The organism is Thalassospira permensis NBRC 106175 (genome assembly GCF_000714555.1).
In the GTDB taxonomy this organism is placed as follows: Bacteria; Pseudomonadota; Alphaproteobacteria; order Rhodospirillales; family Thalassospiraceae; genus Thalassospira; species Thalassospira xiamenensis.
In genome coordinates, this window is record NZ_AUNC01000045.1 from 1 (window position 1) to 115343 (window position 115343).

The window sequence follows — 115343 nt, forward strand, 5'->3', positions numbered from 1 at the left end:
GGGGGGGGGGGGGGGAGATAAGGACTCCCGCACAGTCGGGCATCCACTTAGTTCCCGGAAGCCCCAAGGCTGCGCGCCATATGTTCGGCCCGTGCCTGTTTCCAGTAATCGCGATCCACGTAAACCGTTGGATCGGGCACACGGGCAAGTTCAAGTGCCTCGCGCCGCTCCACACAGGTGCCGCAACGCCCGCAATGGGTTTCACCACCCTTGTAACACGACCATGTGCGATCAATCGGAACACCAAGCCGCCCGGCCTCGGCGGCGATATCGGCCTTCGACCCATGAAGGAACGGGGTATAAAGCGACACGTCGCGCACACCCTCAAGGGCGTGGTTCTGCATCGTCTGGAACGATTTGATGAAATCGGGGCGGCAATCGGGATAGATGAAATGATCCCCGCCATGAACCGCGGCTGCCACTGCATCCGCCCCGGCCGACGCCGCAGCCCCGAACGCCACGGCAAGCATGATGGCATTGCGGTTGGGCACCACGGTGATGCGCATGGTTTCCTCGGCATAATGGCCGTCGGGCACATCGATATCATCGCTTGTCAATGACGACCCGGTCAGCAATGCGCCAACCGGTGTCAGATCGACAATGTGATGTTTGACGCCAAGATCGCGTGCGGCGCGCGCGGCGTAATCAAGTTCCTTTTTATGGCGTTGGCCATAATCGAACGAAATCAGGGAATGCAGGTTGTGCTCTGCCGCAACCTTATGGGCCAGCGTGACGGAATCCAGCCCGCCAGAGCAGACGACAATCGTCTTCATATGTCATGTCTTTCGTGTTTTTAACCTGGTGCTACGACAGGGGAAGGAAACATCCCTTCCAAGGCGCGCGGTTTGACACGAAGGTTTGCGGAAATCAAGGGAAAAACGGCGCTTTTAGGCGCAGTTTACCCCTTAACCCCGGCAAGTACATGAAAACAAATCGGAACCTGAAAATGCCCGTCCGTCACATAGGGACGCAGTGCTTCGAACATCGCGGCATCAATCGCCCCGCGTTCCGCATCCGACGCTTTTCGCAATTGCGGCCCAAACAGCATTTCCATCTGCGGCTTCCAGAATGCCGCGCGTTCCGGGATGCGCCCGGCGGGGTTGTGGGTGGTGAGGGTGACATCACCAAACCCGGCGCGTGCCATGCGCGCGGTGGCGGACGTGGGATCGGCAAAGCCAAACAGATCAAGCCCGGCATCGGCAAAACCGGTGCCCAGCATATTGCCCAGAACCCCATCCATGGCGGCAAATAACGGATTATCGACCAGCGGCGCCCAGAGCATGAAAGCCGCCCGGCCACCGGCACGCAAAACCCGGCTGGCATCGCCAAGGGCGGCATCGGGATCATTGCAGAACATCACGCCAAACCGGCACGAAATCGCATCCATCGTGCTCGCGCCAAAGGGCAGCTTTTCCATATCAGCCGCAACCACCGACAGATTGCCAATCCCCTCGGCCCCAGCGCGTTCCGCCAATCCGGCACACATGCCCGGCACGATGTCGGATGCGATCACTTGGCCGTGCAGGCTTGACTCATCCTCACCAGCCAGCATTCGCGCAATCCCGAATGCCGGTTCCCCGACCCCGGACGCCAGATCAAGCACAGCCAATCCCCGACCGTCGGCGGCGCGCGCCAAAGCTGGCAGATCAAGTGCAGCGATCAAATGCTGGTTGATCTTCTGTGCTGCGGGGGCGAGTTGATCCGCCCAGTTCAGCCAGTCTGAGGAGAGGTGGTGCCACATTACAGAAGTGCTCTCTTAAAGCATTTATTGAATTCAGAATGTTGAATAATTCTAGAAGGATTTCTTCTGAAAATCTCGAAGTTAGAGACTCGTTACATATATGATTTTTAAGTTCCTGTAGAGGCTATCTGATTGTCAGTGCTAAGAAAATTCTAACTTGGCATTTTAAGGGATAGGTATGGTTGAATTGCCATCCCAGTTGCAGATTTTTCCCGTAATCTAATTTTAGTATGTATACTTGAACCTAGGCCTCGGCTATTTGGTCGAGGTGTATGTTGGAAGTGCACGCAAAGCGATGAAAAGAGCAAACAACATAAACCCTGCAATGCTCGTTTGGGCGAGGGAAACCGCAGGCTACACGCTTGAGGAGGCGGCAGGAAAACTGCGTCTTTTTTCTTCCGGGAAGGGAACTGCAGAGGATAAACTGCGTGCGCTAGAGGCCGGGGATGTTAAGCCAACTCGTCAGCAACTGATGAAAATTTCAGAGGCTTATCGTCGTCCACTAACTGCCTTTTATAGAAATAACCCTCCTCCCAAAGGGGAGAGAGGGGAAGATTTTCGTACTCTTCAAGGTGGGGTTTCGAGACAAGAGGATGGTCTTCTAGAGGCACTCCTCCGAGACATTCGTGTGCGACAAGACCTTGTTAAGTCTTTACTCGAAGACGATGAAGACTTTGAAACACTGCCATTCATTGGTGCCGTGACGATACATCAAGGCATTAGCCATTCAGTTGATTATATTCGGCAGCTACTAGGAGTGGATGATGTCGTTTCCCTGCAACACGGGAAACGCACCCCTGACGAGTTTTTCAGCGATCTAAGAAATCGAGTTGAAGCGCTAGGGGTGTTTGTCGTCCTTGCCGGAAATCTCGGGTCTCATCACTCGAATATCAGTGAACGTGTATTTCGAGGCTTTGCAATTTCAGACGAAATTGCGCCTTTCATCGTTATTAACGATCAGGATGCAAAAGCGGCTAGATCGTTCACGCTCATTCATGAGTTTGCTCATATTCTTCTCGGTGCTTCGGGAGTGAGTGCAACGCCAGTTGCTGATGCGAGAACTGATCCACTTGCGATAGTCGAGCGGTTTTGCAATGACGTTGCGGGCGAGTTTCTACTGCCCGAATCTACTCTATCACGTCTCCCATCAACGATCTCAGAGCTAGATATTATAGAAACAATTGTTGCTGATATTTCTTCTAGGAGAAAGATCAGTGAGGCGATGGTTGCATATCGGTTCTGGCGAACAGGTCGAATTTCGGTTGAAGCTTATAGAGAATTAGCATCTCGATTTGCTGCGCGATGGCAACGGCTCAAGCAACAGGCAAGGGAAGAGCGACAGCCAGATCAACGTGGCCCTTCTTACTATACGGTTAGGAAACATAAGCTTGGCAATGCTCTTATTGAACTTGTTAACCGAACTCTAAGAGCAAATGAACTCACGCACACTAAAGCAGCAAAAATGCTTGGAGTTAGTACCAGTTCAGTTGAGCCTCTGCTAAGGCGATCAAGCGGTATGGAAAACACCATGTTCCGAAGTGGGGGGCGGTAGAGTTTGCTATATTTGCTGGATGCTAACGTTTTGATTCGAGCTCATGAAGACTATTATCCGGTTGATAGGGTTCCCCCATTCTGGGAATGGATTGAGCAGCAGGCAGCAAATGGCACAGTTAAAATGCCGTTAGAAATCTATGCGGAAATTGCAAGAGCTACTGGTTTACTGAGTGATTGGATAAATTCCGAAAAAATCAGAGAGGTTCTGTTATTGGACGAGGAAGTTGACCGAGCAATCTTCAATAGTGTTATTGACCAAGCCTATGCTCCAGACCTAAATGACCATGAATTTGAAGAAGCCGGACAAGATCCATTTCTTGTTACATATGCGCTAAACGCACCTGATCGGGTCGTGGTTACCAAAGAAGTTTCCAAAGTATCAAAAAGGAGGGGACGGACTAAAGTTCCGGACGCCTGCAATGCAATGGGAGTTCGATGGATAAACGACTTTGAATTTTATCGAGAACTCGATTTCCGCATTCGCTGATTGTTCCTCAGAATAACCAACCAACTTTTCATCTACTCAATCACCGCACAAGCAATCCGGTCGCCGGCATCGCCTGAAGGTTGAGATTTATAGTCGTCGGCTCCGGCATGGATGATGACGGCCTTGCCGTGGATGTCGGTTTCGCCGGTGCCGTCTTCAAAGCGCACGGCGTTATTGAGGATTTGGGCGTAAAGCGCGCCCTTGTCATTGACATACTGGTTCATCATGTCGCCCGCATGCGGGCCGTCGGCAAATTCGTGGCCGTGGGATTTGTTCATCGGGTTGAAATGGCCGCCGGCGGATTTAAAGCCGCCCTGCGCATCGCATTCGCCGTTTTCATGGATATGAAACGCCACCCACTGACCGGGCGGGAGGTCGCGAAGTTCGATCTTCAGGATCGCGGCATCCGGCACGCCGTTGACCGTCAGCGTCCCGATTTCCGCACCACTTGTATTGATAAAGCGTGACTGGGCTTCCTCGCCCGCCCTCGCATGGCCGGGCACAAGTGCCATCGCTGCACCAAGGGCGAGAAGTGCTGCCGTGGCGGCGGTCGCCAGTGCCATGTGGCGGGCATCATTGGCATTGGTGGTGATGGGAATGGCGGTGGCATTTGATTTCTGGCGGCAGATGTTTTCGCGATGGAACATGGGAAATCCTCTGCTGTTGCGGGCGGGTCAGTGGGCGGCATGGTGCCGGTTTGGCCGTTCTTTGAAAACCTGTCTTTGTAAAACCGGTGGGACCGGGTTTTGTTCCGTAAATCTTTGACCTTTTGGTTGAATTGCGGCCGGAGTATTGGCGGGGTTTGAGGCTATTTTGTGGGACGATGGGGTCGATCCCGCGTGGGAGCGCGGGGCGGCATGGACTCCCGCCTTCGCGGGAGTGACGAAAGGGGAGCGGGGAGTTCGGGAGTGATTGTGTCGACGGCAAGTGCATGAGGGAAAGGCCGCCGTCACAAGGGCGGGTCTGGGAGCGTCAGGTTTGAGGCGGCGCGGGCCGCCGTATCACGGCATAACCAGACGGAGTGCAGGCGCAGACCATGGCAGAGGAGAATGACCGGCAATCTTCGGGGGCTCCGGCACGGCCGCCGTTATCTGGTGCATCTGGCAGCGGCGTAGGCGCAAAAGGATTGGGAGATCTGATCCGGCGTGTTCTGTTTGGCCGGGTTTTATATGTTCGCGGGGCGGCGATTTTGGGCTCTGTCATGCTGATCGGGTTGGTGGTGGTTCTGTATGTCGGGTTTGTCGTGACGCTGTTTGCCGGATTTACTGCCGATATCCAGCGCGAGCTTTTAAGCCGCGAGCTTGAGCTAAGCTCGCCCGGCGATCTGGAGCGGCTGGTGTTTCAGGGCTATCACGAGGCGCAGCTTAAGGGCGATATCCATGCGATGCGCACCGAAATCAGGATGCTTGACGCAAGCGCGCTTGCCGCCGCCCGGCACGGATTGGCCCTGCGCCAGGATGCGATTGCCGCGTGGCGGGCGGCGTTTGATCTTTATGCCGGATTGGGGGCGGTGGTGGCCGAACAACCGGGCAGGTTCGACCCGGACTTTCGCATGGCTTATCTTGGGGCGCTTAATCAGGCGTTCGCCTTTCTGGCGCAAAGCGATTTCAGTGCCGAGGACGGGCGACCATCGCCCGATAATGCGCGCACCGACGAGGGCAAGGAGGTGATTGCCAACCTGGATAATGCCCTGTCGCAGATGGCGTTGACCCCGGGGGTAAACGAGGGCTTTGCGACCGATATCCGCAGCCGGGTCGATGCGATCAAAAATGCGGTGATGAGCTTTGGCGAGAAGGCAGCGCGCGCCCAGGTGGCCTGGGCCAATATCACCGCCGAACAGGCGCAGGCCGACCGGCTGCGCGCCAGCCTGAGTGCGGAGCTTGCCGACCTTAGAGGAGAACATGCCGCCCTTTGGGCGGACGAGGATGCGACAGATGAGGGCGGGCGACGGTCGCTGGTCGCCCTGTTTCAGCAGCCGCTTGGCGGGGTATTGTCGCTTCTGCTTCAAATGCCTGGCATTGTCCTGACGCTTTTGGTGACGGTGGCGGCGGGCGGCCTTGGCTCCGTCGTCAGCTTTACGCGTCGCTATCGCCGGGTCGGGGTGGCGGATGTGGCGAACAGGGATGAGGATGGGGCAGAGGTAGCAGAGGTGGCGGTGGTGGCACCCGAAACCGGCTTTGCCGCCGCAGGCCACCTGATGGTGATGACGGGGGAGGGGATTGCGGCCGCCATCGCGATTTTCCTGTTTACCGAGGCCGGGATGCTGATGGTGACCCAAGGCGGCCCGGACGGATCAGGCAATATCGAAATCAGCGCGTTCCTTGTGACCTTCATGGCGTTCGTGTCGGGCTTCATGGCCGAGGATGCGTTTAACAAGATACAGGATGCTGGCCGGAAGCTGTTTCGCGTTGGCGGCGATGACGGGCCGGGGGCGGCGGGGATGTGAGGGCGCAAAACAAAACCGGCAGGGGATGTGCCTGCCGGTTTGGATGGGTGAGGCTATGATCGCGAAGATCAGATCGCGGAAGTGCCGTAACGCGGGGCGTTACGCTGCGCATTGGTGCCAGCCTCGGCATAGGCCTGACTTGCCTGTGCGGTCTGGGTGATCTGCGACTGGAGCACCTGCTCATCGCGTTCCGGCGTTGTATCGGCCGCTTCCTTGGCCGGGCTGCTTTCAAACAGTTCGGTCAGGCGGGCTTCGATGGATTTCAAGCCTTCATTCAGGCGGTCTTCGGTTTCGTTGATATTGCCATTGATCGTGTCATTGAGCGCGCCAAGGCCGTCAAGGAAGTCGCGGGCCTGTTCCAGACCCTTGGCGATGCCCTCGCTGGCCTGATCAAAAATCTCGCGGGCTTCTTCGGGGCTGCTGGCGTTCGAGGCGATCAGATCACCGACACGGGCCAGAATGCGATCAGCAACTGCTTCGGGGGTGTAATCGGTGGGATCGACGCCCTGGATCGACAGGCCGGTCGAAGACAGGCTTTCATTGATCGCCGAAACGATCTGATCGGCCGAAAGAAGATTGCCTGACTCAGAGGACAGCGAAACCGAGGTCGCGCTGGCGAAGGCGGAGGCAATAGAATTGTTCGACCCGGATTTCGAGTCGTCATTACCGGGCAGGTAAGACTGCGCGCTGCGGCTTGAGCCGTTTGCTGCCTGCGATGTCAGTCCGCCGATGGTGATATCCATGCCGTCCTCCCTGGACGCGGGTTGTGGGTGTATAAGTCCTTGATCGGGCTTGATACACGGTGATTTCCTGATGGCCTGCGCGGGCACCTTCTTGGTGCGGATCGCGCGCCGGAAGTCTTTACGGGCGGTTAATATCGCACAATCAGGGCGAAAAGGCCATAGCCAGTTATATTAGGTCCGGTTGGGCGATGTGCAAACCCGCCATGCGTGATACGCGGGTTTTCGGGCTTGCATCCGGGCCGGTTGTGGCGGTTATCCTGCACTCTGATATTGCAACAGGGGCCAAGCCCGATTATTGAACAGGGTTTGGTTAATCAGAATTGATGATCCGGATCGTGTCGAGGTTTACTCCGCATCCGGTATTTTGAGCTTAGGAGCTGTTTGACGGTGGCGAACTATCAGGAAAGTGCGCGCGAATTTGAAAAGCGCTGGCAGGATTACTGGCGGGAAAACGATACCTATCGTACCCCCAATCCGGGCGATGCCGATTTCGACGCCGCCAAAAAGAAAAAAGTCATCCTCGATATGTTCCCCTATCCAAGCGGGGTCGGTCTTCATATCGGTCATCCGCTGGGCTATATCGCCACCGACGTCAAGGCACGGTTCGAACGCATGCGCGGCTTTAACGTGCTGCATTCCATGGGATTTGATGCGTTTGGCCTGCCAGCCGAACAGTTCGCGATCCAGACCGGCCAGCATCCGCGCATCACCACCGAAGCCAATATCGAAAACATGCTGCGCCAGTTGGAGGTGATCGGCCTTGGCCATGATCCGCATCGTCGCTTTGCATCGACCGATGTCGATTATTACAAATGGACGCAGTGGATTTTCCTTCAGCTTTTCAATAGCTTCTATGATCCGACCGTCGAATGGAAAGGCCCGCAGGGGCAGACCATCACCGGGCGGGCCCGCCCGATTGCCGAGCTTCGCGGGCTGCTTGAAAGCGGGGAATGGTTGTTGGATGAAGACGGTGTGCCGCAACCGAAATCGCTGATTGGCGAGGGCACGAAGGCAGAAGGCAAGGAAATCGACCGCGCGATTGATCGCGGGCGTCTGGCCTATGTTGACGAAGTGCCGGTCAACTGGTGCCCGATGCTGGGCACGGTTCTGTCAAACGAGGAAGTCACCAACGAAGGCAAATCCGAACGTGGGGATTACCCGGTTTACAAGCGCCCGCTGAAACAGTGGATGTTGCGGATTACCGATTATGCCGATCGTCTGGTTGCTGACCTTGAAGGGCTTGATTGGCCCAACGGCGTTGTCGAGATGCAGAAAGGCTGGATCGGTCGTTCGGTCGGTGCGCGGGTCAATTTCCCGGTGGCACTTGCCGATGGCGGCAAAGACAAGATTGCGGTCTATACCACGCGGCCCGATACGATTTTCGGCGCGACCTATATGGTGCTCGCCCCCGAACATCCGCTGGTTGATGCGCTGACGACAGCCGATCAGAAGGACGCGGTTGCTGCCTATCGCGCCGAGGTCAAATTGGCCGGTCCGGTATCGTCCAAGGACGAAGCCAACCGGGAAAAGACCGGCGTGTTTATCGGGGCCTATGCCACCAACCCGGCCAATGGGCAGCAGATCCCCGTCTGGATTGCCGATTATGTCCTGATGGGCTATGGCACAGGCGCGATCATGGCGGTCCCGGCGGGTGATCAGCGCGATTTCGAATTTGCCCATAAATTCGGTCTTCCGATTGTCGCCACCACCAAACCGTCGGAAAGCTGGCTTCGGGCCAATGCACCGGATGATGCGGCCGATCTTGACGATGCGGCATTGCTGGCGCGCTATGAAACCGCACCGGGCGATTTCAAAATCGCGCAGACCGATATCGGCGATACGATCAATTCCGCCAATGACGAGGTCAGCCTGAACGGGCTTTCGACCCCGGATGCCAAGGCAAAAATCATTGAGTGGCTGGAAGCCAAGAATATCGGCCGCGGTCGGGTGCAGTACAAACTGCGCGACTGGCTGTTTTCGCGTCAGCGTTATTGGGGTGAACCGTTCCCGGTTCTGTTTGATCAGCAAACCGGACAGGTGCATGGCGTGGCCGAGGCAGCCCTGCCCGTCGTCCTGCCGGAAATGACCGATTTCAAGCCGCAATCGAACGAGGACCCGAATTCGGAACCCGAACCGCCTTTGGCGCGCGCCAAAGAATGGATGGAAGTCACCGGGATCGTGCTTGCCGATGGTTCGGTCCTGCCGGTGGATGCGGCGGTGGGGTCGACCCACAGCCATGCCGGTGCAGATTACGAAGTGCGTTCGTTCCGTCGTGATGCGAACTCGATGCCGAACTGGGCCGGTTCGTGCTGGTATTATCTGCGTTATTTCGACGCACAAAACGATCAGGCCTTTGCATCGGATGCGGCAGCGGTCTATTGGGCCAATACTACCGATGACAATGGCAATGCCAAGCCCGGCGCGGTTGACCTTTATGTCGGCGGGGCGGAACATGCGGTGCTGCATCTGTTGTATTCGCGTTTCTGGCACAAGGTGCTCTTTGATCTTGGCTATGTCGCCACACCCGAACCGTTCCAGAAGTTGTTTAACCAGGGCATGATCACGGCCGATGCTTATACCGACGCGCGCGGCGTTTATGTCGACATCCATGATGTTGAAATGCGCGATGTTGACGGCAAAAAGCAGCCGTTCAATGCCAAGACGGATGAGGCACTGATCACCGTTCCGGGCAAGATGGGCAAGCGCTATAAAAACGGCATCCCGCCGGAAGAAATTTGCGATCAGTATACGATTGATACCTTCCGGACGTACGAGATGTATATGGGGCCGCTTGACAGCTCCAAACCGTGGCAGTCCGATGCGATTGTCGGCATGATGCGTTTCCTGTCCAATGTCTGGAAGGTCGCAACCCAGATGGAACGCACAAGCGACGTCGATGGCAAGATCGAAACGCTTTTGCATAAAACCATCGCCAAGGTGACCAACGACATCGCTGAATTGCGGCTGAATACTGCGATTGCAGCATTGATCGAACTGACCAACGCCATGACCCGCCAGAATGCGGTGCATGACGATCATGTTCGTTCGCTTGCCCTGATGGTCGCGCCCTTTGCGCCGCATCTGGGCGAAGAGCTTATGAGCCGTATGGCAGAGGCCGAATTTGGTTCCAAAAAATCGGTGATCAAGTTTGACTGGCCGGTATTTGATGCCGAAAAGGCCAAGGACGACGAATTTGAAGTCCCGGTTCAGGTCAATGGCAAAAAACGCGGCTCGATCATGGTGGCGGCGGATGCCGATCAGGCAACGGTCGAGGCAATGGCAAAGACCGATGAAAATGTTGCCCGCCATCTTGAAGGCATGCAGATCGTCAAGGTGATCTATATCGCCAAGCCAACCCCGAAACTGATCAATATTGTGGTCAAGGGGTAAGCCCAGCCTTAATCGACAATGATGATGAAACGGGGTGCGTCAGATATGGCGCACCCCGTTTGGCATTCGGGGATCGTTGGCTGTTTAGCGGGTGGAACCCGGAAGTGAGGGGAGGCAGTCATTACGCCAGCTTTCATGTGGCAGATCACGTTCGAGCAAGGAAATATCGGGTAAAACGTCGCTTCGTCCGAAAATTCCCGCCAGCGTTCCGTCACACAGCATGTCGTAAACAGCCCGGTTAAATATGGCGCGATTTTCAATACCTTCGCGGTTGGCCTGAAACAGGGAAAAGACATTTTCCGTTGTGAGCGGGATGTCAAGAGTATCGATAACCCCGGCAAGTCCGAGCTGATCGCGAATGTGAAGCCCCGAAGACCTCTCGATGATGGCAGCATCAAGCCGGTTGTTGGCAATCATGCTCAGCAAGGAATGGTCGCTGGGAACCCGTTCGAAATCGACATCCTGACGATTGATGATGGCGGGTGGATAATGATAGGCCGAAAGCCCGACCCGCAATCCGGCCAGACCGTCGGGTGAGGTGATCGCGTTCTGACCAAATTGGCCCGGTTTGTAGAAAATCAGATTCTCGCGCAGGTAATACGGCACGGATGCCAGCGAAACCGGTAATTCGCTAAGCGACGGGAAGGCACCCAAGGCATCGTATTCGCCGGCAACAAAGGACTGTACCGCTCGACGGGGTGGTAGAATATCAATGATGATTTTCTGGCCGGTCCGCGCAGCCACTTCTTGATACATGCGAATGAATGTCCCACGCGCCGGACTTTCGGCCATCATCGGGATGTAAGGCATTACAACGCTTATGCGCGCAGCTCCTGCCCGGCCTGTGGCGGGCATTCCAGCAACAAGACAAAACAGGAAAAGGCAAATCAGATAGGGGATTTTATGCATGGATAACAGTCTGATTTCGAGAACTCGTAGGTTAACACATATTTTGCGATTGCCTAAAGCGGATACCGTTCCTCTTTTATTGACGGTTGAGCACGTGCTGGCTAGAAGTCAGGCAGAATTCAATTTCAAGGGTTGAGCAATGAGCCACGGTCGCAAGATTTCGGTTATCGGTCTGGGATATGTCGGTTTGCCGGTGGCGGTGGCCTTCGGGATCGAAATCGGACGTGTCGTGGCGTTTGATATCAACAAGTCGCGCATTGCACAGCTTAAGGCAGGGCATGACGCAACCGGCGAGGTTGATGATCATGAGCTGGCAGCCGCCGATTTGTTGCTGAGTGATAATCCCGAAGATTTGCGTCAGGCCGATTTCCATATCGTGACTGTGCCGACCCCAATTGACAAATCAAACCGTCCTGACTTGTCGCCATTGCGATCTGCATCGAAAACCGTTGGTGCAATCCTTAAGAAGGGCGACATCGTTGTTTATGAAAGCACGGTTTATCCGGGCGCGACCGAGGAAGAATGCGTGCCGATCCTGGAGCAGCTTTCGGGGTTGAAGGCGGGGATCGATTTCACGGTGGGTTATTCGCCTGAGCGCATCAATCCTGGAGACCGCGAACATCGCTTTACCACCATAACCAAGGTTGTGTCGGGGCAGACGCCTGAAACGCTTGAAATCGTTGCGGCAGTTTATGGATCTGTCGTCAAGGCTGGGATCCACAAGGCACCGACGATCAAGGCCGCGGAGGCCGCCAAGGTGATTGAAAATACCCAGCGCGATCTGAACATTGCGCTGATGAACGAACTGTCGCTGATCTTTGATCGGGCGGGTATCGATACCCGTGATGTTCTGGATGCCGCGGGCACCAAATGGAACTTCCTGCGCTTTACGCCCGGCCTTGTCGGCGGGCATTGCATCGGGGTTGATCCCTATTACCTGACCCACAAATCAGAGGAACTTGGTTATTACCCGCAGGTGGTTCTGGCCGGTCGTCGGGTGAATGACGGTATGGGCGAGGTTGTCGCCAATAAGGTCATTCGGGCGTTGTTGCGCGAAGGAGCGACCAAGAACCCTACTGTGACGGTGCTTGGCCTGACCTTTAAGGAAAACGTGCCCGACATTCGAAATACGCGCGTGATCGATATCATCCGCTCGCTCGAAGATGCCGGGATAAATGTTCAGGTCCATGATCATCATGCCGATGCCGAGGAAGTTCTGCATGAATTCGATGGTCTGAAATTGTGTGGTGATGCCGACCTGAAACCGGCGGATGCCGTCGTGCTGGCGGTGTCACACCGGGAATATGTTGCCAAGGGGTGGCCACTAGTGGAGGGGCTTTTGAAGGATGGCATCGGCTTCGTTGCCGATGTGCGCGCCATTCTGCCGCGTGACGACGTGCCCGCAGGCATCGACCTTTGGCGGTTGTAAAAGCTGCGCCGTTTATTCCTGATACAGATTAAGCTCGCGCTGCATCTTTTTGGTCAGGCCGCGCGAGACGATTTTGTGGGATTCTGCCAAATGGTCACGCAGGCTCGCATCATCAAGTCCCGGTGCGTCATAATGCTGGACCCATTTCATCCCGCGCGAGGCAAGATACGGAGCAGGGCGCAAACCTGGTTGTTCCTTTAAAACCTCGTAGGCGATGTCGGATACCTTGAAGGTAATGCCAAGCGTATGACCCGTGGTCCAGCCGCCAATCGCAAAGACCTTGCCGCCGACTTTCCAGACATCGGCACCGCCCCATTGCACGACATGGGTTGTCACGGGCAGCGATTGGCAAAATGCGTTGAATTCATCGCGGGTCATGACGGTATCTTTCACGATTAAGGCTTGCTGGATATTTGGGCAGGCGTGGTTAAAGAGATCAAGAAATGATTTCCTTGATCAGTTGTTGAAGTTCCTTCTCAAACCGATCTGTCCGGAAGTTCTGGTTGCAAAAGGCCTTTGCAGCCCGCGCCATTTCGTGGGTTTTGGTTGGTTGGATCAGGGCATCTGAAACAATATTTGCCAGCATTTCCGGATTGCCGGGCTGGCAGATGCGGCCGGTTTCGCCATCGCGAACGATATCAACCAAAGTTCCGATTGCGGAGCTGATGACGGGAACTCCTGCGGCCATGGCTTCGAGCACGACAAGAGGTTGTGCTTCGTTCGGGGAGCGTGAGGGAAACAGAAAAAGGTTGGCGTTGGATAGAAGTTCGGTGCGGATATCCGCATCGACCGGACCATGATAATGGCAGTGATCCGAAAGGTTCAAATTACGGATCAATTGCGCAAGTTCGCAGGTTGAGAGGTCGCCTTCGGCGCCTGCGATATCAAGCGCGAAATCGATATTACGCTGTTTGAGGATTGCACAGGCCGCCAGCACATCATCGATACCTTTGCTGCGAAAAAGGTTTGATAGATAAAGCATACGCGGCGTTATGGTGCTGATCGGGTCGTGATCGATCATGAAGGCCGTATCGGGCAGGCAATTGGCGATGATTTTTGATCGGCATTGAAGGCCATCAATTTCATTGCGCAACGCCTTGCCCAGAATAATGGCGGTTTGCCCGGCAAAGGCATGGCGTTGCAAAAATGCGGTTAACCATTGGCTGCGCCCGGTTTGCAATCCACGGCCATGCAGATGCAGTATGGTTGCGATGCCAAGGATTTTGGCCGTCATCACATAAAGACAATCGCGATAAAACGCGCCCCCAGTTGGGGCGAAGCAGATATAAAGTGCATCGGGTTTTCGCCGGAGTGCGAGCAATAGTTTTAGCCAAAGTCCCAGAGCCATAAACAGTTTGCCCAATCTCATCCTGGCAATATCGCGGGGATTTTTGGCAAAGCGCATTTCAAGCACTGTCACATCACAGATTTTGCGAAGCGCGACCAAAGCCCGTTCATTCATGGTTGCCGCCCCGTGCATCGGCGGGGGCAGTTGCACCAAGGCAATGATCCGCGGTGGTTTCGTCATCTGCCAATCCCCGACAAACGTTTCAGATCGAAAATGCGCATCCAATGTGGTGGCGCGATAGCCCGGCGATGTCGGGCCAGAACAATGCGTAAAGTTTCTTGATAGACCGGGGCGGGGATGGAGGCAAAATGGCGTGTCTCGGGATTAGTGTTTCGCGTAATCAATTGTCGGCGAAACTGCCAGATGGAGGTCATGGGCAGGCTTGCGACGCGCAGATAAAAATCAAGATCGATGCAGCACGGCAGTACCGGGTCATAGCCACTGGCCATTTCCCAGATATCGCGATGAAACGCCAATGACGAGTGATGCAGCGGGTTGCTGCGATAAAGCCGTGTGGCCGGGATTTGTTGCCACGGGTTGCGGGCGTTTGGTGTGGCTGTTTCCTGTCCTGTGGCGAAGGCAAGGGCGTTTGGACGATCCATGAGAAAGGCGGCCTGTATCGACAGGCGATCCGGGTGAGACACATCATCGATATCCTGAATGGCAATCAGGCGGGTTGTCGCATTGGAAATGGCAAGATTAAGGGCGGCTCCCCTGCCAATCGGGGGGCAGCAAATCAGTTTGACTCTTGTTGCTTGGCCGGGAAGGATGATCGGGTTTACCGAACCATCATCGACAAGGATGGCAACATCCTGCGGGCGGAGAATTTTGTAAAGATTGGCAAAATAGCGTTCCAGAAAGGCATCGCCATCCCGAACCGTGGTGATCACGGTGATCGCATCATCCTTGGTCATGAGGGGCTCCAGACGATGCGAAGTGTTGCGGTGCTTTGGTTCGGGACAAAGATCGTTCTGACCGGGCCGGTTACGGCAAACAGGCCATCATCGGTGATATGGAGCGGATGGTCCGCGATCAGGTGGAGGTTCAAATCGGGGAAATCAATCCGGTTTGAACCGGGTTTTTCGAAGGCCAAGCCGGCGGGGACCAGCAGGCGGAACAGATGCAGGTTGGATCGGCTGTCTGTATCGACCTGATCATGGATGACAATTTCGTTCTCGTTGAATGTGATGTCGCGCTGGCCCCGGCGACCTGCCAGTCTGAATGTGATCTTTGCGGTGCTATCGCTTATCGTGCCGGATGTGAAGGTGCTACACGCCTGTTGACCGGCAAAGGCCGGAAGTGGCAGTGATGCCGGGCCATAAAGGCTTGAAAAGTCTTCTTCGCCGCCGGTGGGAGGCAGGAAAACATGACCGTTTGTGATCAACACCGGCGCGGTCGTGATATCATAGGACGACTTTCCGCGCAGGCACATGCGGGCGTGATAATGGTGGGGGGCGTGGATCAGCAGGAAATCGGCATTGGCGCGAATTGTTGGCGCATGTTCGGGCGAACTATCGATTGCTGCGCGCAGCAGCCAGAAGCCGGTGAAAGCCAGATAATCGTAATGCCGGTTATAGCTGTACCAGCCCGGTGTTTGTGGATTATCCGGGCCGGGATCATCTGGTAAAGGATTGGGGGCAAGCAGGTTGAGCGACAATGTTTCGGTTTGCAGCAAGGTCTGTTCAAGGCGAAACAGGATGGCTTCGGCCTCAGCGCGATAGCCGTGTTTGAGCAGGGCATAAAGGGCGGTCGTTGCGCCAAAGCTCTGTCCGGCACCGCGCCCGACAAGGTTGGGGATGCCTGTTGTTGCGCAAAGTCGGGCAATCAGATCAGTGGCCTTCGCCGCGATTTTGCGTTGGGCTGGCATAGGGCTATCGGTCAGCAAGGCGGTGCAGAAGGCATGATATTGCGCGGAAAAACAGCCGGGGCGGTCCATGAAGACCGGTGCGCGCCAGAAGCGGGTACGAGTATAAAGCCAGTCCAGTTTTGCACGCAGTTTATCCCGCCATGAACCGGATTGGCGGATACGCATTGCAAGGATGTGCCAGTTTGCGACATTGGGCGATTGGTATGGGGCGTTTCGCAAGATGGCATTACGGGTTTCGGCGTTTATTTCCGGGCAGTTTTCCAGCGCGTATTCGATGAATTCGCGATGATAACGCTGGTCCTGGATTTCGGTTTTCAGCGCATTGACGGCCGCCCTAATTTTCGCAGTGTAGTGATCGTCACCAAGGTTTTGCCAAAGGGCGACGGCATAGGCCTTGGCGTAAAAGCTGTGCTGGGGGAAATCGCCATTTTCGAGCTGCTGATTGGCCAGTTGATCGGCAATCAGCCGGGCAAGGCGAAGGCAGCGTTCGTGCAAATCAGATTGCACTAAGCGAAGCGACATGTGACCTCCAGAATCAGGGACTGACTTGATTTCAGCCTGTTAAGCGGGACTGCCTGTATTTCGGGACAGCGTCGGCCAAGTCGTTCGCGCAAGCGCCAGAAAACAGCTTTGCCACCCGGAAAATTCCAGACCAGCTGCGCCAGCCAATTCGGGGCGGACAGGGTGAAAAATCGGTTGGCCCAGCGCAACCAGACGTGATCAACCGGATCGATTGGCAGCAGGCGGGCGTGAATGATCCAGTGATCGCCGCGATCACGCAGATAAATGTAAGGCGTAAAGCGACCGGCCCCGTCATAACGATCAAGCGTGACGGAAATGATTGTGCCATCGGTTCCCATTAGTCGGACGGTGCGGACGGGATGCAGGCGGTATCTGTCACTGTCGGTGTGGTGATATTTGCGACCGGCAATTTCGCCGGATTGAATGGTGGGTTTGTCAAAGATCAGCCGGATGACGGCATCCTGTAACAGCCCATCGCGGCGGGCGGAGAGTGTTGCCCGGATGCGAAGCGTTGCGGGATCAATCCGGCTTGTCTGGTAATCAAGCGCCCAGTCGCCTTCGGCCAGTTGCCAGTGATCGCCAACCTGGTGTGTGTTGCGGCATTGATCGCTGAGCGTGACGAAAGAGTACCTATCAGAGCATTCAAAACTCCAGGGCCCGAAACGGATATCGCCATACTGGCCGGTGATGAGGCGGTTATTGATGATTTCGGCCTGCAATTTCTTCATGCCGGTTTGTTCCGCAAAATGGGATTGCGGTGACATATCGCGATCAGGATCAGGCAGAGGCTCAGGCGAAGCTGCATAATGATCACAGCATCGGTTTCATGAGGGGAAGTCGGAAGAAGCACGCCTGAGACAACAAGAAGAGCAAGGCAAATCCAGCCGGGGAAGAGCTGGTTTTCGGTTTCCTGTGATATCAGGATTTGACGCGAGACCATCGCAAGCAGCACGGGCCAGAAGGCCCCTGTGCGCAACAAGGCGACGAGGTTGACATTGACAGTGCCGTAAAAAAGCAGGGCAAGCGTTTCGGGCAGCATCAGAAGTGTTGCAGTCATGGCAAGTGGTGGTGCGATCAGCCAGATATCGCGGAGCAGCCCGGCCTGCTTTTTGGCAAATAATGCCGCCGAAATGCTGGCGATGATCGCCGCCGTGATCAGGAAGATGCGTTGGGCCAGCATCAGATTGGCGTGCGCTGTGTTGGGCAGATTTTGGCCGAGCAGCACGAAATCAAGATTGGGGAGTGCGCCAGCCAGCAGGGTGAAGCCGATCAGATTGATCATCTGGCTGTGGGTGATTTTGGTTATGGCAGTTGGGTGAGAGGCATGATCGCGAAGGGCAAGCAAGGCACCCGCGATCAGGCTTGCCAGTGAGATTGCTGGTGCGATGGCAAAGAGGGCCAGATTGCTTTGGGTGACGATGGCAACGAAAGCGACGGTGATTCCGGCGATTTGTCCTAGAACGGCGATCAGGGCGATTTTGGAAAGTTGACCGCGTGCCGTAATGATCCAGTCCGGGGCGAGAGCCGCGACCGTGGGCATCAGAAGGATCGGCGATGGGGGGATGTCTGTCGTGATGACGACAAACGCGGTTGCCGCGATAGCAAGTGTAAGGCGAAGCGCGCAAAGGGCGAAGGCGGCGCGGTACTGGTTTGCCTGATAGAACCGGATCAGAAGCAGGCCGCATCCGGCCTGCGCGATGGTTACGGCAAGGCCGATGGTGGCAACGGCCGCGAAATAGGCCCCTAACTGATCAGGGGCGAAATGATGGCCGATCAAAAGTAGAATGATCATACCGCCAAGGCGTGTGATCAGATTGGCTGAGAGCATCCAGAGCGGATAAATACACGTGCGGAACCTATGCATGGTGGGCAAGAACCCTTTCATAGGCGGCTTCGGATCGGGTGCCGTAATCCATGGTGATATTGGTTGCGATCAGGTCGCGGGCGGCGACGCCAAGTGCCTGAACACGTGCCGGAGCGGCATGCAGGGCATGTATGGCGTCAATCAGAGCGTTGCGATCGCGGGGCTGGATCAGGACCCCATTTTTTTGATGGGTAATTGGGCTTCCGGCATCTGGGGTCGTGATCACGGCACAGCCAGCCGCCATGGCTTCAAGCACGGCAAGACTGCTGCCTTCGGACAGGCTGGGGAAGACGAATATATCGTCGGAGAGCAAGTGCTCGGCAAGCTTCGCCTGTGGCATTGCACCGTGCCAGACGCAACCCTGCGGCAGTTTGGAAAGATAGGCGAACGCACAGGGCTGTGCCGCACCGATCAGATCAAGCGTGATGGAAGGCCCATGACGGGTGCGCAGCGCACGGAAGGCTTCGATCAAAATTCGGATGCCCTTGGCAATCGAGATATTGCCGACATAGAGAAGGCGGGTGATGCCGGGATTTTGTGTCGTTCGTTCGGCCTTGACCAATTGAGAACACAGGCCGGACGCAAAGGGAACCAGATGAATGCGTGCCGGATCAATGCCGCATTCTTCAAGTCCGGCGGCAACCACGTCGGAGGGGGCAAAAACGCCATCGGCAAATCGGGCTTCTGCGATGCGGCGGCGGGCAAGGAAGTTTGATATCTCGCGATAACGCAAACCGTGATGGTGATATTCGTCGGCGAGCTGGCGATGGCGGACCGGGGCAAGCTGGCCGGTGACATCCGAAATGATCGTCATGCCATGTGCACGGGCAGCTCGCATGGCGGGAAGGCTGTAATTTCCCTGACCGTGGAGGATACGGGCATCGGGCATATGGAGCCGCGCCAGCCATGACAGAGGCAGATCGGAATAGAGGTTTCGCGCGGGAAGGTGAAGCTTTTGTGCGAGCTTTCCCATAATATCGGGCAAGAGATGTCGGCCGGGAACATTGGAAAGATGTGGTTCCACCCGCCGGGCCGGCGGGGTGAGAAAAGCGCTACCGTCATGACGCCAGAAACTGTCCCAGCGGACCAGCCGGTTATGGTGTGCTAGATGGGCGGCGAGAATGCGGAGCTGGTCATTGCGGCCAATCATCCAGACCGGGGCATCACGGACCAAAACGCGGTTATGCATCAGGCACCTCTGCGCTGTTTGCCATCTTGCAAGCCCGCAAGATGGTTTCGGCGTGATGGGCGGGGGTGTTGTTGGCGATGCGGGAATGCTGCCGGGCTTGGGTTTTCTGCCATGCGGCGCGATCACTTAGCAATCGCGCGCAGGCCGTCATCCATGCGGGCACGATGTTGCAAGGCAGAATTTCGGCGGTGCCGAGAATATCGGGAACGCAGCCGACCCGGTTGCTTGCGAGGGCGACGGTGCCGCATGCAATGGCCTCGATCACGGTGACACCATAGGCATCATTGCGGCTGGGCAGGAGGCAGAGTTTGGCCTGCTGATAGATGCCGGGCAATTTCGCCGGAGGTATTTCGGGCATATGGTCGCTGGCCTTGCTCAGACCTAGTCCCGCAAGCCGGTTTGCAAGGTCATTCTGGTCGCAGGCCCCGACGATCTGGATACGCTTTGCGTGGCCCTGACGATGTAGTCCGGCTGCAATTTCAAGGAAGGTTTCGAAGCCCTTGGATAATGTTGGCCTTCCGCACCATAAAAGATCGACGGGACGGTCATCAAAGCCGTGAAGATGATTGGGAGCCGTGAAGGAAGGCGGGATCGGGGCGACCAGGATATTGTTTCTGACCTTGCCGGATTCGACAAACCAGTCTTGGCCATTTTCCCCGGCGGCAATGCAGATTTTGGCATGCGCGATCATCGTTTTCCGGATGCAATCGCGAAGACGGTTTTGATAGGTGGCGTCCGATCCGGCCCAACCATCAAACTGTAAAATGGTCGGGATATTGTGTCGGCGGGCATAAAGATGTGCCTGCCATTGTGCCAGTCCGAAACCGGCAATGATCAGGACATCAGGCCGGGCGGCGTCAAGGGTGCGGATTAAGCCGAAATTAATCGGGATCACGCGATTTTCACCAAGCGGGATTTTGATGCCGGGCAGGATTGATTGGGCGAAATCGCCGGTCAGCATTGGCCACGCGCGTTGGGGTTCTTGACGCTGGGTGCAGATGACGTGGAAGTCGCCATCTGGATTGCGGGCCGGGTTGCAGGCATGAACAAGGCGGGCCAACATGCCATAGGCGCGTTGCCGGTAGGGCGGAACGATATTCGTAAGCAGAATGATCTTCACGCGCCATCACTCTTTGGTGTTTGTCTTGATGACAAAACAATCATAAGTTACTTTGAATTTCAATGCTTTGTCAGATGGTTGTCGGGGGGCGAACAATTGCAGCCATCACATAAAGGGACATTGGGGAGAGATCGGCGGGGATGACCAGCGACCGAGGGGACTTTTTCGGCCTGATGCTTGATCTGCGCAGGCAGGCGTCATTGGCCGATCACATCTGTTCCAATATCCATCAAGAAGGCTGTTTCCGCCATTTGTCTTTAAATGCGGTCAAATTCGCACAAGCGTGTCGGGATCGCGGTCTTTGGCGTGTTTTGGCACAGGCCGATTGCCTGTCGGCGGATGGGATGGGGATTGTCTGGTCGGCCCGATTACTGGGCCTTGCGGTGCCCGAACGGGTGACCGGCATTGATTTGATGGAAAGTCTTTTGCCAAGGTTTGAGGCGGCGGGACATTCGGTCTTTTTGCTAGGCGCCCGCGATGATGTTCTGCATCGCGTGCAAGCACGCCTTCGCCGCGATTTTCCCGAACTGATCATTGCCGGGGGCCATCACGGTTACGACCCCGATGATGCCAAACTGGCCGAAAAGGTTCGAGCCAGCGGTGCGGACGTGGTGTTTGTTGCCCTTCCCAGTCCGCGCAAGGATGCGTTTGTGGTGAATTACGGGCCGAAAACCGGATGCCGTTTTATCATGGGGGTTGGGGGGGCGTTTGATGTCCTGGCCGGTGATATCAGGCGGGCACCAGCGATGATGCAGCGATGCGGGCTGGAATTTGCATGGCGCATTGCCATGGCACCGCGCACGATGGGGCCACGGTATGGCCGCGGGCTTTGGCGGTTTGCCGGGGGTATCATTCCGGCAATCTTGCGGGCATGGGCTGGACGATTTTACCGCGCGGCAGGTTGGGTCGTGATTGTCGGATTTGCGATCTGGCTTGTGTTGACACCCGCCGATGCCAGCGGACAGGTGGTTTTACCCCCACCTGAAATCGAAGCGGCCGAGGCAAATGCAAGCCAGATCATGCAATTCCTGACCGATCAGCTATCCGAAAACGACACTGTGGAAATTGACGATACGGTCGATGCCCTGATTGCAAGATTGTTGGGGCGGGATGTGGTTACAAGCGAAGGCAATCTGAGGCCAGAGGATTTCAGGATGGTCTTGCTGGTTCTGGATCGGGTTCTGGCATTGACGCAGATGCTCATGCCCGGTGGGACAGGCAGTTTTCTGATGGAATTGATCGTTATGAAGGCGGTGCTTCGGGTGGTGGCAATGTATCCCGAACCCAAGATGCGTGACGCGATGGCAGCAGGAACGATGCCTGAAATCTCAAGGCGGTTTTTTGATGCGGGATATCGCGCGCAAGCCGTTGCGTCAGAGACAACCGACAATACCAGTCCCGGATCGATATCAAAGCCACCCCAGCCCTTTTTGCCAATTCGTTTCAGCACGTATTACAGGCAATGGGACCCCGCGGCGACGCAAAGCTGGAACACGAGCCTTACGGAAGAAAGGGCAGATACCGATCAGTCGGACTGGATTGAACAGCCATCGGTCAGCCCGCGATGAGGCATTCGGATCAACTGCAAACCGACAAGGATACAGACTTGACGTTGATCGATCTGTTCGCGGTGCTGTGGCAGCGCCGCGGGATTGTGATGCTTGTTTTTGTTGCGGTGTTGATGGTGGCCGCGGCTCTTATTCCCCGACTGATGCCAACCTATCGTTCGGTGGCCGAAATTGCCTTTGTGATCGATCGCGAAGATGCCCCGATAGACGGGGGCGGGGTCGCGCAGCATTTGGAAACCGCAATGGCGGAGCTTCGCGGGAATGAAGTACTTGCAACCGCACTTTCGGTCCTGCGCGGCGAGGGCGTTCAGATCGTGCCCGCGATTGACGGAAGTGAGGGAAATGAAGCAGGCGATAACCGCGTACTTGGTGCCCTGCGATCACGGATCGAGGTGGTGCGCATTGGCAATGCGTCCGTGATCGAGGTTAGTGTGACCGATCATGATGCGGCGCAAAGCCAGAAAATCCTGAATGCCGTTATCGACAGTTACCTTTGGCAGCGCGAAAGTACACGCAAACAGGGACTTCGCGCGAGGTTGATGGAAACGTCCGAACAGCTTTTGGCCGCGAACGCAAAGCTGGCGCAGGCCGAAACCGATCTTTCGGTGTGGCAGCAGCAGGCAGGCTTTATCGAACCCGATGAAAGCCGTTTGATACTGGACCGAATTTATCAATTGAATGGCGCGCTGGAGGTTGCGCGCCGTGATCTGGAACGGGCACGCCTGATGGCCGATGCACGCAAGAATTCGCAGTCGATTGATACCCTTCTGGCCCTGCCACCGATTGCCAATAATGAAACGGTTCGACGGCTTTCTGGGCAATATGACGAGGTACGTCGAAATCATGCGGCATTGGATCAGCGATACGGTCCCAAGCATCCGGCGATGATTGCTGTTCATCGCGAACTTGAAACCGTGCAGCGGCATCTGCGCGATGCCGTGTTGGTGGCGGCAGAGAAGATCGCGCTTGATCTGCGAGATGCGCAAAAACAATATGATGTGATCAGAAGCCAGCGTGATGACTGGCAGGAAAAATTGACTGTCCGCCATGAAAAGGCACAGGGGCAGGCCGCCCTTTTGCGCGCGGTGGAACTGATGCGCAGCGAAGCCGACACGCTTGGCACAACGGAGCAGGAACTTCGTATCGCATTGGCTGCATTTCAAAGTGATGTGACGGTGATGCAGGCCGCAAGCCTGCCTGAAACGGCGGAGTTTCCGACCAGACGCGATTTGTGGATGGCTTCAGTTCTGGTCGCGCTTTTTGCCGCCGTTGTTGCGGGGATGCTAAGACACTATTTCGATCAGGCGATCCATGATGACGGGAAGTTGGAAGACCGGTTTGGTATTCCGCTTTATGCCCGGACTCCGCAAGTTGATGACCCCTTTGCCAGTGCGGTTTCGATGGAGGAAGCGGTTGGCCATCTGGCGGTTTTGGTCAATATCCTTGCCAAAACGCGCGTACATGCGGGTCGCGCCCATGTCAGTTGCATCGGGTCGGCTGTGCCGGGCGAAGGCAAAAGCAGACTGGCGCGTGATCTTGCGACAAGCTTTGCGACTGCGGGGATGAAGACGATTCTGCTTGATGGCGATCTGCGCCACCCAGCGGGATTTGCGCGTGTCGGCAACGTGTCGGATTTGACGGCGGCTCTGGCCGGTGAAGGGACGTTGGAGGACGCCATTCAAAGCGGGGAAGATCGTGAATCCTTTGACTATATCGGTGCGCGGGCATCCGTACCGGGAAGTTTTGCGACCGGCTTGCTTCAGAATGGATTACGGGATGTTCTGGATCTTCTGCGCGGTCGTTATGACCGGATCGTGATTGATAGTCCGCCGGTTTTATCAGTGGCCGATGCGATACTGCTGATGGGGGCGGCGGATGCACGGTTGCTGGTGCTGCGCCGTGGTTACAGCAAACGCCGTGATGTGCGCGATGCCATCAGTCAGTTGAACGCCGCCGGGTTGGTGCCCGATGGCCTTGTCCTGGCTGCCACACGGGGCAGACCGGCGTATGGTCGGGACAATGCCGACAGGGCGGAGAACGCCTGATGCGTTTTCGCCGGACCCCTATATTTGCCGGGCTGGTTTTGATCGGGATCGGTTTGGGCCGCCTTGGGGCTGAGATGGCGGCCTTGCGGAATGTGCCGGATATCGAAGCTGCTTTGCGTGATGGGGATGGAGTTGCCGATTACGCAAAGCAGCACGCGGTCACGGCAGCTTTTAAATCAGGCGATTGGATGGCTTTGGAGATATTGACGAGTGCGGAGCTTATAGATGCGCCGTTTGATCCGGTTTTGATGTCGCTTCGGGCTTTGGCACGGGCGCAGCAACAAGACTTTAATCCGCAGGCGATTGGCGAAGAACTGGATCGGGCCGCACGGATTGCCGGGGACCGTTCCGATATTGTGATGCTGCGCGGCTTTGTACTTTCGGCCTTGCTTCAAGCGCGGCCAGAAGGGACAGGAAGGGCAGAATGAGTGCAGGCATCGACGCGACCCAGCCGATGCTGGACATGATACCGATCAGAGCCGCAAGGCTGATCAGAAGCGTTCGATCCAGACGGTTTTCGGCTGCTCGGAAAGTGCGTGTCAGCCGATACAGGATAAAGCCAGCCATCGCCAGCGTTGCGGGAATGCCAAAGATGAGGGCGGCATCAAGCCATAAATTATGGCTGCTGAACCATGCGGCTTTGCGGTTAAGGCCAAGGGTTGCGAAATGATCCATCACCAACGCAATCGCGTTCGGGCCAAAGCCGGTAAATGGGCGATGGGATATGGCGATGATGGCAGTCTGCCATGCGTCATCGCGCTGGATCAGATCGGGGCGGGCCAGTTCGGCAAAGCGATTGCCAAGATCGGGAATGAGCATGGCGATGACGATCAGGGCAGTTGTAACGCAGGCTACGACCATAACGGGATAGGTGATGCGCGGCAGCAGGCGGTCTGCTTTTGGGCGAAGCATGATTGCAAAGGTGATGAGGGCAATTGCCAGTGCAAGAACCGCACTTCGCGAATGGCTGGCGAACAGGGCGGATGTGAAAATCAGTGCAAGTGCGATCCAGCCAGCCGCGTGATCAATCCGGCTTCCGATTGTGGCCGTGCCCTTGGCGCAGAAAAGGTAAAGGGCGTAGATCGCCGCAATCGTCATCAGGCCGCCAAAGGCGTTGCGATTGGCAAAGCTTCCGGTCCAGTCACCAAGATGGGCCTGCTTGGCAAACCAATAGGTGCTTTCAAACGAGAAGATATCGGCAAGACAGGCAAGTGCGACTTGCAGAATTGCTGCAATTATCACGGCCCATGCGATTATTCGGGTGAATTTATCACCTCGCATTTGCGCGCATCCAGCGGCCAGCACATAGATACCGGCCAGCCACAAAACACTGCCGATCATCGGCAGGAAGGCGGTTGGGTAAAGGGCAAGGTGCGATGCGTTGAACGGGGCAGGCAGCGTTGGCCAGATCGGTGCGGCCTGCACGACCAGCCATACAGACAGGAGTGCGCCGGCAATGCCAACCTGTTTGATCGGTCGGGTCAGTTTCACGTGGCCGAACCATCCCGCCACCAGCAACCCGATGCCGGTCAGGATGGTCAAAACCGCTATCGCCCAAGGTCGTGTGCCGCCCAGCATGATAGGGGCCAGAACGATCTGGGATGTCAGGCAAAATGTCACCAGTCGCTGCATCAGCGTTCCGAAAATATCCATGATTTCAAGCTGATCACGATAGCGGAGTTTTTCGGATTTGTCCCGCCGCGAGGTGTGGCTGGGTGTTGCAGGGGCAATTCATGGCCGAAATGAACGCAAAGCCGGACACGGTCGGGGATACGGCGGGCTCAAACATGCCGGTTCTTTTGCTGGGCATTGTGGCAATGCTGGCATCGCTTTGGCTGACCGGGTTTGGCGGGATGCTGGCGAAGCTGATCCTGATCGGGTTTTGGGGGATTTGGGTTGGGCCTGCGATTTTGCGGGGGCGATTGACGGGAGATGGATTGGTCGCCGTGCTTTTGCTGGGCGTGTTGGTCGGGGTTGTTGGGCTTGGCGATGGTGGGACGGATGAGAAAGTCCGGCTGATCGGCAATCTTTTGATCCTGCCGCTTGGCCTGATATGCGGCCTATGGCTGGGGCGGGATTGTTTGCGGGTGATGGTGCCGGCATTGATTTTGTATCTGCCGATGGCAAGTGTTTTTCAGATCACCCATGAAGGGTGGCGGCTTAATCATCCGTTTCTGTTTCTGGGGTTGTTTGCATTGACGTGCGCGATGCGGGGGCATGCGCGCGGATGGATTGGCGGGGTTGCGGCGGTTGCCGTGGTCCTGAGCCAGACGCGGATTGCGGTTTTGGCGCTGATGATCGCCTTTGTCGGGCGGGTTCGGTTTTCGCGAGCGATGACGTGGCTTTTCGGATTGCCGACTTTGATTGCGGTGTGGGTGATGATGACGATCTGGCTGCCGCGACTGTTGATGACGCATGGCAGTGGGCGATTGGCATTCTGGCGGATGTTCTGGGATGATTGGCAAACGGCATCCGCCGCGCGGCAATGGCTCGGCTTTGGAGCGGGCAGTGTCGAGGCGATTTTGCAGGATTTGCCGTCTGCGGTGGCGTTCGGCGCGCTGCATAATGATCATTTCCGCATCCTGTTCGAGACGGGATTGATCGGAGCAATCCTTTGGCTGATGAGCTGGGGGATGCTGATCTGGTTTGCGCGGGGATCGCGGTTGGCGATCTGTATTCTGGCATCAGTCGTGGTGACGATGGTGACGGACAATACATTGTCATACGGGCATTACCTGATTTGTTGCGGGATGGCGGCGGGGATTGCCATGCGGGAGAATACCGATGCAAGGCAATGATCTGATTGCGGTGCGTGACCGTGTTCTTGCGGGGATTGTTCACGCCGACTTTGCCGGGGCCGATCCGTTTGACGGGCTCGAAAGCGGGGTGTTCCGTTTAAGCGGCTTGGGGCGGTTTCGGATGGCGCGGCTGACTTGGTTGCAGGCGATTAAGCGTGGACCACGGGCATTACGCCATATTGCGATCATCCCGGCATTGCAAAACCCGAAAACGTTGGCGTTGCTTTTGGGTGCGGCTGATGGGGTACGGCTTTGTGATGTAGCGGGTAGGCTTTGCCGGATGCAAAACGAGGACGGTGGTTGGGGATATCCGTTTGCGTGGCAGGCACGCGCCTTTTATGTGCCGCGCGGTGCGTCCAATGCGATTGTCACAAGCTTTGCGGTTGATGCGTTGATGACTGGCGGTATGGCACCAAGCGACCCGATATTGCATCGGGCGGCGGGATTTTTGCGTGGGCTTTGGCGGGATGGGTATTTTGCCTATGTCGGGCAGGGGGATGGGGAAATCCATAATGCCAGCCTTTGGACCGTCTGGACATTGCATCGCATTGATCCGGGTAATGAAATAAGCCGGAAGGCGGTTGCGCGGGTTTTGGCCGCGCAGCGTTCCGATGGGGCGTGGGAATATGGCACGCGGTCGCATCATCGCTTTGTTGATGGCTTTCATACCGGTTACATCCTTGATCTGCTGGATCGGTTCCGGGCATCGGGGATGGTCGGGTTGGATGACGCGATCATGCGTGGCTATGCATTTTACCGTGCGGAATGTTTTGACACTAATGGCCGCCCGCGCAGCTTTGCCAGGCGGGACGGGTATGTTGATTGTCATGCGGTGGCACAAGCCATCGGGACACTTTGCCGGTTTGGCGAGCTTGCAGCGGCAAAGAAGATTGCAGATTGGGCGTGTGAAGCATTGTTTGATGCAAAGCGCGGTGTTTTTTATGCCGGTCTTGGGCGGTTTGGCGTGGATCGGCGCAATTATATGCGCTGGACACAGGCATGGATGGTCTGGGCATTGTCAATTGTGATAGAAAAGACCGCGATGACAGAAGCACTCAAACCTGCCCAACCCTTGGTTTTCGAACATCCCGATCCGGCCCGGCCGGAGAAGGAAGAAGCCCTTCGTGCGCTTTCCGAGGGTGCATTTCGCGACCTGTTTAAAGTGACCCGGATTGAAGCGCAGAAAATGCGGGTAAGCGGGGATATGGAAGCGCTTTATCGCCTGACGCGAGGGCTTAAAACCCTGCAACGGATTGGTGGGGAGCGGGGGATTGTTTTGAGGACAGGGCCGGTGCAATTCTTGCACGAGCAGGAGTAATTCGCTTTTTGCTGCGAATTCGATAAATATAAGATAGACTAAGTTAACTTAGTCACATTTTAGGTGCGCGATGGGAACCGTTAACATTCATGAGGCCAAAACACACCTGTCCCGGTTGATTGCAAGGGTAATGAACGGCGAGGATCTTGTGATTGCTAAGGCAGGAAAACCGGTCGTTCAGATGTCTGCGTTTGATCCCGAGAAGTCCCTTGCCAAACGGACGGGATTCCTTCGCGGTGAAATTCTGGTTCCGGACGATTTCGACAGAATGGGATCGGACGAGATCGAAGAAATGTTTGGTCTGCGCTGATGAAGCTTTTGCTCGATACACACTTGATCCTTTGGGCGGCAGGAGAACCGGAAAAGCTTCCATCTGGCGCAGTTGATCTGATCGAAAACGCTGAGAGCGAATTGCTTTTCAGCGCGGCCAGTCTTTGGGAAATCGCAATCAAGTCCGGGCTGGGGCGAGATGATTTTCGGGTGAATGCCCGGCTATTGCGTCGAGGGTTAATTGATAATGGATACTCCGAATTGCCGATCACTGGCGAACATACGCTTATGATCGATACTTTACCGTCTATTCACAAGGATCCGTTTGATCGGCTTCTGGTTGCTCAGGCGATATCGGAAGGGATAATGCTTCTGACATCGGATGATCTGGTCGCGAAATATGCGGGGCCGGTACGTTTGGTCTGATTTTGTTGCGCTTTTGATGAAATCCTTCAGTAATGTCCGGCCCTTGCCGTAGTTGTTAGTCCAGTTCATGCCCAAAGCCTTTCCCGCCCTTCCGATTGATGCTGTTCTGCCCGACCTTTGTGCTGTGCTGGAAACCGTTACCAACGCGGTTTTGCAAGCCCCGCCGGGGGCTGGGAAAACGACCAAGGTGCCGTTGGCGTTACTGGAAAGTGCATGGCGCAATGATCAGAAGATCGTGATGCTGGAACCCCGGCGGCTGGCCGCGCGGGCGGCGGCGAGGCGGATGGCGCAGTTATTGGGCGAAAGCGTGGGCGAGACGGTCGGTTATCGTGTACGGTTTGACAGCAAGGTTTCCACCAGAACCCGGATCGAGGTCGTGACCGAAGGTATTCTGGTGCGCATGATCCAGGATGACCCGGAACTGTCAGACATTGGGTGCGTGATTTTTGATGAATTTCACGAACGGTCGCTTGATGCCGATCTGGGTTTGGCCTTGGCGCGGGAAACGCAGACCGCCCTTCGCGATGATTTGCGTATTGTTGTGATGTCGGCCACCCTTGATGGCGGTCCTATTGCGGCCCTGATGGGCGACTGCCCGGTGATCACCAGCGAAGGCCGAGCCTTTCCGGTCGAGACAAAATATGTTCCAATCCGCCCCGATGCATGGATTGATCGGGAAATGACGGCGGCGATCAGGCAGGCACTTCGCGAGGAAAGCGGGTCGATCTTGGCCTTTCTGCCGGGACAGAGCGAAATCACGCGGGTTGAGGCGGCATTGAAAGATGGGCTTGACCCATCGGTGATCATTGCGCCGCTTTATGGGGCGATGGAAACCAAGGCGCAGGACATTGCGATTGAGCCGGCCCCAGATGGTATGCGCAAGGTGGTCCTGGCAACCGCGATTGCCGAAACGTCATTGACGATAGATGGCATTCGGGTGGTGGTGGATTGCGGACTGCAGCGTTTGCCGAGGTTTGGCCCGGCATCGGGCATGACGCGGCTGGTGACGGTCAAATCATCGCAGGCCAGTGCCGAACAACGTCGTGGCCGTGCCGGTCGGTTAGAGCCCGGCGTGTGTTATCGCCTATGGGCGGAGGCTGAACATCGCGCCCGCCCGCCCTTTACCGCGCCGGAAATTGCCGATGCCGATCTTGCCCCTCTGACGTTGGAACTCGCGCGGTGGGGCGTGTCTGATCCGGCAAGCCTGCCCTGGCTGGATCAGCCCGACGGGGCAAAGATCGATCAGGCGCGTGATGTGTTACGGCGGCTTGAGGCGATTGACGATGCCAACCGGATCACGCCGATGGGCACCGCGATGGCTGGATTGCCGGTGCATCCACGCTTGGCGCATATGATGTTGCGTGGGGCGCGCCTTGGACTGGGCGAGGTTGCCTGTGCGCTGGCGGCATTGTTATCGGATCGCGATTTCATGCGCGGTCGCGGCGCGGATTTACGGCTTAGGGTCGAGGCGATTTTGGCCCGAAAGGCCCCGAAAATGATCACCGAGGCCGCAAGGCAGCTTTCGCGGCGATTGGGTGATGCCGTGAAGAAAGAGGCCAGCAAAGCGGGCAATCATAACCCCGCTGGCCCCGATGATCCTGTTGATCATGCCGATCAGGTCGGGTTGCTTCTGGCCTTTGCCTATCCCGACCGGATTGGCGAGCGGCGCAAGGGTACGGATGCGCGTTATCGCCTGTCGGGCGGGCGTGGCGGGATACTGGCCAACGATGATGGGTTGGCGAACGAACCCTATATCGCGGTGGCCGAGCTTGACGGACAGGCACGAGAGGCAAGGATTTACCTTGCCGCACCGTTATCGCGCGCGAGCCTTGAAACCCATTTCGCCGATCAGATTTCCGAAGGGACAGAGGTCTTCTGGGATGCGCAAAGCGATGCGGTGCAGGCGCGCTGGCAACGGCGCATCGGCGCGCTGGTGCTTGATGAAAAAACCACCCGTGACGAAGCCGGACCGGATGCGATTGCAACTGCGATGATCGAAGGCATTCGTCGCCTTGGCCTGCATTGCCTGCCTTGGGACAAGGCGGCCGAGGGACTGCGCGAACGGATCGCGTTCCTGCACCGGGTTGATCCGGAAAACTGGCCCGATATGGGCGACGATGCGCTTTTGGGCAGGCTTGAGGATTGGCTGATGCCATATCTTGGCGGGATCAATAAGCGCAACCAGCTCAGGCAGATCAATCTGGCGGAGGCTTTGACATCAGGCATTGATTGGAACAGGCGCCAAGAGCTTGACCGGCAGGCCCCGACCCATTGGACCGTGCCGACCGGATCCCATATCCGCATTGATTATAGCGGTGAAACACCCGCCCTTCCGGTCCGGTTGCAGGAAATGTTCGGCGCGACCGAAACTCCCAAAATTGCTGGTGGTAAGGTGGCGGTAACGTTGCATCTGCTGTCGCCAGCGCAAAGGCCGCTTCAGGTGACGTCTGATCTGGTGGGGTTCTGGAACGGCTCCTATGCGCAGGTCAAGGCCGAGATGAAGGGACGGTATCCCAAACATTACTGGCCCGACGACCCGTTGCAGGCCGAACCGACCAGGCGGGTCAAAAGCCGGATGTGAGAAGACGGCCTTGTCGGGCGCGGTAGGGCTATACGCGTGTGGCTCAGGCGGGCATAATCGTGCCTCGATTTTGCGTTTAACAGGATCATGATGATCACAGCCGCCACACCGCTTTTAAACGTTGCCGAGATCAACCGCAGCATCGGGTTTTACCGTTTGCTGGGGTTTGAGGTGGTGGCGCGTACCTTGTCCGATCTGGATGAGCAACCGGTCTGGGCGATGCTAGAGGCAGGTGACGGGGATACCAGAATCCGTTTGATGCTTGCCGCGCATGGCGGTGTTTCGCATGAAGAGCGCCGGATGCGACCATCCTTTGCCGGGCTGGTCTGGTATCTGGAATGCAATGATGTTGACGGCATGTTTGACGCGCTAAACGATGCCGGGTTCAAGCCAGAGCCGGTGACGGAGCTTGAGGACGGCACGCATCAGTTTTTTATCCGTGATCCGGATGGGTATGAAATTGCGGTCACAGAACCGACGGGTTATGCAGTCGGATAGCTGATTTTTAGGACTTCAAGCTCGTCCTCGCCCGCCGGGGTGCGCAACGTGACGACGTCGCCGACACCGGCCTTCATCAGGGCGCGGGCGACAGGGGAAATCCAGCTTATTCTGCCTTTGAGGCTTTCGGCCTCGTCCTCGCCAACGATGCGGATGGTGACTTCTTCGTCCCGCGCATTCACATATGTAACCGTGGCGCCAAAGAAAACCCGGCTGTGGTCGGGTTGTTCGTGCGGGTCGACAACAACCGCGTCCTCGATCCGTTTGCGCAGATAGCGCACCCGGCGATCAATTTCGCGCAGGCGCTTCTTGCCATAGATGTAATCGCCATTTTCCGACCGGTCGCCATTACCTGCCGCCCATGAAACCACTGCAACGGTTTCGGGCCGTTCCTTTTTCCACAGGTGATCAAGTTCGGCGCGAAGGGCGGCAAGCCCTTCGGGGGTCATGTAAATCGGTCTGTCCATCAGCGGGTTTTAACCCAAATGAACGAGAGGGAAAAGAGGGATCAAGCGCCGCAGCATGCGGGATGCGGCGGCGCTCTGTTAAAGGCAGAAGATGACAACGATTTACGCGGTTGCTTCCGAACGCAGGGCCTTGTCGTCAATCGGCATATGGACAAGGGCTGCAAAGATGCCCAGCGCAATCGACGTGATCCAGACGCCATCGAAACTGCCGGTCATATCAAAGATGATCCCGCCCATCCATGCGCCAAAGAATGCGCCGATCTGATGGGACAGCATCACAATGCCAAACAGGGTCGCCATATAGCGCGGGCCGAAAACCTGTACGATGAGGCCACTGGTTAGCGGCACGGTCGACAGCCAAAGCGCTCCCATCAGGGCAGAAAACAGCCAGATGGTTTCGGCGGTTTTGGGGGCAAGCATGAACAGTAGAATGACCAGTGCTCGCATGCCGTAAATAAACGACAGGCTCCATTTTTTTCGCCATTTGCCGCCCGCCCAACCGGCCGTCAGGGTGCCAACAATGTTAAACAGGCCAACAATCGCAAGCCCCTGTGCCGCGACCGAACCGGGTAACCCGCAAAGCTGGGTAAAGGTTGGCAGGTGGGTTGCGATCACCGCGATATGGAAGCCGCAAACAAAGAAACCGGCATTGAGCAGCAGGAAACCGCGATGTTTGCGCGCCTCGTGGAAGGCCGCGACCAGCCCGGTCGGTCCAAGATCGACACCACCTGAATTGGGGCCATGGGCCTCGGCCTTGCCGGTAAGCGCAAAGGCAAAGGGCACGATGATCATCGACATGACGGCAAGAATTGCAAGGGCGGTGACATAGCCATAACCGTCATTAAGAAACTGGGTTGTCGGGGCCATGACAAACTGGCCGACCGATCCCCCGGCGGATGCCAGACCAAGGGCGAAGCTGCGTTTGTTCGGCGGAAAGGCGCGGCTGATAGCGGCCAGAATGACCGGGAAACTGGTCGCACCGACACCCGCCCCGATCAGGAAGCCTGATGTCAGATGCAGTTCAAGTGGGGAGGTCGAAGTCCCCATGAGATACAGACCCAGCGCATAAAACAGCGCCCCGCCGATCAGGGTGCGGGTTGTGCCATAGCGATCGGCAAGGGCACCGGCAATCGGGGCGGCAACACCCCACATCAGGTTCTGAATGGCAAAGGCCAGACCAAAGGTCGAGGCACTCCAGCCCGTGGCGGTCAGCATATCGGGGATGAACAGGCCAAGCGACGGGCGGATGCCAAGATTGACTGCCAGGACAAGACAGCCAGCGACAAGAACAAGCCAGGGAAACCACTTGGCGGTGCGAAGAGTGGGGCTCATCGGGTTACTCCGGAGCGGATTTCAATAATTGTTCCGATTTTGAACGCGATGGTGTAATGCGTCCAATTCATTCGGGTTATTGTACTGATAACATTTGCGCATTATTATCTGGCAGCGGATCGGATATCGCTCCGGCTTCGACGACAATTTTGCCAACGGTATCAATGATATCATCAAGATCGGTATTGGCCTGACGGCGGATCAGCATGATCCCCATATTCCAGTTCATGCCTGGAATATCAAGGATGCGAATGCGGTTTGCCGCCGGACTGTGCATGCAGAACCGCCGTGCCATGATGCCGTATCCCGCACCGGCGGCAACCATTTCGATCTGCAATTCAAGGGCGGAAACTTCGAGCACGGACTTGAACTGTACCCCGTTCTGACGCGCCCACGCATTTCCAAGTGCCCGGAAAGTACAGCCATCCGGCATCAGAACCATTGGATGTTCGGCCAGTTCGGCAATGTTTTTCGGGTGGTGTTTGGCCGATCGTGGTCCGATGGCAACGATTTGGTCATCAAGAAGCTTTTGCGCGCGCAGACTTGCCGGAATATCTCGGACATCGGTCCCACCGATTGTGCCATGTGGACCATCCAGCGACAGCATGGCATCAATTTCACCCCGCCGCATCAGCGGCAACAGCTCGCTTGACCAGCCGCTTTTGATCGTAAGCGACATGTCAGGAAAACGTGTGTGCAGGTCGCGCAGTTCACGTGCTGCCAGCAGAGGCGCTGCCCCGTGGCTGACGCCAAGGCGGAAGGGGCCCGTCACGGCATTGTTGCCGGTGATGCTTTCGGTGAAACCGTTAAGGCGGCGCAAAAGATCACGGGCTTCGGCCAATGCACGATGCCCGGCAGGGGTTGGTTGCAATGGTTTCAATGACCGGTCAAAAAGCTGTGTGCCAATGCGTTCTTCAAGGCGCTGGATGCGGCGCGTGATAGCGGGCTGCGTCAGGCCAAGGTGGGCCGCCGCCCCATGAAAGGATTTTTCATCGGCCACGGCAATCAATGCCTGAAGTTCGCGGGTATCCATGACGGTCACCTGTTGTCACAAAAGATGGTTCAGGATCGCGCAAATCGGCTATTGATGCAAGAAAAGCATCGGTATCGTTAAGTTGATGCGAGTTCTGCATGAGCTGGTTGTGTCGGAAGCTTTTTCATCTTTGCTTTGCAGATGCTGGCCGCCGCGGTGTAACCGCCATCGGCTCCATCTAGGAAATGCAGGTGGGAGTCCGTTGCAATATCGGGAACGATGCAGGTCATCAGTGCTTCGTCCTGCTGTTTTATCCCAAACCAGATATCACCATTGTTTTCGGCATCCGACAGCAACGTTTCGATTTGTTCTGTTTGTGGTGCTGTGCAATTGACAGTCAGCCATATACCATCGCCAAAGCGTCGGAAATCAGTATTGAGTTTGGTTTGTTCGCGATAATGCACCGGATCGAAATCGCCAAGATTCCGGCCAGTTTTGAACAGAAACAGGGCAACGCAGGAGACGAAAAGCGCCTTGCACCATGCGCGCAGTTTTGATCCTTCGGTTCCCTGTGTTGCCAGTGCTTCGAGGCGCAGGCTTTGCCAGTCAATCCGGAAATCGGGGCCGGATTCCGGGACCGGATTGCTGTCGCGACGGTCCTGTTCAAGGATGCCAAACAGGGCGGTTGCGCAACGGTCAAAACGGGCTCGATCATCGCGGGGCAGCATGATTAGTGACAGGATTTTGCATCCATCCTCGGCCCGGATCGGCGACCATCGGCACGAAAGTCCGGTCAGATCGGGCTGCGTGCCAGACGGTGCCGGGGTAATCAGGTTATGGCCCTGTTTCATCTGTTCTTCGGCCCAGGAAATGCCGCGCCCGGAAAATACCGCATAGGCCAGCTTTTTTGATGCGAGAAAACGGGCAACCCGGACATTGTGACCACTTTTTCGGATTTCGTTGATGCGGACCAAGGCAACCCGCAAATCAAAACCCAGTTCTTCGCTTGCCCAGATGGCGGTCGCGGCAAGGGCATCCCGAACGGCGGGAACTTTGTCGGGTGGGCAGGCAATCGCGGCACCGTCCCCGCCAAAGATGAATGGAAAATCCGAATGTCCGATGGCATTGGTGGCTGCGGCAATGACCGACGCGCCGACCATATTGACTTCCTTGTAACGGCCTGCTTCGACCGCCTTGGTCGATCCGACGATATCGGATGTGCCAACCCACCAGTCATCGGGCAGTTCGCGATAAATCGATGGGTCAAGAACCTTGGCGAAATCGTCGAACACCGGGATGTCGAGATAGGGATTGGTCAAGGGCATCTCTGGGGTTGGCGGGGCCAGTTCATGGCACCATTAATAATGAGGCGGAGGTGCATCATCTTCTGGTGATGTACGCAGAAAATCGACAAGCCGTTTTATATCTTCGGCCATTAATTTGTTGCGCCGTTCCAGCAGGTCGATCCGGTCCCACTGCGATTTGATCATGTCGGACATGTCATGTATCGAGCTTTCGAGATGGGCGATGTGGATTTCGAGTTCGTCGATACGGTTGCTTGCGTCTTGGCTCATGGCGCGATGGTTGTCCCGCTTGGATGGGTGAAAACTTGCCGGGGACAATGCCCTGTGGCAGGAGTAAGACACCAACCTAGCACAGATCAGAAAGATTGGTTAGCAGGCCCATGAGCGAATTATCCATCCTCGTCATTCTTGGCGTCGTTACAGCACTGATCGTGGTCTATGCCATCCGGTTGCGTGCGGTGCCGATGCCAAGTGGCCGCAAGGTACGCAACGAAATCATATCCTATCTTCCCAAGGAACCCTGCCGGGTGACGGATTTCGGATCGGGATGGGGCGATCTGGCGATCAATATCGCGCGTGCCCGACCCGATATAACGGTGACCGGGATTGAGTTATCGCCGCTACCCTATGCGGTCAGCCGCATTCGCGCGCGGCTGGCACAGCTTGAAAACCTGTCGCTGGTGCGCGCGGACTTCAGAAAGCGCGATCAGAATCCGGGGGATGTTGTGGTGTGCTTCCTTGACCCGCGGGTGATGGCCGATGTCGGCGATGTGTTAAGCCAGCGGATGACACCGGGCGGGATTGTGATTTCACGCGCTTTTGCCATTCCAGGCTGGCAGGCCTTTGGCGAAGTCCCGATGCAGTCGGGATCGGATATGCTTTACCTGTACCGAATGGGATCGCATCTGCCAGGATGAGGCGCTGTCTGGCTTGGAAAAAGCAGGATCGCCCAAGGACACCCTGCTTTTTGCGTGTCATTCTTCTTCGTAAATCTTGATCAGGGCGGAATGGTCAAGATCGCCGCCGCCCATTTCGATCAGTTCTTCGTAAAGTTCAAGGGCGAGCCGCGAGAAGGGCAGTTCAAGGCCCAGTTCGCCTTCGGAAAATTCAAGCGCCTGATACAGGTCCTTGCGCTGGGTCACGACCTTGCCACCTGGTTCGAAATTGCGTTCGATCATGCGTTCGCCGTGCTTTTGCAGGATCGCGGAATCCGCAAATCCGCCGGTCAGTGCGGAGCGCAATTTGCCAAGATCGACCCCGGCTTCGTCGGCCATGGAAAAGGCTTCGGCAATCGCACCGATGGTGATGCCAACGATCATCTGGTTGGCGGCCTTGGCGATCTGGCCGGATCCGATTTCACCGACATGGGTGACGCGTGATCCAAGCACGCCAAAGACACGCTGCACACGTTGAAAATCTTCTTCTTCGGCACCGACCATGATGGTGAGCGCACCGTTTTCAGCCCCGTGTGTTCCGCCTGATACCGGGGCATCGATCCAGTGACCGCCGGCTTCTTCGACGGCATCGGCAAAGCGCCGTGTGGCGTCGATGGCGGTCGTGCCCATGTCGACAACGATGGTGCCTTCTTCCATGCCGTCAATCACGCCATCCTCGCCAAGCAGCACGTTTTCAAGGGCTTCGGTATTGGCGACACAGATGATGACGATATCTGCATTCGCCGCTGCATCGGCCGGGGTGGGCGCGGTGGCAACGCCCAGATCGTCAAAGGCATTGAGCGTTTCGGGATTGCGCGTATTGACGGTCAGGATCGCCCCTGCTTTTTCGAGATTGAGCGCCATAGGACGGCCCATCAGTCCCAAACCGATGAATGCGATGTTTTCCCCGGCAAGTGCGGTCATAACGGTGTTCCTTCGTTTTGGCCAACGCGTGGGCCTTCGATGTGACGGTCAAAAAGCGATCAGACGATCAAAAACATCCCGGCTGGTTGAACCGGGCGGGCGGCAGTCAAATCGCAAGTGCGGCCATAACATGGCGGTCTGACAAAGAAAGCAGCAATTCAGGGCGTTGCCCGGTTTTATGCGCGTTTCGTTCGGTTTCCGTCGTTATCGGCCGACGCTATGTCGTCGGAATGGAAATTATGTGGTCGTTCTGTGCCGTCTTTGCGCGATTGCCTAAAACTCGCCGGGGCGGACATATCGCGCGGCCATGGCGCGTTCAATCGCGGCACTCACAAGGCGGTCAATATCGAGCCGATGACGTATCAGTTCGAGAATACGAAGTTCTTCCTGACTGATTTCGCTGTCCGACAGGACAATTTCGCAGGCAAAGACATAAGCGGTTTCGCGCAATTTGCGCGGCAGGGCTTCGCGGATCATGTCCAGCGTGCTGTCCAGGCCGTCTTCTTCGGCAAGCAGTTTGGCGCAATCGCGCGCAACCGCGGTGACACCGTCATTGTCAAAGCCGGCAAAAATCGGAAGATAGCGAACCCGACGCCCCATTGCGGACAGTTCCGCATCGGTGATGTCGTTATCCGAGGCCGAAACCATAACCATTGTGTAAATCAAGGCGTCCTGATGTGAGATCACGATGATTACTCCTTTTCCGGGTGACTGACCGTTAACGGGTATTCCCGCGAAACGTCGACGCACCGGTTGATGGCGTGTGACAACTCCGATGAACATAGAACCTAAGACGGTATTTGATCCCCGGCAACAGTTAACCGGTTAAATATTCACGATTTTAATGATTGCGTAGTGAAATGTGGCGCATCCTTTGGGCGTCGGAACACAGGGGGGCTTGCTGCGCATGCATGTGCAGGGGCTGTGAACCGAAGGGGATGCTTAAAAAATTACAACATGTTAGCGTCAAGAACGCATCGCATTCTCTCTTGGGAATAAAATAGGCCTTTGCAGCGCATGGGGTAAAAGTTATGGTCTCGCAGCGATAACAAAAATGACGAATAAGCCGGGTATGGGAGTTATCATTTCAAGCAATGCTGCGGGGACTCTTGCGGCGTTGATTGGGCATCTTCGTGTCCCGTCGGGGGTTTATGATCCCATCGGCGAGAGCCTTCTTGTCAATGCGCCATGGGCGCAGACGATTTCACCCGACCTTGCCGATGATACCTGGCACAAGATTGATACCCATCCCGAAATCGCCCAAAATATCCGTGAAATCAGTGCCGAGGCCCTAAATGCCGTCGGATATTTTTCGCGTGTCGATAAAATTGATGGCCGGGATGTCCAATTCTTTGCCTGGCAGCTTTCACTCTCCGGACAGGTTTTCATCCGGATCATCGCCCTTCAGGACGCAGATGCGACGACTGGTACCGGGGTTTTGATTTCGCCACAGCCGGTTCTGGTGGTGGAGCGTGACGGCGGTTTGCGATTCTCCAACAAGGCAGCCGAGCAGGCCGCCCTTGAAATGGGGCTGCCTGGTGCATTGTCGCTGACTAAACCATCTGGCCAGCGTGCTCTGATCGAAGACGGCGAAAACATCGCCGACTGGGATGACATCCGCACCGTGCATTACGGGCAGCGGATTTATCAGTGGCAACGCATGCCGTTGCCGACACAGGATGCGATTGCACTTTTCGGGCAGGAACGCACCCGCGAGGAAAGCTATCGCCGTGCCCTTGAACATGCGGTGCACGGTATTATCGATCTGGCCGCCGATGGCACATTGACCAGTGTGAACGAAGAAGCCGCGACATTGTTTGGCTATGACAATGTTCGCGAATTGCGACAGGCCTATATTGCCAATAGCGAAAAGTTTTATGCCCGGGCCGAGGATTTACGGGATTTGCGTCGCGACCTCGTATCGGGGGCAGGTATTCAGGCGCGCGATATCGAAATGCGCCGTCAGGATGGCAGCCAGCTTTGGGTGCGGATCAATGCCACCGAAATTCGTGGCGAAGGTGGATCGCTTCTGGGTTATAGCGTCACGGTTACCGACATCACCAAAAGTCGTCAGGCGGAATATGATCTGCGCCGCCGTCAGGAACGTTATCGCGCGCTGGTCCAGACCGCAGGCAGCGTGATCCTGTTCCTTGATAGCGAAGGTCGCATTCTGGAATATAACCGTGAATGCGAATGGACATTCGGCTTTTCCTGGATGGAAGCCGCCGGGCAGAATTTCTTTGATTTCCTGTTGCTTGACGGTGAACGCGATCAGGTGCGTCAGGGGATCAAACGCCTGATTTCCGGCGAGATCATCAAGGACGAAGTCATTTCATTCCGGCGCCGCGATGGCGAGGTTCGCCTGTTGCAATGGAATGCGCGTGCGCATTTCGGCGAGGATGGCGACGTATCGGGCGTGATCTGCATCGGGCAGGATGTGACCGAAAAGCTGTCGGTCGAACGTGCCCTTCGCCGGGCCGAAGAAAAATATCGCGGCATTTTCGAAAATTCCGCCGAAGGTCTTTATCAGAGCCGCCCGCTTGGCGATATCCTGTCTGCCAATCCGGCCTTCGTATCGATCCTTGGCTATGACAGTGCCGATGAATTGCTGGTGTCCCAAGCCGGGTTTTCGCAATGTTACCTGAACCCGACCAATCGTTTGCGCCTGACGGGAAAGCTTATGCGCGATGGCGTGGTTCAGGGGTTTGAGGCCGAGATGCGCCGACGCGACGGCAAGATCATCTGGGTCGAAGAAAATGCACGACTGGTACGCGATGACAAAGGTGTTCCGGTTCTGATCGAAGGATCGATCACCGACATCACCGACCGCAAACGCAGCGAAGCACGTATCCAGTTTCTGGCCCATCATGACGGATTGACCGGACTTCCGAACCGCACCCTGTTTCAGGAACGCCTTGCAGCCGCGGTCAAGCGTGGCAAGCATGAAAAGCGCAGTTTCGTGCTGATGCTGTTTGATCTGGATAACTTCAAAGACATCAATGATACGCTTGGGCATCCCATCGGCGACCTGCTCTTACAGGGGGTTGGGGAACGCATGCGGGTTTGTCTGCGAAACGAGGATGTGGTCGCGCGCCTTGGCGGGGATGAATTTGCCGTCCTGATCCATGATCCGGGCACGGTCGAGGAAGTGACCCTTGTTGCACAGCGCCTGATTGAACGGGTTTCGGAACGCTTCATGCTGGACGGGAACGAGGTGCAGGCATCGACATCGGTCGGTATCTGCATGTTCCCGCAGGACGGGCGCGATGAAAAGGACCTGTTCCGCAATGTCGATCTGGCGCTTTATTGTTCCAAGGCCGAAGGACGTAACCGGTATCATTTCTTCGAACCGCGTTTGCAGGTCGAAGTGCAGGAACGCAAGGCGCTTGAACGCGACCTTAGTCATGCGATTGAAAATGACGAGCTGGAGCTGTTCTATCAGCCGATTATTGATATCGCGAACCACAAGATCATCGGAATGGAGGCGCTGGTGCGCTGGTTCCATCCGTCCCGCGGGCAGGTCAGCCCGGTCGATTTCATTCCTGTGGCCGAACGCATGGGCATCATTGCCGATGTTGGCCATTGGGTGCTTAATCAGGCTTGCAAACAGACCCGGCGATGGCTCGATGCCGGATATGGCGAACTGACGATTTCGGTCAATCTGTCGCCGCTGGAGCTTGCCCGGCACGAAGACCTGATTGAAAGTGTCGGCGATGTTCTGGAACGGTCGCGTTTGAACCCGACCCAGCTGCAGTTTGAAGTCACTGAAAGTGCGGTGATGGATAACCCGCGCGAAGCGGCGATCACGCTTGGCATTTTGCGAAATCAGGGCATCCGGATTGCAATTGATGATTTCGGCACAGGTTATTCATCGCTGGCCTATCTGAAACGATTCCCGGTCGACAAGATCAAGATAGACCGGTCGTTTATCATCGACCTCGACAGCCGCGATGGCAATGCCGCGATTGTGCGCGCGGTGGTGTTCCTGGCGCGGTCGTTTGGCATGGCGGTCAATGTCGAAGGGATCGAAACCGAAATGCAACTGGAACGCATCGTCTCTGAAGGCGTTGATGAGGTACAGGGCTTCTATTTCAGCAAGCCGATCCCTGCCAGCGATTTTGAAATGCTGTTGAAATCGAATGTGACCATGCCGTTCGATGTGTCCTTTGGCGGGAACACGCGGCCGCACTGATCATGCAGGCGACCGCATTCCCGGTTTTCAACAGGTTTCGTCCGTTATCACGCGGCGCGGTGGTCCCAGAAATCACCGGCCTTCTGGCGCACGCGATCCCGGTCGATCACGACCGTTGACGGGCGTGACCGGCTTTTGCGCAAAACACCCTGACGGCGAAGATCGGCAATCATGCGGCTTGCGGTTTCGGTGGTTGTGGCAATGATGCTGCCCAGCTTGTCGCGTGTCGGCAGCGGGCAGTGATCATCCTTGGCACTCCAGAGCAGGAAACGGCAAATCCGGCGCATCGCCGATCCGGTCCCCAGATTGACCTTCCAGTTATAGCCATCGACAACCTCGCGTGCGAGCAGCCGCAGGATCGCCTGTTGCAGTTCGGGATTGGTCGCCTGTGCCATTCGGATGCGCGCAACCGGAATGCGCATCAGGACCGTCGGCGTCAAGGTTTCGCTGATCAGTGAAAGACCCGGTTCGACAACCGTTTCAAGCCCGATCAGATCACCGGGGCGGAACACGCGGCAGACCTGACGTTCGCCATCTTCGGCATAATGACATTGCATCACAAGGCCCGACAGGATGCGATAGATATATTCGCCTTCCTCTTCGTGGTGCCCGATGGCGGCATTGGCCCCCATATCAAGGGCCGGGTTTTCAGCAAGTTTCTCAAGATGTTTCAAGGCGTCTTCGTTGTTCATGGGGAACTCCCGATGGCACAAGGGAGATACGCGGCACGTTGCGGGGTGCCGCGTATCGACACCAGATATTTTGTCCAGCCGGACGGCTGGTTTGCATTGTCGAACCTTCAGGCCACGCGCAATGCACGGGCGGGGCGGGCCACAAACAGCCAGTCCAGGAACCAGATCACCAGCATGGATACACCGACGACCGGGTAAATGATTCCGCCAATCGCAAGGATCGCCGTCACCCCGACCAGGCTTTTTGTCCGGCGCGGCAAGGGCGGTATGCCCAGCGATCCGGCCGGGCGGCGTTTCCACCACATCACCCCGCCCGAAACAGCCATAAAGACAATCGCGGCACAGACAATCATCAGGACAATCTGGTTGATCACCCCGTATTCCTGACCCATATGGACATTGATCGCCCATTCCATGATCCGGCCAAAGATGCCGTAATCCTGATATCCCATATCAATCAAAGGCCGACCTGAATATTGGTCCAGATGAATGACGCGCTGCTGGGACAGGTCATCGGGATAGATTGATGCGCTGTAAACACCGGTTTCACTGCTTGGCAATGAAATCGCATAGCCGGGCGCAATGCCAAGTTCCGCGAACTTTGCCACGGCGGCATCTATACCAAACGGAGTTGGTGTGCCACCATTGGCAGTTGACGTGCCATCAACCGATAACGGGATTGGGGCGTTCTCGGTGGTCCAGCCGGTTTCACCAAAAGCCTTGATCATCGGGACGGTCGAAAGGGGCACATCGACGCGAACACCCGATGGATAGCCGCTCGGCGTACCATTGGCGAATTCGTTGGCATATTTACCCCAGAATACAGACCAGAACATGCCGGTCGCGGCCAGAAACACGATAAAGAAGCCAACGAAAATGCCGGTAACCGCATGGGCATCGCGCCACCAGCGCCGACGCGCCGGGGTATCGCGCACGGTTAGAACGCCGCCGCTTTGATTGCCACGCGGCCACCAAAGATAGGTGCCTGTCGCGACCAGAAGGATGCTCCATCCCGCGGCGATTTCGATCAGGTAATTAGTAACGGTACCAAATTCGGCCAGACTGTGAATGCGGCGGATCAGCCACATGATCGTGCCGCGATCTGGCATCGATCCTAGCACCAGCCCGGTATAGGGATCGACATAAACCGACCGGCGATCACCAGCCGATGTGGCAATGACGATTTCGGTGCTACGGTCCGGCGAGGTCGGCGTGATGATTTTGACCGGTTTGTCCCCGACGAAATAGCGCACGGCATCAACCTGTGTGCTGATCGGAAGTGACGTTACATCCAGAACATTGACGAATTTCAGGTCGGAATAGACCCAGTCATCAATTTCGTCACGGAAAAGATAGGCCGCACCAGTGACGGCCAGAAGACTCATAAAAGGCAGAACAAAAAGTCCGGCATAGAAATGCCAGCGCCAGACAGCGCGATAAAGGCTGCTTGTCCCTTTGGGCGCATTTTTGGCATGAGCCGATGCGTTTGGCATCACGATATCCCCAATTCGGTCGCGGGTCTGTCGGGATACGGGCGCATTGGCCCGATGATCCCTACCCGGAACTCAATTAATCTGAAGTTGACCACGCTGGGCGGTCCGGGGCCAGTAAGGGCAACGGACATCATCCATCAGGTCGGGAGACACTCAGACGAGAAAGGGCGGGGCGCGGGGCGATGCCGCAATCGGACAGAAATCATGCAGGCGTGCCGTGATATGAAGGGCGGTGACCGCATTGGACATCCGCACGCGATGGATCAATGGCAATTCCGGTTCGACGGGCAGGCCGACCGCATGATTGCCAAGGCCGCAAATCGCGCATTGGAATCCTTCATAGGCACTGGAATGAGGGGAAGAACCGCCTTCTTCTGTTGCACCAGCCGGGACAGATATCGTCTTGATGCCATTGGCGGTACAGATGATCAGCGGGATAAAGTTCTGATCGGCGTTGCCCCCGACAGCGGCCGGGGTATTGGCAAGCGCGACCGGCGCATGCATAAAGCCGAACATCAGGGCGTTTGCCAGCAAAAAGCACGCGACAGCAACCGACAGGCTGCGTCTGAGTGCCGAATATATCTGGCGGGTTCTGATCACGGCTTTCAATCCATTCCGGAAAGATACCTGCCTTCAATAATCCCTTGAAGGCGGAGTGTCAAAACCTCTTGGTGTGAACCACTTATCAGCAATTTTTTATAATCGTTCCTATAACAATTGAAATTCGCTGATTTGACTTGGTTGCGACGAATTGCACCAACAGTGTTTTGGCATTCTGAAAGCCAAAAAATTTTGTCTCAGATTTCGAAACGCCGGTTGTGACGAAGGTTGGCAAATCTTCCTGCATGCGGTTTGCAAATAGTTTTCGGTAAAACTCCTGTTTGAGGCTAGGCTTCATTACCTGCTTTGGTCATTTGCGGAGAACCCCCTATGCCTGCCTATCAGCACGGTGGTGTGCCAGAACAGAAAACGCCCATATGGTCTACGGTTCGTCTTAACCGGGCGGTTCTGATTTTGACCGTGGTCGGCATTGTCACCCATTTTGCCTTGATACCGGTTTCGATCTCTGTACCGGTTTTCGGGCATGCCGCGATGGATTGGCCACTTTTTGCAGTGATTGCACTGGGCGGTGGGGTTTTGATTTTTGAAATCGTGCAAAAGGCGCTTGCCCGGGATTTCGGTGCGGATTTTCTGGCGGTGATTGCCTTTGTCACCGGTGTGGTGTTGGGCGAATATCTGGCAGCGGCGCTGATTATCCTGATGCTGAGCGGTGGGCAGGTTCTTGAAGCATTTGCCATGCGCAAGGCATCTTCCGCGTTAAATGCGCTTGCTGATCGGATGCCGCGTGTGGCGCATCGCAAAGACGGCGAAAACATTACCGACATCAGCCTTGATGACATCGTGGTCGGTGATCTGATTGCGATTTTCCCGCATGATACTGCCCCGGTCGATGGGGTGGTCGTCGATGGTCATGGCTCCATGGATGAAAGTTACCTGACCGGGGAGCCGTTTGTTGTGGCAAAGGCACCAGGGGCATCGGTGCTTTCAGGTGCGATCAACGGAGATGCGGTTCTGGTCATTCGGGCGGAGAGGCTTTCAAGTGAGTCACGCTATGCCCAGATCATGCAGGTCATGCAGGAAGCCGAACAGAAACGCCCGAAAATTCGCCGGATCGGGGATCAGATCGGGGCGTGGTTCGCCCCGTTTGCTTTGCTGGTTGCTTTTATCGCCTGGTATCTGAGCGGTGATTCCGTGCGGTTTCTGGCAGTCCTGGTCGTGGCAACGCCGTGTCCGCTTTTGATTGCCATTCCGATCACGATCATGAGCGCGATTTCCATGGCCGCCAGACGGGGCATAGTGATCAGCGATCCGACGGTTCTGGAACGGTTGCCGACATGTAAAACGGCAATTTTTGATAAAACCGGAACACTGACATATGGCCGACCTGAACTGGTCGAAGTTCTGCCCGCCAGCGGTCATGGCGCGAACGAGGTTTTGCGTCTGGCCGCCAGTCTTGAACGATATTCAAAACATCCGCTGGCAACCGCGGTGCTGGCAGCGGCAGAAAGCCGCAAACTGGCGCTTGGCGATGTGGCTCGAGTATCAGAAAAGCCCGGGCAGGGGCTGGTCGGGGCGGTGGATGGTCAGGAGATTGCTGTGACCCACCGCAAAAAGCTGATTGCAAGTGACCCGGCCATGGCCGAAATCCTGCCGCCCGATGCAAGCGGACTTGAATGCGTGATCATGATTGATGGCGCCTATGGTGCGACATTGCGTTTCCGCGATAGCCCGCGTGCCGATGGCAGGAATTTCGTCGGGCATCTCGGGCCGGTTCATAATTTCAACAAGGTCATGCTTCTGTCAGGGGATCGCGCAAGCGAGGTCAGCCATCTTTCAAAGCTGCTTGGCATTGATGAGAGTCTTGCCTCACAAAGTCCGGAGCAAAAGGTTGAAATCGTGCGGCGCGAAACGGCGCTTGCGCCCACGCTTTTCATGGGGGATGGCATTAATGATGCGCCCGCGCTGGCGGTGGCAACCGTTGGTATCGCCTTTGGTAAACACAGTTCTGTAACGGCCGAGGCCGCCGGTGCCGTGATCCCCGAAAGTTCGCTTCAGGCGGTTGACGAACTGTTTCACATCAGCATGACCATGCGGCGCATTCTGCTGCAAAGTGTGATCGGTGGTATGGTGTTATCGATCTTTGCCATGGGCTTTGCTGCCTTTGGCTACATCAGTCCGGTGGCTGGTGCCGTGCTGCAGGAAGGGATTGATGTCATTGCGATCGTCAATGCCTTGCGCCTTGCACTGGCGGGCAACATCCGCGCCGATCTTGTTGGGGATGAAAAGCAGATATCCTGAACATATCATCGACCGGAACCAAGCTTTGATGGCGGCGTTTATACAAACGACGGATCATATTTAAAGAAATCGGTAAATGAAACCAAAGGGACAGGTCCATGACACTCGTTGTAAATGACGGCACGCCGGAAATGCGCGCACTTCTGGAAAAGGGACGCAAACGGCTTCGGACTGTCGGGATCGTTCTGCTTTTGCTGGGTATTCTTGCCGTCGCCTTCCCGTTTGCCACGACGATTGCGTTTAAAACCGTGATCGGCTGGTTGTTTATCATCGGGGCTGTCGGGCATTTTTACGGCGCTTGGAATGCCGATACACCAACGCGCCGCTGGATCGATGTGGTGCAAGGCGTTCTGTTCGCGCTTGTTGGCGGGTGGCTGGCGTTTTTTCCGCTGACCGGGATTGTGACCCTGACCGTGTTACTGGCAATTGCCTTTATCCTGCAAGGATTGCTTGAACTTGCCATGGCGTTCCGCCTCAGCCAGTTTCCCGGCTGGAAATGGATGCTGTTTTCCGGCGGTATAGCAGTGCTTGCCGGTGTTTTAATATTCGTGGAATTGCCAAGTGCGGCCACTTGGGCGATTGGATTGTTGCTTGGGATTAATCTGATTTCGTCAGGTTTGAGCTATCTGATGGTGTCAATGGCAATGCGAACGGTTACCAAGAGCTAAGCTGCGATTTCTGTGCCGTTCAGGATCAGATCAACCGCCGTAGCAACACCGTTTTCATGCGAAATTTGTTTGGCAATTCGTTTTGCTGTTTCGTGAACCTGTGGTGTTGCCAGAATGTCGCTTATGGCGCTGGCAAGACATTTTGCATCAAGCTTCGATGAGGGGGTCAACTGGTGGGCAACGCCGATCGTGTAAAGCCGTTTGGCCCAGAATGGTTGATCGCCAAAGAACGGTACAATAATGGATGGGCATCCCGCCCGTAATGCTGCTGCACACGTTCCGGCCCCCCCATGATGTATGGCGGTCTTTACATGTTTGAACATCCATTCGTGTGGTACTTCCCGAACGGCATAAATGTTGGATGGCCAATCAACATCGGAAGCAATGCCGCCCCAACCGGTTGCAATGATTGCCTGGACATTTGCCTGTTTGACCGCATCAATCAACATTTGGGCGGTCTTTTGCGGATTGGCGGCGGGGATGGAGCCAAACCCGATATAGATCAGTTTTTGACTGTTTTTGATAAAGCTCGTCATTTCGGTGCTTGGCTCGTACAAAGCATCATTTACAAACCAATAGCCCGTGACAGCAGCTTTTTTCGGCCAGTCATTTGGGCGCGCTATGATGGCGTTGCTATAGGCGTTTAGAATCGTGATGGCTCCGAACTTTTGTGATTTTAGGATATCAAATTTCTGATACGGGATGGCTTTATGCCGTTTTGATGCCCAATCGCGGAGACTGTTGCGCAACGACAGATTAACCAACCCCTTCACAAGCTTCCCTGTCAGAAGGTTATATTTCTGGCAATCCGCCATATTGGGAAAGCCGATATGCGGATAGGCACGAGTTGGAATAAGTGCTGGGATCAACTGGGCCAGAATGGCTGGGATTGCAAAATGATCAGCAATTGCCAAGGCGCCAAAGGCTTTTGGATGAAATACTATTTTGTCTGGCCTGAGCCTATTAATGGTTTCAAAAATATCATCAAGAAGCGCACCTTGAAGGTCTCTTCCTTGCGCACGCAATTTTAAGATGCTGCTTATTTTCTTTAGGAATCCGGTGCCCGGATTTGACGCATTCGCAAATTGTGGTTTGCTGGTCAGATTTATTAACGCATCTGTTAAGGGCGCAAATGCGAGGCCGTGTTGTTGCACTAACGATTGGAAGCGCCCGGGGGCGGCAAGTGTAACCATATGGCCGGTTTGTTGTAACCCGTACGCCAAAGCAATGAAGGGCTGGATGTCGCCGCGTGTGCCATAGGTCATCAACAAGATATGCATATCGCGTCCTTCGGCGGAAAATGGGCGTATTGCACAATCGATTTGTTGTCAGATGTCAGGTGAAGTTGACCCGCACAGATTACTTTAGCAGATTTCCATTGTCGGCGTTTGGCCTTAAAAATGCCCGTGTCTGTTCAATCGCTTCGCGCATGCCGACCCGCTGGACATTGACGTCTTCGGGGAATGCACCCAGCAATCGCGACGGCATCCGGTTATCAAGCAGCACAAATACCCCACGGTCTTCCGCGCGGCGAACAAGGCGACCAAAGGCCTGCTTCATCCGCAGACGGGTCAGCATGTCGTCATAGCGCGCACCATGAAATGCGGCCTTGCGCGCCCGGTGAAGGATATCGGGGCGGGGCCATGGCACGCGATCAAACACGATCAGGCGAAGGCTGTCACCCGGCACATCAACCCCGTCGCGCACCGCATCGGTTCCAAGCAGACAGGCATCGCGTTCTACCCGGAAAATATCGATCAGGGTTGACACATCCATACCGTCAATATGCTGTGCCAGAAGCTGCAACCCGGCATCGTCAAGCGGCCCGGTCAGGCGTTCGTAAACCGCACGCAAACGGTTGATTGCGGTAAACAGGCCAAGTGCACCGCCGCCGGACGCCAGAAACAATTCGCGATAGGCCGCCGCCACATGATCGGGGTTATCACGGCCAAGGTCATTGATGATGAAAACCTTGGTCTGTTTGGCATAGTCATAGGGGCTTTTCATCGCCGCCCGGATCGCGGGCATCGGCATGTGCGATGCTCCGGTGCGATCTTCGGCAACGCCCCAGTCAAACATCTCATCGCCCGTGCCATCGCGGAGCGTGGCCGACGTGATCACCAACCCATGGGCGGAGGGTGCCAGGGCCGCGGTCAGGGGCAATGTGGGGTCGATATGATGGCGGTGCATGCCAACATCGAAATCGCGGCCAAACTGCCGTTCGATGGCAAACCAGTCGACAAATTCCGGCGGGGTGGCATCGACAAGGCTTTCAAGCATTGCGCGCCATGCGGCAACCTGCATGATCGCACGCCGTTCAAGGGAACGGATCGCGGCATCAAGGCGTTGGCGCTCGGCACTTTCAAGCTCGTCTGCCTTTTCATCTAGCATATGGGCGATGATTTTGATTAGGGCCTTGGCCGGTTTTTCAAGGGCGGCCAAGGCACGGTCAAGATCGGCGGCACTGGCCAGAACCGGGTCAATCGCCGGTTTACAGTCGGTTTCAATCGAATAACCCCGGTCGCCTTCGGCCGCACGCGCCATCACCTGTGCCCGGACATGGGCAAGGAACAATTCCGCCGGGCCCTTGGCATGTTCGGCCCCGTCATGAATGCGCATCAGCCAGCCCTGTTCGGGCAGGCATTGGGCGGCGACAATCACGGCATTGACCGCATCACGAAGTTCGTCCCGATCCATGATCAGGGTTTCAAGCCGTTGTTTAAGCCCACGTGCGCGCGACTGGCCCTTGTTTTCCGCACCCAATAACCAGCGGCGTAATTCTGCCCCTTCCTGCCCGGTCAGATGGGCGGAAAAGGCTTTGTCGGCGGCATCAAAAAGATGATGTCCCTCGTCAAAGACATAACGTGTGGGCATCGATGCGTCGTCAAGCCCGCCAAGGGCAGCCTGCACCATCACCAGCGCATGATTGGCGACCACGATCTCGGCCGACCGCGCCCGGCGCACGGTTTTTTCAACAAAACAGCGCGAATAATGCGGGCAGGCGGCATAAATGCATTCGCCGCGCTGATCGGCAAGCGCACTGGTAAACCGGCCACCGATCAGTTCGGTCAGCCATGCCGGGAAATCACCGCCGACCATATCGCCATCGCGCGTTTGCGATGCCCAGCGCGCCATAAGCCCCAGCGGGATCGCCTGATGGGGCTGTTGCGCCAACGGTCTTTGGGCTTCTTCGAAATTCAGAAGGCACAGGTAATTTTCGCGACCCTTGCGCACGACCGCCTTCAGGCGTTTGTCCTTGGGATCGTCATAAAGGCGGTTCAGTTCCTGATCGATCTGACGTTGCAGGTTGCGGGTATAGGTTGAAATCCAAACCGCCCCGTCATTCTTTTGTGCCCAGATCGAGGCCGGGGCAACATAACCCAGCGTCTTGCCCGTCCCGGTCCCTGCCTCGGCCAGGACGATATTGGGCGTGCCTTCGGCGGTGCGGGGCGCGAAGGCCGAACAGACGGCGGATGCATAATCGGCCTGTTGCGGGCGTTCTTCCGCCCCTTCGCCCAGAAGCTTTTTCAGCCGTTCGCGGGCATCCTTGGGATCGACCGGGTTGTTGCCCGGCGGCGGCGGTGGGGCATGTTCCGCCCATTCACCCATTTTCTTCCAGACCTTAAGACCTTCATAGACGGCAAACTTATGCGGGCCGTCGCCATCGGCACCAAGGGCGGCCAGAACAGGCACGCCCCACATCCAATGCCCACGTGCCATCGGCCATGCAATGGAAAGCGCACTTGCGCGCTTTTCACGCGGCAGGGTGGCAAGTTCCTGCAACAATCGTTTCATCGCCTCGGCCAAGGCTTCGGCCTGTCCGATCAGATCATCAGACGCCCGCTGCCCGGTCGCCATGGCAAGCCCGCGTGGGGTAGGGACGCAAAACTGCGCCGGGCGGACAAAGGCAAACAGTTCCAAAAGGTCATGGGCCGGAAACGGATCGGATTTCATCCGCCGTGCCGATGCCGGGGTATGAACAAGGATCGGGCGTTGGGATCGCGCCCGTTTGGCCGCCGCCCCATGCGGCAATTCTTCTATTTCCCCGTCGGGCGAGAGGAAAACAGCATGACGCAATCCGACGACCATGACGGGTGCGTCGGGTGGCATGAATTTCGGCGTGGGATCAGAACGATCATCGAACATTTGGGGGACTATAATCAGGTCCGGCCACTGGTGCCACCGGTGAAATTAACCTATCTTCGGATTTTCGCGTTTTCATTCCCAAAGATGGTGCGGGCGTTTCAATGGGCAAGGCAAAATCAGATAAGCAGTGTTTCTGGCGTGATGCCGGTTTGCCATTTGTCGAATTGCGCCGCGTCGATGACGGGCGGGGTGTTTGCTATGAACGCCACAGCCACGACACGTTTTCAATCGGCATCGTCAAGGGCGGGCGCAGTACCTATTGGAATCGGGGCAAGGTCCATGAAACCGGCAAGGGATCGGTTGTCGTGCTGAACCCTGAGGATGTGCATGGCTGCAACCCGGTGCCGGGTGGGGGATGGTGTTATGATATGCTGTTTGTCGATCCGGCGTGGCTTCTGGATTTGCAGGTCGAAATCGATGCCGATGCCGCCGGGCGGTTTGCGATGTTTTCCGACACCATCAGCCATAGTCCAATGCTGTATTCCGGCCTGCAAAGCCTTGCCGATACATTGATTGATCCCGATTGTGACCGGCTGGCCAAGGAAAGCACGATGGTATCGTTCTTTGCTGATCTGCATGTGGCGCTTGATCGGCGCGGTATCTTGCGTGGGGTTGGCGGTGCGACGGATAAAAACAAAATGGGCCGGGTTGCAGATTATATCCGGGCCTATTATGCCGAAGACGTCAATCTGGATGACCTTGCCGGGGTGATCGGGGTTTCGCGATCCTATCTGGTGCGCGCGTTCAAAAAGGCACATGGCATGACGCCCTATGCCTATCTGATCAATTGCCGGGTGCAGAAAGCACGCCATGCGCTTAAACGTGGGGAGCGGATTGTTGACGTTGCCCTTGATTGCGGCTTTGCCGATCAGGCGCATTTTCAACGGGTTTTCAAGCGCCTGATGGCGACCACGCCGCGCCATTATGCGATGGCGCATGTCACCTGAGCCAATCAGGTGATGATCAGATAGGCCGCACTTGCGACCAGTAGCAATGCCATGATCCGGTTAAACAGACGGATATGGGCGGCATCATTTAAAAACCGGCCCAGAAACGCCCCGGCATAGGCCCAGCAGGCGACCGAGGCAAAACAGACCGCGAAATAAAGCACTGTGAATTCCCAGACCAGTGCCGGCGCACCATTGGCGGCATAGGCCCCCATGCCTGCAACCGCGGCAAGCCAAGCCTTGGGGTTAACCCATTGCAGCAATGCGCCGGTGATCATCGATGGTCCCTTGTCCGTGCGCGTTTTGCCCAATTCGCCCGATGTGGTGGCAAGCTTGAAGGCCATGAACAGCAAAAACGCCACCCCGGCCCATTGAATGACTGTCGTCAGGTTGGGAAAAATCACCAGCAATTCATGCAGGCCCAACCCGATCAGAAGCAATAACAGGCAAAAGCCGCTGGTCGCGCCGAACACAAGTCGCAGGCTGGGTCGAAAGCCGTAATGGACCCCGGAGCTGAGGATCAGGATATTGACCGGGCCGGGCGTGATCGAGGCGGCAAGCGCGAAGGCAGCCATCGACAGATAAAGGCTTGGGGCGGCGGCAAGCATGGGTTGGCGATCCTTTTAGTGGCTTTGCTGGATGCAACAATGCGCCGCAGGTCTTGGGGTTTATTGAACGATATTGCCCTGCCGGTTGTGATCGCCCATAAAAAAAAAACGGCATCCGGGAGTTGGCCCGGATGCCGTCTTGGACGGATCAATTACCTCGGGGGAGGAGATCCGCTTAGTTTTCTGTCAGTTTCATCAACTGACTTGCACAGGCGTCGGCGATTTCCGGGGTCGGGGCATCATTGCCAGGCATGGTGGCCCAGCCTTGAGCGGCGACGAAATCATCACGCTTGTAGGAGCTTTCCTCTTTAAGGGCGGCAAGCTGCATGGTCTGATTGGTGGGGGTCTGGGTTTTGAACTGCGCAACACAAATCGGGGCGAGGGCGGTAATGACCGCATCCTTGCTTTGCGTGTTGGCCATTTCGGCTGCGGTGCTGCCCGAAACGACCCAGCTTGCGCTGAAGCCGATGATCGTGATGGCAACGGCACCGATAACACCGCCCCAGATTGCGGGTTTTACCCAGACTGGAATTTCCATATTCATAATATACTCCCATTCATTTTGTGAAATTTATAAACAATTGCTCGTTTTTATTTCATTCAATGAAATCATTTGGGCGTCATTTTAGCAAATGAACTATATTTTTATATAATTGATGTGGCTATTGTGTTTTCGACAATTTGCGCGTTTCGATTTTATTGTGTATTTTGTTTTGATAAATATTATGAATATCCAAGTAGGTTGGCGATCCAGCCCGCGCCACCGGCAATCATTGCATATCGTGCCGCCTTGCCAATCGTCACCAGCACGATAAAGGGCAAAAAGCGCACCCGCATGACACCGGCAAAGAGTGTTAGCGGATCCCCGATTATCGGCAGCCACGCCAGCAAAAGCGACCAAAGCCCGTATTTGCCAAACCAGTGTGAGGCACGATCAAGGGCATCTGGCGATACCGGGAACCAGCGCCGATCCTTGAAATGATCGATATAAAGTCCAAGCCCCCAGTTGACGCACGAGCCCAGAACATTCCCCGCCGTCGCGACGACAACCAGCCACCACGGCGCATGATCACCCGACGCGACAAGGGCTGCCAAGGCCACCTCGGACGTGCCGGGCAGGATGGTGGCGGATGTCAAAGCCGACAGGAACAAGGCGAAAAGCACGGATAAAGGTCCCGTTCAGGTCAAATGAGCTGGATCAGGCGAAGGCAGGAATTACGTTCAGGCTTCAGGATTTAACGGTGAATTTCTGAACGCTGACCGGTTCTGCCAGTAATTCATCGCCAAGGGCGCCGAAGGCGCGCAGGTATGGTGTTTCAAAATGAAGGGCGAGGTCTTCGTCAGAGCGCCAGTTTTCATACGCCATCCAGATCGCCGGATCTTCGTTGGACTGATGAATATCGTAACTGATGCAACCTTCTTCGGCGCGCGACGGTTCGACAAGTGCCAGAAGCTGTTTGCCAAGTTCGGCTTCCTTGCCCGGTTTGGCGCGTGCGATGGCTAGAACGGTAAGCTTGGTGGTCATCAATGTTTCCCGTGAAATTTTTGCGGTATTTTTGCTGCCACGGATCATCAGGGCAGAGGCCGCATCGGGCAACTGTTAAATGCCGACAAATAAAAGCCCGGTGCAGGGGAGATGCACCGGGCTTGGCTTCGGCATATACGGATCAGGGGAGGTTCCGTGCCGAAGAAGGGCCGTTTTTCGATCAGGCGATGTGCGAGGTTACATCGACATTGCCGCGGACCGAGTTGGAATACGGGCAGATTTTGTGGGCTTCTTCGACCAGCTTCTCAGCTTCGGCCTTATCAAGGCCCGGCAGCGAAACATGCAGGTCAACCGCAAGGCCGAAACCGCCAGCCGCACGCGGGCCGATGCCGACAACAGCCTTGACCGAAACATCAGACGGAACTTTCGGGCCTCCCTGGGAGGAGACGAATTTCATCGCGCCGATGAAACAAGCCGAGTAACCCATTGCGAAAAGCTGTTCAGGGTTGTTGCCTTCGCCGCCAGCACCGCCGAGTTCTTTCGGCGTGGTCAGTTTGACATCGAGGCTGCCGTCTTCGGTTTTCGCACGGCCGTCACGGCCACCGGTTGCACTTGCTGTTGCGCGATATTTGACATCTACAGACATGGTTTTCTTCCTTTGTTTGAACGTGATGGTTCGAAGGTTTCGATAACCCGGCTGATCAGGGCGTTGGTTCGGTTGGTGCCCCAAATGATATGTCGCCGGGTGGGTGGGGGCGCAACCGCGCCCCCGAAAGAAGTTGCAGAAAGTTCAGGTTATTCGCCGTAGAAGGCGTTCTTCAAAAACTGGCTGGCCTGGGCGGTTGCCGCCTGGGCAGCCGGGGTGTCGGCGATGGCATTGAGCATGACGAAATCATGGATCGTGCCGTTGTAGCGAACCGTGGTGACATCCACCCCGGCCTGGCTGAGTTTGCGGGCATAGGCTTCGCCCTCGTCACGCAGCACGTCGTTTTCATCGGTGATGATCAGGGCAGGTGCCTGTCCAGCCAGCAATTCCTGCGGGGCATGGATCGGCGTTACTTTCGGATCGGTGCGGTCCGTGCCTTCGGGCAGGTACTGGTTCCAGAACCATTCCATTGCCGCCTTGGTCAACCACGGGCCATTGGCAAATTCGGTATAGGATCCGTTGTCAAAATTCGCATCAGTCACCGGATAGAACAGGACCTGGGCGATGATTTCAGGGCCTTTGCGCTGCTCGGCCAACAGGGAAACAACCGCGGTCATGTTGCCACCGACACTGTCCCCGGCAATCGCCAGACGGGTCGGATCAACGTTAAGCTGTTCACTGTGTTCGGCGACATATTTGGTGACGGCATAATCCTGTTCAATCGCGATCGGATATTTGGCTTCGGGTGAACGTTCATAATCAACGAAGACGACGGCAGCATTTGCCTGTACGGCGATTTCGCGGATCAGACGGTCGTGGGTTTCCTTATCTCCCAGAACCCAGCCGCCACCGTGGAAGTAGACGACAACCGGCAGGCGGTCGGTGTTGCCTTCGGGGCGGACGATCCGGACCCGGGTTTCGCCGGTCGGACCGACAGGGAAGACGGTATCGGTAACATCGGCGGCGCGTTTTGCAATCGGGCCTGCCTGCGCACCGGCCAGAACATTGCGGGCATCAGCCGGGCTGAGCGTGTAGATCGGCGCACCGCCCGAAGCGGTCAGAGCATTGATGAAGTTCTGGGTGTTATTTTCGAGAACCGGATTTGCCAGTGCGGTCGTGGTGGCCAAGGTTGCTGCCAGAGCAAATGCAGCGGAGGCAACAGTCGTTTTGAATGTATTCATGATCTTGTTCCTTTTGGCTGTCTGGATGGTGCCGCTGTGCGGCGTTTTCCGTTTCGATGATTATGAAATAGCATGCGATTTAATCGCGCACGATATAAATTTGAGAATATGAGCTATGCAATTAAATCGCTTGTAATTAAATCGTGCACGATATATTAATGTGAGTTTGATTTGAAATCGGCCGTGTTACGAGCCACAGAAGCAGCACCAGTGGCTGCCAGTCGGCCCGGCCCGATAGGACAAAGGAGAACGCCACTATGGACAATCATGATAACAATCCGCTCAGGCTTGAAAACTTCCTGTGCTTTTCTGTCTATGCGGCCAGTCATGCGTTTAACCGTATCTATAAACCGCTTCTTGACGCGCTTGAGCTCACCTATCCGCAATATCTGGTGATGGTGACCCTGTGGGAGGAGGATGATCAGCCGGTTCGCAGCATTGGTGAAAAGCTGTTTCTGGAATCCAGCACCTTGACGCCTTTGCTCAAACGGCTTGAGGCGGCGGGACTGGTTAAACGTACCCGTGATCCAAAGGATGAACGTTCCGTACGTATTACCCTGACAGCAGCGGGCAGGGAATTGCGGCAAAAGGCACTTGATGTACCGCGTTGTGTTGGCGAGGTGGCGGAACTTGATCTTTCGACAATCAAACGCCTGATCGATGATCTGGGCCAGTTGCGTGACAATCTTGAGGCAAATGCATCGCGGAAATAGCGATGAAAACGTTCAAGCAAGCGGCGACTAACGCTTGGGTGTCGGTTTGCGCCGGTCCTGATGATAAGTCAGCGCCCAGCCAAGCACGGTTTTAATTGCTTCTTCGGGAAACGGGCGATCCAGCGCAAGCAGGATCGCCCGATTTCCTTGGCATTCCAGAACCCCGTCAAAATGGCTACGGACCCGATCAATCAGGTCGGTCTGGCAGTTGACGTAAATGGCGATCCGGTCGGGTGCCTTTGGTTTCCAGTCGGCCCGGATGGTCGTCCCCGACCCGGAGGGCGTTACCCATGCCGGTTCCCCCCATTTCAGGGTTTCCGTAATCACCCCGATAGGGATATTTGTCGCCAGTTCGAAAATCCACCCGCGAATTGTCATTAGCGCCGAGCGGGCATCGTCGGGATAGCATGCGAATTTGGTCGAAAGGTCAGCGGCCAGTTTGGGAACCGTGCCGGGGTCAGATCGGCCTATTCCGAAGGATTGCGTCTGGTTCATATTCCTGCCCGGCATCCGATGCATCAGCCAGACATCATAGCGCAGAAAAAGAAAGGGCGCGATGTCCTGGTGGAAATCGCGCCAAGTTTGCTGTCAGGGACAGCAGGGAGGCATACATCAAGGTTCAGATTGTCTGCGAGAACAGAAAACCATGGAATGCAGCCACCGGCATATCCCCATATGAGGAGGTTAAAAGCATATCGCGTATTTCGTCGAAGATGGCGGGATGCGATTCGGGCATTGAAAAGGCTGCAAGCCGGAACTTGCAGCCTTGTAGGGGGCTGGTCCCAGAGCGGGGCCGGTTTTTATCTAGATGCTTTGGATCAGAAGCCAGATGGCAGCGCAGAACATGACGGCATGCTGTATCAGCATGGAGGGGGCGACCAAGGCAATTGATGCGGTCAGTGTGCCCCAGGCGTGAAGAATCCGTGCGACAATGAAGGCCGCGGCAACCAGCCAGATGATGTCAGACGTTGCCAGAACAGCCTCGAGTGCGAGCACGACAAGAATACAGAAAGGCGCATTTTCGATGAAATTGCCATGCGCGCGTATCCGGCGTTGCAGGGCTTCGTCACCACCGTCGCCTCGGGCCAGTTTAAGGTCGCGCCGCCGCAAGGAAACATTCAGGCTAAGAGCGATCAGCATTAGGGCAAAAATGCCAGTCAGGCAGACGGTAACGGTGATCGGCAGCATGTGCATGGTCCTTTGACGCGTTGCGATGAAGCAGCTTTGCCTGATTGGCGGGGCGATGCAAGAGGCAGCATGCAAACAGGCCGGAAATATCCGGCCTGTGCTTGGATCGGTTTGTCTGACTCTGCTGTGTTATTCGGCGGCGCGAAGCATGGTGGTCTGATATTGCCCCGATTTGCTTGTGGCTTCCGGGCTATCGCCCTGCACGCGCTTCATCGCGGTGATGAAGTCGCTGATCTTGCTGTTCAGAAAACCCGCCTGATGGGCGGTATGATCGGCATTTTCGTGCACCGTGATCGCGCTGTTGCCGACATCGGTAACACTGGATTGAATCGTGGTGACATTTTCCGAAACGCGTTTGGCACTTTCAGAAACGAAATCAACATTGCGGGCAATTTCGCGTGTTGTGGCGTTCTGTTCTTCGACGGCGCCGACAATGGCCGTGACATAACTATCGATGCTGTTGATCACGGTGCCGATATTGGTGATGGCATCGGTTGAATTGCGCGACACGCTTTGAATGCGTTCGATCTTGCGGGTGATTTCATCGGTGGCCTTTGCCGTCTGATTGGCAAGGTTTTTGACTTCTCCCGCAACCACGGCAAATCCTTTGCCTGCTTCACCGGCGCGCGCGGCTTCGATCGTGGCGTTCAGGGCCAGAAGATTGGTCTGATCTGCAATCTGGGTAATCAGTTGCACGACTTGGCCCACTTCTTCTGCGACTTCCTGCAGGTTGCGCATTTCGGTCTGGGAGGTATTGGAATGTTCAACAGCGTTATGCGCAATCCCAGAAAACTGTGTGATCTGGGATGAGATTTCGTCAATCGCTGCAACCATTTGTTCGGTTGCAGCACTAAGCGACTGAGCACTTGCTGATGATTCTTCTGCCTCGGTGGCAACAGCACCGGCGAGCGATCCTGCCTGTGTACTTTGGCTTTGCATGGTTTCGGCACGTGAGAGAACTTCATTGGCGCCTTTGACGATATCGGCAAACGTATTTACAAGAGTTTCGCAAAATTCTTTTACCAGTCGATCCGTCTCTGCCCGGCGTTTCTCATCAAGTGCGCGTTGTTGTTCCTGCATGGCTTCAAGTTCACGGGCCTTGATCATATCGGCCTGGAATACCCGCATCGCATCAGCCATCTCGCCGACTTCATCGCGGAAGGCGGAAACCGGCACCGGTGTATCAAGTTTACCTTTTGCCAGATCGCCCAGAGCTTCTGTCAGGCGATGCAACGGACGGGTAATCGACCGTCCCAAAAGCCACGCCAAAAGTATGCCTGATACGAGCGCAAAGCCCGACAAAGCGGTGATCAGAGTTTTGCCCATGCGTTCGTCTTCCAACGCCTTGTTCATTGACAGCTGGGTGTAGTTAGCGACTTCGGCAAGAAGGGCTTCAATGGCGGTATTAAGGTCTTTTTGCAATTTCTCTGTCGCGATGACAGCATCCGCGACGTCGGATGTGCTTGCCCCATTGTCAAGAGCTTTGAAAATGTTGGCGACGTTGGACTCGTAAGTGCGATGATCCGCTTCTATGCGCAAAAGGGCTGCTTCGACAGCGGCAAACTCTGTTCGGTCTGCATTATTTGAAAGCTCGGTGAGATAGGCTTTTATCATTCTGGTTGCTTCACGGAGCTCCACATCGGACTGTTTTGAAATTTCATCGAAATTAGCCCGAACACTGGTTTCGCTCTCGCTATGGGAGTCCACATTGCGGAAACGCAGCGACTTTTCCATCAGGATGGCTTGTTCAAGCTGATGCTGCGTGATTTTTTCAAGCATCAGTGTCAGAGGCAGGTCACGTGCAGTTACCTGTTCCAGTTCGTTGCCGATCACGGTCATTTTGTATATGGCGATGCTGCCAAGCAAACCTGAAGTTAACAACAGCCAGCCCGCAAGACTGTATAGGCGCTGCGCAATATTTGACTTCCACACCCATCCAAACATTTAGTTTCCCTCGCGAAAAAGCAGACGACAATTCCACTTGGGGTCGATGTTTGGTTGTTCAAGCTATCCAAAAGGGTGGCGTTTGCTATTTCCGGGTGTGGCGTGTTTTTTCGAACGAAGCGGTTCAACCGATTGAAATGGGCGGCATCCGAAGGTGCCGCCCATGCTGTTCTTCGTGCCCCGAAAGACTAGATGTTACGCAACCGCTCAAGGAAGTTTTTGACCTGTGTATCAAGGTTGCGGGCCTGTTCGGCCAGTTCGGTTGCCCCGGCCTGCACGTTGGACGCGGCGTCGCCCGTTTGCTGGGACGTATTGCGTACGATCCCGATTGAGGAGGATACTTCGTTGGTGCCTGCCGCGGCCTGCTGGACATTGCCCGAAATTTCGGCCGTGGCAGCGCCCTGTTGTTCGACGGCGGCGGCAATTGCGCCGGTGATTTCATTGATGTTGGAAATTGTTTCAGTGATCTTTTCAATCGCGCCGACGGTATTGTGGGTCTCGGACTGGATCGATCCGATCTGCTGGGCGATTTCCTCTGTCGCCTTGGCAGTCTGATTGGCAAGGTTTTTGACCTCGCTTGCGACGACCGCAAAGCCTTTACCCGCTTCACCCGCGCGGGCGGCCTCGATGGTGGCGTTCAGGGCCAGAAGGTTGGTCTGGGACGCGATATCATTGATCAGGCTGACGACCTGACCGATGCGATCAGCGGCTTCGGCAAGGCCGGTGACCATGGCGTTGGCGCGTGATGCTTCGTCGACCGCATTGTTGGCGATTTCAGAAGAACGTGCGACCTGCGAGCTGATTTCCTGAATGGAGGCAGAAAGTTCCTCGCTCGCCGAAGCGACGGTCTGGACATTCGCACTGGCCTCGTCGGCAGCCGCAGCAACCACGGTTGCCTGTTCCGAGCTTTCGTTCGCCGCACGGCGCATCTGACGCGATACTTTTTCCATATCGCCAGCACTGTCAGTGACATGAACAACGATGGAGCCGACCGACTTTTCGAATTCGTCGGCCATCTGCAGGCGGGTGCGGTTGCGTTCTTCGCTGGCGCGATGTTCGGCTTCGCGTTTGTCGCGCTCGGCCTGCTGCATACCCGCGGATGCTTCTTTGAAAGCTTCGAGCGCCTTGGCAATCGCACCAATTTCGTCGGACCGGTCATGATAGGGGACGGTGACGTTGAAATTGCCCTTTTCCAGGTCGGCAATCACCCCGGCAACACGGGTCATCGGGCGGGCGACCATGGCGTTGGTTGACAGCAGGATCACCGCGATCACAACGATCAAAAGTACCACACCACCGATCAGGGTTGCATTGCGCAGGTCATCGGCCGGGGCATAAACGGTGGCAAGCGGCACGTTGACGACTACGCCCCACTGGTTGGCATAACCTTCAATGGCGACCGGAACGATCAGGTGCATGACTTCGCCATCGTCAATCTGACCGGACTGGCCCGACTTCATCGCTTCAAGAATGGCCGCGTCGGTTGGATTGGCGGCATCAAGTTTGGTGCCGCGGATATCGGGGTTTTCATGGGCAACCCATGTGCCCTGTGCGGAAACAAGATTGACGGTGCCGGTGCCAAACGGGGCCAGTTCGGCAAACCGTTCCGACAGCGCATTCAGTTCAAGATCGACACCCATAACACCAAGAAACTTTCCGCCACTGTCCTGCACCGGATAGACAAACGATGTCAGAACCACATCGCGGCCCTGAATGTCATAGGTAATCGCATCGGTCAGGTAGGGCTTATTGGTGCGTTTGGGTTCAGTGTAATATTCATTGACCTCCGGGTTATCGAGCCCGGTCAGGTGATAGGGGGTAATGCCGCCACCGAAGTTATAATAGTAGGTGACATATTTTCCGCTGCCGTCGCCGAATGGTTCGCCTTCGCCCTTGTAATCCGCATCCTTGCCGTCAAGGGCGTTGGTTTCAAATCCGGACCACGCCCCGGCAAGGGACGGGTTATCCATCAGGGTGCGATTGAGGATTTCGTTATAGGCCTTGCGGTCTGCTCCGCCCTGTTCACGAAGTGCGCGAAAGGCACCTGCAAGGTTTTTGGCAACCAGCATCCCGCCATTCAGCACCCGGCTGGCCTGTTCGGCATGGAACTGCCCGACGGAACGGGCTTCGCCCACGGTCAGCTCTTCGGTTGTTTTGCCGGTCTGGACAGTTTGAAGGAAGATGCCGACGATCAGGCAGAAGGCAATTGCGAGTGCACTGACGCAGGTCAGCTTGGCACCAAGAGACATATTGGAAAATCGCATTAAAGGTCCCCCTCAGATAAGCTTATACCTCTGAAGTAAGTCTGACGGTCCTTCCCTGTGCCGCCTTATTCAAGGGTTTGGCGACTTTGATTGGGAAACACTACCACGTAGCCTATACTTTAGATAAGTGGGAATTATCTGTTCAGGTGGCAATAAAAGGTGGGATTGTTTTATGAAATTTTCGTGCTTGAGTGGCTGGACTTGAAAAGTTGTTCGGCGGGGACCGGTTTACTGAACAGGAAACCCTGCAATTCGTTACAGCCCTGCCTATGCAGGAAATCACGTTGGGCGGTTGTTTCGACCCCTTCGGCAGTGACTTTGAGGCCAAGGGTTCGTGCCATGGCAATCATGGCTTCGGCAAGGGCGGCATCATCGGTATTTTGCGGAATGCCTTTGATAAAGGCGCGATCAATTTTGATGCGTTCAATCGGCAGGCTTTTGATGGACCGCAAACACGAATAACCCGTGCCGAAATCATCAATCGCGACCGATACGCCAACCGCGCGCAATTCATGCAGGGTATCGATCATGATATCTTCGTCCTGGATCATGCTTTCGGTGACTTCAATCTCCAACCATTTCGGATCAAGTCCGGTATTGGCCAGAACAGTTTGCACCGTTTTGGCAAAGCCCGGTGTGCGCATCTGGCGGACCGAAACATTGACTGCGATGCGGATCGGATCAAAGCCTTCATCTTGCCAGCGGCGCGCCTGTGCGCAGGATTCTTCAAGAACCCATTGGCCGATTTCGACAATCAACCCGCTTTGTTCCGCAATCGGGATGATTTCCGCCGGACCAAGAATGCCATTTTGGGGATGGTTCCACCGAATCAGGGTTTCGGTCCCGGTCATTTCACCGGTTTTTGCATCGACTTGCGGCTGATAATAAAGGGTCAGCTCACCCTTTTCCAGACCGCGACGCAATTCCAGGCTGCGCGTCATATAGTGCGTGGCACTTTCGGTCATTTCCGATTTATAAAACGCATAGGTGCGCCGCCCCTGATCCTTGGCGGCATACATTGCCGTGTCGGCCAGCCGGATCAGATCCTGCGGTGAATGGGCGTTTTCGGGATAAAGGGCAATGCCGATGCTGGCCGATAATGTCAGTTCATGGCCGACAATATAGAACGGCTTTTGCAGTTCATGAATGATGTGGCTGGCAAGGTTGCCTGCGGCGGCCTCGCTATGCATGTTTTCGCGGATAATCAGGAATTCGTCCCCGCCAAGGCGCGCGATGGTATCGGTTCGATCGGTCAGTGCCTTGATACGGGTCGCAACAATCAGCAAAACCTGATCACCGGCGGCATGGCCAAGTGTATCGTTAATATTCTTGAAGTCATCAAGATCAAGGAACAGGCAGGCGACCACCGATCCGGTACGTTCGCAGCGTTCAATCGCACGGTTCAGACGGTCGGTCGCCAGAAGCCGGTTGGGCAGGCCCGTGAGGCCGTCATACTGGGCCAGGTAATGCAGTTCCTGTTCGGCCTGTCGGATGGCGGTGCGATCCGAAATCATCGCAACGAAATGGGTCAGGACGCCATCATCGTCCTCGACCGCGATGATCTGCATCATGATGGAAATCGAATTGCCCGACATGTCGCGGGTTTCGATTTCGCGGTGCCAGTGGCGGCGTGTGCGCAGTGTATGGAACAGTTCCTGATAAAAGGCGGGCGGGAAGGCCTCTGGCACGATCATATAGGGCGGGCTGCCGACAACGTTCATCGGGTCTGCGCCTGTGATCTGGCAATAGGCACGGTTGGCGCTGGTGATGTTCAGGTCCGGGTCAAGTATCAGAATACCATCCTGGGTGGTTTCAAATACTGTCATCGCCTGACGGAGCTTGTCATTGGTCAGACGTTGATCGGTAATGTCCTGCATCACGCCTATGATCCGCTGGGTGCCCTTGCGGTCATTGATATAGGACTTGCCGCGTGCGCGGAACCAGCTTTGGGTGCCTTCGCTTTGCTGGCCGCGGAAAACGACGTCGTAGAATTCGCCATGCAGAACGGCATATTCGAATGCCTTGCGGACCATGTCGCGATCACCGGATGCAACACGATGCAGAAAATCTTCCCAGCTTTCGGTGATTGTTTCCGCACTTTGATTTTCGTCGGGTAAAAACTGCGCCAGACCGGTACTGTGCATTTTGCGGGTACTGACATCCACCTCCCAGCAGCTCATGCGGGCAGCATGCATGGCAAGCGACAACCGTTCCTGACTTTCACGAAGGGCGAGTTCTACCTCGCGGCGTTCCAGTGCCATCTGGATTGTCGCGTGCAGTTCACGTTCTGAAAACGGTTTTAACAAAAAGCCATAGGGCCGGGTTTGGCGCGCCCGTTCAAGGGTTGTATCCTCGGAATAAGCCGACAGATAGATGATCGGGATCATCAGATGTTCGGGGATACCCGCCGCGGTTTCAATGCCGTCAATGTCGCCGTCGATGCGGATATCCATCAGAATGATGTCAGGCGCATCGGTTTCAATCGCTTTCAAGGCATTGATACCGGCACTATGGACCGATGTCCGGTCATAGCCGAGCCGGGCAAGCTGTTGACGCAAATGCAGTGCGACGATCCGTTCATCTTCGACAATCATCACATGGATCGGCTTGCGCATGGCGATCATCAATCCTTTATCGTGAAGCGAATAGTGATGCGGGTCGGGTTGCGGGTGTGCATATCAAGGGTCCCGCCAAGCTGATCGGTCAGTAATTCAACCAGTTGCAGGCCAAGCCCGCTGCTGCTGTCGATATAGAAACTTTCCGGGAATCCGACCCCGTCATCGCTCAGGCTGAGTTCGATCTGGTTCGGGGCGATTTCGGTGGCGGAAAGGCTTATTGTGCCCTGTCTGTTACCGGGAAATGCGTGTTTGAGCGCATTGGTGATCAGTTCGTTGGTAATCAGGCCGCACGGCACGGCCGTTCCGATCGGAAGCGACACCGAACCCAGATCGCGTTCAAACCTGATGAGGTCGGGATTGGTGTTGAAGGTCACCAGCAGCGAATTGATCAACGCATCACAGAAATAGTTGAAATCGACGCGCGAAACATCTTCGCTTTGATAAAGGGTCTGGTGGATTTGCGCCATGGACCGGACACGGTTGCAACTGTCGCGCAGAATTTCACGCGCCAGATCGTCCTTCACATTGGCGGTTTGCATATCAAGCAGACTGTGCACAATTTGCAGATTGTTTTTGACCCGGTGATGGACCTCGGACAGCAGGATTTCCTTTTCCTGCAAGGATTTTTCCAGATTTTCCTGACGGCTTTTGCGGTCTGAAATATCGACAATGGCGGCCAGGACCTGTACACGGTCGCCTTCGGCAATCGGGTTCAGACCGATTTCAACGGGGAACTCGCTGCCATCCTTGCGCAGGGCATAAAGATCCCTTCCCGGTCCCATGGGCCGTGGTCCGGGTGCGGCGATGAAACTGTTGCGAAGGCCCGCATGATGATGGCGAAACCGATCTGGTACCAGCACATCGACCGGCTGGCCGAGTAATTCATCACGGGTATAACCGAACACCTTTTCGGTTTCGGCATTGACCATTTCAATAAGACCCTTGGCATCGACAAGAATCATCGCGTTCGGCGCATATTCAACAACGCGCCGGAATCGATGATCTTCCTCGAATGCGACATGCGGTGCGGTCATCGTACTGCCCGATCCATCGGTGTGCGACGCCGACAAGTCTTTCATGTCTGACGTTTCGTTCAATCATTTCTCTCCCGTGCAAGGCGGTCTCCCGCCTCAAGAAGGACAGGGAACCCTTGATCGTCGCCAGTTTTCTTCGCCCACTCCCGGCGGCTTTTTTTGTTCCTGACTGCACGGACAAGTAACAGTTACGACATATCAGCGCTCGGCAAGCTGGTTTCAACCACCCGTCGGTGTAGGTTTGGTTTTTTTCTTATATTTGCTGTATCCTGCTGATCCGACGCGCGAATTTTGCGTGTTACCATGCCCGACCTCTCTGTCAGGGTGGGAGAAGTGACGGGGTGCGCCGGTTAAATCGCGCGTTGCAGTTCGGCCATGTCCGATCCGGACTTGATCTTGCAGGCCGGCGGGGATAGCTTCGCGCACGCACGGAATCCGGGTGATTTCACGTGTGGCCGGATTTCCAGATAATTCAACGATACAACTGACAAACAAGGTTTCAAAAATGACAGCCGATCTTCGTGATGCCGCCTTTAACAGCAACGTCTGGGCCTTCCAGGAAGCCCGCAAGCTGGTTGAGCGGTACAAACAGAAGAAGCCTGAAAAGGGTTATGTGCTGTTTGAAACCGGTTATGGCCCGTCGGGCCTGCCCCATATTGGGACGTTTGGCGAAGTTGCGCGCACGACCTATGTCCGCCGCGCGTTCGAACAGATGTCCGATATTCCGACCAAACTTTTCTGCTTCTCGGATGACATGGACGGTCTTCGCAAGGTACCCGACAATATCCCGAACAAGGATATGGTCGCGCAGCATCTTGGCAAGGCATTGACCAGCGTGCCGGACCCGTTTGGCACCCATGAAAGCTTTGCGCATCACAACAATGCGCGGCTCTGCGATTTCCTCGACAGTTTCGGCTTTGATTACGAATTCAAATCTTCGACCGAATGCTATCGTTCGGGCATGTTTGATGCAGCGCTTCTGCGTCTTCTTGAACGGTATGATGCGATCCAGAAGATCATGCTGCCGACCCTTGGTGAAGAACGTCGCGCGACATACAGCCCGTTCATGCCGGTCGAAGAAGGTACCAACAAGGTCCTGATGGCCAAGGTGACCGAGCTTAACGTTGAAGCCGGGACCATCGTTTACGAACATCCCGAAACCGGCAAGCTGGTTGAAACCCCGGTCACGGGTGGCCGTTGCAAATTGCAGTGGAAGCCGGACTGGGCGATGCGGTGGTTTGCGCTGGGCGTTGATTATGAGATGGCGGGCAAGGACCTTATTCCGTCGGTCGAACTTGGCAACAAGATCGTCAAGGCGCTTGGCGGCACCCCGCCGGAAGGCTTCAATTACGAGCTGTTTTTGGACGAGAACGCACAGAAAATCTCGAAATCCAAGGGCAATGGCATTTCGATGGAAGACTGGCTGAAATATGCGCCGGAAGATAGTCTTTCGCTGTTCATGTTCCAGAAGCCGAAAACCGCAAAGCGCCTGTATTTCGATGTCATCCCGAAAACGGTTGATGAATATCTGACCTTTGCCGACAAGCTGAAAACCGAAACCGATCCGGAAAAGCTTTTGCAGAACCCGGCATGGCACATCCATGAAGGCAAGGCACCGGAACGCGATATTCCGTTGTCGTTCGGTATCTTGCTGAATCTTGTTTCGGTCTGCAATACCAGCGACCCGGAACTGCTTTGGGCGTTCATTTCGCGCTATGCCAAGGGCGCAACGCCGGAAAATCAGCCTTATCTCGACAAGCTGGTCGGCTATGCGATCAACTATTACAACGACTTCGTCAAACCGACGAAAAAATACCGTGCCGCGACGGATGCGGAAAAAGCAGCCCTGACCGAACTGCGCGATATGCTTAAAACCCTTGATGCCGGCACCGATGGTGGCGATATCCAGACCCAGGTTTTCGAAGTGGGTAAAAACCACAATTACGAAAATCTGCGCGACTGGTTCAAGGCACTTTATGAAATCCTGCTGGGACAGGAACAGGGCCCGCGTATGGGATCGTTCATTGCGCTTTACGGTATTGATGAAAGCATCCAACTGATTGACCGTGCGATTGCCGGTGAAGAACTCGGCGCGTAAGCAGTCGCTTTTTTCAGGCTGCTGTGAAATATCAAGCGACCCGTCGTCCGGCGGGTCGCTTTTTGTTTGATCGGGTGTCATTTCCTTCAATAAGTTTAGCACCTTATCGCCGATGGTTGCTCTTTTGCGTTTGACCAAAACGGAGTTGATGATGGGTTTCTGGCAAAAGACGATGATCGCAGTAGCGTGTAGCAAACCATTGCGCCACGCGGGCGAGGCGGTCGGGCGGAAAACCGGGCTGGCTGCACAGTTCGTTAGCGGCGCTGATGGTGCCGAGCACGTGAAACGCACGCAGGAATTGGCAAAGCAGGGTATTCGGGTTTCGAGCTTTTATCTGGGCGAATATGTGACCGATCCGGCACAGGTGGCGGAAACGGTTGATGCAATTACAGCCGTGATCCCCAAGCTTGATCGTGTTGGTTTGGATATTCATGTTTCCATTGATCCATCGCAGCTTGGCTATATGCAGGATCCGGCGATGTTGGATGACAATGCCCACAAAATTGCCGGTTTGATCCGCGATGTCGGTGGTGAGAAAGCAGGTCGGCGCTGCTGCCGGATGATGATCGACATGGAAGATTTCGACATGGTCGATGATACGCTGGCCCTTCATGATCGGCTGCTTGAGGCAGGGTATCCGGTAGCCCAGACATTGCAGGCGCGATTATTGCGAACCGAAGCCGACATGGCGCGCAAGATCGCACAGGGGGCCATGATACGTCTGGTTAAAGGGGCGATGGCCCCGCCTGATCATGTTGCTTTTACCCGGCGTCGCGACATCGACGAAAATTACCTGAAACTGGCGTCAATGATGTTGTCCGACGAGGCGCGCCTTACCGGATTTATGCCGGTTTTCGGATCGCATCATCGTGAGTTGGTTGAATATATTGCAAAGGTCGCAGACGAACGTGGATGGGAGCGTGAGGCGTTCGAGTTTGAAATGCTTTATGGCGTCAATCAGCCACTTCAGCGGGATCTTGTGTCGCTCGGTTATCGGCTTCGGCTTTATGCGCCGTTTGGGGCGGATTGGTGGGCTTATGCGTGGCGTCGTGTTGGTGAAAACCCCCGCAATCTTGGTCTTTTGCTGCGTTCGCGGCTGAATGCTACGGGCCTGTAAATGCGAGCGGGTTGTGTTCGTTGCGTTCTGCCATGCATCTGCCCAAATGATAAGATGTAATGTAAAACAAAATCAGTCATTTCCGGTGTTTTGGTTAGGGCCATGCACCGGGAATGGTCATTTAAACGGCGAGCACCGAAAGGAAGGCCGGATGAAGATGGTCAAGATCATGATGGCGGGCGCAATGGCGGTGCTGCTGGCGGCCTGTTCGACCGGGCCGCGTGTCTATACCGATGCCGATCCGGCGGCCGATTTTTCGCGTTATCGGACCTTTGCCTTTTATGAGTCCGCGGGAAAGTCGGATGAAAAATACGCCACCCTGCACGGTCAGCGGATCGAGGATGCGGTCAGTGCCGCCCTTGAAGCGCGTGGTTATCGCGTTGACATCAACACCCCCGATATCCTGATCAACTATCACCTCAAGACCGAGGAAAAGACCCGGACATCGCCGCCGGTCTATTACGGCGGGTATTACGGTTATCGCAGCGGGATGTATGTCGGTTGGCCCGGGTATGTCGAGCCGGGATATGTTGACAATTATACCGAAGGCACGATTTCGGTCGATATGGTAGACCGCCGCACCGATCAGATGATCTGGGAAGGCACGGCGGTTGGCCGTATCGACAGTGAGTTTCGCAACAATCCCGATCAGGGGGTGCGCAAAGCGGTTGGCGCGATATTTGGCAAATATCCCTATGTCGCTGGCAGCAGTGTACCGGTGATGCCTGCGGCGCAGTAAATTCGTTTGACTGAGTGATAAAATACAGCGGGCCGGGGATTTTCCGGCCCGTTTTATTATAGCCGGGATGTGACATCCATGCTGGCATGCAGGACGCGTATGATCAAAATCCCATCTTGTTCCTGAAGATAAACAATCAAATGCCGGTCATATGGATAGATACGCACAGGAGGATCAAATTCCATGCGTTCACTGCCAAGCAACGGATGATTGGCCAGCATTTGCATGTGCCGATCCATGCCATCAAGGTACTTTCGGCGTTGTGGAATGCCCCATTCGCGCTGGGTATAACGGCCGATTTCGATAATATCGTTTTGTGCCACGCGGCTGACGCGGTAGTCAGGCATCTGTTGCGTCAAGATCGGCTTGAAGGGCATCCATGCTGAAATTTTCAACGACGCCACTTTCAATGCCTTCGCGGATCATCTTTTGCATCAGCGCACGTTTTTCAGCACGTTCCTGATCGCGGCGGATCAGGTCGCGGACATAGTCACTAGCATTACTGTATTTACCTGTTTCGGCTTGTGCTTCGACCCAGTCTTTCATGAGATCGGGCAGGGATACATTCATCGTCGCCATGTTATCCTCCATTGGCGCAATTATCCCATTTTTTGGCAAAGTTTGTCAAAAACAAAGCGGCCGGAGGGCTGTCATCTTTCCGGCCAGGTTGTTGGTCATGTCCGTTCGATTAGCTGTTTTCAGCAAACGCCCAGTAAAGTTCCTGTGCGCGTTTGGTTATCGGGCCGGGTTGCAGGTTGCGGTCGTCGAGTTTGACGCAAGGTGCGACCTTGTAATAATTGCCGGTGCCAAAGATTTCGTCGGCATTTTCAAGTTCGCTGTATGTCACGGTTTTTTCGGTGACGTCTACGCCGTCTTCGCGGAGCAGCCTGATCACGCGTTGGCGAGTCAGGCCGTTTAAGAACGTACCGTTGATCACGGGGGTAAAGACCTTGCCATCCTTGGCGTAGAACAGGTTGGCATAGGAAAATTCCGCGACATTGCCGAGAGGATCGAGCATTACGCCGGTATCAAAACCGTCTTTGGTGGCCTCTGCCACGGCGCGGCCGACATTGGGATACAGGCAGGATGCCTTGGCCTCGGTCGGGGCACTTTCGGGCGAGGGGCGGCGGAAGCTTGATTTCCGGGCGGTAAAGCCGGTCTTGATGGCATCGGGCAGGTCGGATACCGAAATGCACAGCACGAATTGCGCGCTTTCTGGTGTCGGGGCAAGGAAGCCTTCGCCGCCATAGACAATCGGTTTGATATAAAGTGCCAGCGCCGGATCGAATTTCTGAACGCCTTCGCGTACGAGAGCGACGATTTCATCGGTGGTGATCTGCGGGGCAAGACCCATCAGTTCGGCTGAACGCAGCACACGGGCGCAATGGGGCACAAGATCGGGCATTTTGCCATTGATGCGGCGCGCGCCGTCAAAGACCGTGGAGGCCATCCACATGCCGTGGGTTTGCGGCCCGATGATATGCGGGTTGCCTTCGTGCCATTCGCCCTTGTACCAGGTCCATGTGGTGACGGCTTTGGTGTCTGCGGTAGTGGCGTGACCCATTCTTCTTGCTCCTGATCGAATTTCGGGTGGCGTTTGCATGTCGCGGGGCGATGCAAGGCATCCAGAATAGGGGCTTTGCGCGATCATGGTCAAAGAAAACTGACAGGGTAAATGCCGGTTCGGTGCCGTTTTTAAGGAAGTTGCGATAAATGACGGTTCTGTGAAATATCCCGCATCATGCACACGTGTGCGTTGGCGGACCGGAAGGCCTGTGATATGTGTGTGGCCGTGCTGCAAGACTGAAAACAGGCATGGCCAGACGGCGTAAAGAGGGAAATTGCGCGCATGACCGAGGGGAAACACACGCCTGCAAATGGTGACGGGGCCGAACCAGGCCGCGATTTGCAGCATATCGTGACCTCGGCCGATGTTGCGCGCGAAGCCGGTGTTTCGCGGTCCACCGTTTCGCGGTGTTTATCAGGCGACCGGCGGATATCGGATGCGACCCGCCTGCGGGTACAGGAAACCGCGAACCGGCTTGGTTATCACGTCAATAAAATCGCCCGGTCGATGAATACGCGCAAAAGCGATCTGATCGGATTGGTGACATCGGGGCTTTCCGATCCGTTCCGCGTTGAATTCCTTGATAAACTGATCCTTGCAATTCAGCAGTCCGGTTATCGTCCGTTGGTGATTGATGTATCCGATCCCGCCCAGATGGGCACATCGATGATGCATCTGTTGCAATATCAGGTGGCCGGGGTGGTCGTGACATCGGGAAGCCCGCCGCCCGAGGTGGGTGTGCATTTCCTGAAACGCAATGTGCCGGTCGTTCTGGTCAATCGCGCCGGGCGGCTTGAGGGCGCGGATGTTATCAATTGCGATAATGTGCGCGGCGGTGAAATGGCCGCCGACCTGTTGCTTGAAACCGGTAAAACCCGGTTCGGGTTCCTCAATGTCAAGGGTGGTACATTCAGCGGCAATGTGCGGGGCGAAACATTCGTTTCTCGCCTTGCACCGCGCCTTGCGAACGGGGATGTCAGCTTTACCCCGCTGGTCTGCGACAGTGCCGATTATGATGGTGGCTTTAATGCCGCGCTTAAATTTCTGGCAACGCCGGAAACCGCACCAAACGCGATTTTCTGTGCCAAGGACCATATTGCGTTGGGTCTTCTGGACGCGGCCCGGTTTGAACTGGGCCTGCGCATCCCCGAAGATATTGCCGTGGTCGGGTTTGACGATATTGCCGCGGCCCGGCAGGGGGCCTATCAATTGACCACTGTGTGCCAAAGTGCGACGAAGCTGGCCGAAATGACGGTGGATCGGCTGCGCCAGCGCATCCGGGGCGATGACCTGACGGATCAGCGGCTGATCCTGCCGGTGGAAATGACGCGTCGCCGGACGGCCTGAGACGGTCTTTTTCACGGATTTCAGGCCGATTTTTCTTCGATTTCTGATGCAAGACAGCTGACTCGCGATGTTTCTGCGGGTTGTGCGCACACGTGTGCGTTAAGTTTTAAGGCGGATGCCTTGCAGAGGGCAGCGTATGGTTTTGCGGTGGCGATTTGTGGGTATGTAATTTTTACATTTAAAAACAGATAGTTATCCGTGGATGGCGAGAGTTTTTTTGCCTTAAATAGAATTTTTCTGTCATTTGATGGAATTTATGATTAAATCATTCCAGCACGTGATTTGCGCAACGGTAATGCACACGTGTGCATTCAACGAAATGCAAACCGGGAGGAAACCCAAATGACGATCAGAAATTCTCTTTTTGCGACTGTCGCGATTTCAGGCCTTTTGGCTGTTGCGACCGCCGGTTCGGCCCATGCGGCCGGTCGGCTTAATGTCATCTGCTCGGCCGATAATGAGTGGTGCGAGATGATGGAAACCGCGTTCGAGCTGGAACATGACATCGATGTATCGATGGTTCGCAAAAGTTCGGGCGAGGCTTATGCGCAGGTTCGCGCCGAAGCTGCCAATCCGAAACTGGATGTATGGTGGGCCGGGACTGGCGACCCCCATCTTCAGGCCGCCGCCGAAGGCCTGACGGAAGAATATCAATCCCCGCAACTTGGCAACCTGAATGACTGGGCCGTGCGGCAGGCGAAAAATTCCGGCAATCGGACGGTCGGGGTTTATGCCGGTGCACTCGGCATTGGTTACAACAATGATCTTCTGGCGAAAAAGGGCCTTCCGGCCCCGAAATGCTGGGAAGATCTGAAAGACCCGGCTTATAAGGGTGAAATCCAGATGGCGAACCCGAATTCATCGGGCACGTCCTATACCGCACTTGCGACTCTTGTGCAGATTTTTGGCGAAGAAAAAGCCTTCGATCTGCTTAAAGAAATGCACAAGAACGTCAACCAGTACACCAAATCGGGTTCCGCCCCGATCAAGGCCGCAGCCGTTGGTGAAACTACAATCGGCATTACCTTCATGCATGACATGGTGGCCCAGATCAAACAGGGGGCGAACCTGACCGTGGTGTCGCCGTGCGAGGGGACCGGTTACGAAGTGGGTTCCATGAGCATTATCAAAGGTGCGCGTAACCTTGAAAATGCGAAAATCTGGTATGAATTTGCCCTGAACCCGCGCACTCAGTCGATTGCCGAAGACGCACACAGCTATCAGGTGCCGTCCAACAAAGAGTCAAAAATTCCCGATGGCGCACCGCGTCTGAGTGAATTGAAACTGATCGATTATGACTTCGCGAAATACGGGGATGCGGAAACCCGCCGTCATCTTCTGTCGCGTTGGGATGACGAAGTCAAAACCGCGCCGCAATAAGTGCGATCTGCCTTAACGGTTCTGTCCGTCCGGTGTGATCATCGGACGGGCAGAACCAGACTTCCCAATTCGGCGTGCAGGAGAGTTTCGTGAACCGGATGCTTTGGTTCTGGCTGGTGATCGGCTGGATCGGTTTTGCAATTTTACCCTGGTATCAGCAGGAATACGGGTTCTGGACCCTGGAATGGCTGTATGACGGCTATCCGATGTATGGCGATTATTCGCCTGCAATCCTGCAAACGACCCTTCATCAAAAATTCTGGCTTTTGCCGATTGCGGCGTTTCTGCTGGTGCCATTGGCGCTGGTGCGGACCGGGCGTGATCATCCGCATTATGCCCGTATCCTGATTTCATGCGGGCTTGGCGGTTTGATCTATCTGGTGGGGCAGGGCTTTTTTGTCGGCATTTCCGGCTGGGGATTTGGTTGGCTTGAGGCGATGTTTGGTCCGCTTGACGTCCGGCAATACGGGCTTGGCTATGGCGCGATGTTTGTTGCGGCCAGCCTGCTTGTGATGCTTTGCACCGGTCTTGCCGCAGCGGGGGCGATGCGGGGTGATGTGTTTGTTACCTCCGCCATCGGGACGGTTATTGCGCTTGTCGGGTTGTTTGTCTTCTTTCCGGTCGCGCGCATTTTCATCGGATCGTTTGTCGATATTGATGGCAACCTTTCGGGCGTGGCCTTTATCCGCAATTTCCTTGATGACAGCATCTGGGGGCTGGGCTGCCTTGCCGGGGGTGTTTGCGGGGTTGCGTGGAATACGGCGTTTCTGGCGGTTCTGACCGCTGTTTCGACCACGCTGCTTGGGCTTTCATTTGCGCTTGTGGTGACGCGGACCGGGTTCCGGTTCAAAAAGCCGCTGCGGGTTTTGACGGTGTTGCCGATCATTACCCCGCCTTTCGTGATCGGTTTGGCATTGATCCTTCTTTTTGGCAGATCGGGGGCTGTAACGCAGTTCTTTGCTGATCTGCTCGGGGTGGAGGCAGGGCGCTGGCTTTATGGCCTCCCTGGAATCTGGCTGGCACAGACCCTGTCCTTCACCCCGATTTCTTTTCTGGTGCTGATCGGTGTGGTCGAGGGTGTCAGCCCGTCGATGGAAGAGGCATCGCAAACCTTGCGGGCCGGACGTTGGAAAACGTTTGTCAATGTGTCGCTGCCCTTGATGCGCCCCGGTTTGGCCAATGCCTTTCTGCTGGCCTTTATCGAAAGCATGGCCGATTTCGGTAACCCGATGGTTCTGGGTGGCAATTACGAAGTGCTGTCGACCGAGATATTCTTTGCCATTGTCGGCGCACAAAACGATGCCGGGCGGGCTGCCGTCCTTGCGATGATATTGCTGTTCTTCACACTTTCTGCCTTCGCCGCACAGCGGTTCTGGCTCGGCAAAAAATCCTATGCAACGGTATCGGGCAAGGCCGATAACGGTGCCCATGTCGGGCTTAATCCCGGAATGCGTTTGGCGTGCTATTTCACCGCCATTCCGTGGGCGATCTTTACGGTCGTGCTGTATGGCATGATTTTCTATGGCAGCTTTGTCAAACGCTGGGGCTTTGATAACAGCCTGACGCTGGATAATTACGGCGATGCGTTTGGCATTGGCTGGGGCGAGCATGGCATCGTCTGGGCCGGGGCGGCATGGGACAGTTTCTGGACCACGTTGAACATCTCGGCGATTGCGGCACCCCTGACCGCAGCGGTTGGCCTGACGACGGCCTATCTGCTGGTGCGGCAGAACTTCCGGGGCAAAAGTGCCTTTGAATTTGGTACGATGTTAAGCTTTGCCATTCCCGGTACGGTGATCGGTGTCAGTTATATTCTGGCGTTCAACGTGCCGCCATTCGAATTGACCGGAACGGGTGTGATCCTTGTGATCTGCTTTATCTTCCGCAATATGCCGGTGGGGGTGCGCGGCGGGATTGCCGCCATGAGCCAGCTTGACAAAAGCCTTGATGAAGCATCCCTGACCCTTGGTGCCAACAGCTTTACCACGTTCCGGCGTGTGATCCTGCCGCTTCTGCGCCCGGCGATTGTTGCCGCACTGGTTTACAGCTTTGTGCGTGCCATTACCTCGGTCAGTGCGGTGATCTTTCTGGTCAGTGCGGATCACAATATGGCGACATCCTATATCATCGGGCTTGTGGAAAACGGGCGATACGGCGTTGCGATTGCCTATTGCAGTGTTCTGATCCTTGTCATGCTGACCGCGATCCTTGTTGTGAACGGCCTGATCGGGCAACGGCGTCTGCGCCGCGAGGACCGGGTTGAGGCAACATCGGACAAGACATCGACAGGAAATCTGAGAGAGAAGCATTCATGAAACTGAAAACGCGTGCGGGTTCGGTCGTATTCGACAATGTCACCAAGACTTATGGTCACGGGGCAGTTACCGCGATCGACAATGTATCTTTCACCATCAATCCGGGCGAGCTTGTCACCCTTCTGGGGCCGAGCGGCTGTGGCAAGACCACGACGCTTCGGATGATTGCCGGGCTCGAACATGCGACAACGGGCAAAATCCTGATCGGGGGCAAGGATGTCACACAGCTTCCGGCGACGGATCGCGATGTCAGTATGGTGTTTCAGTCCTATGCGCTGTTTCCGCATATGACGGTGGCGGAAAACGTTGCCTATGGGCTGAGTGTCACCGGCGTTGCCAAGGCCGAGGCCAGGGAAAAAGCCGAAGAGGGGCTTAACCTTGTTGGTTTGGGCGGATATGGCAGTCGCCTGCCGTCCGAGCTTTCGGGCGGGCAGCAGCAAAGGGTGGCGGTGGCGCGTGCGCTGGTGCTGGAACCCGAAGTTCTGTTGCTGGACGAGCCGTTATCGAACCTTGATGCCAAGCTTCGCCGTCATGTGCGGACCGAAATCCGCGATTTGCAGCAAAAACTTGGCCTGACGGCGGTTTATGTGACCCATGATCAGGAAGAAGCATTGGCCGTGTCGGACCGGATCATCGTGATGAACCGGGCGGTGATCGCGCAGCAGGGCACGCCACGCGAATTGTATGAACAGCCGCAATCGGAATTTATCGCCGATTTTATCGGTGATGCCAATCTGGTTGACGGGGAAATCATCAGCATCGATGGCAATCACGCCCGCGTCGATATCGGCGGCGCGCACTGCAATCTGCGTCATCGCGGGCAGGCAAAGGGACCGGTCCGGGTGGCGGTGCGACCCGATGCGGTGCAACTGACCGGATTGGCGGCGATTGCGGGTGATGCGCATGTCATTGAAACGTCGCTAAAAGGTCACATTACGCATGCAGCCTATCTTGGTAGTCAGATGCAGTATTCTGTGGCAACCCCGATTGGCGAGCTGTTTGTGATCGATCATCGGATCGATACACCGATCATCGCGGGTGAACAGGTTGCCATCGGCTTTTCCGAACGCGGCATGGCCGTGGTTTCGGGGCAATAACGGATCAATCGCAAAACTGTTTCAGGCAGGGACAAAGTGGAAAAGACATTTTCGGGAATTGATATCGAAGCACGGTTTGAACATGCGCGCGACGTGATCCGCGAAGCGGGCAAACGCGCCATGGAATATTACGAAGGCGACGCCGCCGACCTTGCGATTGAAACCAAAACCAACGCGCTTGATATGGTCAGCATTGCGGACAAAAACGTCGAGGCGATTATCCGCGACCGGATCGGCGATGCCTTTCCCGAGGATGGGTTCCTGGGCGAGGAAATGGGCATCGAGAAGGGCGATAATGACTGCCTTTGGGTAATTGATCCGATTGATGGCACGGCCTGTTTTGTCAATCAGATGCCGACCTGGTGCATTTCGGTTGCCCTTATGATCGGCAAGGAAGCGGTCATCGGCCTGATTTACCATCCGTGCAATGGCGAGCTTTTCAGCGCGGTGATCGGGGATGGCGCACGCGTGAATGGCGAGCCGGTCAAGGCCAGCGATGCCAAACTTGTCAGTGATGGTGTCATGGGGATCGGCATGTCGCATCGTCTGCCAAGCAGTTCGATCGTGCCGGTGATCGGCCAGTTGCTTGACGAGGAAGGCATGTTCATCCGCAACGGGTCGTGTGCGTTGATGATGGCCTATGCCAGTGCCGGGCGTTTGATCGGCTATTACGAGCCGCATATCAATCCGTGGGATTGCATGGCGGGGATTGTCCTGATGCGTGAAGCGGGGGGCTGGTGCAATGATTTTCTTGATCTGCCCAACGTGCTTGAAGAAGGCGGGCCTATATTGGCCGCGGGGCCCAATGTTGCCAAACATCTGGCGGATATGATCGGGCTTTCGTATCGGGGCTGATCACACCTGATGGCACGATATTGAATGCATGCTGACCGGTGCCGGGTTTAGTCCCCGGTGCCGGTCAGTTGCTGTTTGCGTTCTGTGAGCATGCGGTAATCAAGGCGGGAAAGTTCGTGATTGATGGCCTTGATATCGAGCGGCTTGGTGCAGTGCGCATCCATGCCGGCCGCGCGAAATTCTGCCAGATTGTCGCTTGATGTATCTGCGGTCAGGGCCAGAACCGGGATGGTTGCCTTGATCGGGTCGGCAAATTCGCGGATCTGGCGGGTGGCTTCGATCCCGTCCATGACGGGCATATGCACATCCATCAAGACCGCGTCAAAATCATGTTCAAGCAGTTGGTCAAGGGCTTCCTGCCCGTTGGCGGCGGTGACGATTTCATGGCCCTGCTGTTCAAGCAGTTTCTGGGCGAGAATACGGTTGATCTGGATATCCTCGACCAGAAGAAGCTTCCGTCCCATGACGCGCGGTTTGTCCGGATCGGCGAGGCCGAGCTGACGGTCGTCTTCGGCTTCGCTACCACGTTTTGGCGCGTCTGTCAGCGGCAGGTCGAGGTCAAACCAGAAGGTGCTGCCCTTGCCCTCGATGCTTTCGACATCAATCGTGCCGCCCATCGCCAGGATCATTTTCTGACAGATCGCAAGGCCAAGGCCGGTTCCGCCAAAACGGCGGGTTGTTGATGTATCGACCTGTGTGAAGGCTTCGAAGATCGAGCGGACCTTGTCGACCGGGATGCCGATCCCCTCGTCACGGACAGAGATGCGGAACGCCATGCGACCGTTGGTGGTTTCCTGCCGGGTTACGACAACATGGATAGTGCCGGATCTGGTGAATTTGATCGCGTTGGAAACCAAATTGGTCAGGACCTGCTTGATGCGGACCGGATCGCCGATCACCCAGCGCGGCATGTCGGCCGGGATATCAAGATGCAGGCGGTTATCCTGATTGCGTGCCGGGACCATCATCATGGAAACGACTTCTTCGCAAATCGCGTGTATGTCGGTTGGCACTTCTTCAAGGACCAGTTTGCCGGCCTCGATCTTTGAGAGATCAAGAACATCGCCGATCAGGGACAAGACATGACGCCCGGCCCCATTGATGGTCGAAAGATAGCTTCGGATGGTTTCGGACGGTTCGTTTTTGTCAATGGCATCGCGTGCCAACTGGGCGTAGCCGAGGATCGAGGTCATTGGGGACCTGAATTCGTGGCTCATATGGGCGATGAATTCGGATTTTGCGCGGTCGGCCTGTTGCGCCTGATTCATGGCGTTTTCGGCTTCCTGACGGGCGTTATCAAGTTCGCTGGTGCGTTGATAGACCAGATCGACAATCCGTTTTTCGGTGCGGGTCAGGGACCGCAGATAGACCATCAGAAGGATGCTGATGGTGGCACCAAATACAAAGATCGCCCATGGCTGCCAGTATAAAAGCCCGTTCAGGCGGGCTTCGGGCCCGTGCAGGACAATCGTCCAGTCGCGGAAGCCAAAGGTAAAGGTCGAGACCTTGGGGTTATAGCCGGAGGTGATTTCCTTGACGATATGCGTGATCGCATATTCCGGGCGTCGATTGGAATAGATCAGTTGATGGCCTTCGGGGGCATCCATATCCGCCAGATGGATTTCAAAATCCGATGGCAGGCGGGCAATGCGGGCGGCACGCGTGATCATATTGGTCAAACGCAGCACGCCAACCGCAAGACCAAGCGGTGCCTTGCCGGGATTGCGCCGGTTCGGGACATTTAAAAAGGCCAGTGCCGTGATTTCGGCGGTGGCGGACTGCCGCATCCGTATCGGTTCGGTCAGGGTAATGTTTCCGGTACGGATGGCGGTTTGCAGGGCCTGGTTGCGGATTTCATCGCTTGCCAGATCGAACCCGACGACATTTTCATTGCCGGACTGCGGAAAAACGTAAAAAACCGGGAAATATTCATCGCGTTCCGGGGAGCGTCGCATGTCGCCATCGATCAGATTGCGAATTTCAAAATTTTCAACACCCCGGAGGGAGGCATTTTCCTCGATCAGACCGCGCGCGCGGCGTTCGATATAGGGGACCCATTCCAGTGCTGCGACACCCGGTCTGCGTTCGACCCACGGGCCGATCATGGCGTTGAAGGTATGAAACGACACATCGCCATGGACATCAAACAGGGTGCGCACGGCAATCAGGCTGTCGGTGGCGCGGCCCAGTTCTTCGCGAAGGGATGCTTCGAAGGCGCGGCGGTACTGTTCCGTCTGGACGTCAACGGCGTGATCGATCTGACCGAATGTGTACCATGCCGCCAGCCCCGATATCGAAAAACCGGTCAGGCCGACAATCAGGGCCAGGTTGCGACGCAGACGGTGGATGTCGCTTGAAATCCGGCCATCGCGGGTGCGCATGGTGATGACATTGATTTTTTCGATGCCCGCACCGAGCAACAATGTCCCGACCGAAACCGCAATCACATAGCTGTAAAGATTTTCAAGGCCGATATTCATGTTGGAGGTGTGGATAAAGGTGCTTTCGCCCAAGGCGGCAAAAACAACGATATCAACGACGATAAAGGCATTGACCAATGCCGCGCCCAGCAACCCGAACCGCACCGCCCCCCACAGAACAAAGGGCAGGGAGACAAAGATGAACAGATATTCCGGTTTGGCAATCAGCGGGGTTGTCTGGACGACCGAGGACACGATGATGGTGGCGACACAGACAAAGGCCAGTTCGCCGTAATATGCAAAGCCGTGTGATCGCCATTTCTGATGGATCAGGCGCAAAACCAGCGGCCCGATCACCATTACACCGACCAGATCACCAAGCCACCAGCCCCGCCAGATGGTGGCGAACTGATCAAAATTGCCAATTGCCGTCAGGCTGAGGCTTGTCGTACCGCAAAGTGCTGCAAGTGCCGGGCCACCAAGCCCGCCGATCATGATCAGGCTGAAAATCCCGCGCGCGGTCAAAAGCGGGGAGCGGCCAGATATCCGGGCGATCAGTATCGCGGAAAGCGTCGCGGCCAGGGTGTTGCCGATTGCAATCAGAATGGCGGTTTCAACCGGTGCCGCCGTCGTCAGGTTCACCAGAAGCGCACCTGCAAACACGGCGGGAAAATAACGCCATCCCCATGCAATCAAAGACCCCAAGGCAATCCCGGAAGGCGCCCAGATCAGGGTGACGCTGCTGCCATAGAAGGGGAATTGCAACCCGGCATAGCCAAAAACGAAATAGGTTAGCGCAGTCGCCACAAAGCGGATGATGTGCACAGGGGCCAAACGCAAATTCGTTCCTTCCCGGGGTTGGGCGCTTCTGATCAGATGGGAAGCCGGGCGCAAAAATGAAGACCCCGATCCCAATGTTTCGGGACGATTATCACGCAAAATTCTTAACGCACTATCCCCATTTGAGGAGAATGCAAAAAGGTGATGGTTGTTCTATTGGCTGACCCAAAGGACGCGCGCGATCCAGTCAATGTCGCGGGCTTCGACATAGCGGTCCTCATAGGCCGGGTTCAGCGATTTCAGTTCCACCCCCATCGCCCCGCGGCGCACCAGTTCCTTGGCCATGACTTCGCCCGATGTGGTTTTGACAACCACGCGGTCCTGCGGGCGGATGTTTGATGCCGGGGAGACGACAATCAGATCGCCATCGCGAAAGACCGGGGCCATGGAATCCCCCGAAATCCGAAGCCCGTAGGCGGTCGGATCATGCAGGGCGGGAAAGGTGATGTCTTCCCACGCGCCGCCAACCGGATAACCGGCATCATCAAAAAAGCCGCGATTCCCGGCCTGGGCAAAGCCGATGACCGGCACGCGCCCGGCCCCGTTGCCATCGACAAGCTGGGCGAATTCCTGAAAGGTGACATTGGCCACCGAGAGCACCTTTGAAATGCTTTCGGTCGAGGGCCAGCGGGGTTTGCCCTGATTTGTCGTGCGTTTGGACCGGTTGAAAGTGGTGGGGTCAAGCTGCGCCAGACGGGCCAGCCCGGAGGGGGTCAGCCCGTTATCTTCGGCGATCTTGTCGAGTGCGCCCCATATCTGTTCTTGCCGGATCATGCGGTATCCTAGCAGGATGACGGGGCGGCCGAAAAGGAACAAATTCCTTGCATATCCGAAAGTTGAACCGATATCGCCATATGATTGAAAAGGTTATCAACCCCGGCAATGCATGCCGGGGTTTTGGGGGCAGGCGGTGGCGTCATGCACCGGCTTCATGCACCGGGACGTCTTTTGATGCTTTCAGCAGATCGATGCTATGAAGGCAGTCGGCTTTGGCTTTGTAGCCCTCGCTGCTCATGGAGATTTTAAGGCCGTTGCGCGCGATATAGGTCCAGCGCCATTCGCCTTTCTTGTCCTTGTAAAGCTCGTAACGCGGGGCGGGTGCATTTGCCATGGGAGACTCCTGACTGTCAGTGGATCGGCATGCAGTGGATTGCATCGACCGGTGATGGAAAATTGCCCGATGGGGCGTCCATGAAGACAGTTCAGAAGCGGTTTTGTGATGAAAGGGGCCGGGCGGTGATTAGCGCAGAAGTGCAATCCCGTCATCGTGGCCGGCCAGCAGGATCACATCCTTTTTCGACGGGGCCTTGCATTTCGTGGCCGGGCGGAGTGCGAGCAGGGAGGTCGCAATTTTCTGCGCGCCGGGGGAGAGGAAAAACGCATCATCCGGCCCCAGTTCGCGGGAGCAGAAAAGGGCGGCATCACGTGGTTTTTTGGCGGCAATGAAAAGCTTTTCAAACGCATCGACAAAATCGGTCGATGTTCCCATTGCTTCCTGTTGCGTCATTTTGATGCTGGCCCAGCTCATGGGAGTCTCTCGTCTGGTTGTGGATATTTCACAGGCCATTATTCATCCGCTGGCCCGCAAGTCGAGGATTTTTGCGGTCGTTCGAATAATAGGAAATTAATCCTTTACAATGAGAACAAAAAGGGATTATAGCTTGTGGATCAACACCGGAAGTGCATCCGGAAATAGCTTTGATGCGGTCAGAATGGCGGAAAGCGGCATATAAGCCGGGTTTTGCACGTATCACGTTGGCCATCTTTACATATCCGGCAGGCAATTGGCTTTGGGCTTCTTTGAGGCGCGAAAGGGGATAATTGCGCGCGTTTTCGGAGGTGTTGATGCGAGACAGGCAGTTCAGCAGGAGGGCGAAATGAGTGAACAGAGACTTTTTCCCAAGCCGATCGCGGACCGCGTGACGACCCCGTTTTCCAGCGCAATGCAGGCGTGGTTCTGGTTTGTGCGGTGCCAGGCGTCACGGATCGAAGGGGCACGTGTGGTGGCGGATGCCAGTGACGTTGTGCGCCCGTGCGACCCGGATGATATTTATAACGCGGTCATGCGGCTCCGGCGTGAAAATGTGCTGGGTGACCGGCATTTGCAGGTGATCGAATATTACGGGCTGGTGGAACGCACACCCGATCCGCGTGATGGCCGTGAAAAGCCGAAATATGATCTTTGGTGTGATGCGATGGCGGCCTTGCAGGATGCGTTGATTGCGCGCGATATCGTCCTGCCAGGGGCCGAGGATGCCTTTCACCATCCCGAAAGGATGATTAAAATGACGGGAGAATTGCCGCCATGCAGACTTTGACCCGAGAGGCAATCCGGCCCGATATCCAAGCGGGTGCTCAGGCGGATTCTGTGCCGAAACAGCCGGTAAATTCGCCAACTGAACCGGTGATGCGCGATGTGCTTGTCGTGTTTGCCGATGCGCCCGAAAAGCGGCTTTTGCGGTGGTTGAAACCCGGTTTCCGGCATTGTTTCGTGCTGATGTCGGGCGGACGTGCCGGGGAGTGGATCTGCCTTGATCCGCAAAGCCACCGGGTGGCGTGCGATGTCTGGCAATATTCGGTTCTGTTCGATCCCGAAGCCCATTACCGGGCGCGCGGATTTGACTGCATCTGGGTCAGTTATCCGGCGGAAGTCCCCCGGCGGGTGCGGTTGGGTGCGTTTACCTGTGTCGAGTTCGTCAAACGGTTGCTGGGCATTTCCGGGTTCTGGATCGTGACGCCGCATCAACTTTTTTGTGCGATAAAACGTGCGGAAACAAAGGAGATGCTGCAAGCGGAGAAATGGCCGCTATATGGCTGAGACTGTGCCGCCTGAGCCTTTGAAAAACCAGCATTTTTCGAGGTTCAGGCGGGGATGTCTTCGCGGTCAAGATGCCTGCGAAGCGCATCAATAACCACGTTGTTAAGGTTCATGTGATGGCGCAGGGCAAACAGCATTGCCCGACGATGAAGTTCGGGACCGGGCCGCACATTAAAACTGCCCTTTAACGGGGTGTCAGGGGCACGGTTTTCTGACTGGCAAAGTTCAAGATAGTCTTCCACGGCTTCGTGAAAGGCGTCCTTGAGGCTTTTGGCATCCGTTCCCTCATAGGTGACAAGGTCGCGAATGAATTCGAGCTTCCCGTGGAATACTTCATCCTCGTCGCTGAATTCCACCGATCCAAGATAGCCTTTGTATTCGAGCATGTTGGTCATATCAGTTTCTCTTCGGTCAACAATCGCAACACTTCGTTGATGACATAAAGCTTCACGATGTTGCCTGGATGTGGTTTGTGCAGGCTGATCGTGGGTGCCGTTGCATGGGTGAATTTGCGCCGTGAACCGCCGGTTTTTCCGCTATTGTTTTCGGTATAACCCAAGGCCGTCAGAAGGCGGACCAGTTCATCCCAGCTAAAATCTTTTGGTCTGCTTTTAAGCCGTTCAATCAGTTTGTCTTTCCTGCCCATGGCAATTTGCGACGCCCTGATTTGTTGCGGATGAAATGGAATATAACAAATGCCGGGATTTTATGCAACTAAAACTAGTTGCATCTTGATGTTGGCGAGATTCAGGACGTTTTTGGTGAAATTAAACATGCAAAAACAAATGTTTATGAAGAAAATAGCATTTTTCTGAAAAATGTTCTTGATTTGTTCTTTTTCTTGTGCCATAAGGGAGAAGTCAACACCACAATTGCGCCCGCATCGCTTTATCGCGTTGCGGGCGTTTTTGTTTCCAAGCCCGTTTAAGGGCGTTTGTTTTTTTTAGCCCCGGTTTGGGGCTGTTTGTTTTTTGGGCCCCGGTTTGGGGTGTTTTGTTTTGCCCCGTTCGGGGCGGGGGCAGAAGGAGGTAAAGGGGCATCATGGGCAGTCTGTTTTCGACACCAAAACCATCCGCGCCACCACCAATTGCCACCAGTCCGTCCGCAAACGCGGCGTCCGTCGATGACGGGGAAAGTGCGGCAGAAGCGGCACGACGGGCGCGGTCCGAGGCGCTGGAGCGGCGACGCTATGGCCGGGCCGGTCTGATCGGTACGGGGTTTCGTGGCCTGTTGTCAGACCGGATCGACCGTGCGGCGGGTGGCAAAAATCTTTTGGGGGATTAGGCGATGACAGAACGGCAGAACCGCAAAGCGCGCCCGGTCCGTCCGGCCCGGAAGGTGGGGGCGGCGGCGAAGCGTGCGACGTCTGATCGGGGGCTTCCCGATGGAGCGCAGCGTGCTGCCGGTCGGAATGCGACCGGGCCGGGTGATGCCAATCCGGGGGATGCCAGGCCGGGTGATGCCAGGCCGTCGGGAGCAGACCAGACGGCGGCGACATTTGGCCGGATGGCGAAGGAGCCGGTCGGCCGTCTTGGAGCAGGTGCTGGTGCTGGTGCGGGGACAGGCAGCAATGCCGGGACCGGAACCAAAGCCGGCGGGATTGCGATTGCCGATTTGCGGGCCCGGTTCCGGGCGGCGGTCGGGCAGAAGCAGGGCTGGGTCCGGCATTGGCAGGAATGTTACGAATTTGCCCTGCCGCAACGCAATGGGGCGAGCGAGCAACCGGGGGCATCCGGCGGGGTATCTGGTGGGGAGAAGAAATTTGATCGGGTGTTTGATGCCACGGCCCCCGATGCGGTCGAGCAGCTTGCGGCAAGCCTGATGGCGGAAATCACCCCGCCGAGTGGTGGCTGGTTCGCGTTTGAGCCGGGCGGCAATGTGGCGGATGCGGATCGGGACATTCTGACCGCGCGGCTGGCGCGCGCCGCAAGTATTTTGCAGGGGCATTTTGACCGGTCCAATTTCGCGGTCGAGATGCATCAGGCGTTTCTCGATCTGGTGACGGCGGGGACGGCGTGCCTTCGACTTGAAGCGGATGATTTCCTAAGCCCGTCGGCGTTCCGGTTTGGCGCGGTGCCGCTGCGTGAACTGGCGTTCGAGGAACGCAGTGACGGCAGAATGGATGCGGTGTTTCGCAAGCTGTCGCTGACCCGTGACGAGATTGCAAGGCAATGGCCAGAGGCGCGGTTGCCCGATAGGGATCGGGATGAGGGGCAGAGCCCGAGACGATACGCGGTGGTCGAGGCGGTTCTGCCCGATCCGGGGGCGTTTGGCGGTTATCAGCTTTGCGTGTTTTTTGAGGATGGCGGGCAGGTATCGGGTGGTCTGGCCGGCGAAGATGGGGTGATCCATCGGGACCGGTTTGAGGTGTCGCCCTATATCGCGTTTCGCTGGATGAAGGCACCGGGCGAGGTTTATGGCAGGTCGCCGGTGATGAAGGCGCTGCCCGATATCAAGACGGCGAACAAGGTGGTCGAGCTGGTGCTTAAAAACGCATCCATCGCGGTGACCGGCATCTGGCAGGCCGATGATGACGGGGTTTTGAACCCGGCGGCGATCCGGCTGGTGCCCGGCAGCATCATCCCGAAGGCGGTCGGGTCGGCGGGGTTAACGCCGCTTGATGCGCCGGGGCGGTTTGATGTTTCCGATCTGGTGCTGTCGGATTTGCGTGATCGCATCCGGCGGTGCCTGTTGGCCGACCGGCTGGGGCAAAGTGACCAGCCGGGCATGACCGCGACCGAGGTTCTCGAACGCGCATCGGAAAATGCCCGGTTGCTGGGGGCGACTTATGGCAGGTTGCAGGCGGAACTGCTTTATCCGCTTATTCGCCGGGCGATCCATATTCTGGTGCGGCGTGGCGAGTTGCCCGATATGCCGCTTGATGGCGATGTCGTGCAGTTGCGCCATAGCGCGCCATTGGCCCAGTTGCCCAAACGCGTACAGGCCGGGCAGGCGATGGATTGGCTGTCACGCATCGCGACGCTGGGGCCGGAGGCGCTGGGCGAGGTCGACATGCCGCACATGGTCCGCTGGCTTGCCGATCAGTTTGGCGTGCCGGACCATTTGTTAAGGCCGGTTTTGCCGGTTGAGCCAATGGTTGAGATGGCGATGATGGAGGACGCGGTATGAGTGGCTGGGACTGGTTTGAGGAGGTGGCAGCCGCCGACGAAACGGATGAAGCAGATCGGGTGCATTGGCAGCAATGCTTTGGCACGCACGCGGGGCAGAAGGTTCTGGCGGAGCTTGAACGCAGCATCATCAAAACCGCGCTTGGCCCGCAAAGCCCGGATCGGGCGATCTGGATGCGGGAAGGGCAGCGGGCGCTGGTTTTGCAGATGGCGCGGCTTGCAAGGGGCAGCGTAGAGCGGGGCGCGGCGGATAAAGGGTGAGGTTGCCCTTTCTGTTGGTAGCTCTGCGGCGGCTGTGCCGGAGAAGGTGGGGCGCTTGATGCCAGTTTGGTGCATGCGGCACGATGGACTCCCGCCTGCGCGGGAGTGACGGAGAGGGTGGAGAGGCGGGAGCGGTTGAGGCGTGACCTTTGCCTCCCCCGTCATGCCCGCGAATGTGGGCATCCAGACTTTTGTGCCGCGTGTACTGGTAATCAGGAAAAACGCAATTTTATGAACAGGAACCGGGCAGCAGAGAGGCTGCGCGGAGAGGGGAGAGTGTATCATGACCATTGATCAGAACCCGGCGCGGCCAGAAGCCGGGCAGGGGGCGGAGGATAATCTGTTGCGTCCGGCCGATGTGGCGGGCGGCGTGACGGAGGTGTTGGAAGATGTGGAAAGTGGCGCGGAAGATGAGGTTTCCGATGCTGGTGTCTTGCCGGAAGGTGAGGTTGAGGCCGGTGAAGCCATCGCGGTCATTGACCCGGCCAGCATTCCCGAAACGCCGGACGGATACGAGATTGCGGTTGATGACGTGCTGGGCGCGGTTGATCCGGCGTTGAATGCGCGCTTGCATGAAGCGGGATTTACCGGCGCACAGGCGCAGCTTGTTTATGATCTGGCGGCCGAGGTGATCGGGCCGTTAATTGGCGAGGTCGAGGTGGCAGGCAAACGTGCCACGGATCGCGCGGCATTGGCGGCGGAATTTGGCGGGGCGGAAAACTGGAAACGGTTGGCACCGCGGATTGAGAAATGGGGGCGCGAGAACCTGCCCGACGCGGCGTTTGAGGTTCTGTGCCAAACGGCAGATGGGGTGCGCAGCATTCATCGGTTGATGAGTGGCGGGGGAGAGCCGGGATTGAGTACCGGTTTGTCAAGTGATGCGACAGGTGATTTACGTGCTGATATCCGGGCGAAAATGAATGATCCGCGATACTGGCGCGACCGTGATCCGGGGATTGTCGCCGAGGTGCAGGCAGGTTTTGACCGCCTGCATGGCATTTCCTAGTTCACCTGATAGCGGCCATCGGTTTTGTGGACTTCGGGGGGAATGCGGGTGCGCTCGAACGCGGCATACACGTCATAAAGCCCCGGTGCCGGGACGCTGGCAAACGCGTCTTCGGTGAGGGTCACGGCATCATCCATGTTCTGGCGTTTTTCAAAGACGTGGACGGGCACCTGTGCCTGCCCGGCGCGAAGGGCCGTATCGATCAGCATATAGACCGGTTCGATATCGCTGTTTTCAAGGGCAATACCGCCCGTGCCCTCGCAATTGCCGCGAAGGGCGGGGCGGGCGGTTTCGGCCTGTTCTGCCATTTCTTCGGGGCTGCCTGATGTGAGCGGGGTCAGGGCGATTTCGAGGTGATGGGGGCTGCTCGGCGCAAGGTCGTCACGCGTGACATGGTAAACGCCAAGTTCGGCGGCATTGCCGACGGTGGCGGTAGCGGCATCGGTTGTGCTGCTGTTCGCGTCGCTGGCGCGCGTGATGGCATCGGCGTCGCAGAAATTATAGCGGGTAAACATGCGGTAACGGTTGTTTGCCTTGAGCCAGATTTCGACATCGCGATCCGCATTGAAGACGCGCACGAAAACCGGTGCGCCAATCGCAAGATCGGCGTTGGACAGTTCGGCTTCGAGATCGGGCAGAACCCGGTCGCGGATATTTTCCGCGCCAAACCCGGCAAGGGACGAAACCCGGCTGGTGAAATCGTTGAAATAGCCGGGAACGGGGGTATAGGGCAGCAGGGTATAACCCGCTGCCCCAATCCCGATCAGGGCGATGGTGGCAAACAGTTTTGCGCGCAACGCAAACTCCAGATCATCAATTTTGCAACAGGTCCGGCCAAACCGGACAGATGTTCGATCCCCCGTGGCGATGGGGGTTCGAGCCAAAACACAAGACCACTCAACCATGACCGCAAGATGACCGGTTCGGGGTGCAAATAAGGCGGAATTGCCTGATTTGCTGCCGTTTCGGGATGCTGCATCGCGCGTTGCGGTCTTAAAATTGTTTATGGGCAGAAGGATATAAACCGATGAGTGTCACGATTGATAAAAGCTTTGTGGATCATTTCCAGGCCGATGTGCATCAGGCCTATCAGCGGATGGGATCAAAGCTTCGTAATACGGTGCGGGTCAAAAACAGCGTGAAGGGGGCCAGCACGGTTTTCCAGAAAGTCGGCAAGGGCACGGCCACCACCAAGGCACGGCACGGCAAGGTGCCGGTGATGAATGCCGAACATGAGGCGGTGCGCTGTGACCTTCGCGATTATTATGCCGGTGACTGGGTCGATGCGCTTGATGAGCTCAAGACCAATCACGATGAAAAGATGGTTCTGGCCAATGCCGGGGCCTATGCGCTGGGTCGCAAGACCGATGAGCTGATCATCAATGCGCTGGCAAGCGGCGAGGAGCTTATTGATCACAATGATACGGGCTTGACCCTTGGCAAGGTGATGGCAGCGTTTGAGGGCATGGGCAACCGCGATGTGCCCGATGACGGGCAGCGTTATGCGATTGTCGGCTGGAAACAGTGGTCGCAGCTTTTGCAGATCAACGAATTTTCCAATGCCGATTATGTCGGCGATGACGATCTTCCGTGGAAGGGAACGCAGGCCAAGCGGTGGCTTGGCACGCTGTGGATGCCGCATTCGGGGCTTCCGGTGGCGGACGGCATCCGGTCGTGCTTCTGGTATCACAGAACGGCGATTGGCCATGCGATCGGGGCCGATGTGCAGTCCGACATTACCTGGCACGGCGATCATGCGGCGCATTTCGTCAACAATTCCATGAGCCAGGGTGCGGTGCTTGTTGATGATGCCGGGGTGAGCTGCATCCGGGCCAAGGAATAAGCCGCAACAGCGCGTGGCTTTTGAAGATTTTTCATACAGATAACGGAGACCAAAATGGCAGAAGGTTTTAAAGCCAGAAACCTCAGTGTTCTGGCCTATGCCAACGGCTTTACGCTTTGGCATTACATCACCCCGGATTTCGCCGCCGATGTTGATACGGCGGGCTATTTTGCCGATGCCCGCGACATGCTGCGGGTTGGTGACATCATCATCGCCAATACCAACCGCGATGCCACCATGTCCGGCGGGCTGTTCGTCGTGGCAAGTTCGGGGGCTTTGGGCGTTGATGTCCGAGATATGACGGCGATTGGCAGTTCGAATACGGATTGATCTGGCCGCCGTCCGGCTTTACCGATTTTACTGACAGATTTTTGCGTTTTTCCCTCGACCCGTTTCTGCCCCGGCAGGAGCGGTTTTTTTATGTTCAACAAAGGAGAATGCCAATGCAGGGTTCCAAACCGGTCGAATGCGAAGTGCTTAACGTTATCCAGGCGGCGGGTATCTGGCCGGATTGCGATGACAAGACGCAGCTTTTGCAGGCGATCAATACGCTGATTTCGGGTGGCGGCAATGGTGGTGGCGGTGGTGCGACACCGCTTGGCACGGTGCTGCCCTTTGCCGGTGCGACGGCACCGGATGGTTTCATGCTGTGCGATGGTGCCGAACTTCTCGCGAGTGAACATGCCGATCTGTTTGCCGTGATCGGCACGGTTTATGGCGAAGGCGAAGCACCGGGCAGCTTCAAGCTCCCGGATTTGCGTGGCCGTGCGGCGATTGGTGCCGGTCAGGGTGTTGATCTGAGTGATCGGGTTCTGGGGGCGATGGCGGGGGCTGAAACCCACCAGCTTACTGTTGATGAGATGCCCGAACACGATGGTCATATTGATGGTGGTATTGGTCAGGCTGGTAATAATGCCGGGGTTTCCTCCAGTTCCTCAGGATCAATCCGCGGGGGCGGCCAGCCGCACAACAACATGCAGCCTTTCGTGGTGCTGAACTACATCATCAAGGTCTGATTTTACGGCGTTAACTTTTTCCCTCGACCCGGCAGCATTCCGCTGCCGGGTTTTCTTTTGACTGAAACGGAGAATATCCATGCAGTGTAATACACCGGTTGCCAGCGAAGTTCTGAACGTTGTTCTGGCGGCCAATATCGCGCCGGATCGGCAGGATGACACCCAGCTTTTGCAGGCGATCAATACCCTGATTGCCAATGGTGGTTCGGGTGGCAATGGCGGCAATGGCGGCGGTTCTGGTGCCGAAATCGGCTCTGTCACGGCCTTTGCCATGCCGACCCCGCCGGAGGGCTGGCTGGTCTGTGATGGTTCGGCGGTTTCGCGGACCGACTATGCCGATCTTTATGCCGCGATTGGTACCGTCTGGGGCCATGGGGATCAGATTGCCACCTTTAACCTGCCGGATCTTCGCGGCGAGTTTGTTCGTGGTTTTGATGCCGGGCGTGGTGTGGATGCGGATGTGGATCGAGTATTTGCTAGTTCTCAGCAGTTTGCAATTGAGAATATCACGGGGCGTTTCGGAGGCAGCGCATTGCGAGGCGGAAACGATATTTTCGAAGGCGCGTTTCGCAGTAATATTGAGGAGCTGCTCTCTCAAGCTCCTGGCGCTTCTGCATTTGAGCCGTATGGTGCGGATTTTGACGCTTCGCGTGTCGTTCGTACTGCAGCCGAAACCCGCCCGCGCAACGTCGCGATGACCTATGCGATCAAGGCGTTTTATCCGGTTGCCTGATCAGGTTTCGCCTTTCGAATAACGCACTTTTCTATTGCCCCGGCAGCGCAGGTTGCCGGGGTTTTGTTTTTTGAAATGACAGGAGAATGTCTATGTTGGGTTCAACCCCGGTGGATTGCGAAGTCCTTCACGTTATTCAGGCAGCAGGCATTACGCCTAATTGCGATGACAAAACCCAGCTTCTTCAGGCGCTGGATGCCCGCTATCTGGGGCAGAATGGTGGTGCATCCGGTGGCACCGAGATCGGTGTGATCGCAGCTCTTGCCATGCCGACCCCGCCGGAAGGCTGGCTGGTTTGTGACGGTTCGGCGGTTTCGCGGACCGATTATGCCGATCTTTATGCCGTGATTGGCACGGTTTGGGGGGATGGGGACCAGATTGCCACCTTTAACCTGCCGGACCTTCGCGGTGAATTCATTCGCGGTTTTGATGCCGGTCGGGGTGTGGATGATGGGCGTGGGTTTGCGTCTGGTCAGCTTGATCAGATGCAGCGCATTACGGCTCGTGCGTTAGGCTACGGCACTGACGGCGGTATGTTTGCACCGTTTGCGTCATTTGATGGGGCGTTCAGTGAGGCCGAGGCTAATAACAATGGTAGAGCTGCCGTGGGCACCCATAGTGGTTTGGTGTCCGGGTTGGCATTTGACAGTGCTGGCTCGCCAAATGCCCGAGTTGGCGCCGAAACCCGTCCACGCAACGTCGCGATGACCTATGCGATCAAGGCGTTTTATCCGGTGGCGGCTTCGAGCTAGGGCCTGATTGAGTGATGGGCGGGGTCCGGGGTTCCGGGCCCTGCTTTTACCTGCGGCACGAAGGACTGGATTCCCGCCTGCGCGGGAATGACGGCAGGGAAAAGCTCCTTTCACCGTCACTCCCGCGAAAGCGGGAGTCCATCGTGTCGCATCCTTAAAACCGGCCATGAGCCTGCCGTCCGATGGTTTTACTGCGCCCCTTTTTCCGCCAGATATTTGGTGACCTGAGCGGATGCTCGGGCGCGTTGTTCGTAGGTGACGGAGGGGGCGGCGACTTCGATCCAGGTTTTGGCTTCGACATGATCGCGCGCGGCGGCGATGGACAGATAATACCAGGCAAGTTCGAGGTCTTCGGTGGTGTATTCGCCGTAATAATGCATCCGGCCCATGGCGGCAAAACCGTTGGTATCGTCAAGTTCGACGGCCTTCTGATACCAGACAATTGCGCCTGCCGGGTCTTCGGGGCCGCCGATGCCGTATTCAAGGAAATGGCCGTAATAGTAAGGGGCATCGGGATCGCCGTTTTCAGCGGCAAGCTTCATCCACTTCCGGGCCAGCACCGGATCGGGTTCGATGCCCTCGGCACCGGACTGGTAGATGGCGGAAAGGTTGTATTGGGCGTAGGCGTCGCCGTCGGAGGCGGCCTTTTCATACCATTCGCGTGCGCGGGGAAGGCTGACATCGACCCCGATGCCGTGCAGATAGCAATCGGCCAGATTGACCATGGCAGACACATCGCCCAGATCGGCGGCGCGCCGATAGTGATAGGCGGCTTCGGTGGCGTCGGGTGCGACGCCTGACCCGTTGAGATACATGACGCCAATCAGGTTGATCGCCCCGGCATGGTTATGATCCGCCGCCTTGCGGGCCAGTTCCATCGCGCGGGGGAAATCCTGCGGCATGCCATCGCCATAATAGGCGGCCAGCGCATCGGCAAAGAGCGGTTCGGTATCGGTTGCCGGGGCGGTCGCCGTCGGTTCGGGGGCGGGTTTGGGTACCGGTTCGGGTGCGGGAGCTGGTTCGATCTCGACGAGCCGGAAGGATGTAAAGCGTTCGGTTATCTTGCCGTTGGCATCCATGGTCCGGTTGGTGAAGGGGCAGGGTTCTGATGCCGGGTAGGTCGTAATCCCGCTGTCACCTGCCATCGCCTCTATCGCCGGGGCGTATCCCTGTTTGGCAGCACAATTGTACCAGCCTTCGGCTTCTTCGAAGGCATCAAAGAAGAGGAATTGTCCTTCGAGATATTTGGCCAGAGCAAACTGGGCGGCGGGATCGCCATTCATGGCGGCGTCGCGCAGGGCGTCTTCATCGAAAGTCCCGGAGATCGGATCAGCGGGCTTCGGATCGTCGGCGGTGTAACCGGCCCCGGTGTAATAGCATTCGCCGGTTTCGCTGATATCGAAATTGGCGTTGATGTTTTGCAGCTGATCAATGGCGGGCTGGTCACCCTGCAGGGCAGCGCATTCAAGCAGGCGGGTGATGGTGAAATGTTCATCATCGTCAATGTCGCCGTCCTCGGCATACTCGTAGGACAGCAAGACCGCCAGCAGGCGCTGGGCCTCGGCATTGCCTGCGTAGGACTTGCGCCAGTAATTATCGATCAGGATGTCGTCATCGATACTTTGGGCCGATGTGACGGCAGATGTGCCGATGATTCCGATCAGGAAAAGCGATGCGAAAAGCTGGGACCGCGACATTGATGCTCCATTCCTGCGGGCCGGTCGAGGCGGCCACGGATTACCCGACGCTGTCACGGTCGGTTGAGACGGATTTTGACAATATTTCAACGATATCGGCAACCGGGAATTGAAGGGAAAGCGATATGGCACTGAGCGACATCGCACTTTGTGCGCGTGCATTGGTGATGATCGGGGCGGCACCGATTGTTTCGTTTGAGGATGACACCGCCGAGGCGGAGGTGGCGGGAATGCTTTATCCGGCCATTCGGGACGGGATGCTGGCGGCGTATCCGTGGCGGTTTGCCGCGCGTGGGGCGTGGCTGGCGCGGAGGGAGAGTGAGGAAGTTTTGGGCGCTGGCGAGGGCATGTTTGTCCTGCCCGGTGATTTTATCCGGTTGCTGTCGCTTGAGACGGATGGCGGGGCGGTGCCGGAGTTTGAGCTGGTGCAGGGGGCGGTGAGGTGCGGGGCGGATCGGGCGTATTTACGCTATGTCGGGCGGATGGCCGACGGGGCGTTTCCGGCGTTTTTCGATCTGGCGCTGATCACGCGCCTGGCGGCGGAATTTTGTGTGCCGCTGACCGAAAGTACGTCGCGGGCGGAATATCTGTTTAAACGTGCCGAAGACCAGTTTCGCAGCGCCCGGCTGGCCGATGCGCAGCAATCGACCCCGCGCGCGATTGGCGATTTTACCCTGATCGCGGCGCGGGGATAGGGATTTTGGGGCGAGTGGTGAAGGGGACGGGATATGGCGCGCAGGGTACTGGAAAAGACGACATTTTCGACCGGTGAACTGGCCCCGGAATTGTGGGGGCGCTCAGACCTTAATGCCTATGGCAATGGGGCGGCGCGTTTGCGCAATGTGTTTATTGAACCGAGCGGCGGGGTGCGCAGGCGGCCCGGTATTGCGTTGATTGATGCGGTGTCCGGCCCGGTGCGGTTGATCGCGTTCGAGTTCAATACCGAGCAGACCTATCTGCTGGTGTTTGGGGATTATCAGGGCACGGTTTATCGCGCTGGGGTGGCGATTGTCGGGTTTGAGACACCGTTTGGGGTGATGCACCATGCGCTTCTGAACTGGACGCAAAGTGCCGATACGCTGCTTGTCACCCACCCGGAGGTCGAGCCGATGCGATTGACGCGCAAGGCCTCGGGTGCTGATGTTAGTGACGGAGTTGGTGTTTGGGAAATGACCAATTGGGCGTGGCGGGAAACGGCGGTGAAGCGGTTTCAGCCATACTATAAATTCGGCGATCCGGCGGTTTCGATCACGCCATCGGGCACGAGTGGCACGGTAAGCATTACGGCCAGTTCGGCCCTTTTTGAGGCCGGGCATGTCGGGACGCGCTGGCGCATTCAGGGGATTGAGGGGGAGATTGCCGGGGTTTCGAGTGCGACACTGGCAACGATTGCGTTGCAAGAGGCCCTGCCCGATGCCAGCACGACACAGGATTTTGAGGAACAGGTGTTTTCGCCGGTTCGTGGTTGGCCACGCAGCGTGACGTTTCATCAGGACCGGATGGTGATTGGTGGATCGCGCGATTTGCCCAACCGGTTGTGGATGTCGAAATCGGGGGATCTGTTCAATTTTGATCTGGGCGAGGGGCTGGATGACGCGGCGATTGAATTTGCCCTGCTGGCCGATCAGGTCAATGCGATTACCGGCATTTTTGCCGGTCGGCATTTGCAGGTTTTCACCAGCGGATCGGAATGGATGGTGACGGGGGACCCGTTGACCCCGGCCAATATTCAGGTGACGCGCCAGACCCGGATCGGCAGCCGGGCGGATCGGACGGTGCCGTTGGTCAATGTCGATGGCGCAACGATCTTTGCCGCGCGAAGCGGCCGGGAATTGCGTGAATTCCTGTTTACCGATGTCGAGCAGGCTTATGGGGCGGCGGATTTGGCATTGTTGTCGCGCCATCTGGTGCAGGGCCCGGTTGATCAGGCGTTTGATGCCGATCATCGGCTTTTGCATGTGGTGATGGGCGATGGCAGCCTTGGCACCCTGACGCTTTATCGCAGCGAGGCGATCACCGCCTGGTCGGCGCAAAGAGTTGAGGGGGCGGCGTTTCGGGCCGTCGCGGTGGCGGGCGGGGAGGTTTACCTTTGCCTTGAGCGCGACGGGAAATTTTACCTTGGCCGGTTTGATGAGGGTTGCGGACTTGATCTTTCGATCACCGCAGAGTTGGCGGAGGGCGAAAGCCCGCGCCGTCATTGGGGCGGGTTTGATGATCTTGAAGGTGTGACGCTGGCCGTCTGGGCCGATGGTGTACTTTACCGCGATATCACGGTTTCGGGGGGCACGGTCAGCCTGCCCAACGCGGTTTCAACGGTCGTGGTCGGATTGCCGTTTATCCATGAAATTGCCGCCCTGCCACCGGCCGGATCGGATGGCACGCGGGCGCATGGGGGCAATGCGCTTCGGCTTGTGTCGGTGACATTCCGGGTGCAGCAGACCGCGCAGTTGCGTGTTGATACCGGGCGGGGATTTCGCGATGTGACGCTGGGTAGAGGACGGAGCGAAGACGCGGCTTATAGCGGTGATGTGAGCTTGCGTGCCCTTGGCTGGCGGCGCGGCAGTGCCGGGCGGGACAATGATGGATTATGGCGGATCGCCGGGGATTTTCCCCGGCCTTTTTTATTGCTGGGGGTCGCCAGCGAATTGGGGGTGAATGACTGATGGGCGCGTTTGCATCCTATGCACCAATGGCACTTTCTGCCCTGCAAACCGGGCAGCAGATTTCATCAAACCGGGCGGCGCAGAAAAGCCGCGCGGCAGAGACCGAAGCCAACCGGCAGGCCGATATCGTGCAAATCAATGCGAGTGAAACAGAGCGCGCACGCGAGCGGGCGGAGGAATTGCGCATTCGTCAGGCGCGGTTACGTGCCCGGCAGGGGGCGGCGGGGTTGCAAAGCGGGGGCACCGGATCGGCCAGTGCGGTTCTGGCCGGGCTTGAAAAACATGCATTGTCAGAAACGCAGGCCGAGACGGACGCGGCGGCGCGCAGACGCGCCGAGGTTAACCGGCAGGCAAGTTGGCGTGAAACATCGCTTTTGCGGTCGTCGCAGGATGACACGGTGGCCCGGCTGAATGCGTGGTTTGCACGGCGGGATGGGTGGTGAGGGCTTCGGGGATTTGTGGTGAATATTGAGTGTGCGGCACTGTTTACTGGATTCCCGCGTGCGCGGGAATGACGAGGTTTTGGGGTAGGGCCTTGCCACCTGTTCGTCACTCCCGCATAGGCGGGAGTCCACCGGGCTTGCGGGTTCGGTGGCTGGTTTTGAGGATGCGGCGCGGCTGACTGGATTCCCGCCTGCGCGGGAATGACGGGGTTAGGGTGGGGCCTTTCCATCTGTTCGTCACTCCCGCGCAGGCGGGAGTCCAGGGCGGCGGGTTCGGGTTAGTTTTTGGGGGGATGAGATGGGCGCGGTATTCAAGGTTGATGGCGGGGCGGGTGTCGGGTTTGCTGGCGACGGCGAACGCACGGTTTTTCCGTTTCAGTTTGCGGTTTTTGGCAGTGATGATGTGGCGGTGCGCGTTGATGGAAAGCCGGTCACGACCGGGTTTCATGTGGCGTTGAATGATGGTGAAGAAGCGCCCGGTGGCGCGGTGATTTTTGAGGTCGCGCCATGGGTGGGGGCGGCGATTTCGATCCGGCGGTATTTGCGGTTACGGCGGCTCAGTGCCTATGGCAGTTCGGCATCGCCGCGCGGTGATGCGGTGGATCGGGATCTGGATTATCTGACCGCGGCCCTTGGCGATGTGGATCAGGCGATGGTGGGCAGTTTGCGGCTTGATCCCGCCGATCAGGACAAGGGTGATCTGGCGTTACCGCGGATGGTGCCCGGCCGGGCCCTGGTGTGGAACGATCAGGGCGACGGGCTGGCGAACGGGCCGGATGCGGGCGAGATTGCTAGTGCTTGGCAGCATGGCGCGATGGCGCAGGATGCGGCCAGCCGGGCCGAGGCCGCCGGAACGCGGGCCGAAACCGCCCTTGCAGGGTTTCAGAAGCAGATGGCGGGGGCGGCGTTTGACCTTGATCTGCGGGCCCAGAACGTCACGCTTTGGCAGGATGAACGGCGCATGCCGGTGATCGATGCGCCGGGCGACCGGATCATGGATATCCGCGAGACCGGGGCGTTGGTGCGGTTATCGAATGGCGGGCGGTTGAGCCTTCCGGGGGTGAGTGCCGCGCGCAACGGGGTGCGATACCGGGTGGTCAATGGCGATGGCACGATGGTCGATATAAGTGCGGCCAGCGGGGATCAGATTGTGCCGTTGGACGGGGCGGCGGTGCGCAGTGTTTATGCCCTGCCGATCCGCGGCGATTGCGTTGATCTGATCTGTGATGGCGGGCGGTGGTTTGCCGCACCGATCGCGCAAAACGGGCCGGTGGTGAAGCTTTTGCGCACAGGCTCGCAGGATATTCCGGCGGGTGGCTATTTCATCGTTGAATGGGATCAGGTGGCAGAGGACAGCCACGGGCTTTATGACGCCGCCCTGCATGGGATCGGGAGCCTTCCGCCCGGTTTTTACCATGTCGATGCCGGGGTGAATTTCGCCATCGGCGATACGGCGGTGGCGGTCAGTGCCTATGTCGAGCGGCAGGGGGCGGCCGGATGGAGCACGCATTTGCAGGCGTCCGATATTGTCGGGTCGGGCAGCAATGCGACGCAGAGTGTACGGGTCAGTGGCATCGCCCGGATCGGGATTGGCACGGATAATGCGCTTCGGCTGCGGGTTCGGCATTCGGACAGTGTGACGCGCCAGATCGCGGCGGGTTCGGTGATGAGCTGGTTTCATCTGTGCCGGGTTGGCGGGTAGGTTTTGAGGATACGGTATTGTTTACCGGATTTGCGTCTTCGCGGGGATGGCGGCGGTAGGCGGGTGGTTTGTTCCGCCGCGTCACACGCACACACCACAAGATTTCATCATGCAAGAACGGAGAATGCAAAATGGGCACGCGATATGCGCCATTGGAAAGCTGTCTGCGCGTGGGGCGCGCCAGCCCCAAGATTGTACGCGGATCAGACGGGATTTTGGCCGAGATCGGTGCGGATATGCCGGGCCATGATCATGATGTGCTGGGCCGGGCGCGGGGGCTTTTGATCGAGGGGGCGGCGGTTAATCTGCTGCGCTATTCCGCCGCGTTTTCCAATCCGCTTTGGGAGAAGGATGCGGGGGTGAGTGTGGCGACGTCCGGGGTTGCGGCCCCGGATGGGAGTATGAGTGCCACACGCCTTGACCTTCCGGGTGGGGCGGGTGGGCTTTTTCAGAGGGTCGATGACCTGATCGCGGGGGAGATTTACAGCCTTGGCGTCTGGGCGCGGGCGGTTTCGGGCACGGCGGAGATTACGCTGGGCGGGGTGGATGGGGCGTCAAACCATGCGGTGAGCCTTGATGAAAGCTGGCAACGGGTGGGCTTTGCCGAGGTTGCATCGGGCACCAGCCGATACCCAAAAATCATCACCGCGATTTCGGGAAATCCGGCATCGATCCTGATCTGGAATGCGCAGCTTGAGGCCGGGCCTGTTTTGACCAGCGACATGATCAGCAAGGGTATTCCCGCCGCACGCGCGATGGATGATGTGATGCTTGATGCGGGGGACTGGTTCCGGGGCGCAACCGGGCGGGGCACGTTTGTTTTTGATCTGGAATTGCCAGCGGCCTGGGATGGTATCTGGCGGATCGTGCAGATGCATTCGGGGAACCTCAACGATGATCATCTTGATCTGGGTTATGACAGTGCGGCGGATCAGTTGCGGATTTCATTGCGTAAGGGGGGCGCGCCGATAATTGCGCAGTCGCTTTATGGCGGGCTTGTGCGCGGGAGCCGCACGCGGATCGTGCTGGCGTGGGCGGATGACGGGGTGGCGGTGGCGAAAGCGGGCGCGATTTTGAAATCGCCGGGTGGCTTTGCCATGCCGCGCAGTTTCAACACGATCCGGGTGGGGAGTTATGCCGGGCAAAGCGGGGCGTTAAACGGGTATTTGCGCGGGGTTTCCTATTGGCCGGAACGATTGGTGGATGATCGGTTGATCGCCCTTTCGGCAAATCCCGAAAATTAACCCCATGGAAGCCAAATCGGAAACGGAGGACAGGATGGAGGAACTTGATACGGTGCGGGCGGAGCTTTTGCAAAGCCTGCCCGGCGATATCAGTCGCGCGCGCAATGCCTATCGCCGGATGGCGCAGGCCGCAGCCCTTAAAATGGACGCCAAAAGTTTTGCCGCGCATCAGACGGCGTGCAAGGCGGGGCTTTCGCATCTTGAAGGATTGATCAAAATACTTCGCTGGGCGTCCGGCCCGGATGCGGCGGAGAATGAGAAGGCGAAGTCGCCTGCGATGGAGGAGGCGGAGATCAGGAAGCTGATTGCGGAAGCGCGGGGGGCATTGGCGGGGACGTGAAGCAAGTAATCCGCGAATGGGAAATTGCTATGCGTATGGTTCGATCTCGTTCGTGTCTTCTGTCATGAGCTGCATCAGTTTGGGGTGAACGAACAGTTTTTCTTTACCAACGGTGATCTCATTAAGAACGCCTGCATCAGCCAGTTGTTTGAGGTAAGTGGACGCCGTTTGACGCTTTGCGATATCGCGCTCTACCAGATTGGCGATGCGGCAATAGGGCTGTTCAAAAATGACCTGTATCAGTTCGTGACTGTAAATTCTCGGAAGCGTCGTTCGGACATGGTCTGTTGTGTTGTCCATGAGATTTCGTATGGCGGCAATTTTTTCGCAGGTCCAGATAGAGGTTTGTTCAACCCCTTCAAGCATGAACAGCAGCCAGTTTTCCCAGTTTCCGGTTTGGGTCACCTGATTGAGGAGAGTGTAGTAGTCCTGTTTGTTTCTAACGATATAGCGGCTGAGATAAAGGATCGGCAGTGTCAGGAGTTGCTGCTCAATCAGATAGAGAACATTGAGGATGCGCCCTGTTCGACCGTTACCGTCATGGAAAGGATGAATAGCTTCAAACTGATAGTGGCTGATTGCCATTTTGATCAAAGGATCAATGTCGTCCTCGGCATGCAGGAAACGTTCCCAATTGCCGAGCAGGTCGCGAATGACATTTTCGCCAACAGGGGGCGTATAAACGATTTCGCCGCGTGTCTGATTGCCGATGATGGTGCCCGGAATTTTGCGGATTTCCATCGGGGTGTTCTTCAACGTACTGCATATTTCGATGGCTGTTGCCGTGCATAGCGGCTTGTCGGTCAGTTTTGTGAAACCCTGATACAAAGCGGTTCGGTATCGAAGAGCTTCTTTTGTTGCAAGGTCGGCACCGGAATCTTCTTCGGCAAACTGAAACAGTTTGTCTGTCGTGGTGACGATGTTTTCGATTTCCGAGCTGTCCTTTGCTTCGAGCAGGGGCAGCAGATTGATCAGAAGGTTCTGGTTGGGAAGCAGTCGGCCTGCCTGCTTTAACTCGGCCAATGCGGCACGAGCAGGGGCGCAGGCCTTTAAAACCAGTCGTGTTTCGAGCAGATCAGGTGATGGCGGCAGCGGAGGAAGCGCGTTGTAAGGTTTGTCTGCCTGCCAGTTCATGGTTGTTTCCCGATCAATCAACATGGTTTGCGCGAAAGACAGTTTATGTCGATGCTATCGACATAAGCAAGAGAACGTGTCGAAATTTCACTAAAAAATCGACACGTAATGATTTAAGGGCGACTTTATGTCGATGCTGTCGACATATCCAAAGAACGTGTCGAAATTTTCCGGTTTTATCGACATGACGTGCGGCGTGTGCGGCACGGCTGACTGGATTCCCGCGTTCGCGGGAATGACGGTTTTTTTGGGGTAGGTAAGGTCTTTCCATCCGTTCGTCACTCCCGCGTAGGCGGGAGTCCATGGGGCGGCGGGCGCGGTGGGTGGTTTTGTTATCCGGTTGTTTGCCATTTGGCATAAAAATGCTATATTGATGCCAAATGGAGGTGTGCGATGGAATTCGCGATTGTGGAGCCGACCGGGGCGCGGCCGGATCGGGCGGTGATTACCGAGGATGAGGCGGCGGCACTGGCGCGCGCCACGGTCAATCTGTTTGGTGTCTGGGATCTGAGCGATCAGGAAGCGCGGGTTTTGCTGGGCGATATGCCCGCGCGCACATGGGCGCGGTGGAAGAAGAAGGATATCGGGCGGATTGATCGTGATTTGCGCACGCGCATGGCGATGCTGATCGGGATTCACAAGGGATTGCGATATCTGTTTCGCGAACCGGCACGCGGTTATGCGTGGATCCGCAAGCCCAATGCGGCGTTTGGCGGGCAAAGTGCGCTTGATGTCATGTTGCGCGGCGAGATCATGGATATTGCCGATATCCGAAGTTACCTTGATGCGGAGCGTGGCGGCTGGTGAGCAGGAGCAGGCATGTTGCGTGGCCGCAATGCGTGCGGATCATCCGGTCGATCTATCCGCCGATTGACCTGTTTGAAGACATCGCCGATCCCGCCGATTGGGAGGCCCTGGCATCGGCGGAGGCCAAGATGAACCCGCGCATTCGTGACAGCATCGGCAATCTGGCGAAGGTGCCGGTCGAACGCCGGGTATCGGGACCGGGGGCGAGTTATGTGATGGCACCGTTTGTCCATTACTCGCCCTATCGCCCCGGCCGGTTTTCCGATGGCACATACGGGCTTTATTATGCGGGGGATTGCCGGTCTGTGGCGATTGCCGAAACCGTGCATCACCATGCACGCATGATGCGGGCGACCGACGAGGAACCGGGCTGGACATCGCAGTTTCGCGAGCTGGTCGGGCGGATCGATCATGTGTTTGATGACGTGAGCGAACGGGCGGATTTGCTGGACCCCGATGATTATAGCGCATCGCAGAAATTTGGCGCGGAGCGACGGGCAGCGGGATCGGACGGGATTTATTGGCCCAGTGTGCGGTTTGATGGCGGGCATTGTATTGCGGCGTTCTGGCCCGATGTGGTGCCGATCCCCGTGCAGGGGGATCATTTTTCCTATCACTGGAACGGGGAGGCGGTCGATTATGTTCGCAATCTTGCCAGTGGGGAGACTTGGCAGGTTTTTTAGGCGCGGGTTTTCTAGGGGCGGGTGGTTGTGAGGATGCGGCGCGGAGGACTGGATTCCCGCGTGCGCGGGAATGACGGAGGAGGCAGAGTGCTACAACATCGTCACTCCCGCGCAGGCGGGAGTCCATGGGGCGGTTGGCGCAGTGGCTGCACCGTTTCGTGGTGCAGCCAGCCGGTTTCAGGCGTTATTTGAGTGTGACATGGGCGTGGTGCGCGGCGTGATCGGCAAGGGCTTTGGCGGCGTCCGCCCATGACGTATCAGCCGGATCAAGGGCTGATTTGAGGTAGGCCAGCGTCATGCGTTGGGTGATGGCAAGGCGGTCGGGGTCTTCGTCGTCGGTTTCCTTTGCATCATATCCGGCAATGCCGCCAAGACCATGTTTGCCGCCAATCAGGGTCAGCAGGGCATCGGCACCGGGGCTGTGGTGGAACGGGTCGGTGTGCCAGGCGGGGCCACGGGTCGTCAGGTGCGGGTTGTCATCGGCATCACCCGCAACGACGAGCGTTTTGGTCGTCAGGTGGCTGAAATCGGGGTTGAGTGATGTGTAGTTTGCGCGGGCAAAGTCGCTGAGGCTATCCCCGCCCTTGCCGGGGGCGGCCAGAAGGACGCCGGCCCTGATGCGCGGTTCGATCAGGTCGACATTCTGTGCATCCGGGTCGTTGATATCGGTCAGACGGGCACCAAGCAGCATGCCAACCGTCTGCCCGCCCAGCGAATGGCCGATGGCAGCGATTTTGGAGCGGTCGAGCCGCCCGGCGATGGCGGGAAACTGGTCCTCTATCACGTCAAGCTGATCAAGGATCAGTTTCATATCAAGCACGCGCGAGCGCCAGAAAAACGGCGCACCCGGTGCATCGGCCGGAAGGCCCGCGACCTTGGAATTGCCGTGTGTCGGCTGGATCACGACAAAGCCGTGGGCTGCATAGAAATTCGCAAGCGGCGCGTAACCATCCTTGGACGGGATATAAAGCGACGGCCCATGCCCGTGCGACAGCAGAAGGATCGGAAGGTCCCGATCATTCGAGGGTGGGGTGAGCGGCGCGGTGATGCGCAGGTCAAGCGGCAACCCGCGATCCGGGGCCGGAAGGCGGACCGGGTTGAGGCACAGGGTCGAAAAGGACGGGCCGGTCGGGATATGGCGGGCATCGGTAAGCAGATTGTTCATGAAAGGGTGCCTTGTTTTGCTTGGCGAAGGTCGGGGGCTTCGCCTATAAAAGAAAAACGGAACGTTGATCCGATAATAAACGGAACTTTGTTCCACTTGATGAATTGTATATACGGAACGTTGTTCCGTATATCAAGGGTGATTGCGTGCGGGGTCTTGGGACCGGCGGCAGCAGGGAAGCCTTGCGTGGTGGACGACGTGACAAAACATGACTTTGACGGTGATGGCGACGCACCGAAACGCCGGGTGCGGGCCGATGCCCAGCGTAACGAGGACGCGGTGCTGGAGGCGGCCAAGGCGGTTTTTGCGACCGCGGGCGTCGATGCGCCGGTGCGCGAAATTGCAACGAAGGCTGGGGTTGGCGTGGGCACGTTGTATCGCCGTTTTCCGACCCGGTCCGACCTTGTGGCGGCGGTTTTCAGACGCGAAGTCGATGCCTGTGCGGCAACCGCAGAAACGCTTGCGATGGATTATCCGCCGGGCGAGGCGCTGGTGCGCTGGCTTAATCGCTATACCGATTTTATCGCGACCAAAAAGGGGCTGGCGGCGGCACTGCATTCCGGCGATCCGGCGTTTGATGCGCTGCCCGATTATTTTCGCGCGAAGTTCGAGCCGGTGCTGATGTCGCTTCTGGAAGCTGCCGCAGCGGCGGGCGAGGTGCGGCGCGATATTGCTGCCTATGACCTTTTGCGCGCGATCGGCAACCTTTCGGTCGCCGGGGTTGGCGATGAAGCGGGGGCGGCGCATACGCGCAGCATGGTGGAGCTTCTGGTCGATGGGTTGCGGTTTGGCGCGGTGAAGGTGGGGCGGTAGGGCGGAGTGACGTCAAACTGTTGCAGAATGCCAATGTACCAATATATAATACATTATGGTATTTGAGAGGTCGAGCATGGCACGCAATACATCGGTTTCGCTGGGCGAACATTTCACCGGTTTCATCGACGGACAGGTCCAGTCGGGGCGTTATGGTTCCGCGAGTGATGTGGTTCGGGCGGGCTTGCGGCTTTTGGAAGAGCATGAAGCGAAGGTTCGTGCCTTGCAGGATGCGCTGATCGAAGGCGAGAAATCAGGGACAGCGACTTCGTTTGACGGTGAAGCGTTTCTTGCGCGGATGAACGCCAAGCATGGCGGGTAATCCCGGATACCGGCTTTCGCAAAAGGCAGAGGCCGATCTTGAAGAAATCTGGCTTTACACAATGCAGCGCTGGTCGGCGGCGCAGGCAGACAAATATATTCGCGATTTCCTGATCGTTTTTGACGATCTGGCAGGTGGCGCGCGCAGTGGTCAGCAATGTGATATTCGCGACGGATATCTTAAAATCGCGATGAGTGCGCATGTGATTTACTACCGGCAGGCAGGTGGCACCATCGAGGTTGTCCGTATCCTGCACGGGCGGATGGATGTGAACCGGCATCTTTGACGGGTTAACGGGCTTCGGCCCGTTTTTTTGTTTCCGAACAGATCAGTGGATTGAACAGAACCGGCGGATGAAACGCCGGAACGAGGGGGCGTGGAGATGGCGCAGGTGATTGATCGGGTGCGGGCGAGGTGTGCCGGGTTTGGCGAGTTTGTCTGGATCTGGAATGCGATGATGGGGCTTGGGTTGCCGGGGCATCATCGCGATATGGCGGCGTGGCTTGAGGCGTGCTGGCAGGCGGGGAAGGGGCAGCTTTTGCTGATGGCGTTTCGCAATTCGGGCAAGTCAACACTGGTCGGGCTGTTTTGCGCATGGCTTTTGTATCGCGATGCGGATTTGCGCATTCTGGTGCTGGCGGCCGATCTGGGATTGGCGAAAAAGATGGTGCGCAATGTCAAACGCGTGATTGAACGCCATCCGCTGCTGGCGGGGCTGTTGCCCGAAAAGCGGGTCGATTGGGGCACGCAGCGTTTTACGGTGGAACGACCGGGCGTGTTGCGTGATCCGTCGATGCAGGCGGCGGGAATTGGCGGCAATATCACCGGGTCGCGCGCCGATGTGGTGATTTGCGATGATGTCGAGGTGCCCAAAAACAGCGATAGCGCCCATAAACGCGCCGAATTGCGCGAGAAGCTGGGCGAGATTGCCTATGTCCTGTCGCCCGATGGCACGCAGATTTATGTCGGAACCCCGCATAGCTATTATTCGATCTATGCCGATGAAATCCGGGCCGAAACCGGGGAGACCGCCCCGTTTCTGGCGGGGTTTGAGCGGTTCTGCCTGCCGATCCTTGATGAACAGGGGCAATCGAACTGGCCGGAACGGTTTCCGACCCTCAAGATCGAGGACATCCGGACCCATACCGGGGAGCGGAAATTTGCCAGCCAGATGATGCTGAAGATGCTGGCCCCCAGTGACGGGATCCTCGACCCTGGGCGGTTGCGCCGTTATGGCGATGATGCGGTGATCGCGCAGGCCAACGGGGTGCTTCGGCTGTCGATTGCGGGGCGGCGGATGGTGGCGGGCGCATGCCATTTTGATCCGAGTTTTGGCGCCAGTGGGGGCGCAAAGGGGGGCGATGGCGCGGTGATTGCGTGCGTTTATGTCTGCGAGCGCGGGGAATACTGGCTGCATGATATGGCGTGGCTGACATTTGATCCGTCACGCCTGCATGAGGCCGATGAAGCCAGCCAGATTTGCGCCAAGGCAGCAGCATTCATCCGGCAGAACCATCTGCCGTCGGTGCGGGTCGAAACCAATGGCGTCGGGCGGTTTTTGCCCAATATCCTGCGCCGCGCCTTAAAGCAGGCCGACTGGGCGGCAAGTGTGGTCGAGCATCACGAGGCGAAAAACAAGGACGCGCGGATCGAGGATGCATTTGGCGCGGTGTTGAGTGCGGGGTTGCTGCATGCGCATGCGCGTATCTGGCAAACGCCGTTCATCCGTGAAATGCGCGAATGGCGACCCGGCGAGGGACGGGGGCGGGGAAGGAGCAAAGCAGGCCAGCATGATGACGGGCTGGATGCGGTGGCGGGCTGCCTGATCCATGAGCCGGTGCGCCTGCCGCGGGTGGAAAAAGCCCTGTCCGGGGGCGACTGGCGGCCTGCCGGGGCGGCTTTTTCGGCGCGAAACGGGTTTCAGCCCTAAAAAGTTTCGTGAATTCACAAATGCTTATGCAATCCGTCGATCACAAAATCGAGAAATTCATGGAAAATTCAATATTCGTGATTACCTTAACTATATGGTTGAATAGTAATTGCGAAAATTAACTATACTAAGGAATAATTCGTAGCCTTTGAGCCGATACGGGTTTGTTGCCGCAAGGCGCGGCGTTGGTCAATTTAGCAGTGCCGGAACACAAGACGCCCCTGCCGTTCATCCCGGGCGCACCGCACTGCCTGTCCCTTAAAGGAGGGCCTGACCATGTGGAAAACTGTAAGCCTGATTGCCGTAATGACCGGTGGCATCACCCTTGCCAGTCCGGTTACGGCGCAGACCGTATCGCCGGTTTGCGGCGACCGCACCAAGGTGATCAACAGCCTGAGCGCGAAATATTCCGAGGAACCGGTCGCGGTTGGCGTGACCGCCAATGGCGGCGTGATCGAGGTGTTGAAAGCCCCTGACGGCAAGACATGGACCATCCTGTTTACCTCGCCCAACGGGGCAAGCTGCCTTGTGGCATCGGGCGAGGCGTGGCAGGAGCTTGAGGTAAAGCTTAACGGGCCGCACGCCTGAATTTTCGGCGCGCCCCGGACCGAGACACCAGCCCCGCAACCGACCCTATCCTCCCGGTGGGTGCTTGCGGACCCGGCTGGTGACCATTGACGGATGACTGAGACGAAGACAATCGGGACGATTGAGACGACGGCTGATCCTATCTTGTCTGGTTTTGATGAGTGACCTCCTTGACTGACCCGCAAGCCTTTCGGTTTGCGGGTCTTTTTTGTGCCGGTCTTTTTTGTGCCGGGGCGGGGCGGGAGAGGGGGCGGGCGGCTTGGTAAAATTTCATGTGGGTCCGCATTTCCGAGGCGGGCCCTTTTTCATGGGCGATTTATGCAAAGGGGCAGGAGGATGTGATGAATGGACCGGTTGATCTGATCTGGTGGATTACGGCGGTGGAAATTCCGGCGGTGGCGGGGCTTTTCTGGCTGAACTGGCGGATGCGGAGCGAGCTTTCGGCGCGGCTGGAAAGCCAGCGTGAGGGTCATGACGCGGAGATGATCGCGCTTCGCGATGGCTTGGCGGACTTCAAGCTTGATGTGGCGCGAAACTACGTTTCGATCCCGTACCTCAAGGATATTGAAAAACGCCTGACCGCGCATCTGCTGCGGATCGAGGCGAAGCTTGATCACAATGTACCGGCAGCGTGAGGCCGGTTTTGAACCCCAAGAAAGGAAACAGCGATGAATGATGTTCTGATGATGGAAGCCGTTGCCGACCCGCACGTTTTGCCGGTCGGTGATGTTCTGGCGCGGACCCTTTATGGCGAGGCGCGCGGCGAGGGATTGAGCGGGATCGAGGCGGTGGCCTGCGTGATCCTGAACCGGGTGGCATTTGCCAAAGCGCGCGGGCGCTATTGGTGGGGCAATACGGTGTCGCAGGTGTGCCTGAAACCGGGGCAGTTTTCCTGCTGGAACGCGGGTGATCCGAACCGGGTGAAGTTGCTTAAGCTCAGTGCGCGCGACCCGGCATACCGGCTGTGCAAGCGGGTGGCGACACGGGCATTGGCCGGGGAGATTGCCGACATGACCCAAGGGGCGACGCATTATCACACCCATGCGGTTGATCCCTATTGGGCGCGCGGACAGGTGCCGGTGGCCGAGATTGGCGGGCATCTGTTTTTCAAAAACATCGGTTAATTCAAACGGGGAGGTATCACGTGATACCAGCATTACTGGCACAGATCGGCCTGCCGCTTTTGATGAAGGCGGTCGGGGCGGGGCTTGAAACCATTGATCATCCGGTCGCGAAAACCGCGGCCGAGGGGCTTAAACAGGTGGGGGATGCGGTGACAAAGGGCGATGTCACGCCCGCCCAGATCATCGAGGCCAACCGCCATTCCGAACGTATGGCGGAAATCGAGCTTTCGCGGGACCGGAGCGTTCTGGCAACCATCAACCGCACCATCCGGGCCGAGGTGCAAAGCGAGGATGCGTTTGTGCGGCGCTGGCGACCGAGCTTTGGCTATGCGGTGGCACTCACCTGGATCATGACCATGGGATCGATTGCCGCGGCCATTATCTTAACGCCACTTCAGGCCCCGGCGATTATCGCGGCATTGGTCAATACCAGCCCGATCTGGGGCATTGCGCTGGGCGTTCTTGGGGTCAGTGTGGTGAAGCGGAGTGCGGATAAGAAGATCGGAGAGGGTGGCGCGTGACGGGATGGCGGCCTGTTTGCGGCGGTGATTGCGGGTTGTCACGGGTGGTGTGGCTGATATGATCGAAAACACCACCCAGGGAGGGGGCTAACAGGGGGCTTGAGATTCTGCTGGCCTGCGCAGACGAGGCTGCCATGTCTGATCAAACGTCGTCATTGCATTTACCATCACGGCCGATTGCGGCGACAATTGCGGTTGTCGTGCGCGATCAGCAGATTTTGCTGGTGCGCCGCGCCAATCCGCCCGATCAGGGCATGTGGGGATATCCCGGCGGCAAGATCGAGGCGGGCGAAACCCTTGCACAGGCCGCATTACGCGAACTTCACGAGGAAACCGGCATTTCGGCGGAAACCATCGGTGTTTTGACGGCCCTTGATGCCTTTGATCGTGATGCGAACGGGCAGGTTAAACGCCATTTCATCCTGATTGCGATGCTGTGCCGCTGGAATGGTGGGGAGCCGGTTGCGGGGGATGATGCACTGGATGCGGGCTGGTTCCCGGTTGCCGGGCTTGAGGAAAGCGGCGTTGAACTGAGTCAGGATGTCGCGTGGGTGGCGCGGAAGGCGGCGGATGTTCTGGCGAAGGGGGATTCTTGATTTAGCTGTACCCTGAACCCGACTCTGGCTACTCTTGCGCATAGGTTGTGTAATTGTTTTTGTTTACTTACTGGAAATAATTATCGTGAACACTCGATATTGCGATTGTTCCAGTGAGGTGGCTGATGGACGTTGAACATAAGTTCGGGGGAAAGCATACCGATATTAAGCTTGAAATTGTTAGGCGATATATCGAAGCCTATCTCTTGGTAATGAGTAAGCAAAACTTCAGAAATATTTACATTGATGCATTTGCCGGAACAGGGAGCCGAACTGTCTCCCAAAATGGTATTCCTTTGCTCGACGTTAACAATAACAGCACTTTGGTCGCGCCCGGTTCAGCGAGCCTAGTTCTCCAGATGGAGAAAGGGTTCGATCATCACATTTTCATTGATAAAAATCCAAAGCATGTTGCTGCGCTTCAAGCGCTTACCGTAAATTTTCCGAACAAATCAGTAGAATGCTTTCAAGGGGATGCAAACGAACTTGTGACGAAATTTTGCAATGAAACGGATTGGAAAGGAAACGGGGTTCATTGGGGTACGAGGGCTGTTTTATTTCTTGACCCATATGGCATGGAGGTTGAGTGGAAAACTTTAAAGGCGATTGCCGCGACACAAACGATAGATTTGTGGTTTTTGTTTCCAATGTCTGGATTGGTTCGGCAGGCAGCCCGGAGATGGAGTAGCCTTGATGACAGTAAAATCAATGCTATTACTCGGTGTCTAGGAACAGAAGAATGGCGTGAAAAACTTTATACACCTGATCTTCAGTTGGGGCTTTTTAGCGAGCCAGAATTAGAACGAAAACAAGATGTTCGCGCGCTAGAAAGTTACGTGAAGGAGCGGTTGGAAACCGTTTTTAGTTCGTGGGTTTCTGATCCAATTCCCTTGATCAGCTCTCGAGGTGCCCAACTTTATTCCCTATTCTTTGCTATTTCCAATCCCAGAAATGCAGCGAAGGGTATTGCGAGAAAAATTGTTGAGCACCTTCGGAAAGGTATCAAATAGCATATGCGGGCATTTCGTCCCAAGTTTTGCCGCGATAGATGCGACCGTTCGCTTTTTTCGAGCGTTTTTTGTTGTCCGAACCCCATGTTCCCCATTGTTTGAAGAAGAATGCCGTATCGTGAATTGCACATTGATCGTGGATTTCATCGATCCAGTCTTCTTTGATTGGACGCGCATTGGGGCCGCTTTCACCGCCAACAATTGCCCAGTCTATTCCTTCTAGGTTTACGGGGCCAACTGCGCCAATCAATGGTTCAAAAGAAATAAACCTTATCGCCGCAGGGACATTCCGTAGGTAATCAATACGTGAAATAACGTCGTTATTTTCGACACTTGTGCCGAGCCAGACGTTTGGCAAAACCTCGTGATTATTCTGAGTAAGAATCTCCAGCATTCTGTCCGGTCGTTTAGTCAGAATTTGGTAGTTGTGATGCGGAGTTTTGCGCATCACTTCCCAAACTTCCGCTATAAAGCTCTCGTTTACGTCTGCATGGAAAAGATCGCTCATGGAGTTGACGAAGATTTTTTTCGGCTTTTTCCAATTAAGCGGGGCGCTGAGTGAAGCATGATCTTCTCGGATCGCTCCTGTCCAAACCGCTTTACCATTAACTGTTTTAGTCAACCCTTGGTACTTCTCGACGCCCATAGCTTCGAGGCGCTTTGCCATTCTCATTGCGTAGCAGTTTTTGCATCCTGCCGAATGGATTGAGCAGCCTGCAACGGGATTCCAAGTTGCATCAGTCCATTCAATTTCAGTTTCAGCCATGTCCAAACTCCTGCGCAACTACTCTGGTTCAGCTTGGAAATGAGTAGTCAATTTCATTTGTTGCCGGGATTTTAGTTCAGAACTTTTTCCTCTTTATTAAGATCGGCGTGTTCGTGCAGCCTAAAATAATTCTCTACATTGCCATCTTACGTTAGAGATCGTGTTTGTTGTTGTATCTGTTTGTCGTCATCCCCTGAAACAAAGCCACCCTTGTTTGCGTTGCAGGGACAACGTGATTTTGCAAACAGGCAGCGAGGGTTGGCATGGCAGAGGCAGAACCGGTTTCCGTGGGCGGGATTGTCGCGCGGATACGGGATCGGGCGGCGGCGGGGCAGCGGACGGTTTCGGTTGATGATATGGTCGCCGTGCTGGGGCGGCGGAGTTACGGGCCGTTTTTGTTTGTGCCCGGATTGATCGGGGTCACACCGTTATCGGGGATTCCGATGGTGCCCGCGATCCTTGCGGTGATTGTCGCCGTCTTTGCCATTCAGATCGTTCTGGGGCGGTCGCATTTATGGTTGCCCGATATCCTTGGCCGCCGGTCGTTTGACGGGGCCACGGTTGCCGATGCGATGGCGCGGATCGAACCGGTTGCCGAGAAGCTTGATCGCTGGTTTTACGGGCGGTTGCCGGGATTGACCGGGCGGCATGGGGTGCGGGTGGCGGCCCTTGTCTGTGTATTGCTGGCGGCATTGGTGCCGTTTTTTGAAATGGTGCCGTTTGCCGGGATGGCACCGATGAGTGCGATTGCCGCCTTCGGGCTTGCGATCCTTGTGCGCGACGGGGCGCTGATGCTGGCCGCGATATTGATTTCGCTGACATCAATGGCGGGACTGGTTTGGGTGCTGCTGGCGGCGGTGTGAGGTGATGAGACGGATCAGGATGCGATCCGGGCCAGTTCGCTATAAAGATAAAACAGGACGCAGGCGGTGCCGATGGCCGCAATCAGGCGGGCGACAAGCCGGGGCAGGTGAGCGTTGGGCCAGATGTTGGGCACATTCGGACCGCTGAAAGCGCGGAAATCCTTGTGAATGTCGATGATCTCTGTCGCCGGGTGGCGCTGGTTCTGTGTAACGTGGCCCGGCGAGCCGCGACGGAAGGCGGCCGGTTTCGGGGCCTGATCATTTGAAACCCATTGGCGGGTGGTGTCGGGAAGGTCTACAGGGGCGCGTCGGGCCTGTCTGGTCGTCATGTTCTGCGTGCTCGTGTCCGGTTTGGTGGTCTGGTCTTCTGATTTTGCCGGATGATTTTAGTTGGTATAATTTAACTATACATAAGTATCTTATATTTCCTCATCGGTATAGGTTTTTCGCGCGAGAGGCAAGAGAGAAAAAGCCCAAAACCGGTTTTTTTGTGCTTTGGCATTTCGCCTGCTTGCCGAACGGGCCAGGCGACCTTATTTTCCCCGGATGACAAATTCATCACACACCATGATTTACCGCGTATTGGGCTCGGACGAGTGGGCGGAAGCGCTTGCGACCGGGCATTATGCCGGTGCGCCGCATGATATTGCGGACGGTTTTATCCATTTTTCGACGATTGATACGCTGGCAGAGACCCTTGCGCTGCATTACCCGAAACGCGGCGGATTGCGGCTTTTGCATGTGCCGGTCGCGGCGGTCGATGACAAGCTGAAATGGGAACCGGCGCGCGGTGGCACGCTGTTTCCGCATCTTTATGACCAGCTTTCGGTCGAGCATGTCGCACGCGTTGATGACCTTAAGCTTGATGATAAC

111 protein-coding genes and 2 pseudogenes (1 of these 113 running past the window's edge) are annotated in these 115343 nt (G+C 56.5%); 59 read left to right on the forward strand and 54 right to left on the reverse strand.

What is annotated here, in order from left to right:
• Positions 1-47: 47 nt before the first annotated feature.
• Together queC and SMB34_RS16740 are read right to left on the reverse strand one after the other, a co-directional pair.
• Positions 48-773, reverse strand: a complete 726-nt coding sequence (queC, locus tag SMB34_RS16735; RefSeq protein WP_037991782.1) for a 7-cyano-7-deazaguanine synthase QueC — start codon at positions 771-773, stop codon at positions 48-50.
• A 125-nt stretch (positions 774-898) separates the two neighbouring features.
• Positions 899-1741 (reverse strand): class I SAM-dependent methyltransferase, encoded by an 843-nt coding sequence (locus SMB34_RS16740; RefSeq protein WP_051682368.1) that lies wholly within the window; start codon positions 1739-1741, stop codon positions 899-901.
• Positions 1742-2036: 295 nt separating this feature from the next.
• On the opposite strand from SMB34_RS16740, the gene SMB34_RS16745 reads away from it, so the two are divergent.
• Both SMB34_RS16745 and SMB34_RS16750 read left to right on the forward strand, forming a co-directional pair.
• Positions 2037-3293 carry an ImmA/IrrE family metallo-endopeptidase gene (locus SMB34_RS16745; protein WP_051682369.1) on the forward strand — a complete coding sequence of 419 codons (1257 nt, stop codon included), beginning with the start codon at positions 2037-2039 and terminating at the stop codon, positions 3291-3293.
• 12 nt (positions 3294-3305) lie between these two features.
• Positions 3306-3782: a DUF4411 family protein gene (locus SMB34_RS16750; protein ID WP_240478856.1), complete on the forward strand. Its 477-nt coding sequence runs from the start codon at positions 3306-3308 to the stop codon at positions 3780-3782.
• Positions 3783-3814: 32 nt separating this feature from the next.
• On the opposite strand, the gene SMB34_RS16755 is transcribed toward SMB34_RS16750, so the two are convergent.
• The gene (locus tag SMB34_RS16755; protein WP_240478857.1) at positions 3815-4429 is read right to left on the reverse strand and encodes a superoxide dismutase family protein; all 615 of its coding nucleotides are present in this window, start codon (positions 4427-4429) and stop codon (positions 3815-3817) included.
• A gap of 389 nt (positions 4430-4818) precedes the next feature.
• Here SMB34_RS16755 and SMB34_RS16760 point away from each other — a divergent pair, with 389 nt between their 5' ends.
• Positions 4819-6228: a hypothetical protein gene (locus SMB34_RS16760; RefSeq protein WP_156962696.1), complete on the forward strand. Its 1410-nt coding sequence runs from the start codon at positions 4819-4821 to the stop codon at positions 6226-6228.
• Between the two features lie 68 nt (positions 6229-6296).
• Here SMB34_RS16760 and SMB34_RS16765 read toward each other — a convergent pair whose 3' ends face one another.
• The gene (locus SMB34_RS16765; protein ID WP_007090497.1) at positions 6297-6971 is read right to left on the reverse strand and encodes a DUF5610 domain-containing protein; all 675 of its coding nucleotides are present in this window, start codon (positions 6969-6971) and stop codon (positions 6297-6299) included.
• A gap of 387 nt (positions 6972-7358) precedes the next feature.
• On the opposite strand from SMB34_RS16765, the gene SMB34_RS16770 reads away from it, so the two are divergent.
• Positions 7359-10361 (forward strand): leucine--tRNA ligase, encoded by a 3003-nt coding sequence (locus SMB34_RS16770; protein ID WP_037991786.1) that lies wholly within the window; start codon positions 7359-7361, stop codon positions 10359-10361.
• A gap of 84 nt (positions 10362-10445) precedes the next feature.
• On the opposite strand, the gene SMB34_RS16775 is transcribed toward SMB34_RS16770, so the two are convergent.
• On the reverse strand, positions 10446-11171 hold the full coding sequence (locus SMB34_RS16775) for a substrate-binding periplasmic protein (RefSeq protein WP_167332779.1): 726 nt from the start codon (positions 11169-11171) through the stop codon (positions 10446-10448).
• 238 nt (positions 11172-11409) lie between these two features.
• Here SMB34_RS16775 and SMB34_RS16780 point away from each other — a divergent pair, with 238 nt between their 5' ends.
• Positions 11410-12699 carry a nucleotide sugar dehydrogenase gene (locus SMB34_RS16780; RefSeq protein ID WP_037991789.1) on the forward strand — a complete coding sequence of 430 codons (1290 nt, stop codon included), beginning with the start codon at positions 11410-11412 and terminating at the stop codon, positions 12697-12699.
• A 12-nt stretch (positions 12700-12711) separates the two neighbouring features.
• Here the strand turns inward: SMB34_RS16780 and SMB34_RS16785 are convergent, their stop codons facing one another.
• The 8 genes from SMB34_RS16785 to SMB34_RS16820 are packed head-to-tail and all read right to left on the reverse strand — an operon-like array spanning position 12712 to position 20609.
• The gene (locus tag SMB34_RS16785) at positions 12712-13077 is read right to left on the reverse strand and encodes an MmcQ/YjbR family DNA-binding protein (protein WP_037991791.1); all 366 of its coding nucleotides are present in this window, start codon (positions 13075-13077) and stop codon (positions 12712-12714) included.
• A gap of 58 nt (positions 13078-13135) precedes the next feature.
• Complete coding sequence (locus tag SMB34_RS16790; RefSeq protein WP_037991794.1) at positions 13136-14227, reverse strand: glycosyltransferase family 4 protein; 1092 nt, start codon at positions 14225-14227, stop codon at positions 13136-13138.
• The gene (locus tag SMB34_RS16795) at positions 14224-14961 is read right to left on the reverse strand and encodes a glycosyltransferase family A protein (RefSeq protein ID WP_007090491.1); all 738 of its coding nucleotides are present in this window, start codon (positions 14959-14961) and stop codon (positions 14224-14226) included. The genes SMB34_RS16790 and SMB34_RS16795 overlap by 4 nt, the downstream gene beginning before the upstream one ends.
• Complete coding sequence (locus tag SMB34_RS16800) at positions 14958-16436, reverse strand: hypothetical protein (protein WP_156962697.1); 1479 nt, start codon at positions 16434-16436, stop codon at positions 14958-14960. The genes SMB34_RS16795 and SMB34_RS16800 overlap by 4 nt, the downstream gene beginning before the upstream one ends.
• Positions 16421-17164, reverse strand: a complete 744-nt coding sequence (locus SMB34_RS16805) for a hypothetical protein (protein WP_037991798.1) — start codon at positions 17162-17164, stop codon at positions 16421-16423. The genes SMB34_RS16800 and SMB34_RS16805 overlap by 16 nt, the downstream gene beginning before the upstream one ends.
• Positions 17161-18300, reverse strand: coding sequence for an MATE family efflux transporter (locus tag SMB34_RS16810; protein ID WP_156962698.1), 1140 nt, complete (start codon positions 18298-18300; stop codon positions 17161-17163). The genes SMB34_RS16805 and SMB34_RS16810 overlap by 4 nt, the downstream gene beginning before the upstream one ends.
• A complete protein-coding gene (locus tag SMB34_RS16815) occupies positions 18293-19489 on the reverse strand; it encodes a glycosyltransferase family 4 protein (protein WP_037991800.1) in 1197 nt (398 codons plus the stop codon). The genes SMB34_RS16810 and SMB34_RS16815 overlap by 8 nt, the downstream gene beginning before the upstream one ends.
• Positions 19482-20609, reverse strand: coding sequence for a glycosyltransferase family 4 protein (locus SMB34_RS16820; RefSeq protein WP_037991801.1), 1128 nt, complete (start codon positions 20607-20609; stop codon positions 19482-19484). Before SMB34_RS16820 ends, SMB34_RS16815 begins: the two co-directional genes overlap by 8 nt.
• Positions 20610-20749: 140 nt before the next feature.
• Between SMB34_RS16820 and SMB34_RS20740 the strand changes: the two genes are divergently transcribed.
• Positions 20750-22177, forward strand: a complete 1428-nt coding sequence (locus SMB34_RS20740; protein ID WP_051682370.1) for a WecB/TagA/CpsF family glycosyltransferase — start codon at positions 20750-20752, stop codon at positions 22175-22177.
• Positions 22178-22215: 38 nt separating this feature from the next.
• Positions 22216-24222, forward strand: a complete 2007-nt coding sequence (locus SMB34_RS16830) for a GumC family protein (protein WP_167332780.1) — start codon at positions 22216-22218, stop codon at positions 24220-24222.
• Positions 24223-24510: 288 nt separating this feature from the next.
• Here SMB34_RS16830 and SMB34_RS16835 read toward each other — a convergent pair whose 3' ends face one another.
• Positions 24511-25875, reverse strand: coding sequence for an O-antigen ligase family protein (locus SMB34_RS16835; protein ID WP_037991804.1), 1365 nt, complete (start codon positions 25873-25875; stop codon positions 24511-24513).
• Between the two features lie 80 nt (positions 25876-25955).
• Between SMB34_RS16835 and SMB34_RS16840 the strand changes: the two genes are divergently transcribed.
• From SMB34_RS16840 to SMB34_RS16865, 7 genes and pseudogenes are all read left to right on the forward strand, one after another.
• Entirely contained in the window at positions 25956-27020 is a 1065-nt protein-coding gene (locus SMB34_RS16840) for an O-antigen ligase family protein (protein WP_037991971.1), read from the forward strand.
• Complete coding sequence (locus SMB34_RS16845) at positions 27007-28338, forward strand: prenyltransferase/squalene oxidase repeat-containing protein (RefSeq protein ID WP_037991805.1); 1332 nt, start codon at positions 27007-27009, stop codon at positions 28336-28338. The genes SMB34_RS16840 and SMB34_RS16845 overlap by 14 nt, the downstream gene beginning before the upstream one ends.
• A gap of 70 nt (positions 28339-28408) precedes the next feature.
• Positions 28409-28513, forward strand: a pseudogene (locus tag SMB34_RS21570) (type II toxin-antitoxin system Phd/YefM family antitoxin); the annotation flags it as partial.
• Positions 28514-28519: 6 nt separating this feature from the next.
• Positions 28520-28648, forward strand: a complete 129-nt coding sequence (locus SMB34_RS21575; protein WP_420823193.1) for an antitoxin of toxin-antitoxin stability system — start codon at positions 28520-28522, stop codon at positions 28646-28648.
• The gene (locus SMB34_RS16855; protein WP_037991809.1) at positions 28648-29034 is read left to right on the forward strand and encodes a type II toxin-antitoxin system VapC family toxin; all 387 of its coding nucleotides are present in this window, start codon (positions 28648-28650) and stop codon (positions 29032-29034) included. The genes SMB34_RS21575 and SMB34_RS16855 overlap by 1 nt, the downstream gene beginning before the upstream one ends.
• Before the next feature lie 67 nt (positions 29035-29101).
• On the forward strand, positions 29102-31615 hold the full coding sequence (gene hrpB, locus SMB34_RS16860; protein WP_037991812.1) for an ATP-dependent helicase HrpB: 2514 nt from the start codon (positions 29102-29104) through the stop codon (positions 31613-31615).
• An 87-nt stretch (positions 31616-31702) separates the two neighbouring features.
• Complete coding sequence (locus SMB34_RS16865; RefSeq protein ID WP_037991814.1) at positions 31703-32113, forward strand: VOC family protein; 411 nt, start codon at positions 31703-31705, stop codon at positions 32111-32113.
• Here SMB34_RS16865 and greB read toward each other — a convergent pair.
• The 5 genes from greB to SMB34_RS16890 form a co-directional block, all read right to left on the reverse strand.
• The gene (greB, locus tag SMB34_RS16870) at positions 32098-32580 is read right to left on the reverse strand and encodes a transcription elongation factor GreB (RefSeq protein WP_240478858.1); all 483 of its coding nucleotides are present in this window, start codon (positions 32578-32580) and stop codon (positions 32098-32100) included. The genes SMB34_RS16865 and greB overlap by 16 nt on opposite strands.
• Before the next feature lie 102 nt (positions 32581-32682).
• Positions 32683-33912 (reverse strand): MFS transporter, encoded by a 1230-nt coding sequence (locus tag SMB34_RS16875; RefSeq protein ID WP_037991816.1) that lies wholly within the window; start codon positions 33910-33912, stop codon positions 32683-32685.
• A gap of 76 nt (positions 33913-33988) precedes the next feature.
• Positions 33989-34945 carry a LysR family transcriptional regulator gene (locus SMB34_RS16880; RefSeq protein ID WP_007090474.1) on the reverse strand — a complete coding sequence of 319 codons (957 nt, stop codon included), beginning with the start codon at positions 34943-34945 and terminating at the stop codon, positions 33989-33991.
• Between the two features lie 77 nt (positions 34946-35022).
• Entirely contained in the window at positions 35023-36210 is a 1188-nt protein-coding gene (locus SMB34_RS16885; RefSeq protein ID WP_037991818.1) for a DUF3095 domain-containing protein, read from the reverse strand.
• 33 nt (positions 36211-36243) lie between these two features.
• Positions 36244-36459 (reverse strand): SlyX family protein, encoded by a 216-nt coding sequence (locus SMB34_RS16890; RefSeq protein WP_007090472.1) that lies wholly within the window; start codon positions 36457-36459, stop codon positions 36244-36246.
• A 110-nt stretch (positions 36460-36569) separates the two neighbouring features.
• Between SMB34_RS16890 and SMB34_RS16895 the strand changes: the two genes are divergently transcribed.
• Complete coding sequence (locus SMB34_RS16895) at positions 36570-37106, forward strand: class I SAM-dependent methyltransferase (RefSeq protein ID WP_037991820.1); 537 nt, start codon at positions 36570-36572, stop codon at positions 37104-37106.
• 57 nt (positions 37107-37163) lie between these two features.
• On the opposite strand, the gene SMB34_RS21535 is transcribed toward SMB34_RS16895, so the two are convergent.
• The 3 genes and pseudogenes from SMB34_RS21535 to SMB34_RS16905 form a co-directional block, all read right to left on the reverse strand.
• Positions 37164-37577, reverse strand: a complete 414-nt coding sequence (locus SMB34_RS21535; RefSeq protein WP_255356857.1) for an NAD(P)-dependent oxidoreductase — start codon at positions 37575-37577, stop codon at positions 37164-37166.
• Positions 37560-38066: pseudogene (locus SMB34_RS21540) on the reverse strand (NAD(P)-dependent oxidoreductase); the annotation flags it as partial. The pseudogene SMB34_RS21540 and the gene SMB34_RS21535, both read right to left, overlap by 18 nt.
• A gap of 255 nt (positions 38067-38321) precedes the next feature.
• Positions 38322-38735 carry a tellurite resistance TerB family protein gene (locus SMB34_RS16905; protein ID WP_007090469.1) on the reverse strand — a complete coding sequence of 138 codons (414 nt, stop codon included), beginning with the start codon at positions 38733-38735 and terminating at the stop codon, positions 38322-38324.
• A 367-nt stretch (positions 38736-39102) separates the two neighbouring features.
• Between SMB34_RS16905 and SMB34_RS16910 the strand changes: the two genes are divergently transcribed.
• On the forward strand, positions 39103-42240 hold the full coding sequence (locus tag SMB34_RS16910) for a sensor domain-containing protein (RefSeq protein WP_240478859.1): 3138 nt from the start codon (positions 39103-39105) through the stop codon (positions 42238-42240).
• Between the two features lie 47 nt (positions 42241-42287).
• On the opposite strand, the gene SMB34_RS16915 is transcribed toward SMB34_RS16910, so the two are convergent.
• The 3 genes from SMB34_RS16915 to SMB34_RS16925 form a co-directional block, all read right to left on the reverse strand.
• Positions 42288-42932, reverse strand: coding sequence for a Crp/Fnr family transcriptional regulator (locus SMB34_RS16915; RefSeq protein ID WP_007090467.1), 645 nt, complete (start codon positions 42930-42932; stop codon positions 42288-42290).
• A 107-nt stretch (positions 42933-43039) separates the two neighbouring features.
• The gene (locus tag SMB34_RS16920; protein ID WP_037991825.1) at positions 43040-44425 is read right to left on the reverse strand and encodes a PepSY-associated TM helix domain-containing protein; all 1386 of its coding nucleotides are present in this window, start codon (positions 44423-44425) and stop codon (positions 43040-43042) included.
• A 153-nt stretch (positions 44426-44578) separates the two neighbouring features.
• On the reverse strand, positions 44579-45025 hold the full coding sequence (locus tag SMB34_RS16925; RefSeq protein WP_240478860.1) for a DUF2946 family protein: 447 nt from the start codon (positions 45023-45025) through the stop codon (positions 44579-44581).
• 330 nt (positions 45026-45355) lie between these two features.
• On the opposite strand from SMB34_RS16925, the gene SMB34_RS16935 reads away from it, so the two are divergent.
• Positions 45356-47284 carry a heavy metal translocating P-type ATPase gene (locus SMB34_RS16935; RefSeq protein ID WP_051682372.1) on the forward strand — a complete coding sequence of 643 codons (1929 nt, stop codon included), beginning with the start codon at positions 45356-45358 and terminating at the stop codon, positions 47282-47284.
• Between the two features lie 98 nt (positions 47285-47382).
• On the forward strand, positions 47383-47952 hold the full coding sequence (locus SMB34_RS16940; RefSeq protein WP_007090462.1) for an HdeD family acid-resistance protein: 570 nt from the start codon (positions 47383-47385) through the stop codon (positions 47950-47952).
• On the opposite strand, the gene SMB34_RS16945 is transcribed toward SMB34_RS16940, so the two are convergent.
• Positions 47949-49232 (reverse strand): glycosyltransferase, encoded by a 1284-nt coding sequence (locus SMB34_RS16945; protein WP_037991828.1) that lies wholly within the window; start codon positions 49230-49232, stop codon positions 47949-47951. The genes SMB34_RS16940 and SMB34_RS16945 overlap by 4 nt on opposite strands.
• Before the next feature lie 79 nt (positions 49233-49311).
• Positions 49312-52098, reverse strand: coding sequence for an ATP-dependent DNA helicase (locus tag SMB34_RS16950; RefSeq protein ID WP_037991829.1), 2787 nt, complete (start codon positions 52096-52098; stop codon positions 49312-49314).
• Between the two features lie 101 nt (positions 52099-52199).
• On the opposite strand from SMB34_RS16950, the gene SMB34_RS16955 reads away from it, so the two are divergent.
• A complete protein-coding gene (locus SMB34_RS16955) occupies positions 52200-53045 on the forward strand; it encodes an AraC family transcriptional regulator (RefSeq protein ID WP_037991830.1) in 846 nt (281 codons plus the stop codon).
• 5 nt (positions 53046-53050) lie between these two features.
• Here SMB34_RS16955 and SMB34_RS16960 read toward each other — a convergent pair whose 3' ends face one another.
• From SMB34_RS16960 to SMB34_RS16985, 6 genes are all read right to left on the reverse strand, one after another.
• The gene (locus SMB34_RS16960; RefSeq protein ID WP_084716677.1) at positions 53051-53653 is read right to left on the reverse strand and encodes a LysE family translocator; all 603 of its coding nucleotides are present in this window, start codon (positions 53651-53653) and stop codon (positions 53051-53053) included.
• A 175-nt stretch (positions 53654-53828) separates the two neighbouring features.
• Positions 53829-54197 (reverse strand): hypothetical protein, encoded by a 369-nt coding sequence (locus tag SMB34_RS16965; protein ID WP_007090456.1) that lies wholly within the window; start codon positions 54195-54197, stop codon positions 53829-53831.
• 179 nt (positions 54198-54376) lie between these two features.
• Entirely contained in the window at positions 54377-54817 is a 441-nt protein-coding gene (locus tag SMB34_RS16970) for a YqaA family protein (protein ID WP_037991832.1), read from the reverse strand.
• 64 nt (positions 54818-54881) lie between these two features.
• A complete protein-coding gene (locus SMB34_RS16975; protein WP_037991984.1) occupies positions 54882-55178 on the reverse strand; it encodes a putative quinol monooxygenase in 297 nt (98 codons plus the stop codon).
• Positions 55179-55359: 181 nt separating this feature from the next.
• Positions 55360-55785: an organic hydroperoxide resistance protein gene (locus SMB34_RS16980; RefSeq protein ID WP_037991833.1), complete on the reverse strand. Its 426-nt coding sequence runs from the start codon at positions 55783-55785 to the stop codon at positions 55360-55362.
• A gap of 149 nt (positions 55786-55934) precedes the next feature.
• Positions 55935-56966, reverse strand: a complete 1032-nt coding sequence (locus SMB34_RS16985) for an alpha/beta hydrolase (RefSeq protein WP_037991835.1) — start codon at positions 56964-56966, stop codon at positions 55935-55937.
• 257 nt (positions 56967-57223) lie between these two features.
• On the opposite strand from SMB34_RS16985, the gene SMB34_RS16990 reads away from it, so the two are divergent.
• Entirely contained in the window at positions 57224-57679 is a 456-nt protein-coding gene (locus tag SMB34_RS16990; protein WP_007090451.1) for a MarR family winged helix-turn-helix transcriptional regulator, read from the forward strand.
• Between the two features lie 27 nt (positions 57680-57706).
• Here the strand turns inward: SMB34_RS16990 and SMB34_RS16995 are convergent, their stop codons facing one another.
• The 6 genes from SMB34_RS16995 to SMB34_RS17020 form a co-directional block, all read right to left on the reverse strand.
• Positions 57707-58174 carry a DUF1801 domain-containing protein gene (locus SMB34_RS16995; protein WP_051682394.1) on the reverse strand — a complete coding sequence of 156 codons (468 nt, stop codon included), beginning with the start codon at positions 58172-58174 and terminating at the stop codon, positions 57707-57709.
• Positions 58175-58483: 309 nt separating this feature from the next.
• Positions 58484-58867: an MAPEG family protein gene (locus tag SMB34_RS17000; protein WP_037991837.1), complete on the reverse strand. Its 384-nt coding sequence runs from the start codon at positions 58865-58867 to the stop codon at positions 58484-58486.
• Between the two features lie 129 nt (positions 58868-58996).
• Positions 58997-60811, reverse strand: coding sequence for a methyl-accepting chemotaxis protein (locus SMB34_RS20745; protein WP_051682373.1), 1815 nt, complete (start codon positions 60809-60811; stop codon positions 58997-58999).
• Between the two features lie 188 nt (positions 60812-60999).
• Positions 61000-63075, reverse strand: a complete 2076-nt coding sequence (locus tag SMB34_RS17010; protein WP_051682374.1) for a methyl-accepting chemotaxis protein — start codon at positions 63073-63075, stop codon at positions 61000-61002.
• 170 nt (positions 63076-63245) lie between these two features.
• Positions 63246-65690: a two-component system response regulator gene (locus SMB34_RS17015; protein WP_037991989.1), complete on the reverse strand. Its 2445-nt coding sequence runs from the start codon at positions 65688-65690 to the stop codon at positions 63246-63248.
• Positions 65691-65698: 8 nt separating this feature from the next.
• Positions 65699-66790: a sensor histidine kinase gene (locus SMB34_RS17020; RefSeq protein ID WP_240478861.1), complete on the reverse strand. Its 1092-nt coding sequence runs from the start codon at positions 66788-66790 to the stop codon at positions 65699-65701.
• A 442-nt stretch (positions 66791-67232) separates the two neighbouring features.
• Between SMB34_RS17020 and SMB34_RS17025 the strand changes: the two genes are divergently transcribed.
• The 3 genes from SMB34_RS17025 (at position 67233) to SMB34_RS17035 (ending at position 70681) form a co-directional block, all read left to right on the forward strand.
• Positions 67233-68825 (forward strand): lysine--tRNA ligase, encoded by a 1593-nt coding sequence (locus tag SMB34_RS17025; RefSeq protein WP_037991990.1) that lies wholly within the window; start codon positions 67233-67235, stop codon positions 68823-68825.
• A gap of 151 nt (positions 68826-68976) precedes the next feature.
• Positions 68977-69942, forward strand: coding sequence for a proline dehydrogenase family protein (locus SMB34_RS17030; protein ID WP_037991991.1), 966 nt, complete (start codon positions 68977-68979; stop codon positions 69940-69942).
• 151 nt (positions 69943-70093) lie between these two features.
• Positions 70094-70681 carry a DUF4136 domain-containing protein gene (locus SMB34_RS17035; protein ID WP_037991840.1) on the forward strand — a complete coding sequence of 196 codons (588 nt, stop codon included), beginning with the start codon at positions 70094-70096 and terminating at the stop codon, positions 70679-70681.
• A gap of 56 nt (positions 70682-70737) precedes the next feature.
• On the opposite strand, the gene SMB34_RS17040 is transcribed toward SMB34_RS17035, so the two are convergent.
• The 3 genes from SMB34_RS17040 to SMB34_RS17050 all read right to left on the reverse strand — a co-directional run bounded on the left by SMB34_RS17040 (position 70738) and on the right by SMB34_RS17050 (position 72245).
• Positions 70738-71028, reverse strand: a complete 291-nt coding sequence (locus SMB34_RS17040) for a type II toxin-antitoxin system RelE/ParE family toxin (protein ID WP_037991842.1) — start codon at positions 71026-71028, stop codon at positions 70738-70740.
• Positions 71021-71260, reverse strand: a complete 240-nt coding sequence (locus tag SMB34_RS17045) for a type II toxin-antitoxin system ParD family antitoxin (protein ID WP_037991994.1) — start codon at positions 71258-71260, stop codon at positions 71021-71023. The genes SMB34_RS17040 and SMB34_RS17045 overlap by 8 nt, the downstream gene beginning before the upstream one ends.
• Positions 71261-71369: 109 nt before the next feature.
• The gene (locus tag SMB34_RS17050) at positions 71370-72245 is read right to left on the reverse strand and encodes a branched-chain amino acid aminotransferase (RefSeq protein ID WP_037991844.1); all 876 of its coding nucleotides are present in this window, start codon (positions 72243-72245) and stop codon (positions 71370-71372) included.
• A gap of 285 nt (positions 72246-72530) precedes the next feature.
• Between SMB34_RS17050 and SMB34_RS17055 the strand changes: the two genes are divergently transcribed.
• From SMB34_RS17055 to SMB34_RS17075, 5 genes are all read left to right on the forward strand, one after another.
• Positions 72531-73595, forward strand: a complete 1065-nt coding sequence (locus tag SMB34_RS17055; protein WP_051682376.1) for a LacI family DNA-binding transcriptional regulator — start codon at positions 72531-72533, stop codon at positions 73593-73595.
• A 342-nt stretch (positions 73596-73937) separates the two neighbouring features.
• Positions 73938-74975, forward strand: a complete 1038-nt coding sequence (locus SMB34_RS17060) for an ABC transporter substrate-binding protein (protein ID WP_114094576.1) — start codon at positions 73938-73940, stop codon at positions 74973-74975.
• A gap of 98 nt (positions 74976-75073) precedes the next feature.
• The gene (locus tag SMB34_RS17065; protein WP_051682377.1) at positions 75074-77290 is read left to right on the forward strand and encodes an ABC transporter permease; all 2217 of its coding nucleotides are present in this window, start codon (positions 75074-75076) and stop codon (positions 77288-77290) included.
• Positions 77287-78387, forward strand: coding sequence for an ABC transporter ATP-binding protein (locus SMB34_RS17070; RefSeq protein ID WP_037991846.1), 1101 nt, complete (start codon positions 77287-77289; stop codon positions 78385-78387). The genes SMB34_RS17065 and SMB34_RS17070 overlap by 4 nt, the downstream gene beginning before the upstream one ends.
• Positions 78388-78423: 36 nt before the next feature.
• On the forward strand, positions 78424-79242 hold the full coding sequence (locus SMB34_RS17075) for an inositol monophosphatase family protein (RefSeq protein ID WP_037991847.1): 819 nt from the start codon (positions 78424-78426) through the stop codon (positions 79240-79242).
• A gap of 47 nt (positions 79243-79289) precedes the next feature.
• Here the strand turns inward: SMB34_RS17075 and SMB34_RS17080 are convergent, their stop codons facing one another.
• The 4 genes from SMB34_RS17080 to SMB34_RS17095 form a co-directional block, all read right to left on the reverse strand.
• Complete coding sequence (locus tag SMB34_RS17080; protein ID WP_240478862.1) at positions 79290-82502, reverse strand: ATP-binding protein; 3213 nt, start codon at positions 82500-82502, stop codon at positions 79290-79292.
• A gap of 153 nt (positions 82503-82655) precedes the next feature.
• A complete protein-coding gene (locus SMB34_RS17085) occupies positions 82656-83276 on the reverse strand; it encodes a LexA family transcriptional regulator (protein ID WP_007090434.1) in 621 nt (206 codons plus the stop codon).
• A gap of 142 nt (positions 83277-83418) precedes the next feature.
• Complete coding sequence (locus SMB34_RS17090; RefSeq protein ID WP_037991848.1) at positions 83419-83613, reverse strand: YegP family protein; 195 nt, start codon at positions 83611-83613, stop codon at positions 83419-83421.
• A 129-nt stretch (positions 83614-83742) separates the two neighbouring features.
• Positions 83743-84030 (reverse strand): hypothetical protein, encoded by a 288-nt coding sequence (locus tag SMB34_RS17095; protein ID WP_007090432.1) that lies wholly within the window; start codon positions 84028-84030, stop codon positions 83743-83745.
• Between the two features lie 349 nt (positions 84031-84379).
• Between SMB34_RS17095 and SMB34_RS17100 the strand changes: the two genes are divergently transcribed.
• Together SMB34_RS17100 and SMB34_RS20750 are read left to right on the forward strand one after the other, a co-directional pair.
• Positions 84380-84820, forward strand: a complete 441-nt coding sequence (locus SMB34_RS17100; protein ID WP_037992003.1) for a hypothetical protein — start codon at positions 84380-84382, stop codon at positions 84818-84820.
• Positions 84808-85320, forward strand: a complete 513-nt coding sequence (locus SMB34_RS20750; protein WP_051682378.1) for a hypothetical protein — start codon at positions 84808-84810, stop codon at positions 85318-85320. Before SMB34_RS17100 ends, SMB34_RS20750 begins: the two co-directional genes overlap by 13 nt.
• A 44-nt stretch (positions 85321-85364) precedes the next feature.
• Here the strand turns inward: SMB34_RS20750 and SMB34_RS17110 are convergent, their stop codons facing one another.
• Together SMB34_RS17110 and SMB34_RS17115 are read right to left on the reverse strand one after the other, a co-directional pair.
• Complete coding sequence (locus SMB34_RS17110; protein ID WP_007090429.1) at positions 85365-85715, reverse strand: type II toxin-antitoxin system HicB family antitoxin; 351 nt, start codon at positions 85713-85715, stop codon at positions 85365-85367.
• Complete coding sequence (locus SMB34_RS17115) at positions 85712-85966, reverse strand: type II toxin-antitoxin system HicA family toxin (RefSeq protein WP_037991851.1); 255 nt, start codon at positions 85964-85966, stop codon at positions 85712-85714. Before SMB34_RS17115 ends, SMB34_RS17110 begins: the two co-directional genes overlap by 4 nt.
• 395 nt (positions 85967-86361) lie before the next feature.
• On the opposite strand from SMB34_RS17115, the gene SMB34_RS17125 reads away from it, so the two are divergent.
• The 4 genes from SMB34_RS17125 to SMB34_RS17140 all read left to right on the forward strand — a co-directional run bounded on the left by SMB34_RS17125 (position 86362) and on the right by SMB34_RS17140 (position 89715).
• The gene (locus tag SMB34_RS17125) at positions 86362-86604 is read left to right on the forward strand and encodes a hypothetical protein (protein WP_037991853.1); all 243 of its coding nucleotides are present in this window, start codon (positions 86362-86364) and stop codon (positions 86602-86604) included.
• Positions 86605-86607: 3 nt separating this feature from the next.
• Complete coding sequence (locus SMB34_RS17130; RefSeq protein WP_037991854.1) at positions 86608-88449, forward strand: portal protein; 1842 nt, start codon at positions 86608-86610, stop codon at positions 88447-88449.
• Entirely contained in the window at positions 88446-88709 is a 264-nt protein-coding gene (locus SMB34_RS17135; RefSeq protein WP_037991855.1) for a Bbp19 family protein, read from the forward strand. The genes SMB34_RS17130 and SMB34_RS17135 overlap by 4 nt, the downstream gene beginning before the upstream one ends.
• A gap of 283 nt (positions 88710-88992) precedes the next feature.
• Positions 88993-89715, forward strand: a complete 723-nt coding sequence (locus SMB34_RS17140) for a capsid assembly protein (protein WP_051682379.1) — start codon at positions 88993-88995, stop codon at positions 89713-89715.
• Here the strand turns inward: SMB34_RS17140 and SMB34_RS17145 are convergent.
• Positions 89712-90512, reverse strand: coding sequence for a hypothetical protein (locus tag SMB34_RS17145; RefSeq protein WP_156962699.1), 801 nt, complete (start codon positions 90510-90512; stop codon positions 89712-89714). The genes SMB34_RS17140 and SMB34_RS17145 overlap by 4 nt on opposite strands.
• A 230-nt stretch (positions 90513-90742) precedes the next feature.
• Here SMB34_RS17145 and SMB34_RS17150 point away from each other — a divergent pair, with 230 nt between their 5' ends.
• The 5 genes from SMB34_RS17150 to SMB34_RS17170 all read left to right on the forward strand — a co-directional run bounded on the left by SMB34_RS17150 (position 90743) and on the right by SMB34_RS17170 (position 94059).
• Positions 90743-91558, forward strand: a complete 816-nt coding sequence (locus SMB34_RS17150; RefSeq protein WP_037991857.1) for a phage capsid protein — start codon at positions 90743-90745, stop codon at positions 91556-91558.
• Positions 91559-91612: 54 nt separating this feature from the next.
• Positions 91613-91888 carry a hypothetical protein gene (locus SMB34_RS17155; protein ID WP_037991859.1) on the forward strand — a complete coding sequence of 92 codons (276 nt, stop codon included), beginning with the start codon at positions 91613-91615 and terminating at the stop codon, positions 91886-91888.
• Positions 91889-92001: 113 nt separating this feature from the next.
• A complete protein-coding gene (locus SMB34_RS17160; protein ID WP_051682380.1) occupies positions 92002-92574 on the forward strand; it encodes a phage tail protein in 573 nt (190 codons plus the stop codon).
• A 79-nt stretch (positions 92575-92653) separates the two neighbouring features.
• Positions 92654-93307, forward strand: a complete 654-nt coding sequence (locus SMB34_RS17165; RefSeq protein WP_037991861.1) for a phage tail protein — start codon at positions 92654-92656, stop codon at positions 93305-93307.
• A 92-nt stretch (positions 93308-93399) separates the two neighbouring features.
• On the forward strand, positions 93400-94059 hold the full coding sequence (locus SMB34_RS17170) for a phage tail protein (protein ID WP_037991862.1): 660 nt from the start codon (positions 93400-93402) through the stop codon (positions 94057-94059).
• Between the two features lie 188 nt (positions 94060-94247).
• Here SMB34_RS17170 and SMB34_RS20755 read toward each other — a convergent pair whose 3' ends face one another.
• Complete coding sequence (locus SMB34_RS20755; RefSeq protein WP_051682381.1) at positions 94248-95756, reverse strand: tetratricopeptide repeat protein; 1509 nt, start codon at positions 95754-95756, stop codon at positions 94248-94250.
• A 125-nt stretch (positions 95757-95881) separates the two neighbouring features.
• Between SMB34_RS20755 and SMB34_RS17180 the strand changes: the two genes are divergently transcribed.
• The 6 genes from SMB34_RS17180 to SMB34_RS17205 all read left to right on the forward strand — a co-directional run bounded on the left by SMB34_RS17180 (position 95882) and on the right by SMB34_RS17205 (position 102148).
• On the forward strand, positions 95882-96451 hold the full coding sequence (locus SMB34_RS17180; protein WP_037991864.1) for a phage connector family protein: 570 nt from the start codon (positions 95882-95884) through the stop codon (positions 96449-96451).
• Positions 96452-96484: 33 nt separating this feature from the next.
• The gene (locus SMB34_RS17185) at positions 96485-98419 is read left to right on the forward strand and encodes a phage tail protein (RefSeq protein ID WP_037991867.1); all 1935 of its coding nucleotides are present in this window, start codon (positions 96485-96487) and stop codon (positions 98417-98419) included.
• The gene (locus tag SMB34_RS17190; protein WP_037991869.1) at positions 98419-98862 is read left to right on the forward strand and encodes a hypothetical protein; all 444 of its coding nucleotides are present in this window, start codon (positions 98419-98421) and stop codon (positions 98860-98862) included. Before SMB34_RS17185 ends, SMB34_RS17190 begins: the two co-directional genes overlap by 1 nt.
• Positions 98863-99160: 298 nt before the next feature.
• Positions 99161-100564: a hypothetical protein gene (locus SMB34_RS17195; protein WP_037991871.1), complete on the forward strand. Its 1404-nt coding sequence runs from the start codon at positions 99161-99163 to the stop codon at positions 100562-100564.
• A gap of 131 nt (positions 100565-100695) precedes the next feature.
• A complete protein-coding gene (locus SMB34_RS17200) occupies positions 100696-101808 on the forward strand; it encodes a phage head spike fiber domain-containing protein (protein WP_037991872.1) in 1113 nt (370 codons plus the stop codon).
• A gap of 34 nt (positions 101809-101842) precedes the next feature.
• The gene (locus SMB34_RS17205) at positions 101843-102148 is read left to right on the forward strand and encodes a hypothetical protein (protein ID WP_156962701.1); all 306 of its coding nucleotides are present in this window, start codon (positions 101843-101845) and stop codon (positions 102146-102148) included.
• Between the two features lie 27 nt (positions 102149-102175).
• Here SMB34_RS17205 and fic read toward each other — a convergent pair whose 3' ends face one another.
• On the reverse strand, positions 102176-103282 hold the full coding sequence (gene fic, locus SMB34_RS17210; protein WP_037992012.1) for a protein adenylyltransferase Fic: 1107 nt from the start codon (positions 103280-103282) through the stop codon (positions 102176-102178).
• A 393-nt stretch (positions 103283-103675) separates the two neighbouring features.
• On the opposite strand from fic, the gene SMB34_RS17220 reads away from it, so the two are divergent.
• Together SMB34_RS17220 and SMB34_RS17225 are read left to right on the forward strand one after the other, a co-directional pair.
• Entirely contained in the window at positions 103676-104089 is a 414-nt protein-coding gene (locus SMB34_RS17220; RefSeq protein ID WP_037991881.1) for an MbcA/ParS/Xre antitoxin family protein, read from the forward strand.
• On the forward strand, positions 104086-104772 hold the full coding sequence (locus tag SMB34_RS17225; RefSeq protein ID WP_240478863.1) for an RES family NAD+ phosphorylase: 687 nt from the start codon (positions 104086-104088) through the stop codon (positions 104770-104772). The genes SMB34_RS17220 and SMB34_RS17225 overlap by 4 nt, the downstream gene beginning before the upstream one ends.
• A gap of 184 nt (positions 104773-104956) precedes the next feature.
• Here SMB34_RS17225 and SMB34_RS17230 read toward each other — a convergent pair whose 3' ends face one another.
• Complete coding sequence (locus SMB34_RS17230; RefSeq protein ID WP_037991885.1) at positions 104957-105937, reverse strand: alpha/beta hydrolase family protein; 981 nt, start codon at positions 105935-105937, stop codon at positions 104957-104959.
• Positions 105938-106126: 189 nt separating this feature from the next.
• On the opposite strand from SMB34_RS17230, the gene SMB34_RS17235 reads away from it, so the two are divergent.
• From SMB34_RS17235 to SMB34_RS17280, 10 genes are all read left to right on the forward strand, one after another.
• The gene (locus tag SMB34_RS17235) at positions 106127-106750 is read left to right on the forward strand and encodes a TetR/AcrR family transcriptional regulator (protein WP_240478864.1); all 624 of its coding nucleotides are present in this window, start codon (positions 106127-106129) and stop codon (positions 106748-106750) included.
• Positions 106751-106826: 76 nt separating this feature from the next.
• Complete coding sequence (locus SMB34_RS17240; protein ID WP_037991886.1) at positions 106827-107072, forward strand: type II toxin-antitoxin system ParD family antitoxin; 246 nt, start codon at positions 106827-106829, stop codon at positions 107070-107072.
• On the forward strand, positions 107062-107358 hold the full coding sequence (locus tag SMB34_RS17245; protein ID WP_037991887.1) for a type II toxin-antitoxin system RelE/ParE family toxin: 297 nt from the start codon (positions 107062-107064) through the stop codon (positions 107356-107358). Before SMB34_RS17240 ends, SMB34_RS17245 begins: the two co-directional genes overlap by 11 nt.
• Positions 107359-107454: 96 nt before the next feature.
• Positions 107455-109002 (forward strand): phage terminase large subunit, encoded by a 1548-nt coding sequence (gene terL, locus SMB34_RS17250; RefSeq protein WP_051682383.1) that lies wholly within the window; start codon positions 107455-107457, stop codon positions 109000-109002.
• A 276-nt stretch (positions 109003-109278) separates the two neighbouring features.
• A complete protein-coding gene (locus tag SMB34_RS17255) occupies positions 109279-109590 on the forward strand; it encodes a hypothetical protein (RefSeq protein WP_037991888.1) in 312 nt (103 codons plus the stop codon).
• 341 nt (positions 109591-109931) lie between these two features.
• On the forward strand, positions 109932-110225 hold the full coding sequence (locus tag SMB34_RS17260) for a hypothetical protein (RefSeq protein WP_037992016.1): 294 nt from the start codon (positions 109932-109934) through the stop codon (positions 110223-110225).
• Positions 110226-110258: 33 nt separating this feature from the next.
• Positions 110259-110714, forward strand: a complete 456-nt coding sequence (locus tag SMB34_RS17265) for a cell wall hydrolase (protein ID WP_037991889.1) — start codon at positions 110259-110261, stop codon at positions 110712-110714.
• A gap of 20 nt (positions 110715-110734) precedes the next feature.
• A complete protein-coding gene (locus SMB34_RS17270; protein WP_037991891.1) occupies positions 110735-111235 on the forward strand; it encodes a 3TM-type holin in 501 nt (166 codons plus the stop codon).
• A gap of 134 nt (positions 111236-111369) precedes the next feature.
• The gene (locus SMB34_RS17275) at positions 111370-111831 is read left to right on the forward strand and encodes an NUDIX hydrolase (RefSeq protein WP_037991893.1); all 462 of its coding nucleotides are present in this window, start codon (positions 111370-111372) and stop codon (positions 111829-111831) included.
• Positions 111832-111956: 125 nt separating this feature from the next.
• A complete protein-coding gene (locus SMB34_RS17280; RefSeq protein ID WP_037991894.1) occupies positions 111957-112841 on the forward strand; it encodes a three-Cys-motif partner protein TcmP in 885 nt (294 codons plus the stop codon).
• On the opposite strand, the gene SMB34_RS17285 is transcribed toward SMB34_RS17280, so the two are convergent.
• Positions 112834-113607 (reverse strand): DUF5131 family protein, encoded by a 774-nt coding sequence (locus SMB34_RS17285; protein WP_037991895.1) that lies wholly within the window; start codon positions 113605-113607, stop codon positions 112834-112836. The two genes, SMB34_RS17280 and SMB34_RS17285, sit on opposite strands and share 8 nt — an antisense overlap.
• Before the next feature lie 263 nt (positions 113608-113870).
• Here SMB34_RS17285 and SMB34_RS17290 point away from each other — a divergent pair, with 263 nt between their 5' ends.
• Positions 113871-114470 carry an exopolysaccharide biosynthesis protein gene (locus SMB34_RS17290; RefSeq protein WP_037991897.1) on the forward strand — a complete coding sequence of 200 codons (600 nt, stop codon included), beginning with the start codon at positions 113871-113873 and terminating at the stop codon, positions 114468-114470.
• Between the two features lie 14 nt (positions 114471-114484).
• Here the strand turns inward: SMB34_RS17290 and SMB34_RS17295 are convergent, their stop codons facing one another.
• A complete protein-coding gene (locus SMB34_RS17295) occupies positions 114485-114799 on the reverse strand; it encodes a hypothetical protein (protein WP_037991898.1) in 315 nt (104 codons plus the stop codon).
• Positions 114800-115016: 217 nt separating this feature from the next.
• Here SMB34_RS17295 and SMB34_RS17300 point away from each other — a divergent pair, with 217 nt between their 5' ends.
• Positions 115017-115343, forward strand: partial view of a DUF952 domain-containing protein gene (locus tag SMB34_RS17300; RefSeq protein WP_065702185.1) — the 5' portion only. 54 nt of this gene lie beyond the right edge of the window; 327 of the gene's 381 nt are visible here — the first part of the coding sequence; it begins with the start codon at positions 115017-115019; the stop codon falls past the right edge of the window.

Coding starts and splice junctions, on each gene's coding strand:
- queC (WP_037991782.1), bottom strand. CDS start 773: ATGAAGACGATTGTCGTCTGCTCTGGCGGGCTGGATTCCGTCACGCTG.
- SMB34_RS16740 (WP_051682368.1), bottom strand. CDS start 1,741: ATGTGGCACCACCTCTCCTCAGACTGGCTGAACTGGGCGGATCAACTC.
- SMB34_RS16745 (WP_051682369.1), top strand. CDS start 2,037: ATGAAAAGAGCAAACAACATAAACCCTGCAATGCTCGTTTGGGCGAGG.
- SMB34_RS16755 (WP_240478857.1), bottom strand. CDS start 4,429: ATGTTCCATCGCGAAAACATCTGCCGCCAGAAATCAAATGCCACCGCC.
- SMB34_RS16760 (WP_156962696.1), top strand. CDS start 4,819: ATGGCAGAGGAGAATGACCGGCAATCTTCGGGGGCTCCGGCACGGCCG.
- SMB34_RS16765 (WP_007090497.1), bottom strand. CDS start 6,971: ATGGATATCACCATCGGCGGACTGACATCGCAGGCAGCAAACGGCTCA.
- SMB34_RS16775 (WP_167332779.1), bottom strand. CDS start 11,171: ATGCCTTACATCCCGATGATGGCCGAAAGTCCGGCGCGTGGGACATTC.
- SMB34_RS16780 (WP_037991789.1), top strand. CDS start 11,410: ATGAGCCACGGTCGCAAGATTTCGGTTATCGGTCTGGGATATGTCGGT.
- SMB34_RS16785 (WP_037991791.1), bottom strand. CDS start 13,077: ATGACCCGCGATGAATTCAACGCATTTTGCCAATCGCTGCCCGTGACA.
- SMB34_RS16790 (WP_037991794.1), bottom strand. CDS start 14,227: ATGACGAAACCACCGCGGATCATTGCCTTGGTGCAACTGCCCCCGCCG.
- SMB34_RS16795 (WP_007090491.1), bottom strand. CDS start 14,961: ATGACCAAGGATGATGCGATCACCGTGATCACCACGGTTCGGGATGGC.
- SMB34_RS16800 (WP_156962697.1), bottom strand. CDS start 16,436: ATGTCGCTTCGCTTAGTGCAATCTGATTTGCACGAACGCTGCCTTCGC.
- SMB34_RS16805 (WP_037991798.1), bottom strand. CDS start 17,164: ATGAAGAAATTGCAGGCCGAAATCATCAATAACCGCCTCATCACCGGC.
- SMB34_RS16810 (WP_156962698.1), bottom strand. CDS start 18,300: ATGCATAGGTTCCGCACGTGTATTTATCCGCTCTGGATGCTCTCAGCC.
- SMB34_RS16815 (WP_037991800.1), bottom strand. CDS start 19,489: ATGCATAACCGCGTTTTGGTCCGTGATGCCCCGGTCTGGATGATTGGC.
- SMB34_RS20740 (WP_051682370.1), top strand. CDS start 20,750: ATGACCAGCGACCGAGGGGACTTTTTCGGCCTGATGCTTGATCTGCGC.
- SMB34_RS16835 (WP_037991804.1), bottom strand. CDS start 25,875: ATGGATATTTTCGGAACGCTGATGCAGCGACTGGTGACATTTTGCCTG.
- SMB34_RS16840 (WP_037991971.1), top strand. CDS start 25,956: ATGGCCGAAATGAACGCAAAGCCGGACACGGTCGGGGATACGGCGGGC.
- SMB34_RS16845 (WP_037991805.1), top strand. CDS start 27,007: ATGCAAGGCAATGATCTGATTGCGGTGCGTGACCGTGTTCTTGCGGGG.
- SMB34_RS21575 (WP_420823193.1), top strand. CDS start 28,520: ATGTCTGCGTTTGATCCCGAGAAGTCCCTTGCCAAACGGACGGGATTC.
- SMB34_RS16855 (WP_037991809.1), top strand. CDS start 28,648: ATGAAGCTTTTGCTCGATACACACTTGATCCTTTGGGCGGCAGGAGAA.
- hrpB (WP_037991812.1), top strand. CDS start 29,102: ATGCCCAAAGCCTTTCCCGCCCTTCCGATTGATGCTGTTCTGCCCGAC.
- SMB34_RS16865 (WP_037991814.1), top strand. CDS start 31,703: ATGATGATCACAGCCGCCACACCGCTTTTAAACGTTGCCGAGATCAAC.
- greB (WP_240478858.1), bottom strand. CDS start 32,580: ATGGACAGACCGATTTACATGACCCCCGAAGGGCTTGCCGCCCTTCGC.
- SMB34_RS16875 (WP_037991816.1), bottom strand. CDS start 33,912: ATGAGCCCCACTCTTCGCACCGCCAAGTGGTTTCCCTGGCTTGTTCTT.
- SMB34_RS16880 (WP_007090474.1), bottom strand. CDS start 34,945: ATGGATACCCGCGAACTTCAGGCATTGATTGCCGTGGCCGATGAAAAA.
- SMB34_RS16885 (WP_037991818.1), bottom strand. CDS start 36,210: ATGCCCTTGACCAATCCCTATCTCGACATCCCGGTGTTCGACGATTTC.
- SMB34_RS16890 (WP_007090472.1), bottom strand. CDS start 36,459: ATGAGCCAAGACGCAAGCAACCGTATCGACGAACTCGAAATCCACATC.
- SMB34_RS16895 (WP_037991820.1), top strand. CDS start 36,570: ATGAGCGAATTATCCATCCTCGTCATTCTTGGCGTCGTTACAGCACTG.
- SMB34_RS16910 (WP_240478859.1), top strand. CDS start 39,103: ATGACGAATAAGCCGGGTATGGGAGTTATCATTTCAAGCAATGCTGCG.
- SMB34_RS16915 (WP_007090467.1), bottom strand. CDS start 42,932: ATGAACAACGAAGACGCCTTGAAACATCTTGAGAAACTTGCTGAAAAC.
- SMB34_RS16920 (WP_037991825.1), bottom strand. CDS start 44,425: ATGCCAAACGCATCGGCTCATGCCAAAAATGCGCCCAAAGGGACAAGC.
- SMB34_RS16935 (WP_051682372.1), top strand. CDS start 45,356: ATGCCTGCCTATCAGCACGGTGGTGTGCCAGAACAGAAAACGCCCATA.
- SMB34_RS16940 (WP_007090462.1), top strand. CDS start 47,383: ATGACACTCGTTGTAAATGACGGCACGCCGGAAATGCGCGCACTTCTG.
- SMB34_RS16945 (WP_037991828.1), bottom strand. CDS start 49,232: ATGCATATCTTGTTGATGACCTATGGCACACGCGGCGACATCCAGCCC.
- SMB34_RS16950 (WP_037991829.1), bottom strand. CDS start 52,098: ATGTTCGATGATCGTTCTGATCCCACGCCGAAATTCATGCCACCCGAC.
- SMB34_RS16955 (WP_037991830.1), top strand. CDS start 52,200: ATGGGCAAGGCAAAATCAGATAAGCAGTGTTTCTGGCGTGATGCCGGT.
- SMB34_RS16960 (WP_084716677.1), bottom strand. CDS start 53,653: ATGCTTGCCGCCGCCCCAAGCCTTTATCTGTCGATGGCTGCCTTCGCG.
- SMB34_RS16965 (WP_007090456.1), bottom strand. CDS start 54,197: ATGAATATGGAAATTCCAGTCTGGGTAAAACCCGCAATCTGGGGCGGT.
- SMB34_RS16975 (WP_037991984.1), bottom strand. CDS start 55,178: ATGACCACCAAGCTTACCGTTCTAGCCATCGCACGCGCCAAACCGGGC.
- SMB34_RS16980 (WP_037991833.1), bottom strand. CDS start 55,785: ATGTCTGTAGATGTCAAATATCGCGCAACAGCAAGTGCAACCGGTGGC.
- SMB34_RS16985 (WP_037991835.1), bottom strand. CDS start 56,966: ATGAATACATTCAAAACGACTGTTGCCTCCGCTGCATTTGCTCTGGCA.
- SMB34_RS16990 (WP_007090451.1), top strand. CDS start 57,224: ATGGACAATCATGATAACAATCCGCTCAGGCTTGAAAACTTCCTGTGC.
- SMB34_RS16995 (WP_051682394.1), bottom strand. CDS start 58,174: ATGAACCAGACGCAATCCTTCGGAATAGGCCGATCTGACCCCGGCACG.
- SMB34_RS17000 (WP_037991837.1), bottom strand. CDS start 58,867: ATGCTGCCGATCACCGTTACCGTCTGCCTGACTGGCATTTTTGCCCTA.
- SMB34_RS20745 (WP_051682373.1), bottom strand. CDS start 60,811: ATGTTTGGATGGGTGTGGAAGTCAAATATTGCGCAGCGCCTATACAGT.
- SMB34_RS17010 (WP_051682374.1), bottom strand. CDS start 63,075: ATGCGATTTTCCAATATGTCTCTTGGTGCCAAGCTGACCTGCGTCAGT.
- SMB34_RS17015 (WP_037991989.1), bottom strand. CDS start 65,690: ATGCGCAAGCCGATCCATGTGATGATTGTCGAAGATGAACGGATCGTC.
- SMB34_RS17025 (WP_037991990.1), top strand. CDS start 67,233: ATGACAGCCGATCTTCGTGATGCCGCCTTTAACAGCAACGTCTGGGCC.
- SMB34_RS17030 (WP_037991991.1), top strand. CDS start 68,977: ATGGGTTTCTGGCAAAAGACGATGATCGCAGTAGCGTGTAGCAAACCA.
- SMB34_RS17035 (WP_037991840.1), top strand. CDS start 70,094: ATGAAGATGGTCAAGATCATGATGGCGGGCGCAATGGCGGTGCTGCTG.
- SMB34_RS17040 (WP_037991842.1), bottom strand. CDS start 71,028: ATGCCTGACTACCGCGTCAGCCGCGTGGCACAAAACGATATTATCGAA.
- SMB34_RS17045 (WP_037991994.1), bottom strand. CDS start 71,260: ATGGCGACGATGAATGTATCCCTGCCCGATCTCATGAAAGACTGGGTC.
- SMB34_RS17050 (WP_037991844.1), bottom strand. CDS start 72,245: ATGGGTCACGCCACTACCGCAGACACCAAAGCCGTCACCACATGGACC.
- SMB34_RS17055 (WP_051682376.1), top strand. CDS start 72,531: ATGACCGAGGGGAAACACACGCCTGCAAATGGTGACGGGGCCGAACCA.
- SMB34_RS17060 (WP_114094576.1), top strand. CDS start 73,938: ATGACGATCAGAAATTCTCTTTTTGCGACTGTCGCGATTTCAGGCCTT.
- SMB34_RS17065 (WP_051682377.1), top strand. CDS start 75,074: ATGCTTTGGTTCTGGCTGGTGATCGGCTGGATCGGTTTTGCAATTTTA.
- SMB34_RS17070 (WP_037991846.1), top strand. CDS start 77,287: ATGAAACTGAAAACGCGTGCGGGTTCGGTCGTATTCGACAATGTCACC.
- SMB34_RS17085 (WP_007090434.1), bottom strand. CDS start 83,276: ATGATCCGGCAAGAACAGATATGGGGCGCACTCGACAAGATCGCCGAA.
- SMB34_RS17090 (WP_037991848.1), bottom strand. CDS start 83,613: ATGGCAAATGCACCCGCCCCGCGTTACGAGCTTTACAAGGACAAGAAA.
- SMB34_RS17095 (WP_007090432.1), bottom strand. CDS start 84,030: ATGAGCTGGGCCAGCATCAAAATGACGCAACAGGAAGCAATGGGAACA.
- SMB34_RS17100 (WP_037992003.1), top strand. CDS start 84,380: ATGAGTGAACAGAGACTTTTTCCCAAGCCGATCGCGGACCGCGTGACG.
- SMB34_RS20750 (WP_051682378.1), top strand. CDS start 84,808: ATGCAGACTTTGACCCGAGAGGCAATCCGGCCCGATATCCAAGCGGGT.
- SMB34_RS17110 (WP_007090429.1), bottom strand. CDS start 85,715: ATGACCAACATGCTCGAATACAAAGGCTATCTTGGATCGGTGGAATTC.
- SMB34_RS17115 (WP_037991851.1), bottom strand. CDS start 85,966: ATGGGCAGGAAAGACAAACTGATTGAACGGCTTAAAAGCAGACCAAAA.
- SMB34_RS17125 (WP_037991853.1), top strand. CDS start 86,362: ATGGGCAGTCTGTTTTCGACACCAAAACCATCCGCGCCACCACCAATT.
- SMB34_RS17130 (WP_037991854.1), top strand. CDS start 86,608: ATGACAGAACGGCAGAACCGCAAAGCGCGCCCGGTCCGTCCGGCCCGG.
- SMB34_RS17135 (WP_037991855.1), top strand. CDS start 88,446: ATGAGTGGCTGGGACTGGTTTGAGGAGGTGGCAGCCGCCGACGAAACG.
- SMB34_RS17140 (WP_051682379.1), top strand. CDS start 88,993: ATGACCATTGATCAGAACCCGGCGCGGCCAGAAGCCGGGCAGGGGGCG.
- SMB34_RS17150 (WP_037991857.1), top strand. CDS start 90,743: ATGAGTGTCACGATTGATAAAAGCTTTGTGGATCATTTCCAGGCCGAT.
- SMB34_RS17155 (WP_037991859.1), top strand. CDS start 91,613: ATGGCAGAAGGTTTTAAAGCCAGAAACCTCAGTGTTCTGGCCTATGCC.
- SMB34_RS17160 (WP_051682380.1), top strand. CDS start 92,002: ATGCAGGGTTCCAAACCGGTCGAATGCGAAGTGCTTAACGTTATCCAG.
- SMB34_RS17165 (WP_037991861.1), top strand. CDS start 92,654: ATGCAGTGTAATACACCGGTTGCCAGCGAAGTTCTGAACGTTGTTCTG.
- SMB34_RS17170 (WP_037991862.1), top strand. CDS start 93,400: ATGTTGGGTTCAACCCCGGTGGATTGCGAAGTCCTTCACGTTATTCAG.
- SMB34_RS20755 (WP_051682381.1), bottom strand. CDS start 95,756: ATGTCGCGGTCCCAGCTTTTCGCATCGCTTTTCCTGATCGGAATCATC.
- SMB34_RS17180 (WP_037991864.1), top strand. CDS start 95,882: ATGGCACTGAGCGACATCGCACTTTGTGCGCGTGCATTGGTGATGATC.
- SMB34_RS17185 (WP_037991867.1), top strand. CDS start 96,485: ATGGCGCGCAGGGTACTGGAAAAGACGACATTTTCGACCGGTGAACTG.
- SMB34_RS17190 (WP_037991869.1), top strand. CDS start 98,419: ATGGGCGCGTTTGCATCCTATGCACCAATGGCACTTTCTGCCCTGCAA.
- SMB34_RS17195 (WP_037991871.1), top strand. CDS start 99,161: ATGGGCGCGGTATTCAAGGTTGATGGCGGGGCGGGTGTCGGGTTTGCT.
- SMB34_RS17200 (WP_037991872.1), top strand. CDS start 100,696: ATGGGCACGCGATATGCGCCATTGGAAAGCTGTCTGCGCGTGGGGCGC.
- SMB34_RS17205 (WP_156962701.1), top strand. CDS start 101,843: ATGGAGGAACTTGATACGGTGCGGGCGGAGCTTTTGCAAAGCCTGCCC.
- fic (WP_037992012.1), bottom strand. CDS start 103,282: ATGAACTGGCAGGCAGACAAACCTTACAACGCGCTTCCTCCGCTGCCG.
- SMB34_RS17220 (WP_037991881.1), top strand. CDS start 103,676: ATGGAATTCGCGATTGTGGAGCCGACCGGGGCGCGGCCGGATCGGGCG.
- SMB34_RS17230 (WP_037991885.1), bottom strand. CDS start 105,937: ATGAACAATCTGCTTACCGATGCCCGCCATATCCCGACCGGCCCGTCC.
- SMB34_RS17240 (WP_037991886.1), top strand. CDS start 106,827: ATGGCACGCAATACATCGGTTTCGCTGGGCGAACATTTCACCGGTTTC.
- SMB34_RS17245 (WP_037991887.1), top strand. CDS start 107,062: ATGGCGGGTAATCCCGGATACCGGCTTTCGCAAAAGGCAGAGGCCGAT.
- terL (WP_051682383.1), top strand. CDS start 107,455: ATGGCGCAGGTGATTGATCGGGTGCGGGCGAGGTGTGCCGGGTTTGGC.
- SMB34_RS17255 (WP_037991888.1), top strand. CDS start 109,279: ATGTGGAAAACTGTAAGCCTGATTGCCGTAATGACCGGTGGCATCACC.
- SMB34_RS17260 (WP_037992016.1), top strand. CDS start 109,932: ATGAATGGACCGGTTGATCTGATCTGGTGGATTACGGCGGTGGAAATT.
- SMB34_RS17265 (WP_037991889.1), top strand. CDS start 110,259: ATGAATGATGTTCTGATGATGGAAGCCGTTGCCGACCCGCACGTTTTG.
- SMB34_RS17275 (WP_037991893.1), top strand. CDS start 111,370: ATGTCTGATCAAACGTCGTCATTGCATTTACCATCACGGCCGATTGCG.
- SMB34_RS17280 (WP_037991894.1), top strand. CDS start 111,957: ATGGACGTTGAACATAAGTTCGGGGGAAAGCATACCGATATTAAGCTT.
- SMB34_RS17285 (WP_037991895.1), bottom strand. CDS start 113,607: ATGGCTGAAACTGAAATTGAATGGACTGATGCAACTTGGAATCCCGTT.
- SMB34_RS17290 (WP_037991897.1), top strand. CDS start 113,871: ATGGCAGAGGCAGAACCGGTTTCCGTGGGCGGGATTGTCGCGCGGATA.
- SMB34_RS17295 (WP_037991898.1), bottom strand. CDS start 114,799: ATGACGACCAGACAGGCCCGACGCGCCCCTGTAGACCTTCCCGACACC.